The sequence below is a fragment of the Pseudomonas palleroniana genome (genome assembly GCF_003031675.1).
GTDB lineage: Bacteria > Pseudomonadota > Gammaproteobacteria > Pseudomonadales > Pseudomonadaceae > Aquipseudomonas > Aquipseudomonas palleroniana.
The window spans coordinates 1-115,090 of record NZ_PYWX01000029.1 but is presented as its reverse complement, the minus strand read 5'-3'; the positions used below and the strand labels follow the sequence as shown (position 1 = coordinate 115,090).

General features: G+C 61.3%; 100 protein-coding genes and 3 pseudogenes (1 of these 103 cut by a window edge). 54 read left to right on the top strand and 49 right to left on the bottom strand.

Features of this window, described 5'->3' with window-relative positions:
- Both C9383_RS09020 and aspA read right to left on the bottom strand, forming a co-directional pair.
- Positions 1-259, bottom strand: the 5' end (the start) of a protein-coding gene (locus tag C9383_RS09020) for an alanine/glycine:cation symporter family protein (RefSeq protein ID WP_090367910.1). The gene continues 1,193 nt to the left of window position 1, outside the view; the window shows 259 of its 1,452 coding nt (coding positions 1-259); it begins with the start codon at positions 257-259; its stop codon lies beyond the left edge, outside the window.
- A gap of 390 nt (positions 260-649) precedes the next feature.
- Positions 650-2,074 (bottom strand): aspartate ammonia-lyase, encoded by a 1,425-nt coding sequence (aspA, locus tag C9383_RS09015; protein WP_060756637.1) that lies wholly within the window; start codon positions 2,072-2,074, stop codon positions 650-652.
- A 182-nt stretch (positions 2,075-2,256) separates the two neighbouring features.
- Between aspA and C9383_RS09010 the strand changes: the two genes are divergently transcribed.
- The 5 genes from C9383_RS09010 to C9383_RS08990 all read left to right on the top strand — a co-directional run bounded on the left by C9383_RS09010 (position 2,257) and on the right by C9383_RS08990 (position 6,047).
- Complete coding sequence (locus C9383_RS09010; protein ID WP_060756638.1) at positions 2,257-3,165, top strand: LysR substrate-binding domain-containing protein; 909 nt, start codon at positions 2,257-2,259, stop codon at positions 3,163-3,165.
- A gap of 327 nt (positions 3,166-3,492) precedes the next feature.
- Complete coding sequence (gene purE, locus C9383_RS09005) at positions 3,493-3,984, top strand: 5-(carboxyamino)imidazole ribonucleotide mutase (RefSeq protein WP_060756639.1); 492 nt, start codon at positions 3,493-3,495, stop codon at positions 3,982-3,984.
- 11 nt (positions 3,985-3,995) lie between these two features.
- The gene (locus C9383_RS09000) at positions 3,996-5,081 is read left to right on the top strand and encodes a 5-(carboxyamino)imidazole ribonucleotide synthase (protein ID WP_060756640.1); all 1,086 of its coding nucleotides are present in this window, start codon (positions 3,996-3,998) and stop codon (positions 5,079-5,081) included.
- A 105-nt stretch (positions 5,082-5,186) separates the two neighbouring features.
- Positions 5,187-5,432, top strand: a complete 246-nt coding sequence (locus C9383_RS08995) for a GlsB/YeaQ/YmgE family stress response membrane protein (protein WP_060756641.1) — start codon at positions 5,187-5,189, stop codon at positions 5,430-5,432.
- A gap of 78 nt (positions 5,433-5,510) precedes the next feature.
- Entirely contained in the window at positions 5,511-6,047 is a 537-nt protein-coding gene (locus C9383_RS08990) for a DUF3299 domain-containing protein (RefSeq protein WP_060756686.1), read from the top strand.
- A gap of 53 nt (positions 6,048-6,100) precedes the next feature.
- Here C9383_RS08990 and C9383_RS08985 read toward each other — a convergent pair whose 3' ends face one another.
- Together C9383_RS08985 and C9383_RS08980 are read right to left on the bottom strand one after the other, a co-directional pair.
- A complete protein-coding gene (locus C9383_RS08985) occupies positions 6,101-7,000 on the bottom strand; it encodes a D-hexose-6-phosphate mutarotase (protein WP_090367912.1) in 900 nt (299 codons plus the stop codon).
- A gap of 57 nt (positions 7,001-7,057) precedes the next feature.
- Positions 7,058-7,462 (bottom strand): acyl-CoA thioesterase, encoded by a 405-nt coding sequence (locus C9383_RS08980; RefSeq protein ID WP_003176975.1) that lies wholly within the window; start codon positions 7,460-7,462, stop codon positions 7,058-7,060.
- 456 nt (positions 7,463-7,918) lie between these two features.
- Between C9383_RS08980 and C9383_RS08975 the strand changes: the two genes are divergently transcribed.
- The 7 genes from C9383_RS08975 to C9383_RS08945 all read left to right on the top strand — a co-directional run bounded on the left by C9383_RS08975 (position 7,919) and on the right by C9383_RS08945 (position 17,424).
- Positions 7,919-9,208: an MFS transporter gene (locus C9383_RS08975; protein ID WP_090367914.1), complete on the top strand. Its 1,290-nt coding sequence runs from the start codon at positions 7,919-7,921 to the stop codon at positions 9,206-9,208.
- Positions 9,209-9,464: 256 nt separating this feature from the next.
- Complete coding sequence (locus tag C9383_RS08970) at positions 9,465-10,454, top strand: phosphate ABC transporter substrate-binding protein PstS (protein ID WP_060756644.1); 990 nt, start codon at positions 9,465-9,467, stop codon at positions 10,452-10,454.
- A 429-nt stretch (positions 10,455-10,883) separates the two neighbouring features.
- Positions 10,884-12,917: an ABC transporter permease subunit gene (locus C9383_RS08965; protein ID WP_174554052.1), complete on the top strand. Its 2,034-nt coding sequence runs from the start codon at positions 10,884-10,886 to the stop codon at positions 12,915-12,917.
- A gap of 15 nt (positions 12,918-12,932) precedes the next feature.
- The gene (pstA, locus tag C9383_RS08960; protein ID WP_060756646.1) at positions 12,933-14,603 is read left to right on the top strand and encodes a phosphate ABC transporter permease PstA; all 1,671 of its coding nucleotides are present in this window, start codon (positions 12,933-12,935) and stop codon (positions 14,601-14,603) included.
- A gap of 77 nt (positions 14,604-14,680) precedes the next feature.
- Complete coding sequence (gene pstB / locus C9383_RS08955) at positions 14,681-15,514, top strand: phosphate ABC transporter ATP-binding protein PstB (RefSeq protein WP_060756647.1); 834 nt, start codon at positions 14,681-14,683, stop codon at positions 15,512-15,514.
- Between the two features lie 71 nt (positions 15,515-15,585).
- Positions 15,586-16,347, top strand: a complete 762-nt coding sequence (gene phoU, locus C9383_RS08950; protein WP_060756648.1) for a phosphate signaling complex protein PhoU — start codon at positions 15,586-15,588, stop codon at positions 16,345-16,347.
- A gap of 168 nt (positions 16,348-16,515) precedes the next feature.
- Positions 16,516-17,424 carry a response regulator gene (locus tag C9383_RS08945; RefSeq protein ID WP_090367918.1) on the top strand — a complete coding sequence of 303 codons (909 nt, stop codon included), beginning with the start codon at positions 16,516-16,518 and terminating at the stop codon, positions 17,422-17,424.
- 155 nt (positions 17,425-17,579) lie between these two features.
- Here C9383_RS08945 and C9383_RS08940 read toward each other — a convergent pair whose 3' ends face one another.
- The 3 genes from C9383_RS08940 to phoB all read right to left on the bottom strand — a co-directional run bounded on the left by C9383_RS08940 (position 17,580) and on the right by phoB (position 21,247).
- Positions 17,580-18,920: a hemolysin family protein gene (locus C9383_RS08940; protein ID WP_090367920.1), complete on the bottom strand. Its 1,341-nt coding sequence runs from the start codon at positions 18,918-18,920 to the stop codon at positions 17,580-17,582.
- Positions 18,921-19,190: 270 nt separating this feature from the next.
- Positions 19,191-20,477, bottom strand: coding sequence for a phosphate regulon sensor histidine kinase PhoR (phoR, locus tag C9383_RS08935; protein WP_232965739.1), 1,287 nt, complete (start codon positions 20,475-20,477; stop codon positions 19,191-19,193).
- 80 nt (positions 20,478-20,557) lie between these two features.
- Positions 20,558-21,247 carry a phosphate regulon transcriptional regulator PhoB gene (phoB, locus tag C9383_RS08930; protein ID WP_003176964.1) on the bottom strand — a complete coding sequence of 230 codons (690 nt, stop codon included), beginning with the start codon at positions 21,245-21,247 and terminating at the stop codon, positions 20,558-20,560.
- Positions 21,248-21,400: 153 nt separating this feature from the next.
- Here phoB and C9383_RS08925 point away from each other — a divergent pair, with 153 nt between their 5' ends.
- On the top strand, positions 21,401-21,778 hold the full coding sequence (locus tag C9383_RS08925) for a COG4315 family predicted lipoprotein (protein WP_090367923.1): 378 nt from the start codon (positions 21,401-21,403) through the stop codon (positions 21,776-21,778).
- Between the two features lie 90 nt (positions 21,779-21,868).
- Here the strand turns inward: C9383_RS08925 and ubiA are convergent, their stop codons facing one another.
- Positions 21,869-22,759 (bottom strand): 4-hydroxybenzoate octaprenyltransferase, encoded by an 891-nt coding sequence (gene ubiA, locus C9383_RS08920; protein WP_090367925.1) that lies wholly within the window; start codon positions 22,757-22,759, stop codon positions 21,869-21,871.
- Entirely contained in the window at positions 22,759-23,322 is a 564-nt protein-coding gene (locus C9383_RS08915) for a chorismate--pyruvate lyase family protein (protein WP_090367926.1), read from the bottom strand. The genes ubiA and C9383_RS08915 overlap by 1 nt, the downstream gene beginning before the upstream one ends.
- A 195-nt stretch (positions 23,323-23,517) precedes the next feature.
- On the opposite strand from C9383_RS08915, the gene C9383_RS08910 reads away from it, so the two are divergent.
- The 3 genes from C9383_RS08910 (at position 23,518) to C9383_RS08900 (ending at position 25,338) form a co-directional block, all read left to right on the top strand.
- Entirely contained in the window at positions 23,518-23,685 is a 168-nt protein-coding gene (locus tag C9383_RS08910; RefSeq protein ID WP_060756655.1) for a rubredoxin, read from the top strand.
- 37 nt (positions 23,686-23,722) lie between these two features.
- Positions 23,723-24,871 carry an NAD(P)/FAD-dependent oxidoreductase gene (locus C9383_RS08905; protein ID WP_060756656.1) on the top strand — a complete coding sequence of 383 codons (1,149 nt, stop codon included), beginning with the start codon at positions 23,723-23,725 and terminating at the stop codon, positions 24,869-24,871.
- A 191-nt stretch (positions 24,872-25,062) separates the two neighbouring features.
- Positions 25,063-25,338, top strand: coding sequence for an HU family DNA-binding protein (locus C9383_RS08900; RefSeq protein ID WP_003213368.1), 276 nt, complete (start codon positions 25,063-25,065; stop codon positions 25,336-25,338).
- A 105-nt stretch (positions 25,339-25,443) separates the two neighbouring features.
- Here C9383_RS08900 and C9383_RS08895 read toward each other — a convergent pair whose 3' ends face one another.
- The 12 genes from C9383_RS08895 to tssA form a co-directional block, all read right to left on the bottom strand.
- On the bottom strand, positions 25,444-26,043 hold the full coding sequence (locus C9383_RS08895; protein ID WP_090367927.1) for a hypothetical protein: 600 nt from the start codon (positions 26,041-26,043) through the stop codon (positions 25,444-25,446).
- A gap of 19 nt (positions 26,044-26,062) precedes the next feature.
- The gene (locus C9383_RS08890; protein ID WP_235863206.1) at positions 26,063-30,517 is read right to left on the bottom strand and encodes an RHS repeat-associated core domain-containing protein; all 4,455 of its coding nucleotides are present in this window, start codon (positions 30,515-30,517) and stop codon (positions 26,063-26,065) included.
- Positions 30,518-30,529: 12 nt separating this feature from the next.
- On the bottom strand, positions 30,530-30,964 hold the full coding sequence (locus tag C9383_RS08885) for a DcrB-related protein (RefSeq protein ID WP_090367929.1): 435 nt from the start codon (positions 30,962-30,964) through the stop codon (positions 30,530-30,532).
- Between the two features lie 15 nt (positions 30,965-30,979).
- The gene (locus tag C9383_RS08880) at positions 30,980-32,920 is read right to left on the bottom strand and encodes a type VI secretion system Vgr family protein (protein ID WP_090367931.1); all 1,941 of its coding nucleotides are present in this window, start codon (positions 32,918-32,920) and stop codon (positions 30,980-30,982) included.
- A 155-nt stretch (positions 32,921-33,075) separates the two neighbouring features.
- Positions 33,076-35,733: a type VI secretion system ATPase TssH gene (gene tssH, locus C9383_RS08875; protein ID WP_060756659.1), complete on the bottom strand. Its 2,658-nt coding sequence runs from the start codon at positions 35,731-35,733 to the stop codon at positions 33,076-33,078.
- Positions 35,726-36,769 carry a type VI secretion system baseplate subunit TssG gene (gene tssG / locus C9383_RS08870; RefSeq protein WP_090367933.1) on the bottom strand — a complete coding sequence of 348 codons (1,044 nt, stop codon included), beginning with the start codon at positions 36,767-36,769 and terminating at the stop codon, positions 35,726-35,728. The genes tssH and tssG overlap by 8 nt, the downstream gene beginning before the upstream one ends.
- The gene (tssF, locus tag C9383_RS08865; RefSeq protein ID WP_060756661.1) at positions 36,733-38,592 is read right to left on the bottom strand and encodes a type VI secretion system baseplate subunit TssF; all 1,860 of its coding nucleotides are present in this window, start codon (positions 38,590-38,592) and stop codon (positions 36,733-36,735) included. Before tssF ends, tssG begins: the two co-directional genes overlap by 37 nt.
- Positions 38,589-39,104 carry a type VI secretion system baseplate subunit TssE gene (gene tssE / locus C9383_RS08860; RefSeq protein WP_060756687.1) on the bottom strand — a complete coding sequence of 172 codons (516 nt, stop codon included), beginning with the start codon at positions 39,102-39,104 and terminating at the stop codon, positions 38,589-38,591. The genes tssF and tssE overlap by 4 nt, the downstream gene beginning before the upstream one ends.
- Positions 39,105-39,182: 78 nt before the next feature.
- Positions 39,183-39,671 (bottom strand): Hcp family type VI secretion system effector, encoded by a 489-nt coding sequence (locus C9383_RS08855; protein ID WP_060756662.1) that lies wholly within the window; start codon positions 39,669-39,671, stop codon positions 39,183-39,185.
- A gap of 173 nt (positions 39,672-39,844) precedes the next feature.
- A complete protein-coding gene (tssC, locus tag C9383_RS08850; RefSeq protein ID WP_060756663.1) occupies positions 39,845-41,344 on the bottom strand; it encodes a type VI secretion system contractile sheath large subunit in 1,500 nt (499 codons plus the stop codon).
- A gap of 2 nt (positions 41,345-41,346) precedes the next feature.
- Complete coding sequence (gene tssB, locus C9383_RS08845; protein ID WP_003231688.1) at positions 41,347-41,853, bottom strand: type VI secretion system contractile sheath small subunit; 507 nt, start codon at positions 41,851-41,853, stop codon at positions 41,347-41,349.
- A 54-nt stretch (positions 41,854-41,907) separates the two neighbouring features.
- Entirely contained in the window at positions 41,908-42,927 is a 1,020-nt protein-coding gene (gene tssA, locus C9383_RS08840) for a type VI secretion system protein TssA (RefSeq protein WP_060756664.1), read from the bottom strand.
- A gap of 394 nt (positions 42,928-43,321) precedes the next feature.
- On the opposite strand from tssA, the gene tagH reads away from it, so the two are divergent.
- The 13 genes from tagH to C9383_RS08775 all read left to right on the top strand — a co-directional run bounded on the left by tagH (position 43,322) and on the right by C9383_RS08775 (position 60,822).
- Entirely contained in the window at positions 43,322-44,680 is a 1,359-nt protein-coding gene (gene tagH, locus C9383_RS08835) for a type VI secretion system-associated FHA domain protein TagH (protein ID WP_090367935.1), read from the top strand.
- A gap of 53 nt (positions 44,681-44,733) precedes the next feature.
- Complete coding sequence (tssJ, locus tag C9383_RS08830) at positions 44,734-45,243, top strand: type VI secretion system lipoprotein TssJ (protein WP_060756666.1); 510 nt, start codon at positions 44,734-44,736, stop codon at positions 45,241-45,243.
- 18 nt (positions 45,244-45,261) lie between these two features.
- Positions 45,262-46,596, top strand: coding sequence for a type VI secretion system baseplate subunit TssK (tssK, locus tag C9383_RS08825; protein WP_090367937.1), 1,335 nt, complete (start codon positions 45,262-45,264; stop codon positions 46,594-46,596).
- A gap of 6 nt (positions 46,597-46,602) precedes the next feature.
- Positions 46,603-47,892: a DotU family type VI secretion system protein gene (locus C9383_RS08820; RefSeq protein WP_090367939.1), complete on the top strand. Its 1,290-nt coding sequence runs from the start codon at positions 46,603-46,605 to the stop codon at positions 47,890-47,892.
- Entirely contained in the window at positions 47,889-51,389 is a 3,501-nt protein-coding gene (gene tssM, locus C9383_RS08815; protein WP_090367942.1) for a type VI secretion system membrane subunit TssM, read from the top strand. Before C9383_RS08820 ends, tssM begins: the two co-directional genes overlap by 4 nt.
- A complete protein-coding gene (tagF, locus tag C9383_RS08810) occupies positions 51,386-52,039 on the top strand; it encodes a type VI secretion system-associated protein TagF (protein WP_090367944.1) in 654 nt (217 codons plus the stop codon). Before tssM ends, tagF begins: the two co-directional genes overlap by 4 nt.
- Positions 52,040-52,759 (top strand): PP2C family protein-serine/threonine phosphatase, encoded by a 720-nt coding sequence (locus C9383_RS08805; protein ID WP_090367946.1) that lies wholly within the window; start codon positions 52,040-52,042, stop codon positions 52,757-52,759.
- Complete coding sequence (locus tag C9383_RS08800; RefSeq protein ID WP_090367948.1) at positions 52,756-55,722, top strand: serine/threonine-protein kinase; 2,967 nt, start codon at positions 52,756-52,758, stop codon at positions 55,720-55,722. Before C9383_RS08805 ends, C9383_RS08800 begins: the two co-directional genes overlap by 4 nt.
- Positions 55,722-56,426: an ABC transporter ATP-binding protein gene (locus C9383_RS08795; RefSeq protein WP_090367950.1), complete on the top strand. Its 705-nt coding sequence runs from the start codon at positions 55,722-55,724 to the stop codon at positions 56,424-56,426. The genes C9383_RS08800 and C9383_RS08795 overlap by 1 nt, the downstream gene beginning before the upstream one ends.
- Positions 56,426-57,610 carry an ABC transporter permease family protein gene (locus C9383_RS08790; protein ID WP_090367952.1) on the top strand — a complete coding sequence of 395 codons (1,185 nt, stop codon included), beginning with the start codon at positions 56,426-56,428 and terminating at the stop codon, positions 57,608-57,610. The genes C9383_RS08795 and C9383_RS08790 overlap by 1 nt, the downstream gene beginning before the upstream one ends.
- On the top strand, positions 57,603-59,315 hold the full coding sequence (locus C9383_RS08785; protein WP_090367954.1) for a formylglycine-generating enzyme family protein: 1,713 nt from the start codon (positions 57,603-57,605) through the stop codon (positions 59,313-59,315). Before C9383_RS08790 ends, C9383_RS08785 begins: the two co-directional genes overlap by 8 nt.
- Positions 59,316-59,399: 84 nt before the next feature.
- Positions 59,400-60,323: a type VI secretion system-associated lipoprotein TagQ gene (gene tagQ, locus C9383_RS08780; RefSeq protein ID WP_060756676.1), complete on the top strand. Its 924-nt coding sequence runs from the start codon at positions 59,400-59,402 to the stop codon at positions 60,321-60,323.
- Positions 60,324-60,447: 124 nt separating this feature from the next.
- A complete protein-coding gene (locus C9383_RS08775) occupies positions 60,448-60,822 on the top strand; it encodes a hypothetical protein (protein WP_010207528.1) in 375 nt (124 codons plus the stop codon).
- A 131-nt stretch (positions 60,823-60,953) separates the two neighbouring features.
- Here the strand turns inward: C9383_RS08775 and C9383_RS08770 are convergent, their stop codons facing one another.
- The 6 genes from C9383_RS08770 to exbB form a co-directional block, all read right to left on the bottom strand.
- The gene (locus tag C9383_RS08770; protein WP_090367956.1) at positions 60,954-62,354 is read right to left on the bottom strand and encodes an aminoacyl-tRNA deacylase and HDOD domain-containing protein; all 1,401 of its coding nucleotides are present in this window, start codon (positions 62,352-62,354) and stop codon (positions 60,954-60,956) included.
- A 76-nt stretch (positions 62,355-62,430) separates the two neighbouring features.
- Positions 62,431-64,506: an ATP-dependent DNA helicase RecG gene (gene recG / locus C9383_RS08765; RefSeq protein WP_090372290.1), complete on the bottom strand. Its 2,076-nt coding sequence runs from the start codon at positions 64,504-64,506 to the stop codon at positions 62,431-62,433.
- 8 nt (positions 64,507-64,514) lie between these two features.
- Positions 64,515-65,435, bottom strand: a complete 921-nt coding sequence (locus C9383_RS08760) for a hydrogen peroxide-inducible genes activator (protein ID WP_090367959.1) — start codon at positions 65,433-65,435, stop codon at positions 64,515-64,517.
- A gap of 131 nt (positions 65,436-65,566) precedes the next feature.
- Positions 65,567-66,316, bottom strand: a complete 750-nt coding sequence (locus C9383_RS08755) for an energy transducer TonB family protein (protein ID WP_060756678.1) — start codon at positions 66,314-66,316, stop codon at positions 65,567-65,569.
- A complete protein-coding gene (gene exbD / locus C9383_RS08750; RefSeq protein WP_003195519.1) occupies positions 66,313-66,738 on the bottom strand; it encodes a TonB system transport protein ExbD in 426 nt (141 codons plus the stop codon). The genes C9383_RS08755 and exbD overlap by 4 nt, the downstream gene beginning before the upstream one ends.
- 6 nt (positions 66,739-66,744) lie before the next feature.
- A complete protein-coding gene (gene exbB / locus C9383_RS08745; protein ID WP_090367961.1) occupies positions 66,745-67,725 on the bottom strand; it encodes a tonB-system energizer ExbB in 981 nt (326 codons plus the stop codon).
- Between the two features lie 188 nt (positions 67,726-67,913).
- On the opposite strand from exbB, the gene C9383_RS08740 reads away from it, so the two are divergent.
- Entirely contained in the window at positions 67,914-68,771 is an 858-nt protein-coding gene (locus C9383_RS08740; RefSeq protein WP_090367963.1) for an SDR family oxidoreductase, read from the top strand.
- Between the two features lie 161 nt (positions 68,772-68,932).
- On the opposite strand, the gene C9383_RS08735 is transcribed toward C9383_RS08740, so the two are convergent.
- From C9383_RS08735 to C9383_RS08710, 6 genes are all read right to left on the bottom strand, one after another.
- Positions 68,933-69,676, bottom strand: a complete 744-nt coding sequence (locus C9383_RS08735) for a hypothetical protein (protein WP_060753674.1) — start codon at positions 69,674-69,676, stop codon at positions 68,933-68,935.
- 57 nt (positions 69,677-69,733) lie between these two features.
- Positions 69,734-70,114: a RidA family protein gene (locus tag C9383_RS08730; RefSeq protein ID WP_060753673.1), complete on the bottom strand. Its 381-nt coding sequence runs from the start codon at positions 70,112-70,114 to the stop codon at positions 69,734-69,736.
- A gap of 39 nt (positions 70,115-70,153) precedes the next feature.
- The gene (gene spoT, locus C9383_RS08725; protein WP_060753672.1) at positions 70,154-72,259 is read right to left on the bottom strand and encodes a bifunctional GTP diphosphokinase/guanosine-3',5'-bis pyrophosphate 3'-pyrophosphohydrolase; all 2,106 of its coding nucleotides are present in this window, start codon (positions 72,257-72,259) and stop codon (positions 70,154-70,156) included.
- A 60-nt stretch (positions 72,260-72,319) separates the two neighbouring features.
- Entirely contained in the window at positions 72,320-72,583 is a 264-nt protein-coding gene (rpoZ, locus tag C9383_RS08720) for a DNA-directed RNA polymerase subunit omega (protein WP_060753671.1), read from the bottom strand.
- Between the two features lie 167 nt (positions 72,584-72,750).
- Entirely contained in the window at positions 72,751-73,371 is a 621-nt protein-coding gene (gmk, locus tag C9383_RS08715; RefSeq protein ID WP_060753670.1) for a guanylate kinase, read from the bottom strand.
- A 10-nt stretch (positions 73,372-73,381) separates the two neighbouring features.
- Positions 73,382-74,245, bottom strand: a complete 864-nt coding sequence (locus C9383_RS08710) for a YicC/YloC family endoribonuclease (protein WP_090367966.1) — start codon at positions 74,243-74,245, stop codon at positions 73,382-73,384.
- 186 nt (positions 74,246-74,431) lie between these two features.
- Here C9383_RS08710 and rph point away from each other — a divergent pair, with 186 nt between their 5' ends.
- Together rph and C9383_RS08700 are read left to right on the top strand one after the other, a co-directional pair.
- Positions 74,432-75,154, top strand: coding sequence for a ribonuclease PH (gene rph / locus C9383_RS08705; protein WP_090367968.1), 723 nt, complete (start codon positions 74,432-74,434; stop codon positions 75,152-75,154).
- Between the two features lie 22 nt (positions 75,155-75,176).
- On the top strand, positions 75,177-75,548 hold the full coding sequence (locus tag C9383_RS08700; RefSeq protein WP_060753667.1) for a DUF4870 domain-containing protein: 372 nt from the start codon (positions 75,177-75,179) through the stop codon (positions 75,546-75,548).
- A gap of 73 nt (positions 75,549-75,621) precedes the next feature.
- Here the strand turns inward: C9383_RS08700 and C9383_RS08695 are convergent, their stop codons facing one another.
- On the bottom strand, positions 75,622-76,401 hold the full coding sequence (locus C9383_RS08695; RefSeq protein ID WP_003195493.1) for a catabolite repression control protein Crc: 780 nt from the start codon (positions 76,399-76,401) through the stop codon (positions 75,622-75,624).
- Positions 76,402-76,483: 82 nt separating this feature from the next.
- Between C9383_RS08695 and pyrE the strand changes: the two genes are divergently transcribed.
- A complete protein-coding gene (pyrE, locus tag C9383_RS08690) occupies positions 76,484-77,131 on the top strand; it encodes an orotate phosphoribosyltransferase (RefSeq protein ID WP_090367970.1) in 648 nt (215 codons plus the stop codon).
- Between the two features lie 60 nt (positions 77,132-77,191).
- Here pyrE and argB read toward each other — a convergent pair whose 3' ends face one another.
- From argB to coaBC, 4 genes and pseudogenes are all read right to left on the bottom strand, one after another.
- The gene (argB, locus tag C9383_RS08685) at positions 77,192-78,097 is read right to left on the bottom strand and encodes an acetylglutamate kinase (RefSeq protein WP_060753665.1); all 906 of its coding nucleotides are present in this window, start codon (positions 78,095-78,097) and stop codon (positions 77,192-77,194) included.
- A 19-nt stretch (positions 78,098-78,116) separates the two neighbouring features.
- Positions 78,117-79,520, bottom strand: a pseudogene (locus C9383_RS08680) (phosphomannomutase/phosphoglucomutase); the annotation flags it as partial.
- Between the two features lie 257 nt (positions 79,521-79,777).
- Positions 79,778-80,233 (bottom strand): dUTP diphosphatase, encoded by a 456-nt coding sequence (gene dut / locus C9383_RS08670; protein WP_016975923.1) that lies wholly within the window; start codon positions 80,231-80,233, stop codon positions 79,778-79,780.
- A gap of 5 nt (positions 80,234-80,238) precedes the next feature.
- Positions 80,239-81,447 carry a bifunctional phosphopantothenoylcysteine decarboxylase/phosphopantothenate--cysteine ligase CoaBC gene (coaBC, locus tag C9383_RS08665; protein WP_060753663.1) on the bottom strand — a complete coding sequence of 403 codons (1,209 nt, stop codon included), beginning with the start codon at positions 81,445-81,447 and terminating at the stop codon, positions 80,239-80,241.
- A gap of 157 nt (positions 81,448-81,604) precedes the next feature.
- Between coaBC and radC the strand changes: the two genes are divergently transcribed.
- Complete coding sequence (gene radC, locus C9383_RS08660) at positions 81,605-82,279, top strand: RadC family protein (RefSeq protein ID WP_090367974.1); 675 nt, start codon at positions 81,605-81,607, stop codon at positions 82,277-82,279.
- Positions 82,280-82,307: 28 nt separating this feature from the next.
- Here the strand turns inward: radC and C9383_RS08655 are convergent, their stop codons facing one another.
- On the bottom strand, positions 82,308-83,900 hold the full coding sequence (locus C9383_RS08655) for an ABC transporter substrate-binding protein (protein ID WP_090367976.1): 1,593 nt from the start codon (positions 83,898-83,900) through the stop codon (positions 82,308-82,310).
- 459 nt (positions 83,901-84,359) lie between these two features.
- Between C9383_RS08655 and rpmB the strand changes: the two genes are divergently transcribed.
- Both rpmB and rpmG read left to right on the top strand, forming a co-directional pair.
- Entirely contained in the window at positions 84,360-84,593 is a 234-nt protein-coding gene (gene rpmB, locus C9383_RS08650; protein WP_010207494.1) for a 50S ribosomal protein L28, read from the top strand.
- An 11-nt stretch (positions 84,594-84,604) separates the two neighbouring features.
- Entirely contained in the window at positions 84,605-84,760 is a 156-nt protein-coding gene (gene rpmG / locus C9383_RS08645) for a 50S ribosomal protein L33 (RefSeq protein WP_003176906.1), read from the top strand.
- A 71-nt stretch (positions 84,761-84,831) separates the two neighbouring features.
- Here rpmG and C9383_RS08640 read toward each other — a convergent pair whose 3' ends face one another.
- Positions 84,832-85,194 carry a cupin domain-containing protein gene (locus C9383_RS08640; RefSeq protein WP_090367979.1) on the bottom strand — a complete coding sequence of 121 codons (363 nt, stop codon included), beginning with the start codon at positions 85,192-85,194 and terminating at the stop codon, positions 84,832-84,834.
- Positions 85,195-85,424: 230 nt separating this feature from the next.
- On the opposite strand from C9383_RS08640, the gene C9383_RS08635 reads away from it, so the two are divergent.
- Together C9383_RS08635 and C9383_RS08630 are read left to right on the top strand one after the other, a co-directional pair.
- Positions 85,425-86,918: an aldehyde dehydrogenase gene (locus C9383_RS08635; RefSeq protein WP_090367981.1), complete on the top strand. Its 1,494-nt coding sequence runs from the start codon at positions 85,425-85,427 to the stop codon at positions 86,916-86,918.
- A 150-nt stretch (positions 86,919-87,068) separates the two neighbouring features.
- On the top strand, positions 87,069-88,211 hold the full coding sequence (locus C9383_RS08630) for an MFS transporter (RefSeq protein ID WP_090367983.1): 1,143 nt from the start codon (positions 87,069-87,071) through the stop codon (positions 88,209-88,211).
- 100 nt (positions 88,212-88,311) lie between these two features.
- On the opposite strand, the gene C9383_RS08625 is transcribed toward C9383_RS08630, so the two are convergent.
- Together C9383_RS08625 and C9383_RS08620 are read right to left on the bottom strand one after the other, a co-directional pair.
- The gene (locus tag C9383_RS08625; RefSeq protein WP_090367984.1) at positions 88,312-89,880 is read right to left on the bottom strand and encodes a phospholipase D family protein; all 1,569 of its coding nucleotides are present in this window, start codon (positions 89,878-89,880) and stop codon (positions 88,312-88,314) included.
- Positions 89,881-89,942: 62 nt separating this feature from the next.
- Entirely contained in the window at positions 89,943-91,367 is a 1,425-nt protein-coding gene (locus tag C9383_RS08620; RefSeq protein WP_060753657.1) for an aminotransferase-like domain-containing protein, read from the bottom strand.
- A 166-nt stretch (positions 91,368-91,533) separates the two neighbouring features.
- Between C9383_RS08620 and C9383_RS08615 the strand changes: the two genes are divergently transcribed.
- Positions 91,534-91,758 (top strand): DUF1127 domain-containing protein, encoded by a 225-nt coding sequence (locus C9383_RS08615; protein WP_090367986.1) that lies wholly within the window; start codon positions 91,534-91,536, stop codon positions 91,756-91,758.
- 1 nt (position 91,759) lies between these two features.
- On the opposite strand, the gene C9383_RS08610 is transcribed toward C9383_RS08615, so the two are convergent.
- Positions 91,760-93,052 carry an NAD(P)/FAD-dependent oxidoreductase gene (locus C9383_RS08610; protein WP_090367988.1) on the bottom strand — a complete coding sequence of 431 codons (1,293 nt, stop codon included), beginning with the start codon at positions 93,050-93,052 and terminating at the stop codon, positions 91,760-91,762.
- Between the two features lie 114 nt (positions 93,053-93,166).
- On the opposite strand from C9383_RS08610, the gene C9383_RS08605 reads away from it, so the two are divergent.
- Positions 93,167-93,520 carry a YkgJ family cysteine cluster protein gene (locus C9383_RS08605; RefSeq protein WP_017135860.1) on the top strand — a complete coding sequence of 118 codons (354 nt, stop codon included), beginning with the start codon at positions 93,167-93,169 and terminating at the stop codon, positions 93,518-93,520.
- 39 nt (positions 93,521-93,559) lie between these two features.
- On the opposite strand, the gene C9383_RS08600 is transcribed toward C9383_RS08605, so the two are convergent.
- Positions 93,560-94,048 (bottom strand): Lrp/AsnC ligand binding domain-containing protein, encoded by a 489-nt coding sequence (locus C9383_RS08600; RefSeq protein WP_003176896.1) that lies wholly within the window; start codon positions 94,046-94,048, stop codon positions 93,560-93,562.
- Between the two features lie 155 nt (positions 94,049-94,203).
- Here C9383_RS08600 and dadA point away from each other — a divergent pair, with 155 nt between their 5' ends.
- From dadA to C9383_RS08570, 7 genes and pseudogenes are all read left to right on the top strand, one after another.
- Positions 94,204-95,505 (top strand): D-amino acid dehydrogenase, encoded by a 1,302-nt coding sequence (gene dadA, locus C9383_RS08595; RefSeq protein ID WP_090367989.1) that lies wholly within the window; start codon positions 94,204-94,206, stop codon positions 95,503-95,505.
- Positions 95,477-95,830, top strand: a complete 354-nt coding sequence (locus C9383_RS08590) for a RidA family protein (protein ID WP_060753653.1) — start codon at positions 95,477-95,479, stop codon at positions 95,828-95,830. Before dadA ends, C9383_RS08590 begins: the two co-directional genes overlap by 29 nt.
- Positions 95,831-95,908: 78 nt before the next feature.
- Entirely contained in the window at positions 95,909-96,982 is a 1,074-nt protein-coding gene (gene alr / locus C9383_RS08585) for an alanine racemase (RefSeq protein WP_060753652.1), read from the top strand.
- 116 nt (positions 96,983-97,098) lie between these two features.
- Complete coding sequence (locus tag C9383_RS08580) at positions 97,099-97,647, top strand: cupin domain-containing protein (RefSeq protein ID WP_003176893.1); 549 nt, start codon at positions 97,099-97,101, stop codon at positions 97,645-97,647.
- Between the two features lie 181 nt (positions 97,648-97,828).
- Positions 97,829-98,200: pseudogene (locus C9383_RS08575) on the top strand (c-type cytochrome); the annotation flags it as partial.
- Positions 98,189-98,281, top strand: a pseudogene (locus C9383_RS28630) (c-type cytochrome); the annotation flags it as partial. The pseudogenes C9383_RS08575 and C9383_RS28630, both read left to right, overlap by 12 nt.
- Positions 98,282-98,417: 136 nt before the next feature.
- Positions 98,418-100,340 (top strand): acetyl-CoA hydrolase/transferase C-terminal domain-containing protein, encoded by a 1,923-nt coding sequence (locus C9383_RS08570; RefSeq protein ID WP_090367991.1) that lies wholly within the window; start codon positions 98,418-98,420, stop codon positions 100,338-100,340.
- A gap of 147 nt (positions 100,341-100,487) precedes the next feature.
- On the opposite strand, the gene C9383_RS08565 is transcribed toward C9383_RS08570, so the two are convergent.
- Both C9383_RS08565 and rep read right to left on the bottom strand, forming a co-directional pair.
- Positions 100,488-101,060, bottom strand: coding sequence for a xanthine phosphoribosyltransferase (locus tag C9383_RS08565; protein ID WP_003195447.1), 573 nt, complete (start codon positions 101,058-101,060; stop codon positions 100,488-100,490).
- 58 nt (positions 101,061-101,118) lie between these two features.
- Entirely contained in the window at positions 101,119-103,128 is a 2,010-nt protein-coding gene (rep, locus tag C9383_RS08560) for a DNA helicase Rep (RefSeq protein ID WP_060753649.1), read from the bottom strand.
- 256 nt (positions 103,129-103,384) lie between these two features.
- Between rep and C9383_RS08555 the strand changes: the two genes are divergently transcribed.
- Entirely contained in the window at positions 103,385-105,049 is a 1,665-nt protein-coding gene (locus tag C9383_RS08555; protein ID WP_060753648.1) for a putative bifunctional diguanylate cyclase/phosphodiesterase, read from the top strand.
- Positions 105,050-105,062: 13 nt separating this feature from the next.
- Here the strand turns inward: C9383_RS08555 and C9383_RS08550 are convergent, their stop codons facing one another.
- Complete coding sequence (locus tag C9383_RS08550) at positions 105,063-106,466, bottom strand: NorM family multidrug efflux MATE transporter (RefSeq protein ID WP_090367993.1); 1,404 nt, start codon at positions 106,464-106,466, stop codon at positions 105,063-105,065.
- Between the two features lie 151 nt (positions 106,467-106,617).
- Between C9383_RS08550 and C9383_RS08545 the strand changes: the two genes are divergently transcribed.
- Complete coding sequence (locus C9383_RS08545) at positions 106,618-107,538, top strand: LysR substrate-binding domain-containing protein (RefSeq protein WP_060753646.1); 921 nt, start codon at positions 106,618-106,620, stop codon at positions 107,536-107,538.
- A 167-nt stretch (positions 107,539-107,705) separates the two neighbouring features.
- A complete protein-coding gene (locus tag C9383_RS08540) occupies positions 107,706-109,682 on the top strand; it encodes a methyl-accepting chemotaxis protein (RefSeq protein ID WP_090367995.1) in 1,977 nt (658 codons plus the stop codon).
- 38 nt (positions 109,683-109,720) lie between these two features.
- On the opposite strand, the gene C9383_RS08535 is transcribed toward C9383_RS08540, so the two are convergent.
- The gene (locus C9383_RS08535) at positions 109,721-111,232 is read right to left on the bottom strand and encodes a YifB family Mg chelatase-like AAA ATPase (protein ID WP_090367997.1); all 1,512 of its coding nucleotides are present in this window, start codon (positions 111,230-111,232) and stop codon (positions 109,721-109,723) included.
- 163 nt (positions 111,233-111,395) lie between these two features.
- On the bottom strand, positions 111,396-111,656 hold the full coding sequence (locus tag C9383_RS08530) for an accessory factor UbiK family protein (RefSeq protein ID WP_060753624.1): 261 nt from the start codon (positions 111,654-111,656) through the stop codon (positions 111,396-111,398).
- A 422-nt stretch (positions 111,657-112,078) separates the two neighbouring features.
- Here C9383_RS08530 and glnK point away from each other — a divergent pair, with 422 nt between their 5' ends.
- The 4 genes from glnK (at position 112,079) to sutA (ending at position 114,861) form a co-directional block, all read left to right on the top strand.
- Entirely contained in the window at positions 112,079-112,417 is a 339-nt protein-coding gene (gene glnK / locus C9383_RS08525) for a P-II family nitrogen regulator (protein ID WP_002555808.1), read from the top strand.
- Between the two features lie 36 nt (positions 112,418-112,453).
- Positions 112,454-113,794: an ammonium transporter gene (locus tag C9383_RS08520; RefSeq protein ID WP_090367999.1), complete on the top strand. Its 1,341-nt coding sequence runs from the start codon at positions 112,454-112,456 to the stop codon at positions 113,792-113,794.
- Positions 113,795-114,005: 211 nt separating this feature from the next.
- A complete protein-coding gene (locus tag C9383_RS08515; RefSeq protein ID WP_060753622.1) occupies positions 114,006-114,431 on the top strand; it encodes a secondary thiamine-phosphate synthase enzyme YjbQ in 426 nt (141 codons plus the stop codon).
- 103 nt (positions 114,432-114,534) lie between these two features.
- Positions 114,535-114,861 carry a transcriptional regulator SutA gene (sutA, locus tag C9383_RS08510; RefSeq protein WP_060753621.1) on the top strand — a complete coding sequence of 109 codons (327 nt, stop codon included), beginning with the start codon at positions 114,535-114,537 and terminating at the stop codon, positions 114,859-114,861.
- Positions 114,862-115,090 lie beyond the last annotated feature (229 nt).

The window sequence follows — 115,090 nt, the reverse complement described above, 5'->3', positions numbered from 1 at the left end:
CCGGGCCACCCAGGGTCACGGCAATACCGACACCGGCGATGTTACCGGCACCGACACGGCCGGCCAGGCTGAGCATCAGCGCCTGGAACGAGCTGAGTTGGTCGGAGCTGTTTTTCAGGCTGTCGCGAAACACCGAAAACATGTGGAAAAAGTGACGTAATTGAACGAAACGCGAGCGGATCGTGAAATAACCGCCGAGCCCGACAATGAGCACGATCAGTACTTTCCCTGAGAGGAAGTCGTTGATGACTTCGAGCATGGAGTGTTCCTCGCTGATTTTTCTAATGGCAAACGCAGGACGGTCCGGGCCTTCGCATAGCACCAGGCAGTGCGCGACGGTTCGATCCCAATCCTTTTGCGGGTGTTGTTATTCATGCGCTTTCGCGTTGCTTCGGGCCTCGTATCGATGGCCGTAGACGCGAAGAGGGGCGGCACTATACCTAGGCGAGCGGGATCCGTCTGCACGAGACGATTAAAGGTTTCAGCCGCGTGTCGGCTGGCAAGGAGGGTTTACAGGGCGATATTGGAGTTTTTATGGGCATCATTTCACAACCTTGAGACAAAAAAAGGGCCTGAAGAACGAGCCTTCAGGCCCTCAAAAGGTGAGAGGTGTCTAGTCCCTCAGCCTGGTGAGCGGTGCAACAGACACTTAGGCCTTCAAGGGGACCAAGCGTGGAGCAATCATGTTTTCGGGGCGCAGGATGTCGTCGAGCATGGCATCGTCGAGCAAGCCTTCCTCGCGCACCAATTCCAGCACGCCGCGGCCGCTTTCAAGGGCGACACGGGCGATACGGGTGGCGTTTTCGTAGCCGATATACGGGTTCAGCGCGGTGACCAGGCCGATGGAGTGCTCCACCAGCTCGCGGCAACGGGCTTCGTTGGCGGTGATGCCGGTGATGCAGTGTTCGCGCAGCATGTCCATGGCGCGTTGCAGCAGGCGGATCGAGTCGAAGATCTTGAACGCGATCAGCGGCTCCATCACGTTCAGCTGCAGTTGGCCGCCTTCGGCTGCCATGGTCAGTGCCAGGTCGTTACCGATCACTTGGAACGCTACCTGGTTCACGGCTTCCGGGATCACCGGGTTGACCTTGCCGGGCATGATCGAGCTGCCTGGCTGGCGTGCCGGCAGGTTGATTTCGTTGATGCCGGTACGCGGGCCGCTGGACAACAGGCGCAGGTCGTTGCAGATCTTCGACAGCTTCACCGCGGTACGCTTGAGCATGCCGGAGAACAGTACGAAGGCGCCCATGTCGGAAGTGGCTTCGATCAGGTCGGCGGCCGGTACGACCGGCTGACCGCTGATCACGGCCAGGCGTTGTACCGCCAGGGCCTGATAGCGTGGGTCGGCGTTGATGCCGGTGCCGATGGCGGTGCCGCCCAGGTTGACTTCGGTGAGCAGTTCCGGCGCCAGGGTTTTCAGGCGGGCCAGGTCTTCACCCAGGGTGGTGGCGAAGGCGCGGAATTCCTGGCCGAGGGTCATCGGCACGGCGTCTTGCAGTTGGGTACGGCCCATTTTCAGGACGTGGCTGAATTCTTCACCCTTGGCGGCGAACGCCTGGATCAGGCTGTCGAGACTGGCCAGCAGCGCATCATGACCCAGCAGCAGACCCAGGCGGATCGCGGTCGGGTAGGCGTCGTTGGTCGACTGCGCCATGTTCACGTCGTTGTTAGGGTGCAGGTACTGGTACTCGCCCTTGTTGTGGCCCATGGCCTCCAACGCGATGTTGGCGATGACTTCGTTGGCATTCATGTTGGTTGAAGTGCCGGCGCCGCCTTGAATCATGTCCACCACGAACTCTTCGTGGAAATCGCCGCGGATCAGACGGGCACAGGCTTCGCTGATGGCAGCGTGCTTGGCTTCGCTGAGCTGACCCAGCTCGCGGTTGGCGTCAGCCGCCGCTTGCTTGACCATTGCCAGACCGACCACCAATTTCGGGTAATGCGAAATCGGAACGCCCGAGAGGCGGAAGTTATTCACCGCTCGCAGGGTCTGGATGCCGTAATACGCTTGGGCGGGTACTTCGAGTACGCCAAGCAGGTCTTTTTCGGTACGGAAAGATGCAGCGGAGGACATGACGGAAATCATCTCGATATGGACCCGGAACTGGCCGGAACGCTGCGAATGCTAGGCTTCCATAAGTTTTTGGGCCAATGCTGTTCAGCACTGACCCATGCACAAACGGCATAATGTGGATGTGACCCAGCTATGATGGCGGGCGTGTGTGCCAAAATGGTGCATACCCGTGGGAGGAAGTGATGAACCTTGAGAGCAAATGGCTGGAAGACTTCAGTGCCCTGGCGGCAACTCGCAGTTTTTCCCAGGCGGCGGAGCGGCGCTTTGTGACCCAGCCGGCGTTCAGTCGCCGTATCCGCAGCCTGGAAGCCGCGCTGGGCCTGACCCTGGTCAACCGCTCGCGTACGCCGGTGGAACTGACGGCGGCGGGGCAGTTGTTCCTGGTCACCGCGCGTACGGTGGTCGAACAGCTCGGGGAAGTGCTGCGCCATCTGCATCACCTGGAAGGCGGGCAGGGTGAGGTCATGCAAGTGGCAGCGGCCCATTCCCTGGCCTTGGGCTTCTTCCCGCGCTGGATTGCGCAATTGCGCAACGAAGGCTTGAACATTGCCACGCGGCTGGTCGCCACCAACGTCGGCGACGCGGTGCACGCCCTGCGCGAGGGTGGCTGCGATCTGATGTTGGCGTTCTACGACCCGGACGCGGCGATGCAGATGGATGCCGAAATCTTCCCCTCGCTGCATCTGGGCAACACCGAAATGCTCCCGGTCTGCGCCGCCGACGCCGAGGGCAAGCCACTGTTCGACCTGGAGGGCGAAGCCAGCGTGCCGTTGCTGGCCTACAGCGCCGGTGCTTTCCTGGGCCGTTCGGTGCACCTGCTGCTGCGCCAGCGCGCGCTGCGCTTTACGACGGTGTATGAAACCGCCATGGCCGATAGCCTCAAGAGCATGGCCCTGGAAGGCTTGGGCATCGCCTGGGTACCGCAACTGAGCGTACGGGCGGAATTGGCCCGGGGCGAACTGGTTGTGTGCGGCGGCCCGCAATGGCATGTGCCGCTGGAGATCCGTCTGTATCGCTGCGCGTTGGTGCGCAAGGCGAACGTGCGGCTGCTGTGGCGCAAGCTGGAGGGGGGAGCGGCGCAGAATGCCTGAGACCAGAACTGTTCAAATGTGGGAGGGGCCTGGCATGACGGGGTGTCAGGTACTTATTTGTCACTGATACGCCGCTATCGGGAGCAAGCCCCCTCCCACAGGGTTTTGCGGTGTCTTGGACTGACTCTTAAGTCAATAAAACCGCTGGTTTGCGCCGCAAGACAGATGGTCATTCCAGGGGCTGTTTATCTGCATTATTACGGTATACTGCGCGGCCTTCGGCCGGTCCAATCGGCCTGAATTTCGTACAACAAGCCACGCCGGTCTCCCGCGTGGCTTGTTGTTTTTTGACGCGCCCGCGGGCGCCCAGAGAGAAGAGGCACGACGATGAGTGCATTGGTTGGCGTGATCATGGGCTCCAAGTCCGATTGGTCCACCCTTAGCCACACCGCCGATATGCTGGAAAAACTCGGCATTCCCTACGAAGTGAAAGTGGTCTCCGCCCACCGCACTCCGGATTTGCTGTTCCAGTATGCCGATGAAGCAGAATCCCGTGGCATCGAGGTGATCATCGCCGGTGCCGGTGGTGCAGCCCACCTGCCGGGCATGTGTGCGGCCAAGACCCACCTGCCGGTGCTCGGCGTACCGGTGCAGTCGTCGATGCTCTCGGGCGTGGACTCGCTGCTGTCCATCGTACAGATGCCGGCCGGTGTTCCGGTGGCGACCCTGGCGATCGGCAAGGCCGGTGCGATCAACGCAGCCTTGCTGTCCGCCAGCATCCTGGGCGCCAAGCACCCGCAATTCCATGCGGTGCTGAAAAAATTCCGTGCTGAACAGACAGACAGCGTGCTGGACAATCCAGACCCACGTATCGCCTGAGGTTGTTGACGATGAAGATCGGTGTAATCGGTGGCGGCCAATTGGGCCGCATGCTGGCCCTGGCGGGAACGCCGCTGGGAATGGACTTCGCTTTCCTGGACCCGGCGCCGGACGCTTGCGCGGCCGCTCTTGGTGAGCACTTGCGCGCAGACTACAGCGACCCGGACCACCTGCGCCAACTGGCTGACGAAGTCGATCTGGTGACCTTCGAGTTCGAAAGCGTCCCGGCCGAAACCGTGGCCTTCCTGTCGCAGTTCGTACCGGTGTACCCGAGCGCCGAAGCGCTGCGTATCGCTCGCGACCGCTGGTTCGAGAAAAGCATGTTCAAGGACCTGGGCATTCCGACCCCGGCCTTCGCCGACATTCAATCCCAGGCGGACCTGGACGCTGCCGTCGCCAGCATCGGCCTGCCGGCCGTGCTGAAAACCCGTACCCTGGGTTACGACGGCAAGGGCCAGAAAGTCCTGCGTACCGAGGCTGATGTGGTCGGCACCTTTGCCGAGCTGGGCAGCGTTGGCTGTCTGCTGGAAGGCTTCGTGCCGTTCACCGGTGAAGTCTCGCTGATCGCCGTGCGGGCCCGTGATGGTGAAACCCGCTTCTACCCGTTGGTGCACAACACTCACGACAGCGGCATCCTCAAATTGTCAGTGGCCAGCACTGACCACCCGCTGCAAGCCCTGGCCGAAGACTATTCCAGCCGCGTGCTCAAGCAGCTGGACTACGTTGGCGTAATGGCGTTCGAGTTCTTTGAAGTCGACGGTGGCCTCAAGGCCAACGAAATCGCGCCGCGTGTGCACAACTCCGGGCACTGGACCACCGAAGGCGCTGAGTGCAGCCAGTTCGAAAACCACCTGCGGGCGGTCGCCGGCTTGCCGCTGGGGTCTACGGCCAAGGTCGGCGAGAGCGCCATGCTGAACTTCATCGGCACGGTGCCTGCGGTTGAGCGAGTCATCGCTATCGACGACTGCCATCTGCATCACTACGGCAAGGCCTTCAAGGCGGGGCGCAAGGTCGGTCATGCCAACCTGCGCTGCAAGGATCGCGCAACGCTGCAAGCGCAGATCCTCAAGGTTGAAGCGCTGATCGCCGAACAATAAGCCCGGGGTCGGCGGGAACCATTTGGGGGTTGCCGTCCTCTGATTGCAGGATGCCAAAGCCTGCTAGGCTTTGGCATAGTTCACCTACATTCAGAGGGAAATGCCATGGGTATCATCGGAACCATCTTTATCGGCCTGATCGTCGGTCTGCTGGCGCGTTTCCTCAAGCCTGGCGACGACAGCATGGGTTGGATCATGACGATCCTGCTGGGTATTGCAGGTTCTCTGGTCGCCACCTACGGTGGTCAGGCCCTGGGCATCTACCAGGCGGGCCAAGGCGCAGGCTTCTTCGGTGCGTTGGTTGGCGCTGTCGTGCTGCTGGTTATCTACGGCCTGCTGAAAAAGAAATAATCCACGCGTTGAACCCTCTGCGCTGCGCAGGTGCAGAGGGTTAGAATGCTCGCCACTTTGTACTTGCCGAGCTTCCCCATGCGCCGACTTCTGTTAACGCTTCTCTTGCTGGGCTCCGGCCTGGCGCACGCTGGCGAACTGCCGGAAACCGACTGGCTCGACCTGATGCCGCTCTCGGATCAGAAAGCGCTCGAAGCCATGCCTGAAATCGACCACAACTCTCCCGAAGCACAAGGCACCTTCACCGACAAAGGTGGCTTGAAGCAGAGCAAAGGCTTGCCTGCGGTGATGTATTCGACCAAGACCGTGGCGGCCATGAACGGCAAGAACATCCGTATCGGCGGCTACCCCGTTCCGTTGGAAACCGACGCGAAGGGCCGCAGCACGTTGTTCTTCCTGGTGCCGTACCCGGGCGCCTGCATCCATGTGCCGCCACCACCGCCTAACCAGCTGGTGCTGGTGCGTTATCCCAAGGGGCTGAAGCTGGAGGATATCTACACGCCGCTATGGGTCACGGGCATGCTGAAGGTGGAGAAGGTGAATAACGACTTGGCGGATGCCGCCTATGCGCTGGATGCGGCGAAGGTGCGGGTCGTGAAAGAGTCGGATCTCTAAGCCACAACGCCTATCCCTGTGGGAGGGAGCAAGCCTCCTCTCACATGTTTTGTTTACAGGGTGATAGCGCTGAGGCTCACGCCCAAGGTGTGGCTTTCGCCGGGCGCCAGCTTCACCACATCATCCAGCACGTTGGCCGTCTCGATGCACAACATGCCCGGCCAGCCGTCGTCGGCCATGTCGTCCAGCGCTTTGGCGCGCTCGGTCCACGGGTTCCAGATCACCGTGGACCTGGAGCCCTCGGCGGTCAGCTGGATGCGGCGTTGCCAGTCTTTATCGACAATATTCAGCTGCGTCGGGGTATCGAGGTAGATGCGATCCGTCTCTGCAGTAAAGTGCAGCAGGCCGGATTGGGTTTTCTCGGCCCAACCGTCGGCAGTATCGATATACGCCAGGCCATCCAGGCCCTCGACCTGTACGTTTCGCACATCGCTGACAGCGAAGTAGGTGTGCAGTGCCTGGCTGAGGGTCACGGTGTCGGTGCCACGGTTATGGCTGGTCAGGCGGATATGCAGTTGGTCGTCCAGCAGCAGGCTCAACTTGAGGTCGACCTGATGGGGCCAGCCAGGGAAACCACCTGCCGGCGCCGGTAACACGAAGTCGACGCGCAGTGCATTGCCTTCGGCCTCGGCTGCGGCCAAGGTCCAGAGTGCGGTGCGCACAAAACCGTGAGCGCCAGCCGGCTGCTCGCTTTGACGCATCGCCTTCACGCTCTGCGGGTTGCGGTCGAATACACCAAACCACGGCCAGCACACCGGCACGCCGGTACGAATGCCTTTGCCTGTCTTGAACACCGCCTCAGGGTTCTGCCAGATCAGCGGCTGCTCGCCCTGGCGCTGATAACTGAAGATGTGCGCGCCCTGTTGGGCCACCATCAGTTCGGCGTCGTTGTGGCGGATGCGCCAGCAATCCAGCTCGTCCTGTTTCACGGCTTCAACGTGGGGCGTAGGCATGGCAATACTCTCAATGGGCAGGCAATGGGGCAATTGACCGTCAAAAAACGGCGAGGTTTAACGCGCGCGCGACGGTACCGAACGAGTACGGCCGCTGCCATCGATGGCGACGAAGACAAACACCGCCTCGGTGACCTTGCGCCATTCGCTGGACAGCGGGTCGTCGCTCCACACTTCGACCATCATCTGGATCGAGCTGCGGCCGATTTCCAGGGCCTGGGTATAGAAGGACAACTGCGCGCCCACGGCCACCGGCACCAGGAACGCCATGCGATCAATCGCCACGGTGGCCACGCGCCCACCTGCGACCTTGCTGGCCATGGCGGTGCCGGCCAAATCCATCTGTGCGACCAGCCAGCCGCCAAAGATGTCGCCAAAACCGTTGGTTTCACGCGGGAGCGCAGTGATTTGCAGAGCGAGATCGCCTTGCGGGATAGGATCTTCTTGTTCGAGTTCGATCATGCCGAGGGTGCCTCTGACCCGTGACGCTTCATGGGTATTTCAAGTGGATAGCCGTCTTCAAAAAAACGTTTCAGCACCAACATACACCGCTCAATGCGTTTCTCGTAAGGCGGACTAAAGGGAAACTCTGCCAAATCGGCTGGATGGCATCCAACAACGTTTTGGCACAGCAGCCCCTCAAGACAGCGGGTCTGGCGCTTGCAAGGGCCGAGTATATCGGGACGATTGCGCCGCGACGACCTCTCGACGCTCATTTGGTCGGCAATTAGCGTCTGTAATGCGGCTTTTTCCGGCAACTGTGCTTCTTATTGCGGTTAAAGCGTATGAACAAGGAATATTTCGCCCATTGAAGTGTTATTCGGCGGACGCTGTGCTTTTCCAAGCGATTTGCTATCTTGCCAAACCCGATGCAAGTCCCGGGCTTGCCGTTCTGATTACTATAAGAGAAGCCTTGCCATGTCCTCCGTGCCCGCAAGCAGTGCGCAACCTTCGCGCCCGCTGACCCGCAACGACTATAAAACGCTGTCGCTGTCTGCCTTGGGCGGGGCGCTGGAGTTCTACGACTTCATCATTTTCGTGTTTTTCGCCACCGTGGTTGGGAAACTGTTCTTCCCCGTCGACATGCCTGAATGGCTGCGCATGCTGCAGACTTTCGGCATCTTCGCCGCGGGCTACCTGGCACGCCCGCTGGGCGGCATCATCATGGCGCACTTCGGCGATTTGCTGGGCCGCAAGAAGATGTTCACCTTGAGTATCTTCATGATGGCCGTGCCGACCCTGATCATGGGGCTGCTGCCGACCTACGCGCAGATCGGCCTGTGGGCGCCGCTGCTGTTACTGCTGATGCGGATCATCCAGGGCGCCGCGATCGGTGGCGAAGTGCCGGGCGCCTGGGTGTTCGTCTCCGAGCACGTTCCGCCTCGGCACATCGGCTACGCCTGCGGCACCCTGACCAGCGGCCTCACCGCCGGTATCCTGCTGGGCTCGCTGGTGGCCACGGCCATCAACACGATCTACAGCCCGGAGCAGGTCGCCGATTACGCCTGGCGCATCCCGTTCCTGCTCGGTGGTGTGTTCGGGCTGCTGTCGGTATACCTGCGTCGTTGGCTGCATGAAACGCCGATCTTCGCCGAGATGCAGCAGCGCAAGGCCCTGGCCGCCGAGTTGCCATTACGCGCAGTATTGCGCGACCACCGTGGCGCCATCGTGCTGTCGATGCTGTTGACCTGGTTGCTGTCGGCCGGCGTTGTCGTGGTGATCCTGATGACCCCCACCGTGCTGCAAACCCTCTATCACTTCAGCCCGACCGTGGCCCTGCAGGCCAACAGCCTGGCCATCGTCACCCTGAGCCTGGGTTGCATTGCTTCCGGCGCCCTGGCCGATCGCTTCGGCGCCGGCCGCGTGTTGGTCAGCGGCTGCGCACTGCTGCTGGCGACCTCATGGACGCTGTATCACAGCCTGCTTGCCCATCCCGACTGGCTGTTCCCGCTGTATGCCCTGACCGGTCTGTTTGTCGGCACCATCGGCGTGGTGCCTTACGTGATGGTGAAAGCCTTCCCGCCAGTGGTGCGCTTTAGTGGGTTGTCATTTTCCTACAACGTCGCCTATGCCGTATTCGGTGGCCTGACGCCATTGGCGGTGTCGTTGCTGATGAAGGAAAGCCCGATGGGCCCGGCCTATTACGTTGCTGTCCTGTGTGTGATGGGAATGGCCGTGGGCGGATACCTGTGGAAGCGCGGGCGCTGAGCTATCGATGAGCCGGTGGCGAGCAGGCTCGCTCGCCACCGGTGTTCGAGCAACGATTACAGAGTGTTTCTGAAACAACTCCCCAAACGCTTCAACCTGCCTCGCAAACCCCGTTTTTGTTGAGTTTCTCCTTTCTGTCAGATTTTTCATGAATGCTGGCCTTTCATCTAATTGTCATATTCCAGACATAGAGTGTTCACACGGCCTACTGATACTTGGCCCCGATCCAACTATCCCTATCTGCTAGGAGCAAGGCATGAAACTGAAACGTTTGATGGCGGCAATGACTTTTGTCGCTGCTGGCGTTGCGACCGCCAACGCGGTGGCCGCTGGTGTTGATCCGGCAATTCCGGCGTACGTCAAGACCACTGGTGTGTCGGGCAACTTGTCCAGCGTCGGTTCCGATACCTTGGCCAACCTGATGACCCTGTGGGCCGAGGGTTACAAAAAGGAATACCCGAACGTCAACATCCAGATTCAAGCCGCCGGCTCCGCCACCGCGCCACCTGCGCTGACTGAAGGCACCTCCAACTTGGGCCCGATGAGCCGCAAGATGAAGGACACCGAACTGGCTGCCTTCGAGCAGAAGTACGGCTACAAGCCAACCGCTATCCCGGTTGCCGTGGATGCCCTGGCGGTCTTCGTACACAAGGACAACCCGATCCAGCACCTGACCATGGAACAAGTCGACGCGATCTTCTCCTCGACTCGTCTGTGCGGCGCTAAAGCCGACGTGAAAACCTGGGGTGACCTGGGCGTGACCGGCGACCTGGCCAACAAGCCAGTCCAGCTGTTCGGTCGTAACTCGGTATCCGGCACTTACGGCTACTTCAAAGAAGAAGCGCTGTGCAAAGGCGACTACAAGCCGAACGTGAACGAACAACCAGGCTCGGCTTCGGTCGTGCAGTCGATCAGCTCCTCGCTGAACGGCATCGGTTACTCGGGCATCGGCTACAAGACTGCAAGCGTGAAGACTGTTGCCCTGGCCAAGAAAGGCAGCACCGACTTCATCGAAGACAGCGAAGAAAACGCCCTGAACGGCAAATACCCGCTGTCGCGCTTCCTCTACGTCTACGTCAACAAAGCCCCGAACAAGCCTCTGGCACCGCTGGAAGCTGAGTTCGTGAAGCTTGTGTTGTCCAAGCAAGGCCAGGAAGTTGTCGTCAAGGACGGCTACATCCCACTGCCAGCCAAAGTTGCCGCCAAGGCCCTGGCTGACCTGGGCCTGAAAGAAGGCGCCAAGTAAGCCTTCGGTAAAGCCGCCTTGAACCGGGTTTGCTCCACGGTTCAAGGCCCAGGCGGGGTCGGTAAGACCTGGACCTCGCCTCTTAATTTCTGATCCGCTGCGAGCCCTGCTAGCGGCGGATTTCTTGCGTCACTGCATTGTCATCTTTCTGTCATACAGGATCGCTAGGGTGTGCGCATGAATGATCTGGCCAATTCCACCATGACGACGACTTCTCCCCCCAAGCGCATTGATTTCAATACGCCTGAACTGCAACGCAAGCGCCGCCTTCGCGCGCTCAAGGATCGCCTGACCCGTTGGTACGTACTGGTCGGCGGCCTCGCCGTCCTCGGCGCCATTACCCTGATTTTCTTCTTCCTTGCCTACGTTGTCGCGCCGCTGTTCCAAGGGGCTTCGCTGACCAAGGAAGATGCGTTGACGCCTGCATGGATGCAGGACGCCGGCAAGCCGCTGATGATCGCCATCGAAGAACAGAACCAAGTTGCCCTGCGGGTTTCCGACAAGGGCCAGGCGCTGTTCTTTGATGTACAGACCGGCGCCGAGCTCAAGCGTATCGACCTGCCGCTGCCGGCCGGCAGCCAAGTGGTGTCTATCGGTCGAGACCAGCCAGGCAGCCCGTTGGTGATCCTCGGCTTGTCCAATGGCCAGGCCCTCGTCTTCCGCCACACCTATAAGGTGTCTTACCCGGACGGCAAGAAAACTATCAACCCAGCCGTGGAATACCCCTACGGTGAAACGCCGATTGTCCTCGACGATCAAGGCCGCCCGCTGGAACACGTCGCTCTCAACGCTACCGACTCTTCGCTGGTGGTGGCCGGTTCCGCCGGTTCGTATTTGAACGTGCTGGGCCTGAGCCGCGAAGAAAACATGATGACCGGCGAAGTGACCAGCGAGCAGAAGCGCATCGAGCTGCCGCAAATGACTGAGCCGGTGAAGGCGATCTTCATCGACCCGCGCCAGCAATGGTTGTATGTGGTCAACGGTCGTGCCCTGGCCGACGTGTTCAGCCTGCGCGACAAGAGCCTCAATGGGCGCTATAAGCTGCTCGAAGACGGCACCGCCGAAATCACCGCCAGCACGCAATTGGTCGGTGGCATCTCGCTGATCGTCGGTGACTCGAAGGGCGGCCTGGCCCAGTGGTTCATGGCCCGCGACCCGGATGGCGAACAGCGCCTGAAACAGATCCGCACCTTCCAGATGGGCACTGCGCCGATCGTGGAAATCACTGCTGAAGAGCGTCGCAAAGGCTTCACCGCCCTCGACGCCTCCGGCAAGTTCGGCGTGTTCCACAGCACCGCGCACCGCACCCTGCTGGTGGACCCGGTGGTGGATGGGCAAGGCCTGTTCGGCCTGTCGCCGCGCGCCAATCAAGTGATCGTCGAAGCTGGCGGCAAGCTGCAGCCGCTGTTGCTGGACAACCCGCACCCGGAAGTGTCGTGGAGCGCGTTGTGGAGCAAAGTCTGGTACGAAAACTACGACGAGCCTAAATACGTCTGGCAATCGACCGCCGCCAACACCGACTTCGAACCCAAGATGAGCCTGGCACCGTTGACGTTCGGCACGCTGAAAGCCGCGTTCTACGCCATGTTGCTGGCCGCACCCCTGGCGGTTGCCGCAGCGATCTACACCGCTTACTTCATGGCCCCGAGCCTGCGCCGCAAGGTCAAGCCGGTGATCGAATTGATGGAAGCGATGCCGACGGTGATCCTCGGCTTCTTCGCCGGCCTGTTTCTGGCGCCGTATGTCGAAGGGCATCTGCCGGGGATTTTCAGCCTGCTGATGCTGCTGCCGATTGGCATCCTGGTTGCCGGTTTCATCTTCAGCCGCTTGCCTGAGTCGCTGCGCCTGCGGGTGCCGGATGGCTGGGAAAGCGCGATCCTGATCCCGGTGATCCTGTTCGTGGGCTGGCTCTCGCTGTATATGAGCCCATACCTGGAGACCTGGTTCTTCGGCGGCGACATGCGCATGTGGATCTCCCACGACCTGGGCATCACCTATGACCAGCGCAACGCCCTGGTCGTCGGCCTGGCCATGGGTTTTGCAGTGATCCCGAACATCTACTCCATCGCCGAAGATGCCGTATTCAGCGTGCCGCGCGGCCTGACCCTGGGCTCACTGGCCCTGGGCGCCACACCGTGGCAGACCATGACCCGCGTGGTCATCCTGACTGCAAGCCCGGGCATCTTCTCGGCGCTGATGATCGGCATGGGCCGTGCCGTCGGCGAGACCATGATCGTACTGATGGCCACTGGTAACACTCCGGTGATGGAAATGAACCTGTTCGAAGGCCTGCGCACCCTGGCAGCCAACGTCGCGGTGGAAATGCCGGAGTCGGAAGTAGGCGGCAGCCACTACCGCGTGCTGTTCCTCTCGGCGCTGGTGCTATTGCTGTTCACCTTCATCATGAACACCCTCGCCGAGCTGATCCGTCAGCGTCTGCGCAAGAAATACTCGTCGCTTTAAGAAAGGTAGAAGTCTGTGAAACAGAACTCCCTGAATGGATGGTTCAAGAGCGGCGCCCCCGGCGTCTGGATCAGCGGTGGCGCGGTGTCCATCGCGGTCATCATGACCATTGGCTTGCTGGCCGTGATTGCGGTGCGCGGCCTGGGTCATTTCTGGCCGGCTGACCTGATCCAGGCCAACTACAGCGTGCCCGGCCAGGAAAACCACATCGTCATCGGCGAAGTGGTGCAGAAGGAAGAAGTGCCCCGCGAGCGCCTGAAAAGCGCCGGCTTGCCGGTGCCTGACCAGGGCCCGGAATTCATGACCCGCGAGCTGATCAAGGTCGGCAACCGTGACCTGAACGGCAACGATTTCACCTGGATCGTCGGCGAGTGGTTGAAAGACCAGACCAAACCGGTCGAGCTGATGGCCATCGAGCGTCGTGAGTGGGGCAACTTCTACGGCACCCTGATCAACGTCAAACAGGATGGCAAGGTTGTCGCCGAAGGCGAGGCTGCGTGGCCTGAGCTGCAAGCCCGTGTCGAGCGCGTCAACAAGCTGGCTGCCCAGCTCAAGACCCTGGAGAAATCCGATATCGGCGCGATCAACGCCGGGTTGGAGCGCATCCGCCTGCACGGTCGCAAGCTGGAGCTGGAAGGCAAGCTCGACGCCACGGCTCAGGCCGATATGGAAGCGGGCCGTGCCGAGCTGAATAATCGCTATAAGGAGGTCGAGGCACGCCTGGCTGATCTGCACACCCAGTTCAACCGCGACAGCCTGACGGCTCGCGACGCCAACGGTAAGGAAGTGGAAATCGGCATTGGTAAAGTGGTACACGCCTACCAGCCGAACGCCATGGGTACCCTGACCAAGATCGGTTTCTACTTCAGCAAGGTCTGGGAATTCCTCAGCGACGACCCACGGGAAGCCAACACCGAAGGCGGGATTTTCCCGGCGATCTTCGGCACCGTGATGATGACCCTGATCATGGCGATGATCGTGACGCCGTTCGGTGTACTGGCGGCGGTTTACCTGCGTGAGTACGCCAAGCAGAACACTCTGACTCGCGTGATCCGCATCGCCGTGAACAACCTGGCGGGCGTCCCGGCCATCGTTTACGGCGTGTTCGGTCTCGGTTTCTTTGTGTACGTCCTGGGTGGCTCGGTCGACCGTCTGTTCTTCGCCGAAGCCCTGCCGGCCCCGACCTTCGGTACGCCGGGCCTGCTGTGGGCCTCGCTGACCCTGGCGCTGCTGGCCGTGCCGGTGGTGATCGTAGCCACCGAAGAAGGCTTGGCGCGGATCCCCCGCACCGTGCGTGAAGGTTCCCTGGCACTGGGCGCGACCAAGGCGGAAACGCTGTGGAAGATCGTGCTGCCGATGGCCAGCCCGGCGATGATGACCGGCATGATTCTCGCCGTGGCCCGTGCCGCTGGTGAGGTGGCTCCGCTGATGCTGGTGGGTGTGGTGAAACTGGCACCGTCGCTGCCGCTGGACGGCAACTACCCGTACCTGCACCTGGACCAGAAGATCATGCACCTGGGCTTCCATATCTATGACGTCGGCTTCCAGAGCCCCAACGTCGAGGCCGCGCGGCCACTGGTGTACGCCACGGCCCTGCTGCTGGTGCTGGTGATCGCCACGCTCAACCTGTCGGCAGTGTGGATTCGTAACCACCTGCGCGAAAAATACAAAGCACTGGATAGCTGATCCGAATTGACGCGGACTCAATGTGGGGGCGAGCAAGCCGCTTCCACACAACGAATTGGTAGCACAGGGAGCATCCCATGCAACACGAAACCCACACCCACGGCATCAACATGTCGGCCCTGGGTCGCGACAAGCAAAGCCTGAGCCTGGCCCAGGAAACCGTGGCCATCGAAGTGCCGGGCCTGAGCCTGTACTACGGCGAGAAACAGGCGCTGTTCGACGTCAGCATGAACATCCCCAAGCAACGCGTGACGGCTTTTATCGGCCCGTCCGGCTGCGGCAAGTCCACGCTGCTGCGTACGTTCAACCGCATGAACGACCTGGTGGACGGTTGCCGTGTGGACGGCGCCATCAACCTTTACGGCAGCAACATCTATCGTAAGGGCGAAGATGTGGCCGAGTTGCGTCGCCGCGTGGGCATGGTGTTCCAGAAGCCGAACCCGTTCCCCAAGACTATCTACGAAAACGTGGTCTACGGCCTGCGCATTCAGGGCATCAACAAAAAGCGCATCCTCGACGAAGCGGTGGAGTGGGCCTTGAAAGGCGCTGCGCTGTGGGATGAGGTCAAAGACCGCCTGCACGACTCGGCACTCGGCCTGTCCGGCGGCCAGCAGCAGCGTCTGGTGATCGCCCGTACCATCGCCGTGGAGCCGGAAGTGTTGCTGCTCGACGAACCTTGCTCGGCGCTCGACCCGATCTCGACCTTGAAGGTCGAAGAGCTGATCTACGAGCTCAAGTCCAAGTTCACCATCGTTATCGTGACTCACAACATGCAACAGGCGGCGCGGGTTTCCGACTACACCGCGTTCATGTACATGGGCAAGCTGGTGGAATTCGGCGACACCGATACGCTGTTCACCAATCCGGCGAAGAAGCAGACCGAAGACTACATCACCGGTCGCTACGGCTAGTATCCGGTGGTTTCGATTGCACTGAATGCTGCGGCTCTCCGCACCTTACCGGACGTTCCAAGGACGCCAACATGATTAGCAAAGAAGGTCTTACCCATCACATCTCCGCGCAGTTCAACGCCGAGCTTGAGGAAGTGCGCAGCCACCTCCTGGCGATGGGCGGGTTGGTGGAGAAGCAAGTCAACGACGCCGTCACCGCGCTGATCGAGGCCGACTCGGGCCTGGCCCAGCAAGTGCGCGAGATCGATGAACAGATCAACCAGATGGAACGCAATATCGACGAAGAATGCCTGCGGATCCTGGCGCGTCGCCAGCCGGCGGCATCCGACCTGCGTTTGATCATCAGCATTTCCAAGTCGGTGATTGACCTGGAGCGCATCGGAGACGAATCCACCAAGATCGCCCGTCGTGCCATTCAATTGTGTGAAGAAGGCGAAGCGCCGCGCGGTTACGTGGAAGTGCGCCATATCGGCGACCAGGTGCGCAACATGGTGCGCGATGCGCTCGACGCGTTTGCCCGCTTCGATGCCGAGTTGGCGTTGTCGGTGGCCCAGTACGACAAGGTCATCGACCGCGAGTACAAGACGGCGCTGCGCGAGCTGGCCACTTACATGATGGAAGATCCACGCTCTATCTCGCGGGTCTTGAACATCATTTGGGTGCTACGCTCCCTGGAGCGTATTGGCGACCACGCGCGCAATATCTCGGAACTGGTGATTTACCTGGTTCGCGGCACCGACGTGCGGCACATGGGCCTCAAGCGCATGAAAGCCGAAGTTGAAGGGACCGTTGATCAAAACCCTAATGTTCCCGGCGAACCTGACGATAAATAAGGTTGCCCGAGAAATTAACGCCCGGCCTTTGGTCGGGCGTTTTTGTTTGTGGCTACAATTTTTCTTGCACAGCAGGAGCAATAAAGTCCTTCTGTGACCCGCGAGTTTTGGCAAAATGCTATCAGTCAGGCGTTTTGCGTGCCGAAGTTTCTATAGGATGAAGGGTCGATGAGTAAAGTCAGTGTATTGGTGGTGGACGACGCCTCGTTTATCCGCGACTTGGTAAAGAAGTGCCTGCGTAACTACTTCCCCGGGATCAAGATCGAAGACGCGGTAAACGGTAAAAAGGCGCAATCCGTCCTGATGCGCGAGAGCTTCGACCTGGTGCTGTGCGACTGGGAAATGCCCGAGATGTCCGGCCTGGAGCTGCTGACCTGGTGCCGTGAGCAAGCGCACCTCAAGGCCATGCCGTTCGTGATGGTGACCAGCCGTGGCGACAAGGAGAACGTGGTTCAGGCGATCCAGGCAGGCGTTTCCGGCTACGTCAGCAAGCCCTTCACCAACGAACAGTTGTTGAACAAGGTCAAACAGGCTTTGCACAAGGTCGGCCGTCTCGACGCCTTGGTCGCCAGTGCGCCGACCAAGGTGAACTCGGCTTTTGGCAACGACTCCCTGAGCGCCCTGACCGGTGGCAAGCCTGAGGCCGTGCGCGCAGCCCCTGTCGCGGCGGCTGCGCCCGCGCCAAATAAGGGCTTGCTCAACAGCCCTCCGGTACAGGCGCCGTCAGCAGCGCCGACCGGTAACCGCGGCCAAGGCCAGCTGCGACTGTCCAGCGGCAGCCAGCAATGTGTGATCAAGGCGCTGAGCATCAAGGAAGCGCTGCTGGTGGTGCGTCGCGGCGAAATCCTGCCTCAGGTACTGGAAAGCGCGGTACTCGACCTCGAGCAAGGCGAAAACGCCGAAGTCGCCCGCTTGAACGGCTACCTGCACGCTATCGTCGCCTACGAGCCCAAGCCCGACAGCGACTGGCTGCAACTGACCTTCCGGTTTATCGACCAGGATGCGCAGAAACTCGACTACATCTCTCGCCTGATCGCACGGGGTACGGCGCAGAAGCACTTCGTCCCGGGTGCGTGATTGTAGTGAGCGGGCTTGCCCCGCGCTGGGGGGCGAAGCCGCCCTAATCCAGCCATCACAATGATTCCGCTAAAACGCGGTTGCCGGGTTTGGGGCGGCTGCGCCCCCCAGCGCGGGGCAAGCCCGCTCACTACAGGGTTTCTGGTGTGCAGGGGTTAATCCAGCAGCAGGACCTTGGCCAATACGATCTTCGGCCCCTTCATCTTCTTGATGATGATCCGCAAACCTTCCACTTCCAGCACTTCTTCCTCTTCGGGCACTCGTTTCAGGGTGTCGTAGATCAGGCCGGCCAGGGTTTCGGCTTCGATGTGGTCCAGGTCCACACCCAGCAGGCGTTCCACCTTGAACAGCGGGGTATCGCCGCGCACCAGCAGTTTGCCGGGCTGATAGGCGAGAATGCCGCGTTCAGCCTTGCGGTGTTCGTCCTGGATATCGCCCACCAGCACTTCGAGCACGTCTTCCATGGTCAGGTAGCCGATGACCTTACCGTCGGCTTCTTCCACCAGGGCAAAGTGTGCGGCGCCTTTGCGGAACTGCTCCAGCAACTGTGACAGCGGCATATGCCGCGACACACGCTCCAGTGGCCGGGTCAGTTCGGCCAGGTTGAACGACTCGGGGATGTGGTCCAGGGCCGCCAATTCCAGCAGCAGGTCCTTGATGTGCAGCAGGCCGACAAATTCGTTGCGCACCGCGTCGTACACCGGGTAGCGGCTGAATTTGTGGCGACGGAACAAAGCGAGGATTTCCTTGAGCGGGGCATTGAAATCCAGGGTGACCATGTCTTCCCGGGAGTTGGCCCAGTCCACCACTTCCAGCTCGCCCATTTCCACGGCGGAGGCCAGTACCCGCATGCCTTGGTCGCTCGGGTCCTGGCCACGGCTGGAGTGCAGGATCAGCTTGAGTTCTTCGCGGCTGTAATGGTGCTCATGATGCGGGCCGGGCTCACCTTGGCCTGCAATGCGCAGGATGGCGTTGGCGCTGGCGTTGAGCAGGTAGATCGCCGGGTACATCGCCCAGTAGAACAGGTACAGCGGCACCGCCGTCCACAGCGACAGCAGCTCCGGTTTACGGATGGCCCAGGATTTGGGGGCCAGTTCGCCGACCACGATGTGCAGGTAGGAAATCACGAAGAAGGCGGCAAAGAACGATACGCCCTTGATCACCTCTGGCGATTGCACGCCTACGGCTTCCAGCAACGGCTCTAGGATATGTGCAAAGGCGGGCTCACCCACCCAGCCCAGGCCCAGGGAGGCGAGGGTGATACCCAGCTGGCAGGCCGACAGGTAAGCGTCGAGCTGGCTGTGCACGGTGCGCAGGATCTGCCCGCGCCAGCCGTTCTGGTGGGCGATGGCCTCGACCCGGGTGGCGCGCAGTTTGACCATGGCAAACTCCGCCGCAACGAAGAAGCCGTTGAGCAGTACCAGGATCAGTGCGAAAAGAATCATGCCGAAGTCGGCGAAGAGTGTAGCGAAGGTGATACCAGGGGAAGGGTCCATGATGGGGTTTTGCAGGTTCCGTGTGTTCAATAAGGGGTGGCAGGTGGGCCGCAAAGGCGCGTGCAAGTCGGCCAATGTAGCGGCTGGCGGGGCGCTTGCCTAGTGCCCACTGCCGGGTGGAGCCTGGAATGGCGCCTTCAAAACAGCACAATTGCAACTGTGGGAGGGGGCTTGCTCCCGATAGCCGTGAGTCAGTCGGTACATCTGAGGCTGATACACCGCTATCGGGAGCAAGCCCCCTCTCACATTGAGATTGGTGTCGGGTTTGAGTTATTCGTCATTTCCGACGAGCCGCGAGTGGGTCACCTGCGCTGGCGGGAAGTGGCAGGTGAAGGTGCTGCCATGCCCCAGCACACTGCTGATTTCCAGTCGTGCGCGGTGGCGCAGCAGCACATGTTTGACGATCGCCAGGCCCAGCCCGGTGCCGCCCGTGTTGGAGTTGCGGCTGGAGTCGACACGGTAGAAACGTTCGGTCAGGCGCGGCAGATGCTTGGCGTCGATGCCGATGCCGGAGTCCTGCACGCTCAAATGTGCGCCGTGTTCGTCGGCCCACCAGCGAATACGGATATTGCCTCCGTCCTGGGTGTACTTGACGGCGTTGAACACCAGGTTGGAGAACGCACTGCGCAATTCGCCTTCGCTGCCTTTGAGCAGCACCAGCGGGTCGGCTTCCAGGGTGATTTGCTGGCCGCGCTCGCCGGACAGGGCCTGGGCATCATTCTTGATGGTCTTGAGCAGGCTTTGCACGGTTACCGGGTGGTTGTCCGACGGATAATCGGTTGCCTCAAGCTTGGCCAGCAACAGCAGGTCGTTGAGCAGGGTCTGCATGCGTGAGCCTTGCTGCTGCATCTGCTGCAGGGCACGGTTCCAGCGTGGGTTGATCTCGTCGACATTGTCCAGCAACGTCTCCAGATAACCGCAGATCACCGTCAACGGCGTGCGCAGCTCATGGGAAACGTTGGCGACGAAGTCTTTGCGCATCTGTTCCAGCTGGTGGATGCGTGTCACGTCGCGCACCAGCATCAAGTGTTCGTTGTTGCCGTAGCGGGTCAAGTACAGCTGGATGCGTACGCGATCATTGGTGGGCGAGGGGATTTCCAGGGCTTCTTCGTAATTGTCCTGCTCAAAGTACTCCTTGAAGCGTGGATGACGCACCAGGTTGGTCACCGGCTGGCCGCTGTCCTGAGGCGTCTTGAGGCCCAGCAGGGTCTCGGCGGCGCGGTTCCACCACTCCAGGTTGCCATCGCTGTCGAGCATGATCACCGCGTCCTTGAGCGCGGCGGTGGATTCCTGCACCCGGTCGATCACCGCTTGCAGGCGCCCACGGACCCGTTGGTCGCGGCGTTGCAGGTGGTAGATGCTGTCGAACACCTCGCCCCACAGGCCATAGCCGTCGGGTGGTGCTTCATCAGGTTTGTGTTGGCGCAGCCATTCATGCAGGCGTAGCAGTTGTTTGAGGGTCCAGCCCAGGTACAAGGCCAGGCCGACGGCCAGGCTCCAGCCGTAATAGCCGCTGATCAGGCCTACCAGCAGGCAGCCGGTGATCAGCAAAAGCATGTGGCGGATCAGGGTGCCATGCCAGTTCTGGTTCACTTAAACATGCGTCCTTGTCAGCTGTTCAGGAAATTCGGCGCGGCTCAACCTTTGGTGGAAAACCGGTAGCCAGTGCCGCGCACGGTTTGTACCAGATTCTCGTAGGCATCGCCCAAGGCTTTGCGCAGGCGGCGGATATGCACGTCGACGGTACGTTCTTCCACATACACATTGCCGCCCCATACCTGGTCCAGCAATTGCCCACGGGTGTAGGCGCGTTCCTGGTGGGTCATGAAAAACTGCAGCAGGCGGTACTCGGTCGGGCCCATTTCGGCAGGCTTGCCGTCAATGGTCACGCGGTGGCTGATCGGGTCCAGCAGCAGGCCGCCGACTTCAATCGGGGCTTCGCCATCGGTCGGGCCGGCTCGGCGCAGTACGGCCTTCAGGCGCGCGACCAGTTCCCGTGGGGAAAAGGGTTTGGTGATGTAGTCATCAGCGCCTACTTCCAGGCCCTGGATCTTGTTGTCTTCTTCGCCCTTGGCGGTGAGCATGATGATCGGGATATCCCCGGTCAGTTCATCCCGCTTGAGGCGGCGGGCCAGCTCGATGCCGGAGGTGCCGGGCAGCATCCAGTCCAGCAGGATCAGGTCCGGCTTGCGGTCGACGATGATGGCATGGGCCTGCTGGGAATTTTCCGCCTCCAGACAGTCATAGCCGGCCATTTCCAACGCAACGGCGATCATCTCGCGGATGGGCGCTTCGTCGTCGACGATCAGAATGCTCCTGCCAACCATGCCTAAATCCTCTTGTCATTTAACTGTCTTGCGCCGCATTAGATAACGGAATTATTGCAGTCGTGTGACAGTAATTTAGTCGCTTGGGCAATTTGCGTCGCTCTGGGCTACGCTTTGGGGCCGAATCCTGACAACCACAAAAGGAAGGTTCCGATGACTCAAAGTACGTTTTCCTGGAAGGCCCTGCTGGTCACGGCGGCGTTGACGTTGCCGACTCTGGCATTTGCGGCGGAGCCGGCGATGACTAAAGACGGCATGCTGGTCGACCACAAGGGCATGACCCTCTACACCTTCGACAAGGACGCTGACGGCAAGTCAGTGTGCAAGGACCAGTGCGCGACCAATTGGCCGCCGTTGAAGGCGGAGTCCACCGACAAGTCGATGGGAGACTGGACTGTTATTACCCGCGACGACAATTCCAGCCAGTGGGCCTACAAAGGCAAGCCGGTCTACACCTACAAGGATGACCACAAGGCCGGTGACAAGACCGGTGATGGCAAGGGTGGGGCATGGCACGTGATCAAGCCCTGATCAAGCGGTGCTTCTGAGACCTTCGCGAGCAAGCCCGCTCCCACATTTGAACGCATTCCAAGTGGGGGAGTGGGCTTGCTCGCGAAGGCGTCATCGAAACGCATAGTCGGCCACAATCCCGACAAATATCGCCAACCCGGCCCAGTGGTTGTGCAGGAACGCCTTGAAGCACTTCATCCGGTCCCTGTCCCGGGTGTACCAGAACTCCCACGCAAAACAGCCCGCCGCCGCCAGCAAGCCCAGATGGAACCAGCCCCCCAACTCGAACCTGGCGCCTGCCAGCAACAGGCAAGCCAGCGACAGGCCCTGCAATGTGAGGATGATCACGCGGTCGGCATCGCCAAACAGGATGGCCGTGGACTTCACACCGATCTTCAAGTCGTCGTCGCGGTCGGTCATGGCGTAATAAGTGTCGTAACCCACCGTCCACAGCAGGTTGGCGATGTACAGCAGCCATGCAGTGGCGGGCAGGTGGCCGGTCTCGGCGGTGAACGCCATCGGCATACCCCAGGAAAACGCCGCGCCCAGCACCACTTGCGGGTAATAGGTGTAGCGCTTCATGAACGGATAGCTGACCGCCAGTGCCAGGCCGCCCAGCGACAACCAGATGGTTGTAGCGTTGGTCAGCAGCACCAGCAGGAAGCTGATCAGCATCAGGACCGCAAAGAACACCAGGGCCTCTTTTGACCGGATCTTGCCGCTGGCCAACGGACGTTGCGCGGTGCGCTTCACATGGCCGTCGACCTTGCGGTCCGCCCAGTCATTGATGACGCAACCGGCAGCGCGAGTCAGGGTCACGCCAAGCACAAAAATCACGATGTTGGCCAGGGACGGCGAGCCCTTGCCGGCGATCCACAATGCCCACAGCGTCGGCCACAGCAGCAGGTAAATGCCGATGGGCTTGTCCATGCGGGTCAACTGAATGAAATCCCAGGCCCTGGGGTTCAGGTGGTTCAAGGATTTGAGCAGACGTTGGTACATCAGCAGTTCTCCGGATGGTCATGCAACGCATGCCAGAAGCTGGGCAGGAAGACTTCCGCGACCAGCACGCTCAATGGTCCGCGATCGAAGCGCGAGCGGCGGCCCCAAAGGCCATCGGCCTGATCCGCAGTCGGCAGCCACTGGCTGGGGTAGTGGCACACCTCAATGGCCTGGCGGACGAAAGCGTGGTCGCAGAACAGTAATTCCCCCAGCGAGCGGCTGCCCAGCTCATCCATATGCAGGCCGTCGCCTTGCAGGGCACTGCGCGCCGCCACGCTACGGGCGAACACCCACGGCTGACCATGACCGCGCAGATACACCTCGCGCACCCAGCCGACAGTAGCGGCCGGCAAGCCCAGCGCCACACATTCATCATCACGCAATGGCTGCCAGCCCTCGAACAACGGCGTCACGCTGAAACCGTCGTCGGACAGCCGCGTCAGCCGCCGCGTCAGCGAATCTTCATTGAACAGCCAGTTGAGGGTCAGGGGCGCGGGCACTGGGCTCAGAAGGCTCTGGGGCAGCCATTGGCAAGCATCGGAAGGGGCGATTGAGTGCGGCACGGTGGGTCAGTATTGGCAGCAAAAGAGGCGGCGAGCTTACCATGGCGTCCTGCACTTTTGCCGGGGTGAACCGGCCCCATGCGTCGATCATGCTTGCATCTGCCGGCCCCGATCAGTACAAAACGCCCTGAGCCGCACGGCAACGTGGGTCTATCGACCGTCGGCCAAGATGCCTGGACCCTGAGGAAGCAAGTGATGAAGAAGTGGCAATGTATAGTTTGCGGCCTGATTTATGATGAAAAAGACGGCTGGCCGGATGACGGAATTGTGCCGGGTACCCGTTGGGAAGATGTCCCGGAAGACTGGCTGTGCCCGGACTGTGGCGTAGGCAAAATGGATTTCGAAATGATCGAGATCGGTTAATTCTCAGTTTCAAGAAACCTACTGCAAGGAGAAGGGAATGAACGCACCTGTCGTGATCATCGGCACAGGATTGGCCGGTTACAACGTGGCCCGGGAGTTTCGCAAGCTCGACAGCGAGACCCCATTGCTGCTGATCACCGCGGATGACGGGCGCTCCTACTCCAAGCCCATGCTCTCCACCGGCTTTGGCAAGAACAAGGAAGCCGATGGCCTGAGCATGGCTGAACCCGGCGCCATGGCCGAGCAACTCAAGGCCGAGGTGCGTACCCACACCCGCGTCAGCGGCATCGATCCGGGCCACCGGCGCCTGTGGATCGGCGAGGAAGCGGTGGCCTATCGCGACTTGATCCTGGCCTGGGGCGCAGAGACGGTGCGGGTGCCGGTAGAAGGCGATGCGGCTGAGCTGATTTTCCCAATCAACGACCTGGAAGACTACGCACGCTTTCGCGCCGCAGCCGCCGGCAAGCGCCGTGTGTTGCTGTTGGGCGCCGGTCTGATCGGCTGCGAATTCGCCAATGACCTGATCCTCGGCGGCTATGAAATCGACCTGGTGGCGCCGTGTGAACAAGTCATGCCGACCCTGTTGCACCCGGCGGCGGCCGCAGCGGTGCAGGCTGGGCTGGAAGGCCTCGGCGCACGCTTCCACCTGGGCCCGGTGCTCAACCGCTTGCAGCGCACGGCAGATGGCCTGCAGGCCCATCTGTCGGATGGGGAAGTGGTCCACTGCGACCTGGTGGTTTCGGCCGTCGGCCTGCGCCCGCGTGTCGACCTGGCCGCCGCCGCCGGCTTGCAGACCAACCGCGGGATCATGGTCGATCGCTATCTCAAGACCTCTCACGCCAACATCTACGCCCTGGGCGACTGCGCCGAGGTCGATGGGCTGAACCTGCTGTACGTGATGCCGTTGATGAGTTGCGCCCGCGCCCTGGCCCAGACCCTGGCCGGTAACGCCACCGCTGTCAGCTACGGGCCGATGCCGATCACCGTGAAAACCCCGATCTGTCCGTTGGTGGTGTCACCTCCGCCAAGGGGCACGGAAGGCGTGTGGAACGTTGAAGGCCAGGGTGCCGACATCAAGGCATTGTGCCGCGACGCCGACGGCCGCCTGCTGGGTTACGCGCTGACCGGCAGCGCCGTCATGGAAAAACTGGCCCTCAATAAAGAGCTTCCGCCGTTGTTGGCGTAAATAGCGGTCGTTCTGTCGGAATCAGCACGTTCCTACCCTCAGAAAGGTCGTCGCGAGGCTGGCGGAGCGTGCGAGGGCATGCCATCCTCACTCCCGTCTGCCGCAGAGTAGAGCCTGCGGCGCCTTGGGCGCTGCTCCGTAAGAGAGCAGCACGGACATAACAACAAAAAACCGTCAAAGAGGCTTCACATATGCGTAAACCAGAACTCGCAGCCGCCATCGCTGAAAAAGCGGATCTCACCAAAGAACAGGCCAACCGCGTCCTCAACGCCGTTCTCGAAGAAATCACCGGCGCCCTGCACCGCAAGGACAGCGTCACCCTGGTGGGTTTCGGCACCTTCCTGCAACGCCACCGCGGCGCCCGCACCGGCAAAAATCCACAGACCGGCGAGCCGGTGAAAATCAAGGCGAGCAACACCGTTGCGTTCAAGCCGGGCAAGTCGCTCAAAGACAGCGTCAACCCGTAATCGCGAGGCCGTCTGAAGGGAGGCGGGATAGAAAAAATGGGCGCGCCGACTGGGTCGGGTGCCCATTTTTGTTGTGCTGTCTACTAATTCGACCTCAGAGCGGCCTCATCCGTAGAAGTAATCAAAAAAGTGTGTGAAGTTCTCCTCACCCAGCAGCGGGCTGACGTCTTTAGTGAGCAGTTTTACGAACTTGCTGGAGAGCTCATCGTCGTCATTGTAGATGTCGAAGATGTCGAACTTGCCATGAACAATCTCGATGGTCTTGGCGAATGCCAAAAGAAAGTCAGCGAGGGAGTCGGCAATTTTGAATGGTTCGACGGCGTCATAGCTCGCCAATATAGGTGTACCAAGACTCCCAGTGACCGCGATAATCGGCTTACCGCCGCCAATATCGTCCATGAGCACGAGATATTGGGCAGGCCAGTTCCCATTCAGCTGTGTCTTGTTTGACTCACCTGCCCACTTATAACCCACCTGACCGTCTTCAAGCGTGCTCAAGCTAAAAAAACAGATGGGTGTCAAACCAGTTTCAACCTCAACGTCAATCGGCTCGAAATTATCAAAGAAATAGTCAGTTTCAGCCGAACGCGGCAAGGACTGCGGCCATTTGGCGTGCGCTTGGTTGTTCTTTTCGAAGCTACCTTCAATATCAAATTTCTTGTGGACACGGCGCAATTCTTTAAAGGCGTTATCAAGGGCGCTCATCTTCTTCTCCAATGCAAATCTATTTACCGCAGCCGGGCTTAGTCCCGGGCGTTCTAGCTCGATCGATCAAGCGACCTTTGCCTGAGTTGGCGTAATTTTTCCTGTGGCCTTGGGGACTGTTCAAATGCTCGTCCACTCCACTTGGGTGTTTCGCGTTCTGTAAGAAGACAATGTTGCGTGGGTCACCTTTCCAAGCTTTCCCCAGCGCACCGTTGCCTTCGACGCTGTTGATATGGTGGCCGGTGTATCCTGCCTTTGACATCTTAGAGTTCAAGCGAGCGTTACTCTTAGTCTCTAGAATCAGTTTGCGTTCTTCTGGCGTCCAATTTCTAGAGCCACCGCCACGGGAAACGAGATCTCGCTCTTCGCCCCAGGCCCTGTTAATTGCTGTGCCACGGCCACCCGCTTTAGGAGTTACAGAGGCCTTGGGCTTGTAACGTACTAAATCTTCTGGATTTAAGCCGTAAGGGTCTATCCAGGTCAGTGGATTTGTCGAATACAGGTAGAGATTCAATCCGCCTGCGAGCCCAATCGGGTCGGGGGTTGTGAAACGTCCGATGTCAGGATCGTAGAAGCGGAATATGTTGTAGTGCAGGCCTGTTTCCCTGTCCAGATACTGACCTTGGAATCTCAGGTTTTGCTCTTCTATGAAGTAAACTTCACGCGTTTCTTGAACGGTGTTCCCCCATACCTGATAGCGAGCCTGCCAGACGGTTTCACCGTCTGTCTCTGAAAGCAGCTCGGGCAGCCCGTTGAGATCATTGTGGTAATAGCGCACCTTCTGCTGGGCGCCTGTTCCGTCAACCCGAGCCAGGGGCTCATGACTTTCGTCACCGTAAATGTAAAGACTGCTCTGCGCGTGCTTGTGTTCTTGCAGCAAGCGCAGCCCGTCCCAAATGAATCGGGTTTCGCTCAGCAAATGGCCGTTTGCGTCGTGGGTGGTCTTGGCTGTTCGTCGACCCAAGGGGTCGTAGGTCATACGGACGATTGATTGCTGCCCACCTTGCTCATTTCGCACTTCTATCAGGCGATGTTCGGCGTCATACGCGAAACGCTGGACGCCGCGTTTCGCACTGCGTTTCTCGATCATCCGTCCGAAACCGTCGTAGCAGTAGCGTTTGTCCTGATACGTCAGAAGCTTGTTGTGCACCACCAGCCCGGCACCAGGGGGCGGGCCATCAAGGAGGTTTGCGGCCGCGTCGTAGAAATAAGTCTCGTGCTGTGCCACGAGATCGTCTTGGCTGGCGACCACCCGGTCGGTTGCGTCGTAGTGCAGCAATTGTCGACGCTGATCACCGGGCTGTTGCTCAAGTTTGCCAACCAGATTGTCAGCGGGGTCGTATTCAAATTGTTTTTGTACTAAGCCTGGAAGCACAGATGCCCGTGTTACCTGGCCGCGCTCGCGGTAGCGTAAGCGGCCGCAGCGATCATAGTGCTGGCGTGTACTCAGACGTCCCTGGGTACGCAGTACTTCCCGGTGTAAACGATCCCGCTCGAAATCACTGATGACATGTCCATTGAGATTTATTTGATGCAGGTGCCCGCTGCCGTAATACAGACGATTGAGCCAACGCCCGTCCGGCAAGCGGGTTTGGTTGAGGTTTCCCAACTCATCGTAGTGATGTTGCAGCGTTCCCTCAGAGCTTTTCTCTTCGATGGGTTGGCCAAGCGCGTTATAAGTGAAACTGACGGTGTGTTGTCGGCCGGCCTTATCGGTAAACGTGACAGCCTTGAGTTGATCCAGTACGTCGTAGCTGTATTCTGTTCGTCCATCATCGGTAACCTTGGCTACCAATCGCCCTGACGCGTCGCGTTCAAAGCAGTGCACGATCGACGGTTCGGGCGCTGCGGATACCAATGCCATGCCACTACCGTGCGGAGCTGCGACTGCTTCCATGCGCGAAATATTGTTAAGTGTGTCGTACTGATAGCGACGAACGCTGCCATCCAGGTCTTGTTGCTCGATTACCCGATCGTTGGCATCCCACACGAAGCGGTATCGTTCACCGTTCTCATTAGTCAGTGCTTCCAGACGACCATAGCTGTCATATGCAAAGTTGATCTGGCGACCGTGCGCGTCGAGGCGCTGGCGCACTTGTCCCTGGCGATTGCGCTGATAGTGTGTGGAGTGTCCGGCGAAGTCGGTATGTGCGATTAACTGTCCGCTGGTGTCGCGTTGGAAATACTCAATACGTCCATCTGGAAGTTGGGTACTCAACACTCGACCCTGTGCATCGTGAGTAAACGTTGTACGTTCACCCAGAGCATCGGTAATGACCTGCAAATAGCCACGGTCGTCGTAGCTGAAACGCGTGGGATAACCCGAGCAGTCGATGTGCTCGACCAGTTGCCCGAACGGGTTCCAGCGCAGCTTTTTGCTTTTGCCGGTGGCGTCGATGATTTCCACGACCTGGCCGTGGGCGTCGTAGCGGTAGCGGGTGACGTAGCCCAGCGGATCGGTTTCGGCGATGCAGTTGCCGCGCGGGTCATAGCGGTATTGCCAGCTGTTGCCGGCCGCGTCGGTTTCCACCAGCGGCAAGGCCCAGTGGTCCAGCCACAACATCGAATCGCTACGGCCCAACGGGTCGGTCTCGCCGATCAGGTTGCCGCTTTCATCATAGCTGTACTCATAGCGGCCACCCTGTGGGTCGGTGGCACTGAGCAATTGGCGTTCATCGTTCCACTCAAACAGCCACGTTTGCCCAAGGTTGTCGCTGTACCGGATGATCTGGTGCTGAGTGTTCCAGTGGCGGGTGCTGACGCGCTGCAGACCGTCGGTAATACGCGTGGTACCCGCCTGCAAGTCATAGTCGAACTGGTAGGCATCACCGTCATCGGTCCAGTGTCGGACCACCCGCCATTCCAGGCCCTCAACCAAAGCCCATTCATAAAAGCAACGCAACCCCGTAGGCAGTTGGTGCTCGACCATTCGCTGACCGGTGTCGTAGGTGAAACGACGTTGAACCTGGCCGGCTGCATCACTGACTTCAATCAGGTTCCCTGCCGCGTCAAAGCCATAGCTGACGAGCACTTCTCGACGCTGGTCGGGATACAGGCGTTCGATTCGCGCCAGACGGCCCTGATTGCGGATCAACTCAACCTGCACCAGATCGAAGGTGTCGCGTAGCCGCACCAATTGCCCGGTGGTGTCGTAGTCGATGTGGATACGGTTGTCGTTGCGGTCCCCGAGCTGAGTCAGGCGCAGCAGCGACGGGTTGGCAGAGGGTTCGAACAAGCGGTACAGGCCGTCATCACTTTCGATCAACAACTGCCCATTGAGGTGTCGCCGCACCGCCAGCCCTTCACCCGCGCTGAACACCGCACCACCCAAGGGAATGGCGCCCATGTCGATGGGGCGCCCTTGTTCGTCGGTATACACCAGCGTTTCACCACCGTCGGGATGCGGCCGGATTTCAACGCACACCTCGTAGGCCACGCTCCAACCAGCGCCGAACAACCCGCCACGGCGTTCGTCGCGGCTGTTGTAGAACCGTTGCCAGTCAATCGGCAGGATACCTGGCAGCACGAAGTCCAGTTCGTCGCCATCGCCCAGCACTTTTGCGCCGGTGGCGGCGTGCACCGGGTTGGACGAGCCCAGCGCTGCGTTAGCCAATGCGCCCATCGCACTGCTGACAGCCATAGAGGCGGCGCCGCCGATAATCATGCACGGCAACTTGCTGAAGAACTTGCCCTTGCCGCCCTTGAGCATCAACAGCGCCGTTACTGCCAGCCCGACGCCGGGTGTTTTACCGCTGCGAATTTCTCGCACCACCACCGAGCCGCCACCAATGGTCACGTTGGAGGAAATCAGCCCCGACGACACCACTGTCGCATCGCACGTACTGCGGTCACCACTGCGCACCGCCGGTTGGCCATTGACCGTGACTTTCTCCGAACCTTCGGCCAGAAACTGCGGCGGCATCGGTGGGTGCTTCATGCACGTGACAAGGTCCAGCGGCTTGGGCACGGCGCCTGGGGCGGGTGTCGCCACGGTGGGCCGCCACATCTGCGAGAAGAAACTCTCGGCCATGTCCAGATAGCTGGTTTCTGGTTCAGGCGTGGGTTCTTCCAGTTCGGTGCCGGCGGGGGCGACATGTGAGCTGATCGCCCCGGCAGCCCGGGCGGCGGGAATGTTGTTGGTCAGCGTGTTGGTGGAGCCGGTCAGAATGTTGGCCTGCACCGTGGGTGGGAATAGCGCGTTGCTGAAGCTGTCGCATAAATTCGTCAGGCCTTTGTCCGCCCCGGTCTTGCTCATGGCCAGGCCGACAATCGTGCCCACTACCGCACCCAGCAGGAAGCAGCCGAGCCCGCCGGTGGCCACGGTAATACCGGTGGCGGCCACCACGGCGGCGGTCGCGACAGCGGTGATCGCGATATTGGCCGCCACCTCCAGCACCCCGCCGAGAATGTCGGCCATCATCGAAGTGTGGGTCAGTGCATCGCCCATGCGGGCTGCCCATAAGGCGTCAGACATACCGGCGGCTCATCAGGAAATAGCGTCGAACGACAGCGTGTTTTTGATCAAGGCCCAGTGCGCCGCTTCGGCATCCCCCAGCTTTTCTGCCTTCACATAGCTCAGCGCGAGCATCTTGCGCGTGCCTGGCAATACCAAGGCCAGCTGGTACTGGAACACCTTGTCGTTGCCCTTATTGAACTGACTGCGCAGCTCGATGGCCTCCACTTCTTGAGACGCCCCCAGGCGCACGTTGACGCTTGGCTGGCAGCGCAAGTCCTGCACCTGTTTTTCCAGGCGCTTGAGCTGGTCGTCAAAGTTGCTGTGCAGGGTCTCACCGTCGGCCAGCAGGCTGCGGCTGACGATCAAGGACGTTCCCAGCTCAGGGAACTTGAGGATATTGATCGACGCGTCCTGCAGCTCGCCGGCCGGCAGTTGAAACTGGAATTCGTTGATGCGGTACGTCATGGCAAACAGGTCTCGTCAGGAGCTTTTAGGCGTGGGGAACGCGGCTTTGATATTGGCGTCGATGCCGGCTTTTACGCCTTGGCCATCGGGTGTGGCGCCGGGGCCGCCGCCGTTGTTCAGGTGCAGTACGCCGCCGGTGTTGAACTCGGCATCGCCGCTGGCATAGAAGCTGATCTGCACGCCGGTCAGGTTGATCTGCCCGCTGGCGTTCAACTCCAGGATGCTTTCGCCGCAGACCAGGCGCAGGTTTTCGCCCACTTCGATGACGTAGCTCTGGCTGATGCTGTCGGTCTTGCGCTGGCCGACCGAGAGGATGTCCTCTTGCTTGACGATGCGCAGGCGGTTATTGCCGATGGTCACCGTCTCGTTGTGGCCGATGCTTTTATTGCGGTCATGCCCCACCGAATGGCTCTCATCCACCTCCACCACGATGTCTTGGTTACGCTCGGCATGGATATACAACTGCTCCAGCCCCTTCTTGTCTTCCATGCGGATTTCATTGAAGTTGGCCGGCGTGCCGCCCTTGCTCGAACGACTCTTCATGCCGCTCTGTGTGGCATTTTCCGGCAGGTCGTAGGGCACCGTCTGCTCGGCGTTGTAGACCCTTCCGGTGATGATCGGCCGGTCGGGGTCTCCTTCAAGGAAGCTCACAATCACTTCCTGGCCGATCCGTGGAATCTGCATCGAGCCCCAGTTCTTGCCGGCCCAGGACTGTGACACACGAATCCAGCACGAGCTGTTTTCGTTGGATTGGTCATGACGGTCCCAGTAGAAGTGCACCTTCACGCGGCCGTACTGGTCGGTCCAGATCTCCTCGCCTTTGGGGCCGACCACCAGTGCGGTCTGCGGGCCTTTGACGATGGGCCGATGGGTGTTGGCCATTGGGCGGAAACTTTGCTGGGCGTCGATGCAGGTCAGGCTGCTTTCGAACTGCGCCGAACCCGAACCGCCGCCGCTTTCCAGACTTTCCTGATTGATGTAATAGCGGCAACCCACGATCAGGTATTCGCGGTTCTGGTCCTGGCGGCTGAAGCCGGTGAGGCTGAACAGGTGGCCCGAACCCAGGCCCCGCGCATTGCCGGCAAACTCGATCTGCTCGTGCAGGGTTTGCAGGGCTTCGATGCGGGTGCGTGCATAGTGTTCGCCGTCTTCGCTTTGCACGTAGGTGCCGGGGTAGTCGTACAGGGGGTAGTCGCCGGCGGTGTGCGGACGTGGCATCGCCGAGCGCACGTCGATACGGGCGCTGGGGCGCTGGAAGTCGTAGTCGTTGAGTTCCAGCGAGCCCGGCTGCACTTCCTGTGCCAGATGCCAGTTGTGCATATGGTCGCGTTCGCGCTGTTGTTCGTCCTTGGGGTAATACGGCACCGAGGCGTAGCCGGGCACCGTCGTGTGGGCGCCATAGGCGTCGGCCAAGACCAGCACATGGCGGTCCTGCTCGTGGCGGAAGAAGTAGTAGATGCCTTCCTGTTCCATCAAGCGGCTGACGAAATCGAAGCTGGTCTCGCGGTACTGCACGCAGTATTCCCACTCGCGGTACGGCCGGCTCAGGGCGTCCTCGAAGTCGGAAAAACCCAGGTCGCGAAACACCTGCTTGATGATCTGCGGGATGCTCAGGTTCTGGAAAATCCGGCAGTCCGACGTACGGCTGAGCAGCCACAGCCACGGGCGCAGCGTCACCTGGTAACTGGCGAACTGGCCCTGGTCGATGTTCTGGCTGCAACGGGCAACGATGCCGTGGAAGTGTCGTTCGCCACCATCGGCCAGTTGCAGGCCCACGCTCATCGGCTTGCCGAGCAACTGGTTAAGGTCGATGTTGGCGTCCAGCGACGTCAGTTGCAGCTCGTAGTTGAACAGCCTGCCCAGCTCTTCGCCGCCGCCCATTTCATTGAGCAGCAGGACATCCGGCCCGAGGGGGCTGGTGATCTTGGCCAGGCGTGAGGCTTGGTTAAAAAGCATCGGTAGTCCCGTAAATACCTTGATAACTGAAGAAACCGGTTCAACGGAGGGAGGCGGCTTGCTCCCGATAGCCGTGTGTCAGTTGATGCATAGGGGCCTGATGCACCGCTATCGGGAGCAAGCCCCCTCCCACCGTTTGATTGTGTTCCTTCAGGTCAATCGTTGAACTCGTAGTGCAATTCGTTATCCCGGCTGCTGATGCGCACACCCGCCAACGCCTTGCCTTCGAGCATGCGCGTGAGGAACTCACGGCTCATGTCCGGCAGCAGGCTGTTGGTGAGGATGGTGTCGATCATACGGCCGCCGCTTTCGGTTTCAGTGCAGCGCGAGACGATCAGGTCGACCACCGCGTCGTCGTAGTCGAAGGCCACCTTGTGCGTACTCTCCACGCGTTTTTTGATGCGGTTGAGCTGCAGGCGGGTGATCGCCTTGAGCATCTCGTCGCTTAGCGGGTAGTACGGAATGGTCACCAGGCGACCCAGCAATGCCGGCGGGAAGATTTCCAGCAGCGGTTGGCGCAGGGCCTTGGCGATCTCTTCCGGCTCCGGCACGTTCGCCGGGTCTTTGCAGACGTGGGAGATCAGCTCGGTGCCGGCGTTGGTGGTCAGCAGGATCAGGGTGTTCTTGAAGTCGATCACCCGGCCTTCACCGTCTTCCATCACACCCTTGTCGAATACCTGGAAGAAGATCTCGTGCACGTCCGGGTGGGCTTTTTCCACCTCGTCCAGCAGCACCACGCTGTAGGGTTTGCGTCGCACCGCTTCGGTCAGCACGCCGCCTTCGCCGTAACCGATGTAACCCGGTGGTGCGCCCTTGAGGGTGGACACGGTGTGGGCTTCCTGGAACTCGCTCATGTTGATGGTGATGACGTTCTGCTCGCCGCCGTACATGGCTTCGGCCAGGGCCAGGGCGGTTTCAGTCTTGCCCACGCCCGAGGTGCCGGCCAGCATGAACACGCCAATCGGCTTGCTTGGGTTGTCGAGGCCGGCGCGCGAGGTCTGGATGCGCTTGGCGATCATCTGCAGGGCGTGATCCTGGCCGATGATGCGCTTCTTCAGGTGCTGGTCGAGGTTGAGCACGGTCTCCAGCTCGTTGCGGGCCATACGGCCCACCGGGATACCGGTCCAGTCGGCGACCACCGAGGCCACGGCCTGGTAATCCACGGTCGGCAGGATCAGCGGGGTTTCGCCTTGCAGGGCGCTGAGGCGCTGTTGCAGATCGACCAGCTGCGTGCGCAATTCATCGTTGCCGCTGTCCACCGCGCCAACCTTTTCACGCAGGGTGGCACGGGTGGCGAGCAACTCATCGACCAGTGCTTTCTCTTCGGCCCAGCGGCTCTCCAGCGTTGCAAGACGTTCACGCTCGGCACTCAACAGCGCTTCGGTGTTGCTTTGACGGGCCCCAATCGCAATGCCGATGGCATGCTCGCGGGCGATGATTTGCAGCTCGGTTTCCAGGGCTTCGATACGACGGCGGCTGTCGTCCACTTCGGCCGGCACCGCGTGCAGGCTGATGGCAACGCGGGCGCAGGCGGTGTCCAGCAGGCTTACGGATTTATCCGGCAACTGGCGCGCCGGGATGTAGCGGTGGGACAGCTTCACCGAGGCTTCCAGGGCTTCATCGAGGATCTGCACCTGGTGGTGCTGTTCCATCGTCGAAGCCACGCCGCGCATCATCAGCAGCGCCTTGTCTTCCGACGGCTCGGCCACTTGCACCACCTGGAAGCGGCGGGTCAGGGCCGGGTCTTTTTCAATGTGCTTCTTGTACTCGGCCCACGTGGTCGCGGCTACGGTGCGCAAGGTGCCACGGGCCAATGCCGGTTTGAGCAGGTTGGCGGCGTCGCCCGTGCCGGCGGCGCCACCGGCACCGACCAGGGTGTGAGCTTCGTCGATAAACAGGATGATCGGCTTGGGCGACGCCTGGACGTCTTCGATCACTTGGCGCAGGCGCTGCTCGAACTCGCCTTTCATGCTGGCGCCGGCTTGCAGCAGGCCCACATCGAGGCTGCGCAGTTCCACATCCTTGAGCGCAGGCGGCACGTCACCGGCGACGATGCGCAGGGCGAAACCTTCGACCACGGCGGTTTTGCCCACACCGGCTTCACCGGTGAGAATCGGGTTGTTCTGGCGACGGCGCATCAGGATGTCGACCAGTTGGCGGATCTCTTCGTCACGGCCGACGATGGGGTCGAGTTTGCCGCTACGGGCCTGCTCGGTCAGGTCGACGGTAAAGCGCTTGAGGGCTTCCTGCTTGCCCATGGCACTTGGCGCCATGGCGCCGCTGGCTTCGCCCGGCACGGCGCCGGCGTTGAAACCGTCGCTGGCGCTCAGGGCGTTCTCCGGCGAGTCACCGACGTATTCATCAAAGCGCTCGCTCAGGGCCTCGGCCTTGATTTTGTCGAACTCGGAAGACAGGCCCAGCAGCGCATGGCGCAGGCTCGGCGTCTTGAGGATGCCCAATACCAGGTAACCGGTGCGCACCTGGCTTTCGCCGAACATCAGGCTGCCGTAGACCCAACCGCGTTCCACGGCCTCTTCCACATGGGAGGACAGGTCGGTGATCGAGGTCGAGCCGCGGGGCAAGCGGTCCAGCGCTTCCGTCAGGTCGCGGGCCAGGCGCGCCGGCTCCACGTTGAACTGGCGAATGATGCGGTGCAGGTCCGAGTCCTGCAGTTGCAGCAGTTGGTGAAACCAGTGGGCCAGTTCCACATACGGGTTGCCCCGCAGCTTGCAGAATACGGTGGCGGCTTCGATGGCCTTGTAGGCCACGCTGTTGAGTTTGCCGAACAATGCGGCGCGACTGATTTCACCCATGCTCTGGATTCCTTGAGGTGGTGGCCTGATCGGCGTAATGCCGGGCCAGGATTAGGTCGTTGGCGTCGTGCGCGGGTTGGCCGAGCCAGGTGTTGAAGCCCAGGCGGAACTGGCCATTGAGTTGCAGCGCCGGTACTTCAGGTTGTTGCAGAACCAGGTTCAAGTCCCAGTCCAGTTCATGGCCCAGGTACTCGGCCACCCACGCGACCAGCTCATTGAATGGCGCGTGGCCGGGCAGCATGCCCATGTAGTCATCGAGCTTGAGCGGCCCCAGGCAGATACGGAATTTGTGCTGGCGGTCCCACACATGGCTGCCCAGGCAAAAGTCCACGCCCAGCTGGTTGGCGCTGACACCCACGCGGCTGCGTTCAGGCAGTTCCAGCCATTGGCCGACGTACTCTTCGATCTCCACCGGGAGGCCGAAGTACTCGCTGAGGATCGCCTTTAAACCATCCGGGTAGCGGGTCTGCGCCGACAAGTGGCCGCTGTAATGCAGCTTCGCGGCGTCGGCAATCAGCCCCTGGTTGAGTAGGCTTGGCATGCCACGGCCACTCAGGGCGGCGAGGCGGGCGGACCAGTAGTCATCATCCGGGCGGTCATGGCTGACGGTGGGCCGGGCCTCGGCCCAGGCCCGGTAGAACAGGCTGAGCAAGCGATGGTGGAACACGTCCAGGAACTGCTTGCTGGTGCTGTCGGCGTTGTTGCGCTGGCGCTCGCGGACGTACTCGGTGATATGCAGCGGCAGCGGGCCATTGGGGCCGCCGAGGCCGAAGAAGAATTGCTCCAGGCGCGCCGGCTTGCCGTCACCACCGGGCTCGACCGAGGCCAGGGTGGCCGGGGCGAACGTGCAATCGGCCTGTTGCCCCAGGCGCAGTGGGTCATCCGCCAGGCGCAGGGAATGGCCCAGGCGCGGCAGGTCGGGCGATTCGCACTCGATACGCCGCAGCGCCTGGAAGAAATCGTATTCCCAGGGTTCCTGATGCATCGCATCCAGTGTGTTCACAGGGTCGGACGCCGCCCGGGCTTGGCTTTCCATCGCATGATCTCGCCGCGTTCGGTGGTACGGATCACCGTCTCGGTAAAACTGTTGATCGACACGTAGCGTGCCAGGAAGCGCTCCAGCACCGCACCGAGCAGGAACACCCCGGTGCCGCGAAACGCGTTTTCATCGAATTCCAGGGTGATCTCCAAGCCACGGCCAAACACGATCGGGCCAGGCATCGGCAGGCGCCGGGTCACGGCTTTGCTGCTGACTTCACGCAGGCCCTCGATCTGCAATTGCAGGGCGGCGTCGTTGCTGTCGCCATACAGGCGCAGCAGTTCACGCAAGGCGCCCGCGCCCTGGCCCTGCTCGCTGAGCGACAGATAGTTGAGCGACAACTGGCTGATCAGGCGCCAGGCCTTGGCATCATGCGCATGGCTGGCCCGCGGGCGGCTCGGGCCGGCCACGCAACGCACGGCAAGCACCGGCGCACTGTCGGCCAGGGTGAAATCGGTCTTGCCGTTGCCCACGCTCATGAACAACGGCAAATCGCGGTTGGTGCACAGCGCGGTCACGCCGAGTTGGCGCAGGTCGTGGCGGTAGGGTGCTTGCCGGCTGTCGACCAGGCTGACAAAGGTTTCGCTGCCCACATACGTGGAGCGCGGGCCGTTGCGACGCTGGTCGCTGGACAACACACGCGGCTCGCGGCGCACCATGTAATAGGCCAGGTCGCGGCCATAGCGCGAGGGGTCGCGCACCGCATAAAACGGCAGGAATGGCTGCTCCGGGCCGGTGCCGTGGCCGGTGATACCGCTGAGCGAATGAATCTCGAAATCCATCGGCCGGGTGCGGTCGGCGATCACATGGTGCTCGTTGACCCGGTCGGACAGGTGGATACGGTCGAGGCGTTTGGGAAACAGGTTGATCGCCGGCGTGCAGAACGGCAGGAACTGCGCCGCGCCGACGCTGCCTTCCAGGCTCGGTTCATGCCGGTCGAACAGCACGATCAGCTCCAGTTCCTGGCCGTCGCAGCGCTTGATCGCACGGCGCAGTTCGGCAAATTCGACAAACAGGAAGCGATGGGGCAGGGCGAAGTATTCCTGCAACAGGCGATAGCCCTGGAAGGCGCGCGCCACCACCGGCATGGCGGCGTCGGCGTCGTCGAAGCCGCGTGAGCGCAGCGCGTCCTGGGGCAGGCGCTCGACCCAATCACCGCCAGGCTTGCGCGCAAACACCGCGCAGGCGTTGCCGAGCAGTTGCTCGTAAAGGCGGAACGGCTGCTCGTCGGCACCGCTGAGGTACAGCGGCAGGCTGTCCAGGTCGAGGCTGTTGAATGGCAACTCGGCGCCGGTGCGCAGGGTCAGGCGCAAACCCGCCTTGGCCTTCGGTTCGCTGGCGGCCAGGCGGCCAAGCACGGCGGCGGGGTTGCCGAAGTATTCCGCGTTGGCTACCTGCAACGGCCACAGCGTCACCGGGTGCGCGGTGCGGTACTCGCAGCAGGTCTGGGTTTCACGGCCCAATGCCGCACGCAACACCGTGTCGCGGGGCAGCGAAAAACCGCTGGCCAGGGAGCCTTCGTCGGGGTCGGTCTGCAGCTGCACCACGGTCATCGACGGGGTTGGCGCGAGGTAGTGCGGGTACGCGATTTCCAGCAGGTTGTGGGTGAAGGTCGGGTACTCGGCGTCGAGCTTGAGCTGCACGCGGGCCGTCAGGTAGGCAAAACCTTCAAGCAAGCGTTCGACGTACGGGTCGGCGCAGTCCATACCGGACAGGGTCAGCCGACTGGCGATCTTCGGGTATTCCTTGGCGAACTCGGCGGCGCTTTCGCGCACGTGATGCAGTTCCTGGTTATACAGCTCCAGCAGGCGCGGGTTCATGCTCGTCTCCGCTGGTCGGCGTTGACGACACGCACATGGCCGGATTCCAGGTCGAGGTCGGTTTGCAATAACAGGCGTAGAGGCACCGGCTGTGCCCACAGATCGCCTTCGATCTCGAAGCTCAACGCGTTGTGGTTCATCTCGCCCTGGCTGAGGCGGGCTTTGACGCGCAGGGTGTGGCGCAGGATGCGCGGCTCAAAGGTGGCAATGGCCTGGTAGATCAGGGCTTCCAGCGCTTTGATATCGACACTGGAGGCACTGTTTCCCGCCAATGCCGGCAGGCCGTAATTGACCACCGAAGTACCGGCTGGGGTGTGCAACGTGGCATCGGCATCGAGCAACGACGTGGTGTTGAGCAGCCACGCCAGGTCGCGCAGCACCGAGGCTTTCAATTGGGTCAGGGACAGCACGCGTTTGTCGGCGCTTTCCTTGGGGTTGGTCGGGTCGTCGTCGGTCAACCGGTCCAGCAGGGACGGTTGCAGACGGTCGCGGGAAGCGATTTCAGTTACCACCAAAGCAGCTCCACGGACGGGGTGTAAGGAGGACAAAGTTTCTGGGGCCGTGGCGCTGGGCCACGGCCACCAGAGCTATCAGCGCTTGGTGTTGGAACGGATGTTCCAGCCAAACTTGATCGCGCCGCCGTCTTTGGTGCCGTCGGCTTTCTGCGGCTGGTAGTCGACCATCACTTGGGCAAAGTTCAGGGTGACGTTCTCGGTCAGGCGGTCATCAGTGCCCGAACCGCCGGTGCTCAGGGACGTTACCAGCACTTCTTCCAGGTTGATCACCATGTACTCGACCTGGCTTTCACCACCGGCCTTGCGCACGGTCAGCTTGACCTTGTCGATGTGCTTGCCGCTGGCGCAGTGCATCATCAGGTTAGGCGACGCCTTGTCGACGTACTTGGTCAGCGACAGGTCCTGGATATTCACCTTGCCGGCGCCACCGCCACCGCCGACGTGCATGTTGCCGGACTGGGACATGCCCCAGCTCCAGTTCAGTACGTCGATTTCGTCCTTGTGGGCCTTGTCCATGGACTCGCCCTTGATGTCGCCGATCTTGATGAAAATATCAACAGCCATGTTTTCTCCCTGTGTGGCCCCTGCCACTGAATTTGGTTATGCCCCAGAAGGGGCAATGCTTTTGTGTGGGAGGTGGCTTGCTCCCGATGGCATCACCTCGGTCCGACTGAGAGACCGAGTTGCCTGCATCGGGAGCAAGACCCCTCCCACAGAAGAGCTAGCTCATCGGTGTGTTAAGCGCCTTTTGCCGAAGGCAGCTTCGATACCAGGCGCAACGACACGGTCAGCCCTTCGAGCTGGTAGTGCGGGCGCAGGTAGAACTTGGAGTTGTAGTAACCCGGGTTGCCTTCCACTTCTTCCACGATCACTTCAGCGGCAGCCAATGGGTGCTGGGCCTTGGTGGTTTCGGTGGAGTGGGCCGGGTCGCCGTCGACGTAGTTGAGGATCCAGTCCTGCAACCAGCGCTGCATCTCGTCCTTCTCTTTGAAGGAACCGATCTTGTCACGCACGATGCACTTCAAGTAGTGAGCGAAACGGCAGGTGGCGAACAGGTACGGCAAGCGCGCAGCCAAGTTGGCGTTGGCGGTGGCGTCCGGGTCATCGTACTCGGCCGGTTTCTGCAACGACTGGGCACCGATGAAGGCGGCGAAGTCGGTGTTTTTCTTGTGCAGCAGCGGCATGAAACCGTTCTTCGCCAGTTCCGCTTCACGGCGGTCGCTGATGGCGATTTCGGTCGGGCACTTCATGTCCACACCACCGTCATCGGTAGGAAACGTGTGGGCCGGCAGGTTTTCCACTTCACCACCGGACTCCACGCCACGGATGCGCGAGCACCAGCCGTAGTGCTTGAACGAGCGGTTGATGTTCACGGCCATCGCGTAGGCGGCGTTGGCCCAGGTGTACTTGGAGCTGTCGGCGCCGTCGGTGTTTTCTTCGAAGGCGAAGGCTTCCACCGGGTCGGTCTTGGCGCCATACGGCAGGCGAGCCAGGAAGCGCGGCATGGTCAGGCCGATGTAGCGCGAGTCTTCCGATTCACGCAGCGAGCGCCAGCCGGCGTATTCCGGGGTGGTGAAGATCTTGGTCAGGTCGCGCGGGTTCGACAGTTCCTGCCACGAGCCCATGCCCATCACGGTCGGCGAAGCGGCAGCGATGAACGGGGAGTGCATGGCGGCGCAGACTTTCGACAGCTCGCCCAGCAACTCCACGTCGGGTGGCGACTGATCGAAGTAGTAGTCGCCTACCAGGCAGCCGTACGGCTCACCGCCGAACTGGCCGTATTCTTCTTCGTACATTTTCTTGAAGATCGGGCTCTGGTCCCATGCGGTGCCCTTGAATTTCTTCAGGGTCTTGTGCAGTTCGGGCTTGGAGATGTTGAGCACGCGAATCTTGAGCTGCTCATCGCTCTCGGTGTTGTTGACGAGGTAGTGCAGGCCACGCCAGGCGCTTTCCAGCTGCTGGAAATCCTGGTGATGAATGATCTGGTTGACCTGGGCGGTGAGCTTGGCGTCGATGGCCGCGATGATCGATTCGATCGACTTGATCGCGTCGTTGGACACCAGGTCGGTTTGCGCCAGGGCCTGTTCGGCCAGGGTGCGCACTGCGGTTTCCACGGCTTCGCGGGCACGCTCGGTCTTTGGTTTGAATTCCTGCAGCAGCAGGTTGGCGAACTCGCTGGCTTCTTCGGTCTGGGTGCCGAGGATCTGGCTGCCTTCGCGGGCGGTATTGTCGGTCATGATTACTGGTCCCCTGCAGGCTTAGGCGCGCTGGCAAGTGCCTGAAGCAGTGCCGGGTCCTTGATTGCCTTCATGATGATTTCTTCAGCGCCGGTCTTGCCGTCCATGTAGGTCAGCAGGTTGGCCAGCTGGGTGCGGGCTTCGAGCAGCTGGTTCAGCGAATCGACCTTGCGCGCCACGGCGGCCGGGCTGAAGTCGTCCATGCTCTCGAAGGTGATGTCCAGGCTCAGGTTGCCTTCGCCGGTCAGTTCGTTGGGGACGTGGAAGGCCACGCGCGGTTGCATGGCCTTGAGGCGCGAGTCGAAGTTGTCGACGTCCACTTCAAGGAATTTGCGGTCGGCCACGGCGGCGAGCGGCTCGGCAGGTTTGCCGGCGAGGTCGGCCATCACACCCATTACGAAGGGCAGTTGGACCTTCTTCTCGGCGCCGTAGAGCTCGACGTCGTACTCGATCTGCACTCGAGGCGCACGGTTGCGCGCAATGAATTTCTGAGAACTTTGCTTCGCCACGTTGCTGCTCCTGGTCGCTTGAGCGACGGTGTTGTTACTGCATAGCCCGGTGGCTTACTCGCTGTCCGGGCCGCGCAGGTTTTCAAATTGGGACATGCCGTCGGGAATCAGATTGCGCACGATGGCCGCGAAGTCGGCGTGCACCAGGTTCTTGGCCCGATTCAACAGCACCGGCAGCGGGCTCGAAGGCTCATGCCGGGTGTAGTACGCAAGGATCTTGTCGAGGCTGCGCAGCACGTCGTCGCGGCTGGCGATATCGCCGGCCGGGCGCACTGCCACAGGCGCAGCGGCGAAGTCGACCGAGGGGGCATTGTCGTCACTGACGGCCTCGGGTTCGCCACTGTTGTCGGTGCCTGGCACCGCTTGATTGAGTATTTGCAGCGCCTGCTTGAGCGGTTGCTTCAAGGCGCTCAAGTCCACGCCCCGGGCGGAACCGACCTGGTCATTGACCTGCTCCTCGATGGCCTCACACGCCGCACGCGCTGCGCTCAAGGCGTCACGGGTGGCTTGCAGGTGCTCGGGGTCACTGTCGAGGAACGCGGCGTGGAGTTGCTGGGCACCGAGCTGCTCGTCGGCAAAAATTTGCAGGCCGCTGGCATTGAGCGCCGCCCGCAGGCTGACCGGGCCGAAGGTGCGCGAGCGCGTGAGGATGCTTTCGCGCAGCAGGCGGATGGTCGTGTCACCGGTCAGGCCGGACAGGGCGTTGACGCGCACGGTGGGGTCGTTATCGTCGTCGGCATCCAGGCGTGGGTGCAGGTCGACCCAATAGTCGCGCAGCAAGGCGTTGATCAACGAAAGGACTTCAGCCAACCCGGCCACGCCTTGCAGGGCAAGGGTGCTTTGCAGCAGGAAATGGGTGATGCGCAGGTCTTTGCTGCGTTGCAGCAAATCGAGGCTTTGCTGCTGGATGCTGCGCCATTCCGGCGGTTCGGCGGGCAGGATCGAGTCGCCCATGCTGCGCTCGGGTTGGCCCTTGGCATCACGCTCCAGCTGGAGAAATTGCGCGTCATATTCCATGTCTTCGCCACAGGGCGAAGTCGGGGAAACGGCGGCGAGCAGCAACGGCACATCCACTGAGTTTGATCTCCTTATCAGCCCGATAGATGGCGGGCAATGCATGCATTAGTTGTCTGAGGAACTTTGCATGTTTTCTTGGTCATATAGTCAGAGTGCCACTACTGTGACATCAGTGATGTTCAAGAAGTTGTGCATTTTTGGTGTAGTACTTATGCCTTGTCAAGGTAAGCTATTCGTCCTCTGTGACAGATGTGCGGTGTTTAACAACCTGCGCGACTGGTGGGTCGAACGGCGCCCGCCAAGCAGGATTTTTGTCATGCAAGCCAGCTAAGATCAGCGATCTTGCGGGTTTAGGTAGATTCAGGGTCATTTTGTGTGACCTGGCGGGCATGTCCCGGGAAGCGTAGCCCCGGGAATCGACCGCGCGCGATGTAATCAGCAAGGAGGCAAGATGTCGCTGTGTTTGACTATCACTAGTTATCACAAGATTACCCCTGGTCAGTGCTCGGAAAAGTCCATGGACCAGGGCGTGATGGCTATTGGCCGCAGTTCGGATAATGACTGGGTCTTGCCTGATCCGGAGCGTCTCGTCTCTTCACAGCATTGCGTTATTCAATACAAAGATGGTCGTTATTATTTAACCGATAACAGTACAAACGGGGTGGAGTTGGTTCGCGCCGGTATCCGCATGCGCCGTGGCAATAGCGAGCCGCTGCAAGATGGTGAGTTGATCCGCATCGGCGACTACGAGATCCAGGCGCGTATCGATTTCAACGTGCAAGCCATTGATAGCCAACCGTTTGCCGGTGATTCGCCGAACAGCTTCGAGGCGTTGATGGGCGCCGTGGCAAAGCCACCAACGCCGACCCCGGTGATCGCGCCGCAGTTCCAGGGTGCCTCGGCAATGGACACCTTGCCGGACCTGTTCGACTTCCTCAGCCCCACTGCTGTGCCGCCGCCGACCGTGGCGGATCATGTGCCTCCCGAGCAGCACGATTTCCGCCCGCCGACGCCGGTGGCGGTGGAAAAACCCGTGGTCGCAGGCTCGCTGATTCCCGATGATTGGGACCTGTTTGCCGATACCCCGGCACCGGTAGCACCGGTAGCTCCGGTAGCTCCGGTAGCACCGGTCGTTCCGGTTGCACCGCCACCGCCGGTCGCCCCGGTGATTCAGCCGCCGCCCGTGGTCGAGCCGGTGCTTCCCGTGGCCGAGCCCCAGCAATCCCCCGACTTGTTGCAAGCATTCCTGCGTGGCGCCGGGCTGGAGCAGTTGCGTCTGGACAAGGCCGATGCCTGCGCCCAGATGGAAAACATCGGCCGCAGCTACCGCCTGATGGTCGAGGGGCTGATCGACGTATTGCGTGCCCGCGCCAGCCTCAAAGGCGAGTTCCGCATGCAGCAGACCATGATCCGGCCCGCCGAGAACAACCCGTTGAAATTCGCGCCGAATGCCGACGAAGCCTTGCTGCTGCTGCTTCGCCACGGCAACCAGGCGTTTATGGCACCGGACGCGGCCGTGCGCGACAGTTTCGATGACCTGCGTGCTCACCAACTGGCCGTGATGGCCGGCGTGGAGGCCGCGATCAAGCACCTGCTCACCCGCTTTGAACCCTCGCAGTTGGAGGAGCGCATGGGCAAGCCCGGCGGCTTATCGAGCCTGTTCAACGGTTCGCGCCAGGCGCAGTACTGGCAGCAGTTCACTGAGCTTTACAGCAATATTTCCCGCGAGGCCCAGGAAGATTTCCAGGACCTGTTCGGCCGCGAATTCAGCCGAGCCTACGAAGAACACAGCGCACGACAGCGGCGCTGAACACGCAATACACGGATTTAACGGATAGCTAAGAACGTCATTGAGGACGCAGGATGATTCCCAGGTTTTTACTCGCAGCCGCTACTGTGCTGCTGCTGACGGCGTGTGCCAAGGACGCGGCCAAGCCCGAAGTGGCGGGCGAAACTGAAGCGGACACCGCCGCGGTCGAGTTGCACTTTCATGCCATTGCCGGGCTCAACCCGGGCGCCAACGGCCAGGCCGCCCCCGTGCGCGTGCGCATCTTCGAGCTGAAAAATGCCGCTACCTTCGGGCGCTCCGACTACTTCGCCCTGGCTGATCGCGCGCAATCGACCCTCGGCCTGGACCTGCTGGACCAGGACGAAGTGATGGTGCAACCCGGCCAGCAACTGAGCATCCAGCGCGACCTCGACCCTGCCACGCGCCAGATCGGCTTGCTGGTGGGCTATCGCGAGCTGGACCGTGCGCAATGGCGCACGGTGATCAACGTGCCACCGCGCCAATACACCGAATATCAGATCAGCCTCGATGTACGCGCCGTACGTGCCGACGTCGTGGTTACCCCATCCAGCCCTGCCCAATAAGAAACCCTCGGAGCCCCCATGTCCTGGAACAATCGCGTGGTCTGGTCGGAAGGCATGTTCATCGGAACGCAGCACTTCCAGCAGCATGACCGTTACCTGGAAAACCTGATCGACGCCCGCAGCCGCCCGTTGTCTGTCGGTGCCTGGGGCTTTTCCGAGTTGCTGATCGACCAGGGGCTGCTGGCCCAGGGCAAGCTGGCGATCGTTTCGGCGCGCGGCCTGTTGCCGGATGGCACGCCGTTCAATATCCCTCAGGACGACCTCGCGCCGAGCCCGTTGAATATCGACGACAACCTGCGCGACGGCCTGGTGTACCTGGCCTTGCCGCTCAAGCGCGCCGGTGCCCGCGATACCGTGGAAGCGGGCGAAGCCCTGGAAGCTGCGCGGTATGTCAGCCAGGTGCGCGAAGTGCGCGATGACAATGCCCCGTTCGAGAACCGTGCGCCCGTGGCTGTCGGTTCGCGCGCCCTGCGCCTGCTGACGGCCCAGGATGGCATCAGCGATTACGCCGCCGTGGGCCTTGTGCGCATCAAAGAAAAACGCGCCGACCGCGCACTGGTGCTGGATGACACTTACATCCCGCCGGTGCTCGACGTCGCCGCGAGCAAACCGTTGACGGCCTTTCGCAGTGAGCTGCTCGGCCTGCTGCACCAGCGCGGCGAAGCCCTGGCTGGCCGCGTGGTCGCCTCGGGGGCCGGTGGTGCGTCGGAGATTGCCGACTTCATGCTGCTGCAATTGGTCAACCGCGCCCAGCCGCTGCTCCAGCATTTTAGCCAGTTGAGCCCGCTGCACCCGGAGCGCTTCTTCAGTGAACTGGTGAGCCTGGCCGGCGAGTTCTCGACCTTTTCGACCTCGGGCCGGCGCCCTCAGGAATACCCGCAATACCAGCATGACGACCTGGCGCTGAGCTTTGCCCCGGTCATGCAGGCGCTGCGTGAAGCGCTGTCGATGCTGATCGACAGCAAGGCCACGCCGATCCCTATTGTGGAAAAAGCCTATGGCATTCACGTGGCCATGCTTGCCGACAAAACCCTGCTCGAGAGCGCCAGCTTCATCCTGGTGGTGCGCGCCGACGTGCCCGGCGAGACCCTGCGGGCGCGCTTCGGCCAACAGAGCAAGGTCGGTTCGGTGGAGCACATCCGCGACATGGTCAACCTGCAACTGCCGGGCATCGGCCTGCTGCCGTTGCCGGTGGCGCCACGGCAGATCCCGTATCACGCAGGCAGTACCTATTACGAGTTGGACCGGGGCAGCGAGCACTGGCAGCAACTGCACAACTCCGGCGGATTTGCCTTCCATATCGCCGGGCAGTTCCCGGGCTTGAACCTGGCCTTCTGGGCGATTCGAGGATAATTCGCGATGCATCCCAATGATGATGACCGCACCCAGTTCATGCCGCGCCCGGGTGGCCGGGCGCCAGAACCTGCGCGTGCAGAACCGGCCCCGCTGTCGATGCCGGCCGCGCCGATGCTCACCGGCAAAAGCCAGGGCCTGAACCCGCTGGAAAGCGCCGCCGGCCCGTTGTTGGCGTTGCTCACACGCCTGCGCAACACCATCGCCCATCCGGCGCCGGCCAGCCTGCGCGCGCAGCTGCTGGCTTATTTGCGCCAGTTCGAAGAGCGTGCTGAAGCCGCCGGCATCCCGCGTAACGAAGTGCTGCTGGCCCGTTACGCGCTATGCACCGCCCTGGATGAAGCCGTGCTGAGCACGCCGTGGGGCAGCACCAGCGACTGGGGCAAGCAGAGCCTGTTGATCACGGTGCACAACGAAGCCTGGGGCGGTGAAAAAGTCTTCCAACTGCTCGACCACTGCCTGCAAAGCCCACGCGAACGTTTGTACCTGCTGGAGTTGTTGTACCTGTGCATGTGCCTGGGTTTCGAAGGCCGTTACCGTGTGATGAACGACGGGCGCAGCCAGTTGGACGCTCTGCGTGAGCGCACGGCGGCGGCGATTCGCAGTGCCCGTGGTGAACACGAGCGCGAGCTGTCGCCGCACTGGCGCGGTGTGACGGTGGCGCGGGATCGCCTGGCGCAATTCATGCCGCCGTGGATCGCCGTTGCCATCGGCCTGGCGCTGCTGCTGGCGCTGTTGTTCGGCTTGCGCCTGAAACTGGCGTCGGATGCCGAGCCGGTATTCAAGAATATCCATGCCTTGGGAGAGATCCCGGTGCAGTCGATCGACCGTCCGGTGGCACAACCCAAAATCATCGAACGTCCACGCTTGGCCGGCTTCCTGGTGGAAGACATCAAGGCTGGTCGTGTTGCCGTGGAGGATGCGGTCGATCGTTCCGTGGTGACCATTCGTGGTGATGAACTGTTCGCCTCGGCCAGTTCCAGCATCGTCGATGACTACCAGCCACTGATGCTGCGCATTGCCGACGCCATCCGCAAAGTCAAAGGCCAGGTGCGTGTCACCGGGCACAGCGACAACCGCCCGATTGCCACGCTGCGTTTCCCGTCCAACTGGGCGTTGTCCGAAGCGCGGGCCAAATCGGTGCTGGAGATCCTGGCGGCCAAGACCGGCCAGGCCGAGCGCTTCAGCGCCGAGGGCAGAAGCGACACCGAGCCGGTGGCTACCAATGCCACCGCCGAAGGCCGTGCCCGTAATCGTCGGGTTGAAATCACCGTATTGGCGGAGGGCGTCGAGTGAAGGCGTTTTTCAGTTTCATGATTCGCTGGGTGATCCCGGTACTGGGCCTGATCGCCCTGAGCCTGATCATCTGGTTTGTCGGGCCGCTGCTCGACCTGTTGATGCCGGAAGGGCGCCGTTGGGCGCTGATCATCCTGGTGTTTGCGGTGTGGATCGCCTACCGCGTGTTCCGCATCATCCAGGCGCGTCGACAGGCCGCCGAAGTGATGCGCAGCCTGGCGGCGCAAACCCCGGTCGACCCCAACAGTGTCGCTACCGCCGAAGAACTCAGCACCCTGCGCCAGCGCATGGACGAGGCCCTGGCGCTGCTGAAGAAAGCCAAGCTCGGTGGTGATGAGCGGCGCAACCTCTACGAATTGCCGTGGTACGTGATCATCGGCCCACCGGGTTCGGGCAAGACCACCGCGCTGGTCAACTCCGGGCTGCATTTCCCGCTGGCGGCCCAATTGGGCGCCGGGGCCGTGCGTGGTGTTGGCGGTACGCGCAACTGCGACTGGTGGTTTACCGACCAGGCCGTGCTGCTCGATACCGCCGGCCGCTACACCACTCAAGACAGCAACTCCACGGTCGATAAAGCCGCGTGGCTGGGTTTCCTCGACCTGCTGAAAAAGCAACGCTCACGCCGCCCGATCGACGGTGCGTTCATTGCGATCAGCCTGTCGGATCTGTTGCTCGGGACTGAAGCCGAGCGCGCTGCCCACGCGGCGGCGATTCGCTTGCGTATCCAGGAGCTGTATACCCAGCTGGGCGTGCGTTTCCCCATCTACCTGATGCTGACCAAGCTCGACTTGGTGCCTGGCTTCATGGAGTTCTTCGACAACCTGAGCAAGGAAGACCGCGCCCAGGTATGGGGCATGACCTTTGCCCTGGACGACGGCAAGCACAGCGACGGCCCGCTGGCACATCTGCAAAGCGAATTCGCAGGGCTGGAACAACGCCTTAACGAGCGCCTGGTGGAACGCCTGCAACAGGAACGCGACCCGGCGCGACGCGACCTGATCTACGGCTTCCCGCAGCAGTTCGGGGCCTTGAAGGACTGCCTGCAAAGCTTCCTCGACGGTGTGTTCAAACCCAATGCCTTCGAAGAACGCGTGCTGCTGCGCGGCGTGTACTTCACCAGCGGTACTCAGGAAGGCAGCCCGATTGATCGTTTGATCGGCGCCATGGCCCAGAGCATGAACCTGGATCGCCAGCACCTGGCCCGCCAGAGCGGCACCGGGCGCAGTTACTTCATCGAAAAACTGTTCAGCGCCGTGGCGTTTGCCGAGCGTGGGCTGGTCGGGGTGAACCCGAAGGTCGAACGTCGGCGCAAGTGGATTGCACGCGGCGTCCTGGCGGCCACCGTGGCCTTGGTGGTGGTGGTCAGCAGTTTGTGGTGGGTGAGTTATCGCGCCAACCAGGCGTATATCGCCCAGGTTGACCAGAAGGTTGCGCCATTGGGCCAGGCGGTGCAGAACCTGAGCCCGGCCCAGCGTGAAGTGCTCGCCGTGCTGCCGTTGCTCAACGCCACGAAAAACCTTGCCGGCGATCCGCCTGGCTGGGCCGAAGGCTTGGGCCTGTACCAGGGCGATATGCTCGAAGCCGAATCCGGCAGCGTGTACCGCAAGCTGCTGATCGCGGTGTTCGCGCCGCGTCTGGTGACGCGTATCGAAGAGCAACTGCGCGGCGGTGGCAACTCCGACTTCCTGTACGAAGGGCTCAAGGCTTACCTGATGCTTGCCGACAGCGAGCACTACGACCCGGACTTCATCAAAGCCTGGATCGCCCTGGATTGGGATCGCAACCTGCCCCGCGATTTGCCGGCCGATCAGCGCCAGGCCTTGAGTGGGCATTTGCAGGCCCTGTTTGACCGCCATCCACCGAATGCGCGCCTCGATCCGCGGCTGATCGACGACCTGCGTCGCCAGTTGCAACAGCTGCCGGTGGCCCAGCGTGTGTACGACCGGGTCAAGCGCCAGAAATTGCCCGACGGTATCCCGGACTTTCGCATCAATGAAGCCGCCGGCCGCGACGCCGCACTGGTCTTCAGTCGCAAGAGCGGCAAGCCGCTGGGCGAGCCACTCAGTGGTTTCTTCACCGCCAAGGGCTACCGTCAGGCGTTTTTGCTGAGCAGCCTGAACCAGACCGGCACGCTCGCCGAAGAGCAATGGGTGCTGGGCCGCGAGCAGGCCGATCAACAGAACGTGGTGAGCTTGGCCGGTGACGTGCGCCGCCTGTATTTCCAGGACTACCAGCGCCAATGGGACGCGCTGTTGGCAGACATCGACTTCGTACCGATCACCAGCGTGGCCCAGGCGGCCGATGTGCTGCGGGTGATTTCCGGGCCGACCTCACCGCTGAAAAAACTGTTGGTGGCGGTGGCCAAGGAAACCGACCTGCAAGCCGAGGAACGCCAGCTGACAGCCAAAGGCGTGCCGGTGGAAGGTGGCGTCGACAAGCTCAAGGAACGCCTGGGCAGCCTGCTCGGCCAGGAGCAACAGGCGGCCAGCCAGCCGCAGGTGGCGGACGATCCGGTGACCGCACACTTTGCCGAACTCAACGGCATCGTCAGCAAGAATGAAGGCGAGCCGGCGGCCATCGACGGCCTGCTCGCGGACATGAATGCGCTGTATGTGCAGGTCAGCGCCATGGTCGGCGCCAGTGGCGATGCCTTGCTCGGCGAGGCGAAGAACCAGGCGGCGGCTGCGGCCACGCGGGTCAGCCTGAATGCCGAGCGCCAGCCACCCTTGGTGCAGGGCATGGTCAAGTCGGTGGTCAACTCCACCACCAACAGCATGATGGGCGGGGTGCGCAACCAACTGAACGCGGCCTGGGTCAGCGAAGTGGTCAACGTGTATCGCCAGTCCCTGGCCGGGCGCTACCCGATGTCGCCGGGCAGTGCGCGGGACGCGACCCTGGATGACTTTGGCCAGTTTTTCGGCGTGGGCGGGGTCATGGACAACTATTTCCGCAAGTACCTGCAGCCGTATGTGGACACCTCCACTCCAACCTGGCGCTGGCAGCCGGGCGCGGCACAAAAGCTCGGGATCGCGCCGGGTGTGCTGCAGACTTTCCAGCGCGCGGCAGCCATTCGTGATGCGTTCTTCCGCGCCGGGGGCACCCAGCCCATCGTACGCTTCGAACTCAAGCCGGTGTCGATGGACCCGACCATCACCCAGTTCCTGCTCGACCTCGATGGCCAGCAATTGAGCTATGACCACGGCCCCAGCCGCCCGGTTGCGATGCAATGGCCGAACCCCGGCAGCATTGGCGTGGTGCGTATTTCGATCATGCCGCCGTCGGCCAGTGGGCGCTCCGGTGTGACCCTGGATGGGCCGTGGGCCTGGTTCCGCCTGCTGGAGCAGTCGGACCTCACGGCTGGTAACTCGCCGGATCGCTTCAACCTGCGCCTGCGGGTCGACGGCGCAAGCATTGCCTACGAGTTACGCGCCAACAGCGCCTTCAACCCGTTCAAGAGCCGCGTGCTCAGCGGTTTCAGCCTGCCGGAGCGGTTATGACCACGCTGGGTTTCTACGGCAAGTTGGCCAGCCGCGGTGACTTCGTCAGCCGCGCCTTGCCCCAGAGTTTTATCGGCCCGTGGGACAGCTGGTTGGCGGCAGGTTTGCTCGCCAGCCAAAACAGCCTGGGCGGCGAATGGCTCAACGTGTACCTGGTCAGCCCGTTGTGGCGCTTTGTGCTGGCGCCGGGCGTGTGCGGGCCGGATGCGGCGGCGGGTGTGGTGATGCCGAGTATCGATCGGGTCGGGCGGTATTTTCCGTTGGCGGTGGTGACCCTGCTGGACCAGGACACCAATCCTGCGTCACTCGTGGGGGGGCCGGATACCTGGTTTGAGCAGGCCGAAGAGCTGTTGCTCAGTACCCTGGACGCCGATGCCACGTTCGAAAGCTTCAACGCTGGCGTCGACAAGCTGGGCCTTCCAGCCAGCGAGCTGCGAGTGGTCGACAGTCGTTTCGCCGGTTTGCAACGGATGAACGCCACGCTGCCTCACGACCGGATGACCGCGCTCGCCGAACAAGCCTGCGCCGGTGCCAGCCTCTGGTGGGGCCGCGGCTCGCAACGTATTTCCCCTGGTTTATTGCGGTGTCAGGGCTTGCCTGCCGCCGACGATTTTGCGCAGTTTTTGCTCGGACAAGAAGGTGTGGTGTAGATGGGGTCGACGTTCAAATCCGCGAGCAAAAGCCATGTGGGCATGGTGCGCCAGGTCAATGAAGACGCCTGCCTGGACCTGCCGGAAAACCGCCTGTGGGTGGTGGCCGACGGCATGGGCGGGCATGCGGCGGGTGACTATGTCAGCAGCCTGATTGTCGACAGTCTGCGTCAGGTGCCGGTAGGGCGCTCCCTCGATGAATACTCGGCGGCGCTGCGCAATGACCTGATCCGCATCAATGCGATCGTGCGTGAAGAAACCGCCAACCGTGGCGTGACCATGATGGGCAGCACCGTGGTGGTGCTGGCCGCGCGCGGCTTGCGCGGGGTGTGCCTGTGGGCCGGTGACAGTCGCCTGTACCGTCTGCGCGACGGTGCGTTGGAAAGTATTTCCCGCGACCACAGCTACGTGCAGGACCTGCAAGACAGCGGCCTGCTCAGCGAAGCCGACGCCCGCGTGCATCCACGCGCCAATATCGTCACCCGCGCGGTGGGGGTGGAAGCCCAGCTGGAGGTGGCCGTCGTCGACCTGCTGATCGCCCCCGGTGACAGCTACCTGCTGTGCAGCGACGGTCTGAACAAGACCGTCGAAGATCATGAGATCCGCGAGGTGCTGGGGCATGACGCGCCGGATGAAATCGTGCGCAGCCTGGTGCACCTGGGGCTTAACCGGGGTGCGCCGGACAACATCACCACCATTGTCGTGAAGGTGTCGCCATGAACATCGTGATCCCGGGCTATGACATCGAAGGCGAGATCGGTGAAGGCGCCATGGCCAGCGTGTACCTGGCGACCCAACGCTCGCTGGAACGCAAGGTGGCGTTGAAGGTGATGGCGGCGGCACTGGCGGCCGACCCGACCTTCTGCGAGCGTTTCCTGCGCGAGGGCAAGACCCTGGCGCGGCTGTCGCATCCGCACACCGTGACCATCCATGACATCGGCAACGTCGGTGAGTTGTATTACATGGCCATGGAATACCTGCCCAATGGCACGCTCAAGGAGCGCATTGCCGCCGGCCTGACGCCGGAGCAAGGGGTCACGCTGATCCGCCAGATCGCCTCGGCGTTGGGTTACGCGCATGCCCAGGGCCTGGTCCACCGTGACGTCAAGCCTGCCAACATCCTGTTCCGCGCCGATGGCACGGCGGTGTTGTCGGACTTCGGCATCGCCAAGTCCCTGGATGATCGTACCCAGTTCACTCAAGCCGGGTTTGCCGTGGGCACGCCCAGCTACATGAGCCCGGAGCAGGCGCGGGGCCAGGAAATTGATGGTCGCGCCGACCTGTATGCGCTCGGTGTGGTGCTCTATGAAATCCTTGTCGGCAAGCTGCCGTACAACGGCACCGATGCGCTTTCCACGGCGCTGGCGCACCTGACTGAACCGTTGCCGGAACTGCCGGTGCACCATGGCCGTTATCAAGGTGTGCTGCGCAAGTTGTTGGCCAAGGACCCGGCTGATCGGTTCCCCGATGCGGCGGCGTTGCTGCTGGCGCTCGATCAACTGCCGGCGGACTCGTTGGAAGCCACTCTGGTGCGGCCGTTGCCGGTCCCGATGAGCTTTGATCTGGGCGGCATCACCCCTGAATCCATTGAGATCCCGAGCGCACCGCCTGAGCCTGTGCGCCAACCGGTGGTGCCACCGGCATCGACCCAGCATAACGAGCAGCGTCGCGGGCCGGTATTGGCGTTGGCGGCGGTGGCCGTGGCGGTGGCGCTGGCCATCGGTGGCGCCAGTTATTGGTGGTTGAGCGGCAGTGACAAGCCCGCCGCGCCGCCGGCTGCCGTCATCCCCAAAACGCCGCCGCCTGAGTTGAAACCTGTGGTCGCTGACGCGGATGGCGGTCAGCACCCCTTGCTGATGGCGGGCAAAAAGACCTTGTTCCAGCGCGTGCTCAGCAAGCCTGGCGCCAAGCTTTCCAGCGATGCAGGTGGTGCACCCGGCAAAGCCTTGCCGGCGTTCTCCGTGCTGTATGTGTACCAACGCAAAGAGGTCGATGGCAGCCCGTGGGTACGCGTCGGCGCCGCTACCGATGGCCGCAGTGACGGTTGGTTGCCCGCCGCCCAGGTCAGCGATTGGAAGCAGAGCCTGGTGCTCAAGTTTACCGAGCGCTCGGGCCGGGCACCGGTGATGTTCCTGCGCCAGCCCGGCGAAGTGGAAAAGTTGCTGGCCGACCCCGCAGCGGCCAAAAACGTCTTGGCCAAGGCGCAGAAAAACAGCGAAGACAATCAGCAAGTGCTGGCGCTCGAGCCGACCGCCAGCGCGGTGCCGCAGAACCAGTTTTATCTGTTGCCGATCTTCGACTCCAAAGAGAGCTTCGACGAAAATGGCCAGCCGGTGCAGTTGCTCAATGTGGCGTCCATCGATCCTGGCAGCAGCGTTGCCAAGCCGGCTGTACCCTCGGTCAGTGCCGATGCGTTCCGTACCGCTGTGGTGCTGGTGGTCGACACCACCGTGTCGATGCAGCCCTACATCGACCAGGTGCGTGACGTGGTGCATGAGTTGCAAACCCGTATCGCCGAACGCGGTGAGCTGGACAGCGTGAGCTTCGGCCTGGTGGGTTTTCGCAACAGCATCAAGAAAACCCCGGGCCTGGAATACGTGGCCAAGACCTTGATCACCCTGGATCAAGGTCGCGACCCGCAGCGCTTTCTCGACATGGCGCGGCAAGTCAAAGCGTCCACGGTGTCCAGCCATTCGTTCAACGAAGACGCTTTTGCTGGGGTGATGCAGGCCGTGGATGGCATGGATTGGTCCGGCTATGGCGGGCGCATTATCCTGCTGGTCACTGACGCCGGCGCGTTGCGCAAGAACGATCCGTTCGCCGCCACCCAGATGAACGAAGCCGAAGTGCGCCAGGCCGCATTGGGTAAGCAGATCAAGATCTACGCGCTGCACCTGCGTACCGATGCCGGCAAGAAAACCCACGCCGGTGCCGAGAGCCAGTACCGCATCCTCACGGCTGACGCCAACCCGCAGATCGGCGACCTGTACACGCCAGTGCCGGGCGGCGATGTGCGCAAACTGGGCGAGCGCGTCGATGAGATCGGTACGGTGTTCGCCAACCTCGTTCATCAAGTGCGCAGCAACACACCGCAGCCGGTGCCGTTGCTGAGCAGCGCGCCGAGCCTGGCGGACAAATCCGCCGCCGTCGGCTATGCCATGCACATGGATTTCCTCGGGCGCAAAACCGCCAGCCAGGCACCGCAACTGGTCAGCGCCTGGACCGCCGACCGCGACCTGACCAACCCGGCGCTGCCGGCGTTTCAGGTGTGCGTGATGCTGACCAAGTTGCAGCTCAACGATTTGCAGCAGTCGCTGAAACTGATCGTCGACGCGGCGCGCAAAACCCAAAGCTCACCCAAGGACTTCTTCCAGGAAATCGCCAGTGCCTCGGCCTACATGAGCCGCGACCCGCAGGCGTTGCGCAAGGGCGGCAACCTGGCCGATGGCGGCCTCCTCGGCGAATACCTGGAAGGCCTGCCGTACCGCAGCAAGTCGCTGAACATGACCCAGGACTTGTGGTTGTCGCTGAGCGTGGCCGAGCAGGAAGACTTTATCGACGAGCTGGATTCGAAAATCCGCCTTTACGAAACCTTCCACAATGACCTGGCCAACTGGGTTCGTTTCGGCGATGCCGAGCCGGGTGATGCGTTGTACCGCGTGCCGTTGTCGACGTTGCCGTAATGCTGAACCTGAGCGCAATGCACAAGAGCCGGGGCGTGGGTAGCCAGCGTTACAGCCTGGTGATCCCGGCGCTGCACCTGCGCGCGGGAGAGCAACTGGCGATCGTCGGGCCCAGCGGTTGTGGCAAGAGCACCTTGCTGGATCTATTGGCGTTGGTGCTGGCGCCGGATCAGGTGGGGCAGTTCGAGTTCAATCAGCAGGACATCGGCGGGCTGTGGCGAGCGGATCGGCAATCGACGTTGGCCCAGTTGCGCAGCAGGCATCTGGGCTACGTGCTGCAAACCGGCGGGCTGTTGGGGTTTCTCGATGTGCGCGGCAATATCGCCTTGTCGCGCAAACTGCTCGGTTTGCCGGATGACGGCAGCGTGACACGGCTGGCCGCGCAGTTGGAGATCAGTGACCAGTTGGCCAAGAAACCCGCTGCATTGTCGGTAGGCCAGCGTCAGCGCGTCAGTTGTGCACGCGCCCTGGCCCACGGGCCGCAACTGGTGTTGGCGGATGAGCCGACCGCGTCGCTGGACCCACTGAATGCCGAACGGGTCATGCAGGCGCTGCTGGCGCAGGCTCGCGAACACCGTGCCGCCTGCGTGATCGCCACCCATGACGAACCCTTGGCCCGTGCCAGTGGCTTGCAGGTGCGGCGCATCAGTTGCCGTCGCGACACGGATGGCGGCGTCACCGCCACCCTCGGGGAGGCTTGTTGATGCGCATCGGTTTGGTGGCGTCCCTGGCCTGGCAGGATTACCGCAACGATGCCTGGCTGTCGGCCTGCTCAGTGTTGGCGTTGGTGGCGGTGATCGCGCCGTTGCTGGTGTTATTTGGCTTGAAATTTGGACTGGTTGGCAGTTTGACCGAACGTTTGGAGACCGACCCCGCTACCCGTGAAATTATTCCGTTGGGCGGTGGTCGATTCAGCGCTGCGTTTGTCGAGCAACTGGGGCAACGTAGCGACGTGGCGTTTGCCGTGCCGCGCACGCGGCAGATTGCAGCGACGGCTCAGGTCGGCACGCTGACCCTGGAAATGCTGCCGACCGCGCCGGGTGACCCGTTGCTGGCCGGTTTGCCGATGCCCAAGGGCATGGACCAGATCGTGCTGAGCCACACCGCCGCCGAAAAGCTTGCGGCACGCCCCGGCGATTGGCTGGACACCCGTTTTGCGCGGCAAGTGGCTGGGCGTGTCGAAGCCCGGGGCATGCGTGTGCAGGTGCTGGCAGTGCTGCCGTTGGAGGCGTTTGCCCGTGATGGGCTGTTTGCCGACCTGGCCCTGCTGGAAGCAGCCGAAGATTATCGCGACGGCCGTGCGGTGCCGGCGCTGGGGTGGGAAGGTGAAGCGGTCGGTGCGAATGAGCAGCGGGTGTACCCGGCATTTCGCCTGTACGCACGCCGTCTCAACGATGTAGAAGTGTTACGTGTGTATTTCGCCGGACAGAACCTGTTGGTATCGACCCAGGCGAACACTATCGCGCAGGTGCAGTCGTTGAGCCGCAACCTGTCGATCGTATTCTGGATCATCGCCGGTTTGGCCTTGGCGGGCGCGTTCGCGGCGATCTTCGCCGGGGCCTTGGCCGCCGTGGCGCGCAAGCGCCGGGAATTGTCGGTGTTACGCCTGTTGGGCTTTTCCACCGGTGGGCTGTTGTGGTTTGTGGTGGTGCAGGCGTTGTACAGCGCAGGTGCTGCCGCCGTGCTCAGTGCCGGGTTGTATGGCCTGGCCGAGGCGGGGTTGAATAAGCTATTTGTGCAGGTTCCGGGCGAATACGCCAGCCACCTGCTGGCGCGTCATTACGGCCTGGCCCTGGTTGCAGTCCTCGGCGTCAGCGCCGTGGCGGCGGCCTGTGGTGGTTGGCGTGTGGCGCGGATCCAGGCTTCTGAAGGAATCAGAGATGTATAAGTTACTGGGTGCCTGTGTGGTGCTGAGCCTGGCCTCGCTGGCCTGGGCTGATGAGGCGAGCGACAAGCTCGACAATCCAAAACCGCTGCCGGACGACGTGAGCCTGCCGCTGCCGTGCGAAGGCAACATGGTGTTCCGCTACGCCTACGTACTGGCCCAGGGCACCCTGGACGATCGCGAAATCAGTCTTGGCTACCCCTTCGCCGAAGGCGAGGCGGGTTACCAGCAATCGTTTATTTCCGGCTACCGGCGCGACTTCATCAACGGCCAGTTCACCCTCAAGGATCTGCCCAAGGACTGGAACAACGTCATTGCGCCCTTGATGCCGAAGACCGACGCCAAGACCCCACTCAAGCCCATGCTGTACTTCATCGGCAAGTACGAAGTGACCGCCCGCCAATACGCTGCGGTGATGGCCCAGGCGCAGTCCCTGGCCAGCGGCGAGCCGGCGCCGGCCTGCGACATTCCCACCGGCATGGCGGCGCGGCTGCCCAAGGTGAAGCTGTCACGCTTTGAAGCCGAACGCTTCTCGGCGGTGTACAGCGCCTGGTTGATGAAATACCACCGTGATTTGCTGCCGGTCAGCGGTCGCGGCTCTTCGGCGGAAGACGGTGGCCTGGGGTTTGTGCGCCTGCCCACCGAAGTGGAATGGGAATACGCCGCACGCGGCGGGCAGGCGGTGAGCCGCCAGGAGTTGGAGGGGCGCTTGTTCCCTCGGCGTGTCGAAGGCCATGAAGGCGAAGGCCCGCTGGCGGATTACGCGGTGTTCAACCAGGTGGCCGGCGGCACCGGCCAGGCTGCACGCCTGATGCCCATCGGCACCAAGTTGCCCAACCCGATCGGCCTGTTCGATGTGATCGGCAACGCTGCGGAGATGGTCCAGGAGTCCTTCCAGTTGGTGCACGCCGGGCGACGCCAGGGCACCTACGGCGGCTTTGTGGTCAAGGGCGGCAATTACCTCGAAGGCGAGGGCACGCTGTTTACCGGCATGCGCCGTGAGTACCCGTTGTTCGCCGCCGACGGCACCGAGCAAAGCAATGAGACCACCGGTTTCCGTGTGGCGATCGGCGCGCTGTCGGCGCCGCGCTCGCGCTACAAGGAGCTGTTCGCCCAATGGCAGAAAGAAGGGCGCCTGGCCGCACTGACCGATGCCATCGACGAAGCCCAGGACCCGACCAAACGCCTGGACACCATCATTGGCGCCAGTGTCGACCCCAAGCTGCAAGCCGAGCTGGGGCTGGTCAACGAAGAGCTCAAGCGCAACGTCTCGCTGATCGCCCAGCAACGCGAAGAGGCGGCGGGCAACCTGATCCAGTCCGCTGCGTTGGTGGCCGAGACCATCAGCAACTACAACATCCGCCTGATCAACCTGCAGAAGAGCCGCGATCAGGCGGTCGCCAACAAGGACGAAGCCAGTGCGACGCTGTTCGCTACGGCCATCGACAATGGCCGCAGCGCCCTCGACGGCGCGGTGGCGATCTATATCGACAACCTGGCCACCGGCACGCGCTATACCGATGCGGTGATCCAGGCTCAGTTTCAACGGATCAAGGAAGAGTTGGATCGCAAACCTGTGCTCGGCAAGAGCTTGGTGACGCGCGCGACACTGTTCGTTCGCCATGTCGGCAACTACCGCAAGCAACAGCGGGCCGACCCGGCAACGATCTTGAAGGAACTGCTCGCAGCGAGCGGTCAGCGGTCTTGACCGTTGGTTGTGCGGCGAGCTTGGAAGGGACTCAGGCGGCGGTGGGCCGTGCTGGGCAAGTCAAACTTAACAGAGATCACACCTATGCTTTTTTCCCGTAAGGCGGTTTCCAAGCGTCACCTGCTGCTGATCGCAGCCGGTTTCAGTACCGTATTGACTGGTTGCGCCACGTCACCGGCCTCCAAGGTCGCGTCGAGCACCAAGGTCGAGTACTACCCGAACTGCTACGAGCCGGTGCAGCACCTGCGCGCCACCGATTCGAACATGACCAAGTCGGTGGTGACCGGTGCGGCCATCGGCGCGGCCGGTGGTGCATTGCTGGGTGCCCTGACCGGCGACGCTGACAAGCGCGGTCGTAACGCGGCCATTGGTGCTGCGGGCGGTGCACTGGCTGGCGGCGCGGCGGGTTACTACACCGAGCGTCAAAAGCAGATCGCCGATGACAAGCAGCGCATCGCGTCCTACTCCACCGACTTCAACAAAAGCGCGTCCGACATCGACCGCAGCACCGCTTACGCCAAAGCGTCCCAGCAGTGCTATCAGAGCGCGTTCACCCAGCTGGTGAACGACCGCAAGGCCAAGACCGTCAACGACACCGAAGGCCGCAAGCGCCTGGCGGAAATCGTCGCGGGCCTGAAGGAGTCCAACGACCTGATCGTTGCGGTCAACGGCAAGGCCAGTGAAGACCTGAACAACTACACCCAGGCTTATGAGAAAGACCTGCAACAGGTTGGCGTGCAACGTACCGACGTGGTCACCGTGGCCACCGCCGACACCACGCCTGTGGTAGCGCCGACCAAGGGTAAGAAAGCCGTAAAACCTGCGAAAAAGCCGGTGCTGCCAACCGTGCCTAAAGAAGCGGTCACTACCGAGAAGAGCATCCAGACCGTGCAGGCCAAGCAAGCTGAAAGCAAGCAGGTTGCCAGCGCCGGCAAGGCCCAGATCGAAGGCACTTGCCGCGATCCGAACCTGGCCGATTGGGCGCCGGTGCCTTGCCCTAACGTTTAAGCAAGATGTTGCTATAAGCGTTAAACGCCTGCCGATCTCCCGCTAAAGCGCGAGATCGGTGGCGTTCTGCCTGCAAATCGTTACACTGCTGCGGCCACTTAATAAATACACCGAGGCCGTGTGCATGAAATTTCGTCTTCTGCTGTGGGTGCTGGGCCTGATGATGGGCAAAGCCAGCCGCACCAATCCTGCCTTCCAGCAACAGTTGGGTGATAAAGACCTGGCGTTCCAGTTGCAGACCCTCGACGGCAAGGTTGCCCGTCACTTCATCGTCAAAGACCAGCGCATCACCAGCCGTTCGGGTGTGCACCCGTCACCGGCATTTGCCATCGCCTTCAAAGACGCTGCCTACGGCTTCGCCACGATGCAGGCGAAGAACAAGCAGCTGGCGTTCATGACGGGGATTCAGGACAAGTCGATCCAGATCAAGGGAAACCCGGCGCTGGTAATCTGGTTCCAAGGGTTGACCAAGTATTTGAAGCCGAAGAAAAAGAAGTAGGGTTTTCAGCTAGACCGAGGTGGATTCATCGGGAGCAAGCCCCCTCCCACATTCGACTGCATTTCAAAGCTGGGGCTCGGTCAAATGTGGGAGGGGGCTTGCTCCCGATTGCGGTCTAACAGGCTACAGATTCAGCCCTGGTTGAACTGCGATGCCAGTTCGCGCAACAACACCTCGGCATCCAGCACTTTACCCACTACTTCCTCAGCTTTGTCCCGCGTCAGCTCCAGACGCTCCAGCAGCGCCTCCGGGATCGCTTCATCCGGCCCGGAACCGATGCCACGGCTGCGCAGCAAACGTACGGCCAGGCACACCAGGTTCGGGTACTCGGCGTATTGGCCGTCGTAGGTCGGGTCGTGCTGGAAGCGCAGGGCGGTGGACAGTTCGTCCGGCATGTCCCAGTAGCGCATCAGCCAGGCGCCGATCTGTTCGCGGCTGATGCCCAGCAGGTGCTGTTCGACATAGCTGTGGCACAGGTGCGGGTTGACCTCCAGGTGGCGGCAGATCAACGAGAAATGCGGCGGAAACACGTGGGCCAGCAGCAGGTAACCGAAGTTGTGCAGCAAGCCGGCCAGGTAGGTCAGGCCGGCTTCCGGGCGCTGGGCGCGCGGCATGGCGCGGGTCAGGCCCTCGATCACGGCGGCGGTGTAGATCGATTGGTGCCAATACGGGGTGGCCTGGTGCGGATGGTCTTTGGGCAGGCTCAGGGTCTTGCCCAGGGCCAGGCCAAGCGCCAGGTTGATCACCAGGTCAAAGCCCAGCACACGCACGATGGCGTCTTCCACTGAGCGAATCTTGCCTGGCGAGGCGTAGTACGGCGACGCTGCCCAGCTCACCACTTGGGCAGCCAGGGCCGGGTCGGTTTCGACCACGCCGGTAATGTCATCGATGGTGGCGTTGGGGTCGACGCGCAACTTGATGATTTTTTGCGCGGTATCGGCCAGCGGCGGAATTTCGATGGTCGCTTCCAGGCGTTGCTGGATACGCCGGGCGGTAAACGCCTGCATCGCCTGGGTAATTTCCTCGCGATCATCGTTGGGACGATCGAGGTTGGGGCGGATGTTGCTCAGCGGCTCGCCGAAGTGCCCGGCGCTGGCCTTGGTGAGCATGCTCTTGAACATGTCGCTGGCAATTTCCAGCAGCAGCCCGGCTTCACCCGAATGCACCAGCAGGCTCGGTTCGTTGAGCAAGCTGCCTTCGTACAGGCATGGCGAGCTGGTGAGCGCGGGCAGCCCCGGCAGCAGGCTCAACTCATGCTTGCCCAGCATGCGTTCGATGCGCTCCGGCGCTACGGCCGTCAGGCGGCGCCCGGTCAGTTCGGCCAAGCGGTTGAGGTCAAGCAACTGGTTCTGGGGGAACAGCACCATGAGAGCGCCAACAGCATCTTCCAGCAGTACCGCCTGGACCTTTCGCGCGGGATTCAGGCCAGGTTGTTCGGCAACTTCCGTGTAGGGGATGGCGAGCTTTGCGAGCAGAGCCCGAATGACCGGCGGAGCGGTCAGTGGGGCTGTGGCGAGGGCTACTTCTGACATGGCCTGATCCAAATTCGTACAGTCCAAGAAGTATAACCAGCTTGATACAGGTGTTGGTCGGAAAGTGAGGCATGCGTCACACTTGGCCGTATTGCTGTCCATGTCGTAGCCAACGATTCAGCAATGGGCTGACATGTTCCGGCCAGCGCTCCAGTAGCGCTTGTGCCGCGTCACGCACGGCGGGCAACAGGTCGGCGTCGCGCATCAGGTCGGCGACCTTGAATTGCAGCAGGCCGGTCTGGCGGGTTCCGAGCATTTCGCCGGGGCCGCGCAGTTCGAGGTCTTTCTCGGCGATGACAAAACCGTCGTTGGTTTCACGCATGATGCCCAGGCGCTGACGACCGATTTGCGACAGCGGCGGGTGATACAGCAGCACGCAATGGCTGGCCGCGCTGCCCCGGCCGACACGGCCGCGCAACTGGTGCAGTTGCGCCAGGCCCAGGCGCTCGGGGTTTTCGATGATCATCAGGCTGGCGTTGGGTACGTCCACACCCACCTCGATTACCGTGGTGGCCACCAGCAGTTGCAGGTTGCCGGCCTTGAATTCGGCCATCACCGCGGCCTTTTCCGCAGGCTTCATGCGGCCGTGGATCAACCCGACCTTCAATTCGCCCAAGGCGCTGCTGAGGTCTTCGTACGTGGTTTCGGCGGCCTGGCAGGTCAGTTCTTCGGACTCTTCGATCAGCGTGCACACCCAATAGGCCTGACGACCTTCGGCGCAGGCCCCGCGTACGCGCTCGATCACTTCCACGCGGCGGGTGTCGGTGACCAGGACGGTATTGACGGGGGTACGGCCGGGGGGCAGTTCGTCGAGGATCGAGGTGTCGAGGTCGGCATAGGCGCTCATGGCCAGGGTGCGCGGGATCGGGGTGGCGGTCATGATCAACTGGTGCGGGTTCATGCGCCCGCCCACGCCTTTCTGGCGCAGGGCCAGGCGCTGCTGCACGCCGAAGCGGTGTTGCTCGTCGATGATCACCAGTGCCAGGTTCTTGAACTGCACTTCGTCCTGGAACAATGCGTGGGTGCCGACCACCATCGGCGCACCTGCGGCGATCTGTTCCAGCGCCGCCGCACGGTTCTTGCCCTTGAGCTTGCCGGCCAGCCACGCGACTTCCAGGCCCAAGGGTTCGAGCCAGCGTTTGAAGGTAATGAAATGCTGTTCGGCAAGGATCTCCGTAGGCGCCATCAGCGCGACCTGGTAACCGGCCTCCAGTGCTTGCAGGGCGGCGAGGGCGGCGACCACGGTCTTGCCGGCGCCTACGTCGCCCTGGATCAGGCGCAGCATCGGTTCTTTCTGGCTCAAGTCGTAGGCGATTTCATTGCCGACGCGCTGTTGTGCTCCGGTCGGGGTAAAGCCGAGGTTGGCCAAGTAGAGTGCGGGCAAACGCGTGGCCTTGGGCATCGCCGGCGCGCGCAGCGAACGCATGCTCTCGCGCAGGCGTTGCTGGGACAGTTGGTGGGTCAGCAGTTCTTCGAAGGCCAGGCGGTGCTGGGCCCAGTGATGACCCAGGGCCAGTTCGTCGACATCGGCGTCGGCGGGTGGGTGATGCAGGTAGCGGATCGCATCGTCCAGGGGCGCCAATTGGTAATCGCGGGCAAGCTCCAGGGGCAGCCAGTCGGGCAGGCTCTTCGGGCCGAGCATCGTCAGGGTCTGCATGCACAGCTGGCGCAGGCGTTGTTGGGTCAGGCCTTCGGTGAGCGGGTAGATGGGCGTGAGTGTGGTGTCTACCGGCGGCGGCTCGTCGCCGGTGATGGCGCGGTATTCCGGATGATAGATCTCCAGGCCCGAGGCGCCGGGGCGCGCCTCACCGTAGCAGCGTACGCGGGTGCCGCGCTTGAGGCCCTCTTTCTGTGCGTTGCTGAAGTGGTAGAAGCGCAGGCTCAGCCCGCCGGTGCCGTCCTGCAGGCGTACCACCAGGCTGCGGCGCTTGCCCATGACCACGTCGGCACCGCTGACGGTGCCTTCGATCACCGCATCCTGCCCAGGCCGCAACTGGCCGATAGGTACCACGCGGGTGCGGTCCTGATAGCGCAGCGGCAGGTGGAACAGCACGTCCTGGAGGTTTTCCAGGCCGACCTTGGCCAGTTTTTCGGCCATGGCTTCACCGACACCCTTGAGTGCCGTCACCGACACCTGCGACAGTTCAGTCATACGACGTGTCAGCTCGCAGCCGTCGGCTTGGCCACCGAGCACAGGCGGATCGAGTCGGCGAGGATCTCAATGGCCTTGGGCCGCGGGAAACTGGCGCGCCAGGCAATGGCCACGGTACGGAACGGCACGGGTGGCGTGAGCGGGCGCACTTCGATCACGCCGGGGGCGTAGTGATGGCTGTCGACTGCCGACAGCGGCAGGATCGAAATGCCCAGGCCGGAGGCGACCATGTGGCGAATCGTCTCCAGGGAGCTGGACTCCACGGTGGTGTGCTTGGCGCCGTCGTTGCCCTTGGTCAGGGTCGGGCAGGCTTCGAGCACCTGGTCGCGGAAGCAGTGGCCTTCGCCGAGCAGCAACAGGCTCTTGTCGTTGAGCAGGCCGGCGTCGATCGTGTCTTTCTGCGTCCATGGGTGCGAGGCCGGCATCAGCACATAGAACGGCTCGTCATAGAGCGGCAGGGTCAGCACGTCTGCTTCGGTGAACGGCAGGGCAATGATGATCGCGTCCAGCTCACCGTTGCGCAGCTTGTCGCGCAGCACATGAGTGAAGTTTTCTTCGATGTACAACGGCATCTGCGGTGCGACGCGGTGCAGTTGCGGAATCAGGTGCGGGAACAGGTAGGGGCCAACGGTATAGATGGCGCCAACCTTCAGAGGCGCGGTCAGCTGGTTCTTGCCGGCCTGGGCCAACTCGCGAATGCTCTGCGCCTGCTCCAGGACTTTCTGGGCCTGGGCCACAATGCCTTCGCCCACCGGGGTGAGGCGTACGGCGCTTTTGCTGCGCTCGAAGATCAGCACACCGAGTTCGTCTTCAAGCTTTTTCACGCCCACCGACAGGGTCGGTTGGCTGACATGGCAACGCTCGGCCGCATGGCCGAAGTGCTGCTCTTGGGCGAGGGTCACGATGTAGCGTAATTCTGTAAGAGTCATAGCGGGCGTCCATGAGGTACAGCCCAAGCATACCGGCTGCAATCGATAGACGCACGTTATCAGAACTTTGGTGGGGATTGAGTGGGGATTTTGCTGAAGGTGGTGAGAGTTGCCCCTCACCACGCTCAGCGTTACCGGCGGCGCTTTTCGATGTTGTAGACGAAGGGCGCAACGATTTCGATGCTGCCACCTTTCAACATGTCGGCCGGCGGCTTGGGCAGTGGCTGGGCACGACGGATCATGTCCAGGGTCGCACGGTCCAGGTCGGCGTTGCCGGAGCGGCCTACCAACTCATAGGACAGCACATTGCCCTCACCATCGACCACGAAGCGCAAGCGGTTCAGGCCTTCCTTGCCGCTGCGCTGGGCGCTTGGCGGGTACTTCTTGTACTTCTGCAAATGCGCCAGCAGGGCACCTTCCCAGGATGCTTTGGCGGCGACCTGTTGGGGGGACGGGCCAGGCACCGGCTGGGCCGACTTTTCTGCAGGCGCGTTGGTCGGTGGTGTTTCACTCGGCGGCTCTTCGGAAGGTTTCTCCTTGGGCGGCTCGGGCTTCTTCTCGACCGGTTTGGGCGGCGCAGGCTTGGGCTTGGGTTTGACCGGCTTGGGCACCTGGATCGTTGGCTTGGGCGCCTCGGCCAGTTTCGGCAGGGGCAGCTCTTCCACCGGAGCGGGCGGTTGCGGCGGCGTGATGACCTTGGGCGGCGCCGGCGGTGGTGGTGCCGGCATTGGCGCCAGGTCGATGACCATGGCCGCCGGCGGCAATTGCACCGGATGCGGCGCGGACCATTGGAGCGCGATGAGGATCGCGACGGCATGCACGCCCAGCACGACGGCAAGGCTGGTGCCATAACGCGTCAGTTTGTGGCGCGTCGTGATCATTTCTTGGCTGCCGTCTCAAGTCCGACCAGGCCCACCTTGAGGTAGCCGGCTGCCCGCAGGGCATCCATCACGCTCATCAGGTCGCCGTAGTCCACGCCCTTGTCGGCCTGGAAGAAGATCGTCGTGTCTTTCTTGCCTTGGGTCTTGGCGTCGAGCACCGGGCCCAGGGTTTCAGCCTTGACTTCTTCTTCGCCCAGGAACAGGCGTTGGTCCGCCTTGACGCTGAGGAAGATCGGTTTCTCCGGCCGCGGCGCAGGCTTGGCGCTGGACGCGGGCAGGTCGACCTTGATGTCTACGGTCGCCAGTGGAGCCGCCACCATGAAGATGATCAGCAGCACCAGCATCACGTCGATAAACGGCGTGACATTGATCTCGTGGTTCTCGACGAGCTCGTCGTCGCCTTGATTCAAATGCAGGCCCATGGCCGATTACCCCACTTTCACCATGTGCGGTTGCGAGCTGCGCTCGGTAGGCAGGTGATCGAGGTCACGGCTGACCAGCAACAGGACTTCTGCCGACGCATCCGACACCTGCGCCTTGTAGCCGGCAATCGAACGGGCGAACACGTTGTAGATCACCACCGCAGGAATCGCCGCAACCAGGCCCAGGGCGGTAGCCAGCAAGGCTTCTGCGATACCGGGGGCAACGACGGCGAGGTTGGTGGTCTGGGTTTTGGCGATACCGATGAAGCTGTTCATGATGCCCCATACGGTGCCGAACAGGCCGACGAATGGCGCGGTAGAGCCGATGGTCGCGAGTACACCGGTGCCGCTGCTCATGTTGCGACCGCAGGCGGCCACCAGGCGCTCCAGGCGGAAGCTGACGCGTTCCTTGATGCCTTCTTTTTCACGCGTGTTGGCCGACAGGCGCATTTCTTCCAGTGCGTCGTGCACCAGCAGGTTGGCCAGGGTGCCCTTTTTGGTCGCGGTGTCGCTCGCTTCCTTGAGGGTAGTGGCCTTTTTCAGGTGGGCGATTTCACTGCGCAGACGACGCTTGGCGCCCAGCAGTTCAAAGCCTTTGGCGATCCAGATGGTCCAGGTAATGATCGAGGCGATGGCCAGGCCGATCATCACGGCTTTTACCACCACGTCAGCGTTCTGGTACATGCCCCACGGCGACAGGTCATGGGCCATGCCCAGGGTGTTGTCTTCTTCCAGCACAACGCCGGGTTCGGCGGCAGGCGCTGGAGTGGCGGCCTGGGATGGGTCAGTGGCAACCGGTGCGGCGGCAGGAGCCGCCGGGGTTGCAGCGCTGTGCTCGGCAGTGGCCGGAGTGGCGGGGGCAGTGGCGTCAGCGAATGCGGCGGTCGGCGCCAGCAGTACGCTGAACAGCATCGCAGCCACCGCACGCCAGGCGCGGGAGGGACTGTGAAGCAGGGTTGGCGAAGCGGGGTTGATATTACGTGTCATGCTGGCCGGACCTGAGAGAAGAAAATGGGTGATCGCCCTTCCAGACCCTTTGGGCCGAGGACAAATGGGCGGACATTATTGCAAGTAATTCTTGTTAACTAAAGTAATACAGTTACTTTATTTGTCCTTTTGCTGGCCGCTGGTCATCTTCGGCGGCTAATCTGCGCCTTTAAGAACGGAGTTTGGAAATGTCTGCGCCTTCTGTTGTGATTGCCGGTTGCGGTGATGTGGGTAGTCGGTTGGCTAGCCAATTGCTGGCCTCGGAATGGGAGGTTCACGGCCTGCGTCGCGATATTTCGCGGCTGCCCGACGGCGTAATCGGCATTGCCGGTGACCTGTTCAACAAGGACTGCCCTGACACCTGGCCGATCGGCGGGGTGGATTACCTGGTGTATTGCGCTGCCGCAACGGACCACGATGAAGCCGGCTACCGCGCCGCTTATGTGCAAGGCTTGCAGCATGTGCTGGAGTGGCTGCAGGACTACGGCCAGGCGCCGAAGCACCTGTTGTTTGTGTCCAGCAGCAGCGTGTATGGACAGCAGAATGGTGAGTGGGTCGATGAAACCTCCGACACTCAGGCCAAAGGTTACTCCGGCCAAGTGATGCTGGAGGCTGAGCAAGTCGCCCTCAACAGCGGTATTCCCGCGACCGTCGTGCGCTTGACCGGTATTTACGGCCCGGGCCGTGAGTGGCTGTTGACCCAGGTTCGCCAAGGTTATCGCGTGGCGATCGAGCCACCTTTGTATGGCAACCGGATCCATGCGGATGATGCGGCAGGCCTGCTGGCGTTTTTGTTGCGCCATGTGGAGCAGGGTGGCTCGCTGGACAAGCTCTATATCGGTGTCGACGATGCGCCTGCGCCGCTGGCTGAAGTGGTGGCTTGGCTACGCGAGTACCTGGGCGTGACCGAATGGGCCGAAGACGCCAGTGTGCGGCGTGCCGGCAGCAAGCAATGCAGTAATGCTCGAGCTAAAGCACTGGGTTGGCGCCCGGTCTATCCGAGTTACCGCGAAGGGTATGCGGCGATTCTTGACGGTAAGTGCTGAATAAAACGACTAATTTGTAGTGAGCGGGCTTGCCCCGCGCTGGGTGGCAAAGCCGCCCCAACAAAGACGCTGCGGTATTTCAGGAGGACTGAGGTGCCTAGGTTTGGGGCGGCTGCGCCGCCCAGCGCGGGGCAAGCCCGCTCACTACAGAGCTGCGTGCGTCATTGCTTTTCCAATAGCCATTGACGCGGCCCCGGCGTAAACGAAGGTACTTCGTCCGCCTGAGCAGTGTTCACCGCCTGGAATATTTCCAGTTGCTTGCCCTTGCGGGCGAAGATCCATGGGTTGCCCTTGCCGTTCAGTTGCAGCCAGATGCTGTCGTAGCCGCCGCTCATGGAGGCGCAGTCGCCGGCCAGGCACAGCGAGTAGTGATCGACCCCAGGCAGGCCGGCGACCTTGCCGTTGGCCTGGAACTGCACCGTGGAGCCGTCACCGTTGCCGTCGGTGATCTTCCAGTCGCCGCCCATATAAGCTGCATACAGTGCCCGCTCGAAGTTGGCGCCCAGCGGTGCGCCTTCCGGGGCCGGGTCTTTGGCGCGGGCGAACAACTGTTCAGGCTCGTTGTCGTTGGCCACTTGCAGCAGTTGTTTGCCTTTGCGCTTGAGTTCGGTGGCTGCGCTGCCGTAGAAGTCGACGCTCCAGGCGCCTGGTTTCTCGCCGATCAACTTGCCTTCGGCGACTTCAAAACCGTTGTAGTAGCGCGCCTGCAGCGCTTTGGTATTGACCTCCCATTCGAGGTTCGGCCCATTGCTCTGCAGTGCTTCACGCAAAGGGCCGCCCTTGGCTGCTGCGTCGATGGCGGCCTGGTTGATCCAGGTGCCACTCACATCCAGGTCTGCAGGGTTGCTGGCGCAGCCGCCCAGCAGCAGGGCGAGCAACGAAGAGGCTACAAGCGCTTTGCGCATTACGAAATCCTTTTAAAACAAAGTCGGCGCGGCCTGTGGAGGCTGCGCCGGGTGTTTTTACTCGATGACCAGAATCGCGTCCATCTCAACCTGCGCGCCCTTTGGCAGAGCGGCCACGCCAATGGCGGCGCGGGCTGGGTAGGGTTGTTCGAAGTACTTGCCCATGATCTCGTTGACCTTGGCGAAGTGGCTCAGGTCAGTCAGGAAGATGTTCAGTTTGACGATGTCCTTGAACGAACCACCAGCAGCTTCGGCGACGGACTTGAGGTTTTCGAAGACCTGTACGGTCTGTGCTTCGAAGCCTTCAACCAGTTCCATGGTCTTTGGGTCCAGCGGGATCTGGCCGGACATGTAGACGGTATTGCCTGCCTTGATCGCCTGGGAATAAGTACCGATGGCGGCCGGGGCCTTGTCGCTGTTGATAACAGTCTTGGTCATTTGTGACTCCTTGTAAGAGAGGATGACTTAGTTGATGCGCTAAGCACGCATGCGGGTGATGCGGATCACCCCGGTCAGGGCGCGCAGTTTCTTGATCACGCGGGCCAGGTGCACGCGGTCGTGGACGCTGACCACCAACTGGACCACGCTGATGCGGCCGTCGCGTTCATCCATGCTGATTTTTTCGATATTGCCATCGGCCGCGTTGACGCTGCTGGCCAACAGGGCGATCAAGCCGCGCTGGTGTTCCAACTCCACTCGCAACTCGACGTTGAATTCGCCGGTGACATCCTTGGCCCACGAGAGCTGGATGCATTTTTCCGGGTTGTGGCGGATTTCGCTGATGTTTCGGCAGTTGTCCAGGTGCACCACCATGCCTTTGCCGGCGGACAGATGGCCGACAATCGGGTCGCCCGGGATCGGCGTGCAGCACTTGGCGTAGCTGAGCACCAGGCCCTCGGTGCCGCGAATCGCCAGCGGGCCTTCGGGGCTTGGCAACTGCTCGCCTTCGCCCAACAAGCGACGGGCGACCACGTAGGCCATGCGGTTTCCCAGGCCGATATCTTCCAGCAGGTCTTCGATGTTTTGCTGGTGGTACTCGTTGAGTATCGCCTGCACACGCTCGTGCGGGATCTTGTCGAGGGCGCTGTCGAAACCGTTGAGCACCTTGTTCAGCAGGCGTTCGCCGAGGCTGATGGACTCGGAACGGCGTTGCAGTTTCAGGGCGTGGCGGATGTGCGTGCGTGCCTTGCCGGTGACGACGAAATTGAGCCACGCCGGATTCGGGCGTGCGCCCGGGGCGCTGACGATCTCGACCGTGGAACCGCTTTGCAGGGGCTCGGACAGCGGCGCGAGGCGACGGTTGATCCGGCAGGCAATGCAGCTGTTACCCACGTCGGTATGCACGGCGTAGGCAAAGTCGACCGCCGTGGAGCCTTTGGGCAGCTCCATGATGCGGCCTTTGGGCGTAAATACGTAGACCTCGTCCGGGAACAGGTCGATCTTCACGCTTTCGATGAATTCCAGGGAGTTACCGGCACGTTGCTGCATTTCCAGCACGCCTTTTACCCATTGGCGGGCGCGGGCATGGGTGCCTTTGGGTTGCTCGTCGCCGCTGGACTTGTAGAGCCAGTGGGCAGCGATGCCATTGTTGGCCATTTCTTCCATTTCCCGAGTGCGGATCTGGATCTCGATCGGCACCCCGTGCATACCGAACAACGTGGTATGCAGCGATTGATAGCCGTTGGCCTTGGGAATGGCGATGTAGTCCTTGAAGCGACCCGGCAGCGGCTTGTACAAATTATGTACGGCGCCGAGTACGCGGTAGCAGGTGTCGACCTTGTCGACGATGATCCGGAACGCATACACGTCCATGATCTCGTTGAAGGCCCGACGCTTGCCGCGCATCTTTTTATAGATGCCGTAGATGTGTTTCTGCCGGCCGCTGACTTCGCCTTCGATCTCGTCGATCGCCAGGCAATGGCTCAGGGACTCTTCGATCTTGTTGACGATTTCCTTGCGATTGCCACGGGCGCGCTTGACGGCCTGGTAGATGCGCGCCGAGCGCATCGGATGCATCGCTTTGAAGCCGAGGTCTTCGAATTCGATACGAATGGCATGCATGCCCAGCCGGTTGGCGATGGGTGCATAGATTTCCAGGGTTTCCTTGGCAATGCGCCGACGTTTTTCGCCGGACAGCACTTCCAGTGTGCGCATGTTGTGCAGCCGGTCGGCCAGCTTGACCAGGATCACCCGGATATCGCGGGCCATGGCCATGGCCATCTTCTGGAAGTTTTCCGCCTGGGCTTCGGCCTTGGTCTCGAAGTTCATCTGGGTCAGTTTGCTGACCCCGTCGACCAGTTCGGCCACGGTTTCGCCAAATTGCGCGCTCAACGCTTCCTTGGCGATGCCGGTGTCTTCGATCACGTCATGCAGCATCGCGGCCATCAGGCTTTGATGGTCCATGTGCATGTCGGCAAGAATATTTGCCACCGCAAGAGGATGGGTGACATACGCCTCGCCACTGCGGCGGCGTTGGCCGTCGTGGGCTTGTTCGGCGTAGAAATACGCTCGGCGGACCAGGTTGACCTGGTCTGGGCCGAGGTAGGCCGATAAGCGATCGGCGAGGGCGTCTATGCTCGGCAAAGTGCGAACTCCTGCCGTTGGCTGTGACCCTGCGCCGTGCTACGTCGACCAGGCATAGGCTTAGACGGCCTCGTTGGACTCGTCCTCGAACGCTGCAAACAGCGGTTCGTCCTGAACGATTTCCTGCTCGGCGATGAACTCGTAGCTCATCAGGCCTTCAGCGATTTCACGCAGGGCTACAACGGTAGGCTTGTCGTTTTCCCACTGGACCAGAGGCTCTTTGCCACCGGTGGCCAATTGACGGGCACGCTTGGTAGAGAGCATGACCAGCTCAAAGCGGTTATCCACGTGTTCTAGGCAGTCTTCAACGGTTACGCGGGCCATGGTATTCCTCGGAGCGAATGCAAGATGCGCGCTGCCCGGTTGGGCGAGCGGACTAAACAGTTTAAAAAATCACCAGCGTTTAGGGAAGCGCTGATTTTCCGCAGGCCCTCGCAAAACCGCTACAGGCACCAATGTAAAGCCCTTGCGGCGGTTTTGGGAAGAGCCAATCAACCAAGCAGTTCGGCGAGCAATTTGCCGAAACGCTGCTGTTGGCGCTTTTGCTGCAGCTGATTGGTGCGGAAAATGGCCTTCAGATCATCCAGTGCGTGGGCAAAGTCGTCATTGATGATCAGGTAATCGTAATCGACGTAGTGGCTCATTTCACTGACGGCTTCGCGCATGCGACCTTCGATGATCTCGTTGCTGTCCTGGCCGCGATTGGTCAGACGCTGGTGCAAGGCTTCCAGGGACGGCGGCAGGATAAAGATCGAGCGCGCCTGGGGCATCAGCTTGCGTACCTGTTCTGCGCCCTGCCAGTCGATTTCCAGGATCAGGTCGTGGCCTTCGTCCAGGGTCTGCTGCAAGTGGCTCTGCGAGGTGCCGTAGAGGTTGCCGAAGACTTCGGCACGCTCCAGGAAGTCGCCGTGCTCGATCATCTTGACGAACTCGGTGCGCTCGACGAAATGGTAGTGCTCGCCGTTGACCTCGCCCGGGCGCATGGCGCGGGTGGTGTGGGAAACCGAGATGCGGATGTGCTCGTCAGCGTCGGTCAGGGCCTTGACCAAGCTGCTCTTGCCCGCGCCCGAAGGGGCGGAAATGATGTAAAGGGTGCCGGTGCTGTGGGTCATGGAAGTTGCCTTACTCAATATTCTGTACTTGTTCGCGCATCTGCTCGATCAACACTTTGAGGTTGACCGCCGCTTGTGTACTGCGTGGGTCAAACGCCTTGGAACCCAGTGTATTGGCTTCGCGGTTGAGTTCCTGCATCAGGAAGTCCAGGCGCCGACCGGCGGCACCGGCGGACTTGAGTACGCGGCGCACTTCGAGGATATGGGTGCTGAGGCGGTCGAGTTCTTCCGCAACGTCGCTCTTCTGGGCTAGCAGGACCATTTCCTGCTCCAGGCGTGTCGGGTCCAGGTCAGCCTTCATGTCGGCAAAGCGATCGAGGACCTTCTGGCGCTGGGTGGCGAGCATTTGCGGCACCAGTTCGCGCAGGATGACCACGTCTTCTTCGATTGACGTCAGGCGTTCGTTGATCAGGCGGGCCAGTTCGGCGCCTTCGCGCTCGCGGCCGGCCTTAAGCTCCTTCAAGCCCTGATTGAACAGGGCCAGGGCTTCGGCGTTGAGCGCTTGCGGGTCGGTAGCGTCGGCCACCAGTACGCCGGGCCAGGCCAGCACTTCCAGTGGGTTAAGCGCGGCGGGCTGTTGGATCAGGCCGGCGATGGTTTCTGCCGCAGCGACCAGTTGCGCGGCGCGGTCGCGATCGACCTGCAAGGGCTTGCCGGTGGTTTCTTCGGTAAAGCGCAGGGTGCATTCCAGCTTGCCGCGCGAGATACCTTGGCGCAGCGCTTCACGCACGGCGCCTTCGAGGTCACGGAAAGACTCCGGCAGGCGCAGGTGCGGCTCCAGGTAGCGGCTGTTGACCGAGCGCAGTTCCCAGCTCAGGGTGCCTTGGGCGCCGGCTTTTTCGACGCGGGCGAAGGCGGTCATGCTGTGCACCATGGAGGTACCTCGCGTTGCAGCCCAGCAAATACGGGCTGATGGTTAGGAAGGCGCAGGATTGTAGCGTAGTGGGGCGGGCACGCCCAAACCCGAGCATTCGTAACCGAATTTTTTAGCAGTGCCCCGAATCGGCTCGCGGCTCTATAATGCTCGGCAGTTTTTCGTCCTCAGTACAGGTGTCTCCCTATGAAACGTCCAAGTGGTCGCGTTGCCGATCAGCTCCGCTCGATCCGCATCACCCGCAACTACACCAAACACGCCGAGGGATCTGTACTGGTCGAGTTTGGCGATACCAAAGTCATCTGTACGGTCAGCGTCGAAAATGGCGTACCACGCTTCCTCAAGGGCCAGGGCCAGGGCTGGTTGACCGCCGAATACGGCATGTTGCCGCGTGCGACCGGCGAGCGGAACCAGCGTGAAGCCAGCCGTGGCAAGCAAGGTGGCCGTACCCTGGAAATCCAACGCCTGATTGGTCGTTCCCTGCGCGCCGCGCTGGATATGTCCAAGCTGGGAGACGTGACCCTGTATGTCGACTGCGACGTGATCCAGGCTGACGGCGGCACCCGCACGGCGTCTATCACCGGCGCCATGGTGGCCCTGGTCGACGCGTTGAAAGTGATCAAGAAACGTGGCGGCCTGAAGGGCGGTGACCCGCTCAAGCAAATGATCGCCGCCGTCTCGGTGGGTATGTACCAGGGCGAGCCTGTGCTGGACCTGGACTATCTGGAAGACTCGGCTGCCGAGACCGACCTGAACGTGGTGATGACCAGCACCGGTGGTTTCATCGAAGTGCAGGGCACCGCTGAAGGTGCACCGTTCCAGCCGGCTGAGCTGAATGCCATGCTGGCCTTGGCCCAGAAGGGCATGACCGAGATTTTCGCACTGCAGAACGCCGCACTGGCTGACTGAACCCGCCTCAAGGAGAAGCGCCATGAATGACAACAGCCAAATGCCTGTCCCTACGCCTTCCTACGAAGTGCGCCAGGGCGCGATGTTGTGCCATCTCGCGGCGTTCCTGGGGTTTGTGTTCCCCTTCGGCAGCGTCGTGGGGCCGCTGATCCTGTGGCAGATGAAGAAGGAAGTGGACCCGTTCATTGATGACCAGGGCAAGGAAGCCTTGAATTTCCAGATCACCGTGGCCATTGCCTGGATCGCTTGCATCGTGCTGGCCTTTGCGGTGATTGGCTTTTTCCTGATGTTCGCCCTGGCGATCGCCACGGTGGTGCTGACCATCATTGGCAGTATCAAGGCCAACAAGGGGATCGCCTACCGCTATCCCTTGACCTGGCGTGTGATCAAGTAACGCGCGCCCAGCTGACCGGCAGGCACAAAAAAACCGACAGCGATGTCGGTTTTTTTGTGCCTGGAAAAAGACCTCAGATGGTCAGTGTCCAGTCGTAGTCCACGATCAGCGGCGCGTGCTGCGAGAAGCGTGGCTGGCGTGGCAGGCGTGCGCTGCGTACAAACCGGCGCAGACCAGGGGTCAGCAACTGGTAGTCGAAACGCCAGCCCAGGTTGAGCATCTCAGCCTGTTCGTTATCCGGCCACCAGCTGTACTGGTCACCTTCGCGGCTGACTTCGCGCAGGGCATCGACATAACCCATGTTGCCGACAATCTCGTCCATCCAGGCCCGTTCCGGCGCCAGGAAACCCGGGGATTGCTGGCTGTCGCGCCAGTTCTTGATATCCAGCTTCTGTTGCGCCACGTACAGCGAGCCACAATAAATGTACTCGCGACGTTTGCGCCGCTGTTTATCCAGATAACGGGCGAAATCGTCCATTAGCTTGAACTTCTGGTTCAAGTCTTCATCGCCGTTCTGCCCCGAAGGGAGCAGCAAGGTCGCGATGCTGACCTTGTCGAAATCGGCTTGCAGGTAGCGCCCGTAGCGGTCGGCTGTCTCGAAGCCGAGGCCGCTGATGACCGCCTTGGGTTGCAACCGCGAGTACAAAGCCACGCCACCTTGGGTGGGCACTTCGGCATCGCAGGCATAAAGGAAGTAGCCATCCAGTTGGAAGGCTGGGTCGTCCAGTTCAAAGGCGGAGGCGCGGGTGTCCTGCAGGCAGATGACGTCGGCATTCTGTGCTTGCAGCCAACTGAGCAAACCACGCTCGACTGCAGCCTGAATACCATTAACGTTCACACTGATGATCCGCATAAATGGCCCCAAAAATCGCGTGCGTGTATGATACACGCCGTCTACCTAATTAGCTAAATCCGTGGTATCTGAGGCTTTTTTCATGCAGGCGTATCAACGCGATTTCATTCGTTTTGCCATCGATCGCGGCGTTTTGCGCTTCGGTGAGTTCACTCTCAAGTCCGGGCGCACCAGCCCGTACTTCTTCAATGCGGGCTTGTTCAACTCGGGTTCGGCCCTGGCCCAGCTGGGTCGTTTCTACGCGGCGGCCATCGTTGAAAGCGGTATTTCGTTCGACGTGCTGTTCGGTCCAGCCTACAAGGGTATCCCCCTGGCGGCGGCTACTGCTGTGGCCCTGGCTGAACATCATGGCCAGGACCTGCCATGGTGCTTCAACCGCAAAGAGGCCAAGGCCCACGGCGAAGGCGGTAGCCTGGTCGGGGCACCGCTCAAGGGCGAAGTGCTGATCATCGACGACGTGATCACCGCCGGTACTGCGATCCGCGAAGTGATGCAGATCATTGCGTCCCAGGAAGGCGCCAAGGCTGCCGGCGTACTGATCGCGCTGAACCGTCAGGAGCGTGGCAATGGTGAATTGTCGGCCATCCAGGAAGTCGAGCGCGATTTCGGCATTCCCGTAGTGAGCATCGTATCGCTGAACCAGGTGTTGCAGTTCCTGGAAGATGATTCGCAGCTCAAGCAGCACCTGCCGGCGGTGAAGGCGTACCGCGAGCAGTTCGGCGTCCAGTAAGCGCCGCACAACAAAAAGCCCCACCTCCTACAGGAGGTGGGGCTTTTTAGTACCTATTGATCAAGGACGCTTGCGGTTACTGATCAACGTACCCATGCCGGTATCCGTGAAGATTTCCAGCAGTACCGCGTTCGGTACACGCCCATCAATGATCAACGAGCTGCCGACGCCGCCTTGCACCGCTTCCAGCGCGCAACGGATCTTTGGCAGCATGCCGCCATAGATGGTGCCGTCGGCGATCAGGTCGTCCACTTGCTGAGTGGTCAGGCCGGTGAGGACTTTGCCTTGCTTGTCCATCAGGCCGGCAATGTTGGTCAGCAGCATGAGCTTTTCAGCTTTCAGCGCTTCAGCCACCTTGCCCGCCACAAGGTCGGCGTTGATGTTGTAGGACTCACCGTTGGCACCTACGCCGATGGGTGCGATTACCGGGATGAAGTCACCCTTGACCAGCAGGTTCAGCAGGTCGGTATTCACGCCAACCACTTCGCCCACCTGGCCGATATCGATGATTTCCGGCTGGGTCATTTCCGGCGTCTGGCGGGTCACCGTCAGTTTTTTCGCACGGATCAGTTCGGCGTCCTTACCGGTCAGGCCGATGGCGCTGCCGCCATGGCGGTTGATCAGGTTGACGATGTCTTTGTTCACCTGGCCGCCGAGGACCATCTCCACCACGTCCATGGTCTGTGCGTCAGTCACACGCATACCATCGATGAAGTGACTCTCGATCGACAAGCGCTTGAGCAGGTCTCCGATTTGCGGGCCGCCACCGTGAACCACCACCGGGTTGATGCCCACCGCCTTCATCATCACGATATCGCGGGCAAAGCCGGTCTTGAGCTCATCGCTTTCCATGGCATTGCCGCCGTACTTGATCACCAGCGTCTTGCCGACGTAGCGTCGGATATAAGGCAACGCTTCGGACAGGACCTTGGCGGTGTTGGCGGCGGCTTCGCGTTCGAGGGTCATTCAGGGCTCCGGTAAAAAATCAGAACGGTAATTGGAGATCAGGGGCAACACGTTTCAACTGGGCGTGGAACACGTCCTTGATGCGCTGCAACTCAGCCTCGGTATCCGCCTCGAAACGCAGCACCAGCACCGGTGTGGTGTTGGATGCGCGAACCAGGCCCCAGCCTTTGGCGTAATCGACTCGCACACCATCAATGATGGTCAGGTTGGCGCCTTCACCCCATTGTGCATCGTGCAGTGCATCAATGATGCTGAATTTGCTCTCCTCGGTCACATGGATATTGATCTCTGGAGTAGAAATATCATTCGGGAAGGTCTGAAACAGTTCTTCGGCGGAGGAGTTTTCCTTGCTGAGGATCTCCAGCAGGCGGGCGGCGCTGTAAATACCGTCGTCAAACCCGAACCAACGCTCCTTGAAGAACACGTGGCCGCTCATTTCGCCGGCCAATAACGCACCGGTTTCCTTCATTTTCTTTTTGATCAACGAGTGACCGGTCTTCCACATTAGCGGGCGACCACCGTACTCCTTGATCAGCGGGGTGAGGCGGCGGGTGCATTTCACGTCGAAGATGATCTCGGCGTTGGGATTGCGGGCCACCACATCACGGGCGAAAAGCATCAACAGGCGATCCGGGAACACGATCTCACCGGTTTCAGTCACCACGCCCACGCGGTCGCCGTCGCCGTCGAAGGCCAGCCCCACATCGGCGCCCACTTCCTTGACCTTGGCGATCAGGTCCACCAGGTTTTCAGGCTTGCCTGGGTCCGGGTGGTGGTTGGGGAAGTTGCCGTCGACTTCGCAGAACAGCGGGATGACTTCACAGTTCAGGGCTTCGAGCAGTTGCGGCGCAATTACGCCGGCCGCGCCGTTGCCACAGTCCACCACCACTTTCAGGCGGCGTGCGAGTTTGACGTCGCGGGTGATTTCGTCAGAGTAGCGCTGCAGGATGTCGACTTTGGTGATGCTGCCCTTGCCGCTGGTCAGGTCGTTGGTTTTCAGGCGGTGGTGCAGGGCCTGGATCTGTTCATTGGCCAGGGTGTCGCCCGCGATGACGATCTTGAAGCCGTTGTAGTCCGAAGGGTTATGACTGCCGGTGAGCATTACCCCGGACTTGCCTGCCAGGACGTTGGCTGCGTAGTACAGTGCCGGCGTCGGCACCAGGCCGACGTCGCTCACATGGCAGCCGCTATCGGCCAGGCCCTGGATCAGTTGTTCCACCAACTCGGGGCCGGACAGGCGACCGTCACGGCCGACCGAAACGTTGGGCTCATTCTGCGCCAGGCTTTGGGAGCCGATAGCACGGCCAATCCAGTAAGCGGTTTCAGCGGTCAGGGTCTTGGGCACCACGCCACGGATGTCATAGGCGCGGAAGATGCTGTCGGGGAAGGTCGGGGCTACTCGGGCTGCGGTACTCATCGCGGGGGGAACTCCATCTGAAGGGGGCAAAGCTGGCCTTAATATGGCTGACCGGCAGGCTCAAACTGAAGGGTAAGACGACGTTTTCGGCAGAGAGTTCGTGGTGCAAAAATGCCATCGGCGTGCTGGCTTCGCTATGGCAGTCGCGTAATCCATTGATTTCTTTAGGGAAATATCGCTGGTTAAATCCGCGCATTCTTCATCCTGAAAAGCCGTGCGGTGGTATCGGGCCGGACAGCAGCATCCGGCCTGATTCAGCTTAGTCAGTGGCTGCCGGAATGCCCAAAACCACCTGCGCCGCGCTGGGTTTCGTCGAACTCCTGTACCAGTTCGAAGTGCGCCTGTACCACCGGTACCAATACCAACTGGGCGATGCGTTCGCCGACGGCAATGTTGAAGGCCGTCTGACCACGGTTCCAGCAGGACACCATCAGTTCGCCCTGATAATCGGAGTCGATCAGGCCCACGAGGTTGCCCAGCACAATCCCGTGTTTGTGGCCCAGGCCGGAGCGCGGCAGGATCAATGCCGCCAGGCCTGGGTCACCCACATAGATCGATAGCCCAGTGGGGATCAGGATCGTCTGGCCTGGTTCGAGGACCGTGTCCTCTTTGAGCATGGCGCGCAGGTCCAGCCCGGCGGAGCCCGGTGTGGCGTAGGCCGGCAGTGGGAATTCGTTGCCGATGCGTGGGTCGAGGATCTTGGCTTGCAAAGCGTGCATGGAAATTAAACCTGGTTCAGCCGTTGGGCGATAAAGGAGATCAGTTGGCGGGCAATCTTGCCCTTGCTGGTCTGGGCGAAAAGGGTGGCGTGCAGTTCGCGGTCGATCACGCTGCAGGCATTTTCCTCGCTGTTGAAGCCGATGCTCGGGTTGGCGACATCATTGGCAACGATCAGGTCGAGGTTTTTGTCTTTCAATTTACGTGCGGCATAGTCCAGCAGATGCTCGGTCTCGGCTGCAAAGCCGACGCTGAAGGGGCGATCCGGGCGCGTTGCGATGCTGGCAAGAATGTCCGGGTTGCGCACCATTTGCAGGAGCAGGCCGTCACCGTTTGTAGGGTCTTTCTTGAGCTTTTGCGGGGCTACGACTTCCGGGCGGTAATCCGCTACCGCTGCCGAGGCGATAAACAGGTCGCACGGAATGGCTGCTTCGCAAGCCGCCAGCATGTCGCGGGCGCTCACTACGTCGATTCGCGTGACGCGATCAGGGGTCGGCAAATGAACCGGGCCGGTGATCAGGGTGACGCGTGCGCCTGCCTCAACCGCGGCCTCTGCCAAGGCAAAGCCCATTTTTCCTGAGCTATGGTTGGTGATGTAGCGCACCGGGTCGATGTTTTCCTGAGTGGGGCCGGCAGTAATCAATACGTGCTTGCCGGTCAGGGCCAAGTGCTGGAAGCACTCTGCGGCACACAGTGCCAGGTCCGTGGCTTCGAGCATGCGGCCCATGCCGACGTCGCCGCAGGCCTGGCTGCCGGATGCCGGGCCGAATACCTTGAGGCCACGGCTTTGCAGGAGCTGGGTGTTGGCCTGGGTGGCCGGGTCGCGCCACATGGCCTGGTTCATGGCCGGTGCAATGGCAACGGTGGCGTCGGTGGCCAATACCAGCGTGGTCAGCAGGTCATCGGCGATGCCTTGGGCCAGGCGGGCGATCAGGTCGGCGGTGGCCGGGGCGATCAGTACCAGGTCGGCCCATTTGGCCAGTTCGATATGGCCCATGGCGGCCTCTGCCGCCGGGTCGAGCAAGTCCAGGTGAACCGGGTGGCCGGACAGGGCCTGCATGGTCAGCGGGGTGATGAACTCACTGCCGCCGCGGGTCATGACCACCCGTACTTCGGCGCCTTGGTCCAGGAGCCTGCGAACCAGCTCTGCGCTCTTATAGGCGGCAATGCCGCCTCCGACGCCGAGAACGATGCGTTTCCGATACAGACGCTGCATTGGTTTGCCTTTCCAGTTCAGTGTTGCCAGTTCAGTGACGCCTGCGATCCCCCCTCCCCAGGTGAAATCGCACGCAAAAAAGAGGGCCTACGATAACACAGCGTCCGCCAGGCAACAGCGACGCACATGCCATGGGGCGTATGGAGAGGGAGGCGGTATGAGTATTCGTGATTGGCCCGTGGCGGAACGTCCGCGGGAGAAACTTCTGGAGTGGGGTGCGGCAAGTCTGTCCGATGCCGAGTTGCTGGCAATTTTCCTGCGCACTGGGGTTTCCGGCAGAAGCGCGGTCGACCTGGCGCGCCATCTGTTGGTGCAATTTGGTGGGCTTCGTCAGCTTCTGGAGGCCAGCCAGGCACTGTTCAGCCAGCATCTGGGGCTGGGGCCGGCGAAGTTCGCGCAGTTGCAGGCGGTATTGGAAATGTCCCGGCGTCACCTGGCCGAACGGCTGCGCACAGACTCCGTACTGGAAAGCCCGGTGGCCGTGCGCGAATACCTCAAGGCATTGTTGCGCCATGAGTCCCACGAAACCTTCGGCTGCCTGTTTCTCGACTCGAAACACCGGGTGCTCGGGTTTGAGGTGTTGTCCCAGGGCACCATCGATGCGGCGATAGTCTACCCCCGGCAAGTGGTCAAGCGTGCGCTGTCGTACAACGCAGCAGCCTTGATCCTGTGCCACAACCACCCCTCTGGAAGTCTGGAACCGAGCGCAGCTGATCGGAAATTGACCAAGTTGCTGCAAAAGACGCTGGAGTTGGTGGATGTACGGGTGCTGGATCACATCATCGTGGGGGATGGAGACCCGTTATCGATGGCGGAATATGGGTGGATGTAAGCCCGCCCCGGTGGGGCGGGCCTGGTTTTCAGGGCTTGACGCTGACCTTGGAAAAATCCTGGCGACCAAACGGGCTCACCTGATACCCCTCGACATTCTTGCGTGTGAGGGCAAACGCCGTCGGATGCGCCAACGGCAGCCACAGCGCCTGTTGCTGGATCTGCGCCTGGGCCTGTTGATACAGCTTGCTGCGCACGCCTTGCTCGCTGGTGGTCTTGCCGGCGCTGATCAGTTTGTCCAGCGTCGGGTCGCAGTAGCGGGCGAAATTCGTCCCGGATTTCACCGCGGCACACGAGAATTGCGGGGTCAGGAAGTTATCCGGGTCGCCGTTGTCGCCAGCCCACCCCATGAATAGCAGGTCATGCTCGCCCGCCTTGGCACGGCGAATCAGCTCACCCCACTCGATCACCCGGATCTCGGCCTGGATGCCTACCTTGGCCAGGTCCGCTTGCAGCAGCTGCGCGCCGAGGTTCGGGTTGGGGTTCAGCAGGCTGCCCGTGGGGCGCGTCCAAATGGTGGTCTTGAAGCCGTCCTTGAGCCCGGCACGCTCCAGAAGCGTCTTGGCCTTGGCGAGGTCCTGCGGGTAACCCAGCAAGTCCTTGGCGTAGCTCCAGGTGTTGGGCGGGTAGGGTCCATTGGCGGCTTCGGCGGTCCCTTCGAACACGGCCTTGAGGTAACTGCCCTTATCGAAGGCGAGGTTGATTGCCTGACGCACTTCCGGTTTGTCCAGAGGCGGGTGTTGGCTATTGATGGCCACGAAGGCCGTCATGAAGGCGGCCGTTTTCTCCACCTTGAGCGCTGGGTCCTTTTCGGTTTCGCCGACGTCCAATGGCTTGGGCGAAAGAGCGATCTGGCATTCGTCACGATGCAGTTTCTGCAAGCGCACATTGGCATCCGGGGTGATGGCGAAGATCAGGTTGTCCACAGCCGGTTTGCCGGCGAAGTAGTCCGGGTTGGCCTTGTAGCGAACCACGGCATCTTTTTGAAAACGCACAAACACGAACGGGCCAGTCCCTATCGGTTGGCTGTTGAGTTTGTCCGGTGTGCCGGCCTTGAGCAGTTTGTCGGCATATTCCGCTGAATAGATCGATGCGAATCCCATGCTCAACGCCGCGAGGAAAGTGGAGTCGGCGTGATCGAGGGTGAAACGCACGGTGAGCGGGTCAAGGGCGTCGATTTTTTTGACCAGTGTGGGCAGTTGCAGCGACTGCGCATGGGGGAAGCCGCTTTGGGCGATCTGGTGCCATGGGTTGGCCGGGTCGAGCATGCGCTCGAAGCTGAAACGCACGTCTTCGGCGGTCAAGGTGCGGCTTGGGGTGAAATATTCGGTGCGATGAAACTTCACATTCGGGTGCAGTCTGAAGGTATACGTCAGGCCGTCCGGGGACACTTCCCAGCTGTCTGCCAGGCTGGGTACCAGCTTGCCGCTGGCTACGTCGTAATCCACCAGGCGATTCATCAGTACGTCGGCCGAGGCGTTGGTGGTGGTCAGCGAGTTGTATTGCACCACATCGAACCCTTCGGGGCTGGCTTCGGTGCAAACACTCAAGCTGGTGGCGGCAACGGCCGGCGGCGCGATAAATAGAGGGGCTAGCAGTAGCGGTAGGGCTGCGAGGCGCATATTCGGTTTCCTGTGCATATCGAAGGCCCATCTGCGAGTGCAGTCTGGAAAAAAGCCTACCGTAGTGGTCTGCCGGATAAATGACTAGCCCATTTTTGCCTGTGCTTTTGCCTCAAATGCTGTTTTGATGACGGCCTGGTGCATTTCGCTGTGCGCTTCATCCGCGCGCGCAGGCTGTGCAAATCATTCTGTGCGACGAGCGGTCGGCTGTTCAGCGGGCCCTGCCGGCAATGGTTCAGGCGTCCGAAGCCGAGATTTAAGTCGGTAAAAACGCACGGGCTGTTGTTGCACCTGGGTCTTTCTGGTATAAAGCAGCGCTCTTTTCTAGGGGCCCGGTTCCTTCGCTTGTAGGTGTAGCCGGTAAGACCCTAAAGAAACGCGGCGCCTGGCGCCAAATGACTGAGAGATTAAGCGGCCAACCCATGCCGGGTTGGGCATGTGGTTTTAGAGGGCTGAGGCATGTCGAGAGTCTGTCAAGTTACCGGTAAGGGTCCGGTGACTGGGAATAACATTTCCCACGCAAATAACAAAACCCGTCGTCGTTTCCTGCCGAACCTGCAGCATCACCGCTTCTGGGTTGAAGAAGAGAAACGTTTCGTCCGTCTGCGCGTATCTGCCAAAGGCATGCGCATCATCGACAAGCGTGGCATCACTGTCGTGCTGGCTGAATTGCGCCGCGCTGGCACAATCTAAGGAGCTATATCATGCGTGAATTGATTCGAATGATCTCTAGCGCCGGTACTGGTCACTTCTACACTACCGACAAGAACAAGCGTACTACCCCGGACAAGCTCGAAAAGAAAATGTTCGACCCGCGCGTTCGCAAGCACGTGATCTACAAAGAAGGCAAAATCAAGTAATTGGTTGCCTTTCTTGTGAAAAAAAGCCCGTATCTCACGATCCGGGCTTTTTTTTGCCTGAAATTTGCGGTTCAGGCTTTCTGTTCGAACACCACGTAGATCTTGCGGCACGCCTCCAGCACTTCCCAGGTGCCGCTGAAGCCTGCGGGGATCACGAAGCGGTCGCCGGCGCGCAAGGTCTTGGCATTGCCGTCGACATCCCGCAATACAGAAACACCCTGCACAATCTCGCAGTACTCGTATTCGGTGTAATTGACCTTCCAGTGCCCGACCTCGCCTTCCCACACTCCGGCGCTCATCTGTCCGCACGGACTGTTGTAGTGGTTGTAGAGCGTTTGTTCGGGATCGCCCTTGAGGATTTTTTCGGCGGCAGGGCGGTAGCGCTCGGGGGCGGTGTTGGCTTGGCTGAAGTCGACGATGTCCTGGATGCTCATGTGCGTGTCCCGTCTGGCCTGGGGTTGGAGAGGCCAAAGTCTATGTTTATTAAAATGAACATCGCAAGGGCGTTTACCGGGGTTGTGTCAAATATATTGAAACATCCCCGGCCGCTGGTTTAGGGTGGCAGCTGCCTTGAGCCGAACAGCAGGCTGGCCGGGCAAGAATTCTTTGAGGCTTCCGTGGGACATCACCCGGGCCTTGTATTCAATAAGAGGAGGACACTCGAATGACCACCCTGACCCGTGCCGACTGGGAACAACGCGCCAAGGAGCTGAAGATCGAAGGCCGCGCCTACATCAATGGCGAGTACACCGCCGCTGCTTCCGGCGAGACTTTCGAATGCATCAGCCCGGTCGATGGCCGCGTACTGGCCACCATTGCCAGCTGCGACGCCGCTGACGCCCAGCGTGCCGTGGAAAACGCCCGTGCCACGTTCAATTCCGGTGTCTGGTCGCGCCTGGCGCCGGCCAAGCGCAAGTCCGCCATGCTGCGTTTCGCAGCGTTGCTCAAGGCCAACGCCGAAGAGCTGGCACTGCTTGAAACCCTGGACATGGGTAAGCCGATCAGCGACTCCTTGAATATCGACGTACCCGGCGCGGCGGGTGCCCTGAGCTGGAGCGGCGAAGCGATCGACAAGATCTATGACGAAGTGGCTGCCACCCCTCACGATCAGCTGGGTCTGGTAACCCGCGAGCCGGTGGGCGTCGTAGGCGCCATTGTGCCGTGGAACTTCCCCTTGATGATGGCCTGCTGGAAGCTCGGCCCGGCCCTGTCCACCGGTAACTCGGTGATCCTGAAGCCGTCCGAAAAATCGCCGCTGACGGCCATACGCATCGCGGCCCTGGCCGTTGAGGCCGGTATTCCAAAAGGTGTGTTTAACGTGCTGCCGGGTTACGGCCACACCGTGGGTAACGCACTGGCGCTGCACATGGACGTCGACACGCTGGTGTTCACCGGCTCCACCAAGATCGCCAAGCAGCTGTTGATCCGCTCCGGCGAGTCGAACATGAAGCGCGTGTGGCTGGAAGCGGGCGGCAAGAGCCCGAACATCGTGTTTGCCGATGCGCCGGACCTGCAGGCCGCTGCCGAATCCGCTGCCAGCGCGATCGCCTTCAACCAGGGCGAAGTCTGCACCGCAGGTTCGCGCCTGCTCGTCGAACGTTCCATCAAGGACACCTTCCTGCCGCTGGTGATCGAGGCCCTCAAAGGCTGGAAGCCGGGCAACCCACTGGACCCGGCGACCAACGTCGGCGCGCTGGTGGACACCCAACAGATGAACAGCGTGCTGTCCTACATCGAGGCTGGTCATGCCGACGGCGCCAAGCTGGTGGTCGGTGGCAAGCGTACGCTGGAAGAAACCGGCGGCACTTATGTCGAGCCGACCATCTTCGACGGTGTGACCAATGCCATGAAGATCGCGCAGGAAGAGATCTTTGGCCCGGTTCTGTCGGTGATCACCTTCGACAGTGCCGAGGAAGCGGTCAAGATTGCCAACGATACCGTCTATGGCCTGGCCGCAGCCGTATGGACAGCTGATATCTCCAAGGCGCACCTGACTGCCAAGGCCTTGCGCGCCGGTAGCGTGTGGGTGAACCAGTACGACGGTGGCGACATGACTGCACCGTTTGGTGGTTTCAAGCAGTCGGGCAACGGTCGCGACAAATCGCTGCATGCGTTCGACAAGTACACCGAGCTTAAGGCCACCTGGATCAAGCTCTAAGCAACACCGCAGGTCTAATGTGGGAGGGGGCTGGCCCCCGATAGCGGTGTATCAGTCACCCCATGCAGTGACTGGCACTCTGCTATCGGGAGCAAGCCCCCTCCCACTTTCATTTTGTGTGTTTTGATAATTCCCCACAGGAGCGTGGACATGCGTTGGGCGACTTATTTCGCCGTGCTGGCTTCGGTGCTGAGTGTCGGCCTGGCCTTGGGCGTCAGCATGCCGCTGGTGTCGCTGCGCCTGGAGGGCTGGGGCTACGGCAGCTTCGCCATTGGGGTGATGGCTGCGATGCCGGCCTTTGGCGTGCTGCTCGGCGCCAAGGTTTCCAGCCGCATGGCCTTCTGGTTGGGCACCGCCAACCTGATGCGCTTGTGCCTGTGGGCCGGGGCGGTCTCCATAGGGTTGCTGGCGATCCTGCCGAGTTACCCGGTTTGGCTGGTGCTGCGCCTGATGATCGGGGTGATCCTGACCATCGTATTCATCCTCGGTGAAAGCTGGATCAACCAGTTGGTGGTGGAGCAATGGCGTGGCCGCCTGGTGGCGCTGTATGGCTGCAGCTATGCCTTGAGCCAACTCTCGGGGCCGCTGCTGCTGGGCCTGCTGGGCACCGATCAGGATTATGGCTTTTGGGTTGGCGTGGGTCTGTTGATGGTTGCACCGCTGCTGCTGTTGGGGCGGTCCGGCGCACCCACTGCCGAATCTTTCAGCGTGACTTTCGGCGACCTGTGGCGCTTCTGTCGCAGCTTGCCGGCGATTGCGTGGGCGGTGGCGTTATTTGCGGCGTTCGAAGCGATGATTCTGACGCTGCTGCCGGTGTATTGCCTGCAGCAAGGCTTCACTGCCGAGATCGCCCTGGCGATGGTCAGCACCGTGGTGGTCGGTGATGCTCTGTTGCAATTGCCGATCGGCGCCTTGGCCGACTACCTGCCGCGGCGTACGTTGTTCTTGAGTTGTGCGGTGCTGTTGCTGGCCTCAAGCCTGGCGATTCCGGTGCTGATGCACACTTTGCTGATCTGGCCGGTATGGGTGATCTTCGGCGCCAGTGCCGGCGGGTTGTTCACGCTGTCGTTGATCCTGATCGGCGAGCGCTACCGCGATGACGCGCTGGTACGCGCCAATGCCCATGTGGCGCAGCTATGGGGCATCGGTTGCCTGATCGGTCCGTTGGTGGCTGGCGCGGGCGGTCAGTGGATCAGCGGGCATGCATTGCCATTGCTGATGGCCGCCGGCGCGTTGGGCCTGGTGCTGTTGTTACTGCGCCAGGGCGCATTTGGCGTCGCGCAACCGGCCTGAATTCGATCAACTGTGGGAGGGGGCTTGCTCCCGATAGCGGTCCACCAGTGACCCATGCACTGACTGATCCACCGTTATCGGGAGCAAGCCCCCTCCCACCCTAAAGCATGCGCTCCAGCCCAACACTCGTAGCGAACCAGGCATTGAACCGCCGCCACCAGTTGCCTGGTTCGCGAGTCAGCGTGTGCATCTGGCCGTTGTCCTCGGTGACCCACACCAGCTGGCCGTCCTGCAATTTCGCCTGGTAGCTCAAGGCCGGTGACATACCTTCCAGCGCCAGGTTGCGCACGTGTTCCGCCAGCTCGGGACTGTCCACCAGCACGCCGACTTCGGTGTTCCACAGCACCGAGCGTGGGTCGAAGTTGAACGAACCGATAAACGATTTTTCCCGGTCGAAGATCATGGCTTTGCTGTGCAGGCTGGAGTCCGAGCCGTGAAAAGCTCCCCGGCGAAACAGGTGCGCGCCACTGCCGCTGCCGCCTGCGCCCGGCTGACGGCGCAACTCGTAGAGTTTCACTCCATGTTCGAGCAGCGCCTTGCGATAAGGTGCGTAGCCGCCATGGACCGCCGGTACATCGGTGGCTTCCAGGGAATTGGTGAGCAGGCTCACCGACACGCCGGCATCGGCGCGGCCGGTCAGGTAAACCAGCCCGGGCTGCCCCGGCACAAAATACGCCGAGATCATCATCAGTTCATGGCTGACGCTGTTCAGCTCCGGCGTCAGTTGGGTGGTGAGCAGCAAGCGCGGGTCCGGGTCGGCTTTGGCCAGCACCTTGCTCGGCGCGTCCCACAGCGCCTGGTTCCAGGCCCAGATCAGCTCGCGTCGCCAGATGTCCATGCGCGGTTGGGTCTGGTAAGTACGCAGCCGGTTATACAGGACGTGATGCTGCTGACGGTATTCGGCCAGCGAGTCTTGCAGGCGTAAGCGGGCTGCGGTCAGGTCGTCCTTGGATGGGCTGCTTGAGACAAAGTCGTCGATGGGCTTGCTCAGTGCGCTGTTCCAGTACTGATCAAAGCTATGCCCGAGCTGCTCAGCCACCGGCCCCACGCTGAGCATGTCGATATCGGTGAAGTTCAGGTTCGGCTCGGCGTCAAAGTACTCATCGCCCAGGTTGCGTCCGCCGACGATGGCCACGCTGTTATCCGCCAGCCACAGTTTGTTATGCATGCGCCGGTGTTGCAGCGACAGGTTGAACAAGCGCCCCATGGCCCGCGTCACGCCGGTGCTGCGTCCGAGGTGCAGTGGGTTGAACAGGCGAATCTGGATCTGCGGGTGGGTGGCGAGGGTGGCGATGACCTGGTCGAGACCGTCGCTGGTGGTGTCATCCAGCAAAATGCGGATACGTACGCCACGATCCGCCGCCTTGAGCAGTTCGTCCACCAGCATGCGCGTGCTGAGGCCGTCGTGGACGATGTAGTACTGCAGGTCGAGGCTGCTCTGGGCATTGCGGATCAGTTCGGCGCGCGCCATGAACGCTTCGCTGCTGTTGGGGAGCAGGCGAAAGCCGGAGCGGCCCTGGTAGGGCGCGGCCTGGGCCTGGATCGAGCGGCCGAACGACGATTGCGCGGCGGGCAGCGCGTCGCTGGGAATGCGCGGGGCGTCCACCGTGGCGCAGCCACTCAGGGCTAGGGTGCCCAGCAGGAAAAAAGGTAAAAGCCGTCGAGTCATCAAAGGCGCTGCATTCCGATCAGGGCGGTTGTGGGCATATGACGGTTAATTTTGAGGAAAGGTCAGTCTTCGGCCTCGGCCAGTAACTTGATCGCGGCTGCGCCGATCTTGCGTACCGCTTCTTCGATCTGCGGGGTTGGCTTGGCAGAGTAATTCATGCGCAGGCAGTTCCGGTATTTGCCCGATGCGGAAAAGATACTGCCCACAGCCACCTGTACCCCTTGTTCCATCAGCACGCGATTGAGCTTGAGGGTGTCGAAACCTTCCGGCAGTTCGACCCACAGCATGAAGCTGCCCTGGGGTCGGCTGGCGCGGGTGCCGGCCGGGAAGTAGCGGCTGACCCAGTCGAGGATCAGGTCGCGATTGCGCTGGTATTGGGTGCGCATCCGCCGCAAATGCGGTTCGAAATGACCGTTCTTGAGGAATTCGGCAATGGCAATCTGCGGCTGCGTCGCCGTGGAGCCGGTGCTGATGTATTTCATGTGCAGCACCCGCTCCAGATACCGGCCCGGAGCCACCCAGCCGATACGCAGGCCCGGTGCCAGGGTTTTCGAAAAGGAGCTGCAGAGCAAGACACGGCCATCTTCGTCGAAGGACTTGATGGTGCGCGGGCGCGGGTAGCTGTAGGCCAGGTCGCCATATACGTCGTCTTCGATGATCGCCACATCAAAGCGTTGGGCCAGCGTCAGCAGCGCACGTTTTCGGGCCTCGGGCATGATGTAGCCCAGCGGATTATTGCAGTTGGGGGTCAGCTGGATGACCTTGATGGGCCACTGCTCCAGTGCCAGCTCCAGGGCTTCCAGGCTGATGCCGGTGATGGGGTCGGTGGGGATTTCCAGGGCTTTCATGCCCAGGCCCTTGAGGGTTTGCATGGCGCCGTGGAAGCTCGGCGAGTCCACCGCAACGATGTCACCCGGCTCGCAGATGGCATGAATGCTGGCCGACAGTGCCTCATGGCAGCCGGTGGTGATGACGATATCTTCGGCGGTGAGTTGGCAGCCGGAATCCAGCGACAGCCGGGCAATCTGTTCACGCAACTCCATACAGCCGAGGATGTTGTCGTAATACAGCCCAGGCAGATCCTGGCGACGACTCACGCGGGCCAGGCTGCGCAGCAAAGGCTTGATGGTGGGTGACAATACATCCGGCATACCGCGGCCCATCTGTATGACATCTTTGCGTGGCACCGCGCGAATCAGTTCCAGGACCTGGTCCCACTGGGAAATCTCGACCGGCCGTTGGGCCGGGCGACCCACCTCGGGGAGGGCCGGCAGCTCGCGGCCGACGGGCACGAAGTAGCCGGACTTGGGCTTGGGCATTGCCAAGCCATTGTCTTCCAGCACGCGATACGCCTGTTGCACGGTGCTCAGGCTGACCCCGTGTTCCACACTCAGCGCCCGCACGGAGGGCAGGCGATCACCGGGGCGATAGAAGCCTTGCTCGATGCGCGTGCCCAGTAGTTCGGCAAGGTTGACGTAAAGGGTCATGGTGGCCGCTCCTGAGGGACCAGTACAGATGCAAGGAAAATACAGGATTCAAGGGGCTAAAGGCAGTATCTGTATGGATTTAATAAAACTGAGTTGAATCTGTAATGGTTTCATCCGCTCGGTGATCCTAGTCACTCATGGCAACAGGCAAATGAGGGGCGGCAAAATGAGAGGCATGAGCGATGTGCGGTTGGTGTTACACGGTCAGGAACTGGAAGCGGGGCAGGCACGCACGCTGTCGATGTCGACCCGCTGCCGCTGGAACCTGTTCTGGCACCGTCGTCACACGCGCGAGGCTCTGCTGGCGCTTACCCCGGAGCAATTGCGCGATGTGGGGCTGACCGCGGAGCAGGCCCGTGAGGAAGGTATGAAACCCTTCTGGCGCGGCTGAATCAGACCCACTCCCTGAAACGGTGCCAGAGCATTCCCAATGCCAACAGCGGCGAGCGCAAATGCTTGCCGCCGGGGAAGGTGATGTGCGGCACTCGGGCGAACAGGTCGAAGCGGCCCTGTTGCTGGCCGCTGATGGCTTCGGCCAGCAGTTTGCCGGCCAGGTGCGTGGCATTGAGGCCGTGGCCTGCATAGGCTTGGGCGTAATACACATTGGGTTGGTCCGCCAAGCGGCCGATCTGCGGCAGGCGGTTGGCGCCGATGCCGATCATGCCGCCCCACTGGTAATCGATTTTTGCATCAGCCAATTGTGGGAACACCTTGAGCATCTTCGGTCGCATGTAGGCAGCGATGTCTTGGGGATCCCGGCCGGAGTAATGGCAGGCACCGCCGAACAGCAGGCGGCGGTCGGCGGACAGGCGGAAGTAATCCACCGTCACCCGTTGGTCACACACCGCCATGTTCTGCGGCAGCAGGTTGGCGGCCTGGGCTTCGCTCAACGGCTCGGTGGCGATGATGTAGCTGCCGGCGGGCAGCACTTTGCCGCTCAACTGCGGGTTCAGGCCATTGAGATAAGCGTTGCAGGCCAGCACCAGCGTCTTGGCGCGTACGTTGCCTTGAGCCGTGTGTACGTTGACCTCAGGGCCATAGTCGATGCGTGTGACGGCTGATTGTTCGAACAGCTTCACCCCCAATCGCTGCGCAACGGCGGCCTCGCCAAGGGCCAGGTTCAGCGGGTGCAGGTGGCCGGAGCCCATGTCGATCATGCCGCCGGCATAACGCTCGGAGCCGATCACGCTGCTCATTTCGCTGGCTTGCAGCAGGCGCACTTCATGCCGGTAGCCAAGGCTGAGCAGTTCTTCGGCGTCTTCAGCCAGGCCCTGCAGGTGCTGAGGCTTGTTCGCCAGGTCGCAATAACCCCAGGTCAGGTCACAGGGGATCTGATAGCGCTCGATGCGCTCGCGCACGATTTGCACTGCCTCCAGGCCCATCAACTTCATCTGGCGCACGCCGTCGGTGCCGATAACGTTGGCGAACTGGTCCAGGCCGTGGCCGACGCCCCGAATCAACTGGCCGCCGTTACGCCCGCTGGCGCCCCAACCGATCTTGCGGGCTTCCAGCAGCACTACGCTGAAGCCGCGCTCGGCCAGTTCCAGCGCGGTATTGAGCCCGGAATAACCACCGCCGATCACGCACACATCCGCACGCATTTCGCCGGCCAGCGCCGGGTAGTCGGGTTGCAGAACGCTGCTGGCAGCGTAGTAAGACGTGGTGTGCCGGGCGCTGGCAGTCATGGGCGCATCCCTGTTTGGAAAATTTGACGCAGGATACAGCGGTCGGATGAAGCTGTCTGCGCAGGGCGTTTTGCGTCAGAATTCATGCCTATTCGCCGTTCGGTAACTGTGTTGATGAGTTGCAACAGTCAGAAAATCAGCGCGCTGCGCCGACAGATTCCCTCGTTCGAGTGCGTTCCCGGTTGCCACGACTGCTGTGGGCCAGTGACCACGTCACCTGAAGAAATGTCGCGCCTGCCACGCAAGACTGCCGCCGAACAGGAGGCGGCCATGGACGAGCTGAACTGCGTGCACCTGGGCCCCAACGGTTGCACGGTGTATGACGAACGCCCGTTGATCTGTCGGTTGTTCGGTACCACCAAGACCTTGCCGTGCCCCAATGGGCGGCGCCCGGTGGAGCTGATTCACCCACGGGTGGAGAAGCAGATCCACGAATACATGGCGAGTACGCGACAGGTGCTGGTCTGACGGATATAGGCAGTCAAAAAATGTGGGAGGGTGGGCCAGTCAATCCGGGATCGGCAGGTTCAGGCTCTCTTTGACTTCTTCCATCACGATATAACTCTTGGACTCCCGCACATGGGGCAGCTTGAGCAGGATATCGCCAAGCAATTTGCGGTAGGAGGCCATCTCCGAAATCCGCGCTTTCACCAGGTAGTCAAAGTCCCCCGACACCAGGTGGCACTCCAGCACATGGGGCAGTTTCAGTACGGCGCGGCGGAATTCTTCAAAGGTGTCGCCGGACTTGTAATCGAGGCTGATCTCGACAAATACCAGCAAGCTACCCTTCAAGTGCTGCGGGTTCAGCCGCGCGTTGTAGCCCATGATGATCCCTTCGCGCTCCAGCCGACGCACGCGCTCGGTGCATGGCGTGGTCGACAGCCCCACCTTTTCGCCAAGCTCTGTGAACGAAATGCGTCCGTCGGTTTGCAGGATGCGCAGGATATTGCGGTCGATCTTATCCAGCTCCCGCTTGGTCTGAGTGTTGGTACGCATAGGGGATACGCCTCTGTGAAAAGGGTTACTGCCGAGAATTGTCGCCAAATATAGGCAGTTATATAGTGAAATGCACTGGCGATTGCTTTTTATACTGCGCGCATCATTGCTCGAACAACACACGTCAGCGGCCAAGCCGTGATGAGGATATAAAAATGCGCGTTCTGGTCTTGGGTAGCGGCGTCATTGGCGTGACCAGTGCCTACTATTTGGCTCGGGCCGGCTTTGAAGTCGTGGTGGTCGACCGTCAGCCTGCCGCTGCCATGGAAACCAGTTTCGCCAACGCAGGCCAGGTTTCCCCTGGTTATGCCTCGCCCTGGGCCGCGCCGGGCGTGCCGCTCAAGGCCATCAAGTGGCTGTTGCAGCGTCATGCACCGCTGGCGATCAAAGCCACCGCCGATATCGATCAATACCTGTGGATGGCGCAGATGTTGCGCAACTGCACCGCCAGCCGTTATGCGGTGAACAAGGAGCGCATGGTCCGCCTGTCCGAGTACAGCCGCGACTGCCTCGATGAGTTGCGCGCCGAGACCGGCATTGCCTACGAGGGCCGCAGCCTGGGCACAACCCAACTGTTCCGCACCCAGGCCCAGCTCGATGGCGCCGCCAAGGACATCGCCGTGCTGGAAGAGTCTGGCGTGCCGTTCGAGCTGCTTGATCGCGCTGGAATTGCCCGCGTGGAGCCGGCGTTGGCCAGTGTCACGGATATTTTAGCCGGTGCCCTGCGCCTGCCCAACGACCAGACCGGTGATTGCCAGATGTTCACCACGCGTTTGGTCGAAATGTGCAAGCAACTGGGCGTCGAGTTCCGTTTCGAACAAGACATCCAGCGCCTGGATTATGCCGGCGACCGCATCAATGGCGTGTGGGTCGACGGCAAGCTGGAAGTTGCCGACCGCTACGTGCTGGCCCTGGGCAGCTACTCGCCGAAATTGCTCAAGCCCCTGGGGATCAAGGCGCCGGTATACCCGCTCAAGGGTTACTCGTTGACCGTACCGATCACCAACCCGGCGATGGCGCCGACATCGACCATTCTCGACGAGACCTACAAGGTCGCCATCACCCGTTTCGACAACCGCATCCGGGTGGGCGGCATGGCTGAAATAGCCGGTTTTGACCTGTCGCTCAACCCGCGTCGGCGGGAAACCCTGGAGATGATCGTCAACGACCTTTATCCTCAGGGCGGCAATTTGGCCGAAGCCACGTTCTGGACCGGCCTGCGCCCGACCACCCCCGACGGTACACCGATTGTCGGCGCAACCCCGTTCAAGAACCTGTTCCTGAACACCGGCCATGGCACGCTCGGCTGGACCATGGCCTGCGGCTCCGGTCGTTTGTTGGCCGACCTGATGGCCAAGAAAACCCCGCAGATCAGCGCCGAAGGCCTCGATATTTCCCGTTATGGCAACCACCAGGAGTCCGCAAAACATGTCAATCCAGCGCCAGCTCACCAATGAGCGCATGAGCCAGATCGTCGTTCACAGCGGTACCGTGTATCTGGCCGGTCAAGTCGGCGACGACATGAGTGCCGGGATTGAACAGCAGACCCGTGAAACCCTGGCCAATATCGAGCGCTTGCTCGACCTGGCCGGCACCGACAAAACCAGACTGCTGTCGGTGACGATCTACTTGAAAGACATCGACGCCGATTTCGCCGGTATGAACGCGGTATGGGACAAATGGCTGCCCAAAGGCGTCGCTCCGGCGCGTGCCACGGTTGAAGCCAAACTGTGCGAGCCGCAAATTCTGGTAGAGCTGTCCGTCGTGGCCGCGCTGCCTTAAACCCGGATTCCTCCCCGGTGCCGACGTTATGGGTCGGTACCGGTTTTTCTTCACTTTGCCGCCTAGAAGCCTGCCGCCATGCGTCCTGCCCGTGCCCTGATCGACCTCCAAGCCCTGCGCCACAATTACCAATTGGCCCGTGAAGTCACGGGGGCCAAGGCCCTCGCCGTGATTAAGGCCGATGCCTACGGTCATGGTGCCGTGCGTGTGGCACAGGCGCTGGAAACCGAGGCGGACGGGTTTGCCGTGGCGTGTATCGAAGAGGCGCTGGAACTGCGCGCCGCCGGTATCCGTGCGCCGGTACTGCTGCTGGAAGGTTTTTTCGAAGCCAGCGAGCTGCCGCTGATCATCGAGCATGATTTCTGGTGCGTGGTGCATTCGTTATGGCAACTGGAGGCCATCGAGCAGGCCCGCTTGAGCAAACCGCTGACGGTCTGGCTCAAGCTGGATTCGGGCATGCACCGCGTGGGCCTGCACCCCAAGGACTATCACGAGGCTTACCAGCGCCTGCTGGCCAGCGGCAAAGTCGCCAAGATCGTGTTGATGAGCCACTTCGCCCGCGCGGATGAGCTGGATTGCGTGAGCAGTGATGAGCAGGTTGCGGTGTTTGACGCGGCGCGCCAAGGCTTGTCGGCCGAGGTGAGCCTGCGCAATTCGCCTTCGGTGATGGGTTGGCCGGCGGTGGGCAGCGACTGGGTACGCCCGGGCATCATGCTGTATGGCGCCACGCCGTTTGGTGAAGACCAGGCCATTGCTGCGCGTTTGCAGCCGGTGATGACCCTGGAGTCCAAAGTCATCTGTGTGCGTGAGTTGCCGGCCGGCGAGCCGGTGGGCTACGGCGCAAAATTCGTCACACCCAAGCCGATGCGCATCGGTGTGGTTGCCATGGGCTATGCGGACGGTTATCCACGTCACGCGCCTACCGGCACACCCGTGCTGGTGGCCGGCCAGCGCAGCCAATTGCTGGGCCGTGTTTCCATGGACATGCTGTGTATCGACCTGACGGACGTACCCCAGGCCGGTCTCGGTTCGACGGTGGAGCTATGGGGTAAAAATATCCTGGCCAGTGACGTCGCCGCCGCTGCCGAGACGATTCCCTACCAGATCTTCTGCAACCTGCGCCGCGTGCCAAGGCTCTATTGCGGCGCTTGAGCGCCAGGTACGAACACAGCTGCCCGGGATTTAGGCCCAAGTGTTGTAAATACTGAACGCTGTCGCCATGATAACGCTCAAATACAACAACGCCTGAATCCTAGGAGGCTCCTGCATTGGACGTCGGCGAACGACTGCAATCCATCCGTAAGCTCAAAGGTCTTTCCCAGCGTGAGCTCGCCAAGCGTGCGGGCGTCACCAACAGCACCATTTCGATGATCGAAAAAAACAGTGTCAGCCCCTCGATCAGCTCCTTGCGCAAGGTGCTGGGCGGCATCCCCATGTCCATGGTCGAGTTTTTTTCCGAGGAGATCCTCCAGGAAATACCGACGCAGATCGTCTATAAAGCCAATGAGCTGATCGACATCTCGGACGGTGCCGTCACCATGAAGCTGGTGGGCCGTGCACACCCCAGCCGGGCGATTGCGTTTCTCAACGAAATCTACCCGCCGGGTGCCGACACCGGCGAAGAGATGCTCACTCACGAAGGCGAGGAAACCGGGATTCTGGTGGAGGGGCGGCTGGAGTTGGTGGTCGGTCTTGAAACTTTTGTGCTCGAAGCCGGCGATAGCTACTACTTTGAAAGCACCAAGCCGCACCGTTTTCGCAATCCGTTCGACGTGCCGGCGCGACTAATCAGCGCAGCCACACCCGCGAACTTTTAAAAAAGAGGCGCCCTGCCAGCGTTGCAGAGGCATCCGTAGCTGTATTCCGTGAGGTCGAATCTCCCTTTGTTTAATAGGGTTGTTTCGGCCCAACGGGCTAACCGTTATACTTTCGCCGCCTGCGAAACCGTGGCCGCAGGCGTGAATAGCCACCATTGAGGGTGAACGCGTGAACCTAATTATGAAAATGCTGGCTGCACCAGCAACCGTATTGGCCCTATGGGCTGTCAGCGCTCAAGCTGCGACCAATGATGAGATTGCCAAACGCTTGGAGCCTGTCGGCCAAGTCTGTGTTCAGGGCCAGGAATGCAAGGGAATGGAGGTTGCCGTGGCGGCGGCCGGCGGTGGCGCGGCTAAAACGCCGGATGATGTAATTGCCAAGCATTGCAACGCGTGCCATGGCACCGGACTGCTGAACGCGCCGAAAATTGGTGATACGGCCGCCTGGAAAGAACGGCTTGGCCATGTCGATGCCGTACTGGCAGAACTCAAGATCGAGGCTCCCGAAAAAGGTACCAAAGGTTTGGCGCAGGTCGCCAAGCATGGTTTGAACGCAATGCCGCCGATGGGCACCTGTGCTGATTGCAGCCTTGAAGACCTTGAAGGCGCAATCAAGAAGATGTCTGGCCTGTAATCCGCCGAACTTCGCCAAAAAGCCGCTGACCAGCGGCTTTTTTGTGCCCGTTGTTTATGATTCGCAGCTGTTCATTGCAGCAAAGACCCGGCAAGCTCGGTCCAACCCCTAATCACGGAATGTTCAGGAGTGTCGGATGGTGCAGTTGTGTTCAATCGAGCAAGCAGTTGACGACGTGCTGGCGCGCTTGCCGGCGCATATCCACATGGGCATGCCGCTGGGGCTGGGCAAGCCCAACCTGTTCGCCAACGCTCTGTATCGACGTATCGCCAAGCTGCCGGAGCGATCGCTGACGATCTACACCGCACTGAGCCTGGGCCGTCCCACCCTGGGTGATGGTTTGCAGAAGCGCTTTCTCGAACCCTTTATCGATCGGGTATTCGGCGATTACCCGGAACTGGATTTTCTCGCCGACCTGCACAAGGACAGCTTGCCCAGCAATATCCGCGTACAACAGTTCTTCATGCAGCCTGGCAGCCTGCTCCACAGTGCGTCGGCCCAGCAGGACTACGTCAGCAGCAACTACAGCCATGCCGCTCGCGACATCAACTCAGCCGGCCTGAATCTGGTGGCGCAGTTGGTGGCCAGTAGCGCCGAACACCCTGACCGCCTGAGCCTGAGCTGCAACCCGGATATCACCCTTGACCTGTTGCCGCTGATCGCCAAGCGCCGCGAAGCGGGTGAGACCATCCTGATCGTCGGCCAGGTCCACAGCGATTTGCCTTACATGCCTGGCGATGCCGAGCTGGGCATTGACGCATTCGACTACCTGCTCGACGAAAAGGACAGCACCACGCTGTTCTCCACACCGAATATGCCGGTGGGTTTCCAGGATCATTTTATCGGCCTGCATGCCAGCACCTTGGTGCGCGATGGCGGCACCTTGCAGATCGGTATTGGTTCCATGGGCGATGCGCTGACCGCCGCTCTGCTGGCGCGTCAGGCGGATAACGAAGCTTACCGGCTACTGTTGACGGACCTGGATGTGTACCAGTGGGCACCGCTGATCAGCCGTGAAGGCGGCGTCGCGCCCTTTGCGCGGGGCCTCTATGGCTGCAGCGAAATGTTCGTCAATGGCCTGCTGGTGCTGGCCGATGCCGGCATTGTGCGGCGTAAGGTCTACCCCGATGTGGCGACCCAGGCGCAAGCCAACGCCGGCACCCTGGATGATGCAGCGCAGCCCGACGGCGTATCGATCCATGGCGGTTTCTTCCTCGGGCCACGCAGTTTTTACCAGCGCTTGCAGGAAATGACCCACGCCAAGCGTCTTGAATTCAACATGACCCGCATCAGCTACATCAACGAGCTGTATGGCCAGGAAGAACTCAAGCGTTTACAGCGCCAGGATGCCCGCTTTATCAACAGCGCGATCATGGTGACGTTGCTCGGTGCGGGCGTGGCCGACCAGTTGGAAGACGGTCGCGTGCTCAGCGGCGTGGGAGGGCAGTACAACTTTGTCGCCCAAGGCCATGCGCTGGAAGGCGCGCGTTCGATCCTGATTCTGCGCAGTTGGCGCGAGTCGGCAGGGGAGGTCAGCTCCAATCTCGTCTGGGAGTATGGCCACTGCACTATCCCACGGCACCTGCGGGACATCGTCATCACCGAATACGGCATTGCCGACCTGCGTGGGCAGACTGACGCCAAGGTGATCGAGGCGCTGCTCAACATTACCGACTCCCGTTTCCAGGACGACTTGATCAAACAGGCACAGAAGGCCGGCAAGCTGCCCGAGGATTTCCAGCTGGACCCGCGTTTTACCGACAATACGCCGCAGCGGCTACAGGCGCTTCAGGCTCGGCATCGGCGGTTGTTTCCCGAGTATCCACTGGGCACTGATTTCACTGATGAAGAAAAAGATCTGTTGCGCGCATTGAACTGGCTCAAGAGCAAATTCAAGCTGACGGAGATTCTGGAGTTGGGCAAGGCTGCGCTGGATGCGCCGGAGTCGGGGGCGTTTCCTGAGCACCTCAAGCGGATGCGGTTGGATAAGCCCGAGGGGCTGAAGGAGGACCTGTATCAGCGCCTGCTACTGGCCGGCTTGCAGGCCACCGGGCACTGACAGCTAACCTGAATAAAATGTGGGAGGGGGCTTGCCCCCGATAGCGGTGCGCCAGTCAACGAATGTGTTAGCTGACCCACTGCCATCGGGAGCAAGCCCCCTCCCACATTTTGATCTGTATTCACCGGGTATTTGCTGTGCAGCAAATCACTCGATGAAGGTGACAACACCACCGGCCAGCGATTTAACCCGCGCCAGCGACTCAACCCGATAACCCTGCGCGTCCAGCTCCGCACGGCCACCCTGGAAGGATTTCTCGATCACGATGCCCAGGCCCGCGACGGTTGCGCCGGCTTGCTTGATGATCGAAATCAGCGCCTGCGATGCCTTGCCGTTGGCCAGGAAATCGTCGATGACCAACACGCGGTCGCTGCTGGTCAGGTGGCGCGGGGAAATGGCCACGGTGCTTTCGGTTTTCTTGGTGAAGGAGTACACCGTGGCCGACAGCAGGTTTTCAGTCAGGGTCAGGGACTGTTGTTTGCGGGCGAAGATTACCGGCACGCCGAGATTCAGACCGGTCATGATCGCTGGTGCGATGCCCGAAGCTTCGATGGTGACGATCTTGGTGATGCCCGAATCCTTGAACAGCGCGGCGAATTCGTCGCCGATCAGCTTCATCAGTGCCGGGTCGATCTGGTGGTTCAGAAAGGCGTCGACCTTGAGTACCTGATCGGAAAGCACGATGCCTTCTTCGCGAATTTTCTTGTGCAGTGCTTCCACGGAAAGCTTCCTCTGTTGACGCAGCGTGCGTCGAAAGTAGATTAAAAAGTAGTCGATTCTAGCGCTTTAACATCGCGCGTATATCTGCCAAGGCGGTGTTGCCGCGAACGGCCTTCACCTCGGTGGGGGTGTCGTCATTGCCTTCCCAGGCCAGATCATCCGGCGGGAGTTCGTCGAGGAACCGGCTGGGGGCACAATCGATGATTTCGCCATATTGCTTGCGCTTGGCAGCAAAGGTGAAGGCCAGGGTCTGGCGCGCGCGGGTAATGCCTACGTAGGCCAGTCGCCGTTCTTCTTCGATGGTGTCGGCTTCGATACTGGAGCGGTGCGGGAGAATTTCCTCCTCCATGCCCATGATGAACACGTAGGGGAACTCCAGGCCCTTGGAGGCATGCAAGGTCATCATTTGCACACCTTCGGCGCCGTCTTCCTCTTCCTGCTGGCGTTCGAGCATGTCGCGCAGCACCAGCTTGCCGATGGCGTCCTCGACGGTCATCTCGCCGTCTTCGTCTTTTTCCAGGGTGTTCTTCAGCGCTTCGATCAGGAACCAGACGTTGCCCATGCGGTAATCCGCGGCCTTGTCGCTGGAGCTGTTGGTGCGTAGCCAGTTCTCATAGTCGATGTCCATGACCATGCTGCGCAGCGCGCTGATCGGATCTTCGCCGGCGCACTGCTCGCGCACCTTGTCCATGAAGCGCTTGAAGCGCGACAGGCGGTCGGTGAAGCGGGTATCCAGATGCTCGCCCAGGCCGATTTCATCGGTGGCCGCGTACATCGAGATCTTGCGTTCGGTGGCATAGTTGCCGAGCTTTTCCAGGGTGGTGGAACCGATTTCCCGACGTGGCACGTTGATTACGCGCAGGAAGGCGTTGTCGTCGTCCGGGTTCACGATCAACCGGAAGTAGGCCATCAGGTCCTTTACTTCCTGGCGTCCGAAGAAGCTGTTGCCGCCCGACAGGCGATACGGCACCTGGTGGTGCTGCAATTTCAGTTCGATCAGTTTGGCCTGGTAGTTGCCTCGGTACAGAATCGCGAAATCGCTGTAGGGCCGGTCGGTGCGCAGGTGCAGGCTGAGGATTTCCACGGCCACGCGCTCGGCTTCGGCGTCTTCGTTACGGCAGCGGATCACGCGGATCTCATCGCCATGCCCCATCTCACTCCACAGTTGCTTTTCGAACTCGTGGGGGTTGTTGGAGATCAGCACGTTGGCGCAGCGCAGGATACGGCTGGTGGAGCGGTAGTTCTGCTCCAGCATCACCACTTTCAGGGACGGGTAGTCCTCTTTGAGCAGCATCAGGTTTTCCGGGCGGGCGCCACGCCAGGCGTAGATCGACTGGTCGTCGTCGCCTACCACGGTGAACTGGTTGCGCTTGCCGATCAGCATTTTCACCAGCAGGTATTGGCTGGCGTTGGTGTCCTGGTATTCGTCCACCAGCAGGTAGCGCACTTTGTTCTGCCATTTTTCGAGGATATCGGCGTGTTCCTCGAACAACTTCACCGGCAGCAGGATCAGGTCGTCGAAGTCCACCGCGTTGAACGCCTTGAGCGTGCGTTGATAGTGGGTGTAGACGATGGCGGCGGTCTGTTCCTTGGGGTTGCGCGCATTTTCCAGGGCCTGGGCCGGCAGGATCAGGTCGTTTTTCCAGGCGCCGATCATGTTCTTGATCTCATCCACGCCGTCGTCGCCTGCGTATTCCTTCTGCATGATGTCGGTCATCAGCGACTTCACATCGGTTTCGTCGAATATCGAGAAACCTGGCTTGTAGCCCAGCCGCACATGCTCCTTGCGGATGATGTTCAGGCCCAGGTTGTGGAAGGTGCACACAGTCAGGCCACGGCCTTCGCCGCTCTTGAGCAGCGTGCCGACACGCTCTTTCATTTCGCGCGCCGCCTTGTTGGTAAAGGTCATGGCGACGATGTACTGGGCGCGGATGCCGCAGTTCTGGATCAGGTGCGCAATCTTGCGGGTGATCACGCTGGTCTTGCCGGAGCCGGCGCCGGCGAGCACCAATAGAGGGCCGCCGACGTAGTTCACGGCTTCTTGCTGCCGGGGATTGAGTCGGGACATACGGAATTCAGGGGGTCGTTGTTCAAAAGGGCGGGCATTTTAACAGGCTGGCAGGATTCTGCTCTCACAGAACGACGGTGTGACGTACCACTCGATCTAAATTTGCCGGTTTTGATACTTTGTCGCAGGATGTGGGAGCTTTTTGCAGCGGATGTGTGCAGCCTGTGCCTCTGATAAGCCTTATCATGGGTGATTCTCAGGCCGCACGTCATACTGCCCGCCGCCATTGAAATCTTGCAGAGTCTAGGGAGCTAGCTTGTCTACGCCTGTCGAACCCTTGCGTTTGCTGCTTCTGGCCGATCCGCCTGAGTGGGCAGCGTTGTTGCGCGAGTGCCTGGTGCCGATGGGCGATGGGGCTGTGCTGATCAGTGCGCCCAACTGGGACTCGGTGAGTCGTCTGTTCGATGACGACCACAGTGCCGTGCTATTGACCACGCCCAGCCTGCAACCCGGCCCTGGCCGTTGCAGCCTGCCGTGCGTCTTGCTGTTGGAGCAGGAACCACTGGTTTCGCCGCTGGGTGTCAGCGACTGGCTGGTGCGCAGTGTATTGGATGCCGATACGTTGCGCCGCTGCCTGCGCCATGTCCGTGAGCGCGGTGTGTTGGAGAACACCTTGCAGCGCCTGGCCGAACAGGATCCGCTCACCGGTATTGCCAACCGCCAGGGTTTCCAGACCCTGCTGGCCGCACGACTGGCGGAAAACGAAGGGCGAGGCCTGGCGCTCGGCCATCTGGACCTCGATAACTTCCGTCATGCCAACGATGCCCTGGGCCACCAGGCCGGCGACCGGTTGATCCTGCAAGTGGTCTCACGGCTCAAGAGCCAGCTTGAAGCCGGGGACCAGTTGGCGCGCCTGGGCAGTGATGAGTTCGCCCTGCTGATCGATACCCGGCGTGCGCCCCAGCGTGCCGAATGGATGGCCGAGCGCATCACCGAAGTGATGGCCGAGCCGTACTGGGTCGACGGCGAAAGCTTGTTGATCGGTTGCAGCCTCGGTGTGGCGCATGCGCGCGCACGCGCCGGTGCCGACCCGTTGATGTGGCACGCCCATATCGCCATGCAGCAGGCCAAGAGCACCCAGGGCTGTACCTTTCATATCTTCAACGAACGCATCAACCGTAACGCCCGCAGCCTGGCCGACCTGGAAAGCGAGCTGCGCCGCGCGTTGCGCCGTGACGAGCTGGAATTGCATTACCAGCCGCGCCTGGACCTGGACGACGGGCATATCGTTGGCCTGGAAGCCCTGGTGCGCTGGCGCCATGGTGAACGGGGCCTGTTGCCGCCCAGTGAGTTCGTACCCCTGGCCGAGCAGAGCGGTTTGATCGTGCCGCTGGGTTATTGGGTGATCTCCCGAGCCTTGCGCGACATGCAAGACCTGCGCGAGCGCGATCTGCCGCGGCTGCACATGGCCGTCAACCTGTCGTTTCGCCAGTTCCAGGATAGCCAGTTGCTCTCCACTCTCAGTCGGTTGATCGCCGAGCGTGGCGTGGAGGCCAAGTGGCTGGAGTTCGAGTTGACCGAGACCGCCGTGATGCGTCGCAGCGATCTGGTCAAGCAGACCATGGATGCCTTGGGGCGCCTCGGTGTGCGGTTCTCCCTGGATGACTTCGGCACCGGTTTCTCATCGTTCGTGCACCTCAACAGCTTGCCGATTGCATTGTTGAAGATCGACAAGAGTTTCGTGGGGGGCATGGAAGAGCGCGAAGAGAACCGCAAATTAGTCCACGCGATGATCAACCTGGCCCACAACCTCAACCTCGAAGTAGTGGCCGAAGGCGTGGAAACCCCTGAGCAGCTGGCGTTGTTGCGTCTGTTTGGCTGCGACCAGGCCCAGGGTTACCTGATCAGCAAGCCGCTGCCCTTGCCGGAGCTGGTGGAGTACCTGACGTTCGGCAAGAGCCAGGAGGCGCTGTTGGGCTAGTGGCTTGCAGGCCCTAGTCCGGCAGCATGGCCTGAAATTCAGTGCGAATTTCAGGCTCCTGGCGAATCATCCGCTTCATCTTCGCTTCAAACGCCCAGGTCAGGGCGATGGCCGCGCACGCCAACCCCAGCGCCAGGCCCCACCACACCCCGGTCGGTCCCCAGCCCAGGGTAAAGGCCATCAACCACGCCGAGGGTGCGCCGATCAGCCAATAGCAACCCAAGCCCACCAGAAAAGTGGTCTTGGCGTCCTTCAGTCCGCGGATGCAGCCCATGGCGATGGTCTGCACGCCGTCGAACAGCTCAAACCAGGCGGCCACGGCCAGCAGGCTGACTGCCAGGACGATGACATCGTGGAAGGCGGGGTCGTCATGGTCCAGGAAAAGCCCGATCAGCGGGTCGGAAAACAACCAGAGTACCGCCGCAAACCCTAGCATTATCATCGCGCCAAAACCGATGCCGACTCGCCCGGCCAAGCGCGCCTGCAGCAGCTGCCCGGCACCGTAATGCTGGCCGATGCGCATGGTTACCGCGTATGACATGCCCGCCGGCACCATGAACGCTACCGAAACAATTTGCAGCGCGATCTGGTGCGCCGCCAGCTGCGTGCTGCCCATGGTGCCCATGCACAGCGCCGCGAAGGCGAACAGCCCGACTTCCACCGCATAGGTGCCACCAATCGGCAGGCCCAGGCGCCACAGCTCGCGCAGGTATCGGGTGTTGAGGCGTAGCAGGCCCGAACCCAGCGGGTAGGCCGCGTAGGCCCGGTTGCTGCGGATGTACCACATCAGTGCCAGGGCCATGCTGGTGGCTACGATGGCCGTCACCAGGCCGATGCCCATCAAGCCCAGTTTCGGCAGGCCGAACATACCTTCGATCAACGCATGGTTGAGCAGGTAGTTGAGCACGGTGCCGCACAGGCTGATCACCATGACCGGCGTCGCCTTGCCGATGGCGCTGGTAAAGCCGCGCAGCGCCATGAAGCTCAGGTAGCCGGGCAGGGCGAACGGCAGGATCGTCAGGAATTGCCCCGCCGCGTGCACGTTGGATTCGGTTTGGCCGAACATCAATAGCACTGGCTTGAGGTTCCACAGCAGCAGCGCCGCCGCCAGGGCCATCAGCCAGGCGAGCCACAGCCCGGCCTGGGTCAGGCGGGTGGCGCCTTCGATATCGCCCGCGCCGTGACGAATGGCAACCAGGGTGCCCACGGCGGCAATCACGCCAATGCAGAAAATCGCCACGAATGAGTAACTTGCTGCACCCAGGCCACCACCGGCCAGGGCTTCGGGGCTCAGGCGGGCCATCATCAGGGTGTCGGTCAGCACCATCAGCATGTGGGCCAACTGTGAGGCAATCAACGGCCCCGACAGCCGCAGAATGGCCCAGAGTTCGCTACGCGCCGGATGTTGCATGATCATCACGCTCGAAAAGTCAGAGGGTTGGGGAAGGGTTGATTCTCGACGCTCTGGGTTCAATGCACAAAACGATAAATGCGATCATCAGCATGATAAAAACTCATGCCTGAGGGATTCTGGTAGGGTTTGAGGATTGCCCCGTAGGAGCTTCTCAATGTCTCGTCGTATGCCTGCGCTTTATGCCTTGCGCGCCTTTGAAGCCGCTTCCCGGCATAACTCCTTCACCCGTGCGGCGCAGGAGCTGTCGATTACTCAGAGTGCAGTGAGCCGGCACATTCGCACGCTGGAGGAGCATTTTGCCTGCCGCCTGTTCCAGCGCAGCGGTCGGACCTTGCAGCTCACTGAAGCCGCGCGCCTGTTGTTGCCCGGCGTGCGCGAAGGTTTCGCTGCCCTAGAGCGGGCCTGCGAGACCTTGAACGCCGAAGATGACATTGTGCGCATGAAGGCACCGCCTACGTTGACCATGCGTTGGCTGCTGGCGCGGCTCAGTCGCTTCCGGGCCCTGCAGCCGGGCAATGAGGTGCAACTGACCAGCGCGTGGATGAGCGTGGATGAGGTGGACTTCAATCAGGAGCCCTTCGACTGCGCGGTGCTGCTCAGCTACGGGCATTTTCCGGCGGATCTGGAGGCCGTTTACCTGTTCCCCGAGTTGCTGGTTCCAGTGGGGGCGCCGAACCTGCTGGAGGATGGGCCTTGGGACGTCGCGCGCCTGGCCGGCGCCGAACTGTTGCATCCCACGCCCGACCGCCGCGATTGGCGAAACTGGCTGGAGCGCATGGGGCTGTCATCCCAGGTGTCGCTCAAGGGCGGGCAGGTGTTCGACACCCTTGAGTTGGGCATGATCGCTGCCGCGAGAGGTTACGGGGTCTCCATGGGCGATCTGTTGATGGTGGCCGAGGATGTGGCCCAGGGGCGCTTGAGCCTGCCCTGGCCGACAGCGGTCGCCAGTGGGGAAAATTACTACCTGGTATGGCCGAAAACCCGCCCCGGTGGTGAGCGCTTGCGGCGGTTGGCGGAGTTTCTTCAAGGGGAAGTCCGTGCGATGGAATTGCCACAAGTTGAGCGCCTGGATTGAGCGTAGGTTGCAATCGTTTGCGCGATACCTCTGCACAGCACTCAAGTATTGCCCGCACTCGCCGAAGAAGGGGTGTTGGAACTATCGTGCCCTATTGCTACCCACTAGATAATTTGCCGAGCAACGCTATGAGATCAGGATGATCCTGGCCTCGGCCAGGAGCTGTCATGTCTCAACCTCGCGCTCGGATCGCCTCCCAATTGGGTCTCGCCTTGGCCGTGATTCTGGCTGTCGCCATCAGCGGCAGTACGGTTTTCGCCCTGCGTTCCCTCGACTCCGCCAACCTCGACACCCGCGAGGAACACCTGGCCAGCGAGGCACGCCTGCTCGCCGATCAACTCAACACCTTCCACGGCACCTTGCGCGAAAGTACCCAGCGTTTGAGCGGGCTGTTTGAAAAGCGCTTCGGCGCCGGGTTGAGCTTGCGGGCGGACCAGCCGGTTACCGTGGCCGGTGTGCAAACGCCGAGCCTGTACCTGGGCGACGTGGTGTTGAACAACAACTTCGGGGAAGTGGACGCTTTCAAGCAAATGTCCGGCGGTGTGGCGACGGTATTCGTACGCAGCGGTGAAGACTTTGTCCGCGTCAGCACCTCCTTGACCAAGCAGGACGGCAACCGCGCCATCGGCACCGTGCTCGATCACCAGCACCCGGCGTACCAGCGCCTGCTGGCTGGGCAGGGTTATGTCGGCCGTGCGGTGTTGTTCGACCGGGCCTATATGACCCAGTACACCCCGGTGCGGGACGCTGGCGGCAAAGTGATCGCCGTGTTGTTCATCGGTTTTGACTACACCGATGAGCAGAAGGCCCAGTTCGACAATCTCAAGCGTTTCCGTATCGGCCAGACCGGTTCCCTGGCCTTGCTCGATGAACAGAAACACTGGCTGGTACCACCCGCTGGCGTGCAGGCACCGGACCAGGCCATCCCAGTGATGCTCGAACTGGCGAAAGCGCCGGGCGAAGGGCAATTCTGGAGTGACAAGAACGAAGACTTCTATAGCGTCGCGGTGCCCTTTGAGGGCGGCCCGTGGTCGGTTGTGGCGAGCATGCCGAAGTCCGAGATTCGCTCGGTGACCTGGGCGGTGGGGATCCGCCTGGTGATCGGCAGCGTGTTGGCGATGTTGCTGGCGGTGGGCGCAGTGGTGTGGTTGCTGCGCCGCAAACTGCAGCCCCTGAGTGACCTGGTGCGCCAGGCCGAAGCCCTGGGTGCCGGCGATTTGAGCGCACGCTTGAACGTGTCCAGCCATGATGAAATCGGCCAGTTGGCGCGCGCCTTCAACCAGATGGGCGAAGCGCTGTCGACCATGGTGTCGCACATCCGCAAGGCGGCCGAAGAGGTCAATAGCCGGGCGCAGGCATTGTCCGGTCTGTCCGGCGGCGCGTATGAAGGCATGGAGCAACAGTCCGGCGAGATCACCAGCATGGCCGGTGCGGTGGAAGAATTCAGCGCCACGTCGTTGAACATTGCCGACAACATGGGCAATACCGAACGCCTGGCCCAGGAAAACGCCCAGCAAACCCGTATCGGCCGTACCTCGATGCAAGAGGCGTCGTCGTCCCTGGAACACATCGCCGCTGCGTTGAACAGCACGGCTACGGTGATCAACACCTTGGGCCAGCGTTCCCAGGAAATCGGCGGGATTGTGGGGGTGATCACCTCGATCGCCGAACAGACCAACCTGCTGGCGCTCAACGCCGCGATCGAGGCCGCCCGTGCCGGTGAGCAGGGGCGTGGCTTTGCCGTGGTTGCTGACGAAGTGCGCAACTTGGCGTCGCGTACCCGCCAAGCCACTGACGAAATTTCCGGGATGATCCAGAGCATCCAACAGGAAACCGGCAACGCCATCAGCACCATGGAACACGGCAATGTGCTGATGCAGGAAGGCTTGTCGCGTAACGCCGACGTGGCCTCGGCCCTGGCACGTATCGACGAACAGAGCCGCTCGGCCGGGCAGCAGTTCGCGGCGATCACCACGGCGACCCAGGAGCAGAGCAGCACCGCAAATGTGCTCAGCAGCAATCTGCAGAGCATTGCGTTGGCCAACAGCGAGCAGCGCGAAGTGGTGTCGAACCTGGCGATTACCGCCAAGGAGCTGGAAACCCTGGCGGCGGGCTTGCGCCATGAAGTAGATCGGTTTCGTTGATCGTCTTGGCCTGAGTGGCGGCGCTGGCTTCGAACGGTTCATCGTTGATCGGCCGGGCTGGACGCCGCAGGCCGGTACTGCAGCGCTTCGGCAATGTGGTCTCGACCTATTTTGGTCGAGCACTCCAGATCTGCGAGAGTGCGCGCAACTTTCAGCAGCCGGTGGGCTGCTCGAAGGGATAGGGTGAGCCGCTCGCACGCACTCTCCAGCCAGGCCTCATCCGGTTTGGACAGCGCGCAATGCTGGCGTAACCCCGGTAGATCGAGAAACGCATTGGCGCAGCCCTGACGCGTTTGCTGGCGCTCGCGAGCCTCGGCCACGCGTACTGAAGCCTTCTGCGTGTTATCGCCAGGCTGCGGCGTCGGATTAAGTGCGGTTGTTTCCCGGGCGACGGTCAGGTGCAGGTCGATGCGATCCAGCAACGGCCCCGAGAGTTTGTTGCGGTAGCGCTGGACCTGCTCCGGTGTACAGCGGCAGCGCCCACTGGGTTCGCCCAAGTAGCCGCAAGGGCAGGGGTTCATGGCGGCCACCAACTGGAAACGGGCCGGGAAACTGACGCGATCACGGGCGCGGGAGATGACGATATGCCCTGACTCCAGCGGTTCGCGCAGCACCTCCAGTACCTTGCGATCAAACTCTGGCAACTCATCCAGAAATAACACGCCGTGATGGGCCAGGGTAATTTCGCCCGGCTGTGGTTTTGAACCGCCGCCTACCAGCGCCGGCCCGGAAGCCGAGTGGTGCGGCTGGCGAAAGGGCCGGTGCGGCCAATGGCTCAGCGGCGCCTCGCTGACCACCGATTGAATCGCCGCGACTTCCAACGCTTCCTGCTCACTCAACGGTGGCAATAACCCGGGCAGCCGGCTGGCGAGCAAGGTCTTGCCGGTGCCGGGCGGCCCGCTGAGCAGAAGGTTATGCGCGCCCGCAGCGGCAATCAGCAGCGCGCGCTTGGCCGCACTCTGACCCTGTACTTCGCTCAGGTCCGGGTAAGGTTTGTTCAGGCACAGCAAACCGTCGGACTTGTAGGGCTCGATCGGCACATGCCCGTTCAAGTGCGCCACCACCTGCAACAGGTGATCCACCGCAATTACCTTCAACCCCGACGCCAGGCAGGCCTCTTCGGCATTCGCCCGAGGCACTATTACAGTGCGCCCGGCCTTGCGCGCTGCCAGCGCCGCCGGCAACACCCCTTTGACTGCCCGCACCTCGCCGGACAGTGCCAACTCTCCCAGGCATTCCACATCGTCGAGCATCAATGCCGGCACCTGCACACTGGCCGCCAGGATTCCCAAGGCAATCGCCAGATCAAAACGCCCGCCGTCCTTGGGCAGGTCGGCGGGCGCGAGGTTGAGGGTGATGCGGCGGGACGGGTATTGCAGTGCGCAGTTGAGGATCGCACTGCGCACGCGGTCCTTGCTTTCCTTCACAGCCGTTTCCGGCAAACCCACCAATGTGAGCGATGGCAGACCATTGGCCATGTGCACTTCGACGGTCACTGCGGGGGCTTCGACGCCAACCTGGGCGCGGCTGTGGACGATGGCGAGGGACATGCGCGTTCCTTGAAAAGGGTGCCGCTTCTTGCGGTTTTTCAAGGGTAGACGAGGCGGGGAAGAGCGAAGCGAGGGAGGTTTTACAGAACGTATCCGGCGCAGGCAGCAACGCTTAAGTGGGCTCTGCCGGGCTAACGCTCGACAGCGCCCACACTGACCGTGCTCATTCGGCGGGTGGCGTCAGCCTGGCTTCCAGTTCCGCCACCTTCGCCTCCAGGCTCTCGAGTCGCGCTCGCGTGCGGGCAAGCACGACCATCTGGCTGTCAAATTCTTCCCGGCTCACCAGGTCGAGCTTGCTGAAGCCGCTTTGCAACAGCGCCTTGAATTGGCTTTCGATTTCAGTGCGAGGCAGCGGGGTTTCGCCGCTGAACAAGCGAGAGGCGTGGCCGCTGAGGGCGTCGAGGAAGTCTTTGGGCGCGAGCATGGGAAATATTCCGGAAAACTGTTGGGCGCCAGTGTATCACGCAGCGTCTATAGTCTTTTTCACGGCCGCGAGCGCACGCTTTTCGCGCAGGAGGTCTGGCGGTGGCGCACTGTTTTTGTGCGCATTGGCGTCGTCAAAACGCCCTGCGGGTGGGCACAAGTGGGCAATGGACTGATTTCAATGATTTTTACGGAGCTGGCAAGGTTTCTGCTTAGACGATCATGACCCATGCACTGATGCAGTCGCTGTGACGAATGCAGTGCGCCGACGGATCAGGGGTACAGGTTTCGTCACCAGTGGTTCGCTGGCGTCGCCACGGTAATTGTCGAGGCGACGATGCGTTACAAAGCCAGGCACTGCGCTTAGACTTGAGACGGGTTTGTTTTCCTGGGGCAAGTCCACCAATTCGGGAGAGAGTTTTCATGAAGCTAGTCACTGCCATCATCAAGCCGTTCAAGTTGGACGATGTACGCGAGTCACTGTCCGAGATCGGCGTGCAGGGCATTACCGTTACTGAGGTCAAAGGCTTCGGTCGGCAGAAGGGTCATACCGAGCTGTATCGCGGCGCGGAATACGTGGTCGATTTCCTGCCGAAGGTGAAGATTGATGTCGCCATTGACGACAAGGATCTTGACCGGGTTATCGAGGCGATAACCAAGGCGGCCAACACCGGCAAGATCGGTGACGGCAAGATCTTCGTGGTCAATCTGGAACAGGCTATTCGCATCCGTACCGGCGAAACCGATACCGACGCAATCTAAGCCGCCAAACCCCTTAACGCCCCAGGAGAAAACAATATGACTCTGCGTAAATTCGCAGGGCTAGGAGCCCTGTTGTCCCTCGTAATGCCTGCCCTGGCATTGGCGGCGGACCCAGCACCTGCTCCAGTCCTCAATTCCGGCGACACGGCATGGATGCTCACCTCCACCGCGCTGGTGCTGTTCATGACCATTCCGGGTCTGGCGCTGTTTTACGGCGGCATGGTGCGCTCCAAAAACATTCTTTCCGTGATGATGCAGTGCTTCGCCATCACTGGTCTGATCACCATCCTGTGGTTTGTCTACGGCTACAGCATGGCGTTCGATACCACCGGTATGGAAGCGGGCGTCGTCAACTTCAACTCCTTCGTGGGCGGCCTGTCCAAGTTGTTCCTGTCGGGTGTGACCCCAGCGAGCATCACGGGCCCTGCGGCGCTGTTTCCCGAGGCAGTGTTCGTCACCTTCCAGATGACTTTCGCCATCATTACTCCTGCGCTGATCGTCGGTGCTTTTGCCGAGCGTATGAAGTTCTCCGCGATGCTGATCTTCATGGGCGTCTGGTTCACCCTGGTCTACGCACCGATTGCCCACATGGTATGGGGCGGTCCGGGTTCGTTGCTGGGCGACTGGGGCGTGCTGGACTTCGCCGGTGGCACCGTGGTGCACATCAACGCGGGTGTGGCTGGCCTGGTGGCGTGCCTGGTACTCGGCAAGCGTAAAGGCTTCCCGACCACCCCGATGGCACCGCACAATCTGGGTTACACCCTGGTCGGCGCGGCCATGCTGTGGGTGGGTTGGTTCGGCTTCAACGCCGGCTCCGCAGCGGCTGCCAACGGTACTGCCGGTATGGCCATGCTGGTGACCCAGATCGCTACCGCTGCTGCGGCACTGGGCTGGATGTTCGCCGAGTGGATCACCCACGGTAAGCCGAGCGCACTGGGCATCGCCTCGGGCGTGGTGGCTGGCCTGGTGGCAATCACTCCAGCCGCCGGCACCGTGGGCCCGATGGGCGCACTGGTGATCGGCCTGGCCGCCGGTGTGGTGTGTTTCTTCTGCGCCACTACCCTGAAACGCAAGCTGGGTTACGACGACTCCCTGGATGCCTTCGGCGTGCACGGTATCGGCGGTATCCTGGGTGCGATCCTGACTGGTGTGTTCGCGGCGCCTTCGCTGGGCGGCTTCAACGCAGCCACCACTGATATCGCGTCGCAAGTCTGGATTCAGTGCAAAGGCGTCGGCTTCACCGTGATCTACACGGCCATCGTGACCTTCATCATCCTCAAGGTGCTGGATGTGGTGATGGGCCTGCGGGTTACCGACGAAGAAGAAGCGGTCGGCCTCGATCTGGCGCAACACAACGAACGCGGTTACAACTTGTAAATCCGCGAAAAAAAGATGCCCGGCTTGCCGGGCATTTTTTTGTCTGGCGTTTGTCAGTTCCAAAAGGCTGTAACGGTTTTTGTGCGGACTTTGTGATGCGGCGCACACGGCACTTTTTACCGTGCGAATGTCTTACAGGCATGTAGGCGTATTCGGCACTTTGTTTTTTTCCAGAGCACGCTAGAATGCGCGCCGATAGGCGGAGAACTGTATGTGGCAACAGACCCTGATTACTCTGCGGGCCAAGCCCCGGGGCTTTCACCTGGTAACCGATGAGTTGCTCGCCGGCTTGCCTGAATTGAAGGCATGTCGCGTGGGCCTGTTGCATCTGTGGCTGCAGCACACCTCGGCTTCGTTGACGGTCAACGAGAACGCCGATCCGGCGGTTCGCCGTGACTTCGAACGTTATTTCAACTCACTGGTGCCGCAGGGCCGTGCGGGGTTTGAACACAACGACGAAGGTCCGGATGATCTGCCGGCGCACTTCAAGGCCAGTCTCCTGGGCTGCCAGCTGAGTCTGCCGGTCAAGGCCGGCCGCTTGGCGATGGGGACCTGGCAAGGTGTTTATCTGGGCGAGCACCGTGATCATGGCGGTGCTCGTAAAGTCCTCGCCACCTTGCACGGTGATGAGGCATAAGCCACTGGTTATCCGGTGGATGTTGATTTTTTTCCGGCGACCTTCGACAGAAGGCGAAGCTGGGCTATAACTAATCTGCTTTTCGCAAGTCATGAGGTAGAACATGAGCGACGATGATCTGGAAAACGACGACCTCGAAGTGGGTGACGACGACGACACCGAAGAAGGTCTTGAAGCCGCGGCGGAAGACGTTGCTGAAGACGACGGTGGCGATGATGTACCTGTTCCTGCGGCCAAAGGCAAAGCCAAGGCTGCGGTTTCGGTAGACGAACTGCCGAGTGTTGAAGCCAAGAACAAAGAGCGCGACGCGCTGGCCCGTGCGATGGAAGAGTTCCTCGCCAAAGGTGGCAAAGTGCAGGAAGTCGAGGCTAACGTGGTGGCAGACCCACCGAAGAAGCCGGATAACAAGTACGGCAGCCGACCTATCTGAGGTCAGGCACCTGCTTGTAAGAAAAAGCCCGCCGTCGCTGCGGGCTTTTTCATGCCCTGGTCATTGTAGTGAGCGGGCTTGCCCCGGTACAAACCGGGGACATCGTTTACATTTCTAACCGGGGACATGGTTTACAGGCTATCACGCATGATCAGGAGGTAACTGATCATGCCCTGGAACCAAGAGTCCCCTATGAACCAACGAATCAAGCTGGTCGTCGACTGGCTTT

Coding starts and splice junctions, on each gene's coding strand:
- aspA (WP_060756637.1), bottom strand. CDS start 2,074: ATGTCCTCCGCTGCATCTTTCCGTACCGAAAAAGACCTGCTTGGCGTA.
- C9383_RS09010 (WP_060756638.1), top strand. CDS start 2,257: ATGAACCTTGAGAGCAAATGGCTGGAAGACTTCAGTGCCCTGGCGGCA.
- purE (WP_060756639.1), top strand. CDS start 3,493: ATGAGTGCATTGGTTGGCGTGATCATGGGCTCCAAGTCCGATTGGTCC.
- C9383_RS09000 (WP_060756640.1), top strand. CDS start 3,996: ATGAAGATCGGTGTAATCGGTGGCGGCCAATTGGGCCGCATGCTGGCC.
- C9383_RS08995 (WP_060756641.1), top strand. CDS start 5,187: ATGGGTATCATCGGAACCATCTTTATCGGCCTGATCGTCGGTCTGCTG.
- C9383_RS08990 (WP_060756686.1), top strand. CDS start 5,511: ATGCGCCGACTTCTGTTAACGCTTCTCTTGCTGGGCTCCGGCCTGGCG.
- C9383_RS08985 (WP_090367912.1), bottom strand. CDS start 7,000: ATGCCTACGCCCCACGTTGAAGCCGTGAAACAGGACGAGCTGGATTGC.
- C9383_RS08980 (WP_003176975.1), bottom strand. CDS start 7,462: ATGATCGAACTCGAACAAGAAGATCCTATCCCGCAAGGCGATCTCGCT.
- C9383_RS08975 (WP_090367914.1), top strand. CDS start 7,919: ATGTCCTCCGTGCCCGCAAGCAGTGCGCAACCTTCGCGCCCGCTGACC.
- C9383_RS08970 (WP_060756644.1), top strand. CDS start 9,465: ATGAAACTGAAACGTTTGATGGCGGCAATGACTTTTGTCGCTGCTGGC.
- C9383_RS08965 (WP_174554052.1), top strand. CDS start 10,884: ATGCAGGACGCCGGCAAGCCGCTGATGATCGCCATCGAAGAACAGAAC.
- pstB (WP_060756647.1), top strand. CDS start 14,681: ATGCAACACGAAACCCACACCCACGGCATCAACATGTCGGCCCTGGGT.
- phoU (WP_060756648.1), top strand. CDS start 15,586: ATGATTAGCAAAGAAGGTCTTACCCATCACATCTCCGCGCAGTTCAAC.
- C9383_RS08945 (WP_090367918.1), top strand. CDS start 16,516: ATGAGTAAAGTCAGTGTATTGGTGGTGGACGACGCCTCGTTTATCCGC.
- C9383_RS08940 (WP_090367920.1), bottom strand. CDS start 18,920: ATGGACCCTTCCCCTGGTATCACCTTCGCTACACTCTTCGCCGACTTC.
- phoR (WP_232965739.1), bottom strand. CDS start 20,477: ATGCTTTTGCTGATCACCGGCTGCCTGCTGGTAGGCCTGATCAGCGGC.
- phoB (WP_003176964.1), bottom strand. CDS start 21,247: ATGGTTGGCAGGAGCATTCTGATCGTCGACGACGAAGCGCCCATCCGC.
- C9383_RS08925 (WP_090367923.1), top strand. CDS start 21,401: ATGACTCAAAGTACGTTTTCCTGGAAGGCCCTGCTGGTCACGGCGGCG.
- ubiA (WP_090367925.1), bottom strand. CDS start 22,759: ATGTACCAACGTCTGCTCAAATCCTTGAACCACCTGAACCCCAGGGCC.
- C9383_RS08910 (WP_060756655.1), top strand. CDS start 23,518: ATGAAGAAGTGGCAATGTATAGTTTGCGGCCTGATTTATGATGAAAAA.
- C9383_RS08905 (WP_060756656.1), top strand. CDS start 23,723: ATGAACGCACCTGTCGTGATCATCGGCACAGGATTGGCCGGTTACAAC.
- C9383_RS08900 (WP_003213368.1), top strand. CDS start 25,063: ATGCGTAAACCAGAACTCGCAGCCGCCATCGCTGAAAAAGCGGATCTC.
- C9383_RS08895 (WP_090367927.1), bottom strand. CDS start 26,043: ATGAGCGCCCTTGATAACGCCTTTAAAGAATTGCGCCGTGTCCACAAG.
- C9383_RS08890 (WP_235863206.1), bottom strand. CDS start 30,517: ATGTCTGACGCCTTATGGGCAGCCCGCATGGGCGATGCACTGACCCAC.
- C9383_RS08885 (WP_090367929.1), bottom strand. CDS start 30,964: ATGACGTACCGCATCAACGAATTCCAGTTTCAACTGCCGGCCGGCGAG.
- C9383_RS08880 (WP_090367931.1), bottom strand. CDS start 32,920: ATGCTTTTTAACCAAGCCTCACGCCTGGCCAAGATCACCAGCCCCCTC.
- tssH (WP_060756659.1), bottom strand. CDS start 35,733: ATGGGTGAAATCAGTCGCGCCGCATTGTTCGGCAAACTCAACAGCGTG.
- tssG (WP_090367933.1), bottom strand. CDS start 36,769: ATGGAAAGCCAAGCCCGGGCGGCGTCCGACCCTGTGAACACACTGGAT.
- tssF (WP_060756661.1), bottom strand. CDS start 38,592: ATGAACCCGCGCCTGCTGGAGCTGTATAACCAGGAACTGCATCACGTG.
- C9383_RS08855 (WP_060756662.1), bottom strand. CDS start 39,671: ATGGCTGTTGATATTTTCATCAAGATCGGCGACATCAAGGGCGAGTCC.
- tssC (WP_060756663.1), bottom strand. CDS start 41,344: ATGACCGACAATACCGCCCGCGAAGGCAGCCAGATCCTCGGCACCCAG.
- tagH (WP_090367935.1), top strand. CDS start 43,322: ATGTCGCTGTGTTTGACTATCACTAGTTATCACAAGATTACCCCTGGT.
- tssJ (WP_060756666.1), top strand. CDS start 44,734: ATGATTCCCAGGTTTTTACTCGCAGCCGCTACTGTGCTGCTGCTGACG.
- tssK (WP_090367937.1), top strand. CDS start 45,262: ATGTCCTGGAACAATCGCGTGGTCTGGTCGGAAGGCATGTTCATCGGA.
- C9383_RS08820 (WP_090367939.1), top strand. CDS start 46,603: ATGCATCCCAATGATGATGACCGCACCCAGTTCATGCCGCGCCCGGGT.
- tagF (WP_090367944.1), top strand. CDS start 51,386: ATGACCACGCTGGGTTTCTACGGCAAGTTGGCCAGCCGCGGTGACTTC.
- C9383_RS08805 (WP_090367946.1), top strand. CDS start 52,040: ATGGGGTCGACGTTCAAATCCGCGAGCAAAAGCCATGTGGGCATGGTG.
- C9383_RS08800 (WP_090367948.1), top strand. CDS start 52,756: ATGAACATCGTGATCCCGGGCTATGACATCGAAGGCGAGATCGGTGAA.
- C9383_RS08795 (WP_090367950.1), top strand. CDS start 55,722: ATGCTGAACCTGAGCGCAATGCACAAGAGCCGGGGCGTGGGTAGCCAG.
- C9383_RS08790 (WP_090367952.1), top strand. CDS start 56,426: ATGCGCATCGGTTTGGTGGCGTCCCTGGCCTGGCAGGATTACCGCAAC.
- C9383_RS08785 (WP_090367954.1), top strand. CDS start 57,603: ATGTATAAGTTACTGGGTGCCTGTGTGGTGCTGAGCCTGGCCTCGCTG.
- tagQ (WP_060756676.1), top strand. CDS start 59,400: ATGCTTTTTTCCCGTAAGGCGGTTTCCAAGCGTCACCTGCTGCTGATC.
- C9383_RS08775 (WP_010207528.1), top strand. CDS start 60,448: ATGAAATTTCGTCTTCTGCTGTGGGTGCTGGGCCTGATGATGGGCAAA.
- C9383_RS08770 (WP_090367956.1), bottom strand. CDS start 62,354: ATGTCAGAAGTAGCCCTCGCCACAGCCCCACTGACCGCTCCGCCGGTC.
- recG (WP_090372290.1), bottom strand. CDS start 64,506: ATGACTGAACTGTCGCAGGTGTCGGTGACGGCACTCAAGGGTGTCGGT.
- C9383_RS08760 (WP_090367959.1), bottom strand. CDS start 65,435: ATGACTCTTACAGAATTACGCTACATCGTGACCCTCGCCCAAGAGCAG.
- C9383_RS08755 (WP_060756678.1), bottom strand. CDS start 66,316: ATGATCACGACGCGCCACAAACTGACGCGTTATGGCACCAGCCTTGCC.
- exbD (WP_003195519.1), bottom strand. CDS start 66,738: ATGGGCCTGCATTTGAATCAAGGCGACGACGAGCTCGTCGAGAACCAC.
- exbB (WP_090367961.1), bottom strand. CDS start 67,725: ATGACACGTAATATCAACCCCGCTTCGCCAACCCTGCTTCACAGTCCC.
- C9383_RS08740 (WP_090367963.1), top strand. CDS start 67,914: ATGTCTGCGCCTTCTGTTGTGATTGCCGGTTGCGGTGATGTGGGTAGT.
- C9383_RS08735 (WP_060753674.1), bottom strand. CDS start 69,676: ATGCGCAAAGCGCTTGTAGCCTCTTCGTTGCTCGCCCTGCTGCTGGGC.
- C9383_RS08730 (WP_060753673.1), bottom strand. CDS start 70,114: ATGACCAAGACTGTTATCAACAGCGACAAGGCCCCGGCCGCCATCGGT.
- rpoZ (WP_060753671.1), bottom strand. CDS start 72,583: ATGGCCCGCGTAACCGTTGAAGACTGCCTAGAACACGTGGATAACCGC.
- gmk (WP_060753670.1), bottom strand. CDS start 73,371: ATGACCCACAGCACCGGCACCCTTTACATCATTTCCGCCCCTTCGGGC.
- C9383_RS08710 (WP_090367966.1), bottom strand. CDS start 74,245: ATGGTGCACAGCATGACCGCCTTCGCCCGCGTCGAAAAAGCCGGCGCC.
- rph (WP_090367968.1), top strand. CDS start 74,432: ATGAAACGTCCAAGTGGTCGCGTTGCCGATCAGCTCCGCTCGATCCGC.
- C9383_RS08700 (WP_060753667.1), top strand. CDS start 75,177: ATGAATGACAACAGCCAAATGCCTGTCCCTACGCCTTCCTACGAAGTG.
- C9383_RS08695 (WP_003195493.1), bottom strand. CDS start 76,401: ATGCGGATCATCAGTGTGAACGTTAATGGTATTCAGGCTGCAGTCGAG.
- pyrE (WP_090367970.1), top strand. CDS start 76,484: ATGCAGGCGTATCAACGCGATTTCATTCGTTTTGCCATCGATCGCGGC.
- argB (WP_060753665.1), bottom strand. CDS start 78,097: ATGACCCTCGAACGCGAAGCCGCCGCCAACACCGCCAAGGTCCTGTCC.
- dut (WP_016975923.1), bottom strand. CDS start 80,233: ATGCACGCTTTGCAAGCCAAGATCCTCGACCCACGCATCGGCAACGAA.
- coaBC (WP_060753663.1), bottom strand. CDS start 81,447: ATGCAGCGTCTGTATCGGAAACGCATCGTTCTCGGCGTCGGAGGCGGC.
- radC (WP_090367974.1), top strand. CDS start 81,605: ATGAGTATTCGTGATTGGCCCGTGGCGGAACGTCCGCGGGAGAAACTT.
- C9383_RS08655 (WP_090367976.1), bottom strand. CDS start 83,900: ATGCGCCTCGCAGCCCTACCGCTACTGCTAGCCCCTCTATTTATCGCG.
- rpmB (WP_010207494.1), top strand. CDS start 84,360: ATGTCGAGAGTCTGTCAAGTTACCGGTAAGGGTCCGGTGACTGGGAAT.
- rpmG (WP_003176906.1), top strand. CDS start 84,605: ATGCGTGAATTGATTCGAATGATCTCTAGCGCCGGTACTGGTCACTTC.
- C9383_RS08640 (WP_090367979.1), bottom strand. CDS start 85,194: ATGAGCATCCAGGACATCGTCGACTTCAGCCAAGCCAACACCGCCCCC.
- C9383_RS08635 (WP_090367981.1), top strand. CDS start 85,425: ATGACCACCCTGACCCGTGCCGACTGGGAACAACGCGCCAAGGAGCTG.
- C9383_RS08630 (WP_090367983.1), top strand. CDS start 87,069: ATGCGTTGGGCGACTTATTTCGCCGTGCTGGCTTCGGTGCTGAGTGTC.
- C9383_RS08625 (WP_090367984.1), bottom strand. CDS start 89,880: ATGACTCGACGGCTTTTACCTTTTTTCCTGCTGGGCACCCTAGCCCTG.
- C9383_RS08620 (WP_060753657.1), bottom strand. CDS start 91,367: ATGACCCTTTACGTCAACCTTGCCGAACTACTGGGCACGCGCATCGAG.
- C9383_RS08615 (WP_090367986.1), top strand. CDS start 91,534: ATGAGAGGCATGAGCGATGTGCGGTTGGTGTTACACGGTCAGGAACTG.
- C9383_RS08610 (WP_090367988.1), bottom strand. CDS start 93,052: ATGACTGCCAGCGCCCGGCACACCACGTCTTACTACGCTGCCAGCAGC.
- C9383_RS08605 (WP_017135860.1), top strand. CDS start 93,167: ATGAGTTGCAACAGTCAGAAAATCAGCGCGCTGCGCCGACAGATTCCC.
- C9383_RS08600 (WP_003176896.1), bottom strand. CDS start 94,048: ATGCGTACCAACACTCAGACCAAGCGGGAGCTGGATAAGATCGACCGC.
- dadA (WP_090367989.1), top strand. CDS start 94,204: ATGCGCGTTCTGGTCTTGGGTAGCGGCGTCATTGGCGTGACCAGTGCC.
- C9383_RS08590 (WP_060753653.1), top strand. CDS start 95,477: ATGTCAATCCAGCGCCAGCTCACCAATGAGCGCATGAGCCAGATCGTC.
- alr (WP_060753652.1), top strand. CDS start 95,909: ATGCGTCCTGCCCGTGCCCTGATCGACCTCCAAGCCCTGCGCCACAAT.
- C9383_RS08570 (WP_090367991.1), top strand. CDS start 98,418: ATGGTGCAGTTGTGTTCAATCGAGCAAGCAGTTGACGACGTGCTGGCG.
- rep (WP_060753649.1), bottom strand. CDS start 103,128: ATGTCCCGACTCAATCCCCGGCAGCAAGAAGCCGTGAACTACGTCGGC.
- C9383_RS08550 (WP_090367993.1), bottom strand. CDS start 106,466: ATGATCATGCAACATCCGGCGCGTAGCGAACTCTGGGCCATTCTGCGG.
- C9383_RS08545 (WP_060753646.1), top strand. CDS start 106,618: ATGTCTCGTCGTATGCCTGCGCTTTATGCCTTGCGCGCCTTTGAAGCC.
- C9383_RS08540 (WP_090367995.1), top strand. CDS start 107,706: ATGTCTCAACCTCGCGCTCGGATCGCCTCCCAATTGGGTCTCGCCTTG.
- C9383_RS08535 (WP_090367997.1), bottom strand. CDS start 111,232: ATGTCCCTCGCCATCGTCCACAGCCGCGCCCAGGTTGGCGTCGAAGCC.
- C9383_RS08530 (WP_060753624.1), bottom strand. CDS start 111,656: ATGCTCGCGCCCAAAGACTTCCTCGACGCCCTCAGCGGCCACGCCTCT.
- glnK (WP_002555808.1), top strand. CDS start 112,079: ATGAAGCTAGTCACTGCCATCATCAAGCCGTTCAAGTTGGACGATGTA.
- C9383_RS08520 (WP_090367999.1), top strand. CDS start 112,454: ATGACTCTGCGTAAATTCGCAGGGCTAGGAGCCCTGTTGTCCCTCGTA.
- C9383_RS08515 (WP_060753622.1), top strand. CDS start 114,006: ATGTGGCAACAGACCCTGATTACTCTGCGGGCCAAGCCCCGGGGCTTT.
- sutA (WP_060753621.1), top strand. CDS start 114,535: ATGAGCGACGATGATCTGGAAAACGACGACCTCGAAGTGGGTGACGAC.